Origin of the sequence: Kitasatospora sp. NPDC127067, from assembly GCF_042724755.1 — a bacterium.
In the GTDB taxonomy this organism is placed as follows: domain Bacteria; phylum Actinomycetota; class Actinomycetes; order Streptomycetales; family Streptomycetaceae; genus Kitasatospora; species Kitasatospora lactacystinica.
In genome coordinates, this window is record NZ_JBHXEM010000007.1 from 1 (window position 1) to 113,165 (window position 113,165).

A 113,165-nucleotide genomic window follows, 5' to 3' on the forward strand; every position below is an offset into this window, starting at 1 on the left:
GGCTCCCAGTAGACGACTGGGTTGATAGGCCGGATATGGAAGCCCTGTGAGGGGTGGAGTTGACCGGTACTAATAGGCCGAGGGCTTGTCCTCAGTTGCTCGCGTCCACTGTGTTGTTCTGAAACAACGACCCGCCCGAATCCTGTCGGGTGTGCGGTGACAGTTTCATAGTGTTTCGGTGGTCATAGCGTGAGGGAAACGCCCGGTTACATTCCGAACCCGGAAGCTAAGCCTTACAGCGCCGATGGTACTGCAGGGGGGACCCTGTGGGAGAGTAGGACGCCGCCGAACAATTATTCAGAAGAACCCCCATCCGGGTCCCGGATGGGGGTTCTTCGCGTTTCCGGGACGGCCGAATGCCTCGGAACAAGCCCTGGAACGAGGACCGCCCGCTCGCCGGTGCGGCGAGCGGGCGGGGCAGGGTTCAGACGAGGTGGTCGAACTCGCCGGCCCTGGCACCGAGGATGAAGGTGCGGAGTTTGGCTGCGGTGGTGGTCAGGACGACGGAGGGGTCGTCGGATTCGCGGACGTGGCGGAGATCCCCGTTTCCTTGCGCCAGTTCCAGGCAGTTGTCGGCGCCTTCCGCGTCGCTGTACGACGACTTCTGCCAGACCAGGTGGGACATCGGACGCCTTTCAGGTTTGAAGCTCGTAGAGGATGTGGTGAATGAGCCCCCAAGAGTCGCGCGCATCGAGCTTACGCAGGGCTTCGCTGCCATCGGCAGGCGGTAGCGCCAGCTCGCTCAGCTGCTGGAACTTCCTGGCGTAGACATCCGTCTCCGCCGGTTCGCCGAGATGCTCCGCTCGCTTGGGGCCGGACAAGATGATCGTTGACAGCTCGCGGCATCCTGGATCGCAGACCAGGAACGATGCCGATAGCGGGGCATGCTTGGGTGCCGTGAACGGCAGTACTTGGATGCTGACGTTCGGCATTTCCGCCATGTCGAGCAGGTGGAGGAGTTGAGCCCTCATCGCTGCGTCACCGGCGAAGCGCATGCGCAACGCAGCCTCATGGATGACGAAGTTGAGGAGCTTGTCATCGGTGAGGATGCGCTGTCGATCCATTCGGAAGCGCACCTGCGTCTCGGGCGCCCACTGACTTCCAAGGGCGCCTTCGTAGATCGCCATCGCGTAGTCAGGTAGCTGGAGGACTCCTGGGATGTAGAGCGAGTCATAGCTCTGGAGTCGGACGGACCGCTCTTCTGCTTCGGCCAAGTCCAGGGCCAACATGGGGACTTTGCCTTCGTACTCGCTCCACCAGCCCTTGCCGGTGCTCTGACCCATCTCGGCCAGGCCCTTGCGGTAGAGCGGGTCGGTGCAGCCGTAAGCATCGAGCCAGATCTCAAGGCGCTCAGGGTTCAAGGTGATCCGGCCAGCTTCGGTGTGGCTGACTGCCGGACCCTTCATGCCTACCAGCGCGCCGGCTTCTGGCGCCGACAGTCCGGCGGCCGTGCGCAGTCGCTGCAACTCTTCGCCAAATCGGCGCTGGCGTTGGCTGATTGGTCCTTTGTATCCCACGATCGCCCCTTCCCTGTCGGCGCAGTGTCGCGCACAACCCATGCGGGATGCCACTAACGAGTGAGTCTCCGTAGACGCCTTGCAACCTTGTCACTAGAGACCCTACTCTCAGTGTTGCACCGATCACACGGTGAAGTGTCTGCTTCGTCGATTCCCCCTCTTCCTCCCCTGGGGTGTCTCATGCGTGCTTGCAACCTTCCCGACTGGTCCAGCGCTCGTACCGAGCTCTCCGACCTGCTCACCTCCGCGGGGTGGCGACCGTCCGTCATCTCCGACGCCGAACTCGCCCTCCATGAAGTCTTCGTCAACGCGTGGCGGCACGGGGGCACCCTTGCGCCCGTGGTCGTGCTGGCCCTCGCCGATCACCGCCTCCGGGTCTCGGTCGCCGACAACAGCCCGGTCCTCCCGGAGTCCCGCCTCCCCGATGACCTGCTCTCCCTCTCCGGCCGGGGCCTCTTCCTCGTCCAGGCCCTCACCCACCGCTTCGGCGCCGAGCCCCGCAAGCAGGGCAAGGTCGTCTGGTTCGAACTGGAGGCCTCCGCGTGAACCGCCGCCGCTACCCCATGCAGCCCACCGACCCCCGCATCCGGGCCTACACCGAGGACCAGGTCCGCAGCCTCCTCGGGGAACTCCAGGAGCGCGGCCGCGAGTTCGGCCTGGTCTTCCCGTCGGCCGGCACGGACAGGACCCTGGACGGCCGGGTCCTGGTCCGTTTCAACACGGCTCCCGCCTCCACGCTCTTCAACCTCCTCACCCTCCTCTTCGACGCCGGCCACGGCGAGCGCCGGTGACCTCCGCGCGCAACCTTGCAAAGCCCGACGAACAGGAGCCCCCCATGTGCGTCCCCGACCCCGCCGCCGACCCCGACGTCGCCAACGCCCTCGCCGCCGCCAACTACGCCGTGGCCGCCGCCTTCAACACGGTCTTCGGCGTCGCCGTCGCCCCGCCCGTCCCCGACGACTTCGACTGGCTCAAGCTCGAAGACTTCGTCCACCACCTGGGCTTCGCCGCCGACGACTCCGACACCGCCCTCAATCTCTACCGTCTGCTCTTCGCCGTCCAGCGCGTCGCCTACCGCGAGGCCGCCGGCCGTAACTCCCCATGGCAGGCCACCCGTCTGAACCCCCGCTTGAACCCCCGCGCCGACGCGGTCCCCGGCCCGCGGTAGGCGGTGGCATCGGCCCGGACTGGCAGCATGTCCCCATGGATGCAGTTGACCTGGGCGAGTTCGTGGTGCGGCGCGGCAGGGAGGCCGACGCGGACGCGTTGGTCGGCATCGACTCGGTCGCGCTCGAAGGCGACGAGGACCGGGCGGCGAGCATCCGCAGGTGGTGCCGACAGGGCCCGATCAGCCCGCTGTTCGTGGCGGAAGGCGCGACCGGCCCGCTCGGCTACTGCGTCGTCGAGTACACGTTCTTCGAGCAGGGCTTCGTCACGATGCTGATGGTCGGACCGTCCGCTCGTGGCACCGGCGTCGGCCGCCGGTTGCTGGACGCCGTGGCGGCCTCCTGCGAGACCCCGAAGCTGTTCACCTCGACCAACGTCTCCAATCATCCGATGCGGCGACTGCTGCAACGGGCCGGGTGGCGGCCGGTCGGCCTTCTCCACGGCCTCGACGAGGGCGACCCGGAACTGTTCTACCTCCACCGACCGCGGAGCGGCACGTCCGGATCTCCGTCGCCGACCGGGTTGCGACCCGGCCGGGTGGACGAGTTCACGGCGCGTCTCGACAGTGCCTGGGAGTGGTGGCACGCGGCCGTCGAGGACGCCCAGGAGGGCCTCTGGACCCGCACCGCCCTCGAACGGCAGGTGATGGACGACCTCGCCGCCGCGACCGTCGGACTCGGATACCTGGAGCCGTCCGTCGAACTGCCCCTGCGCAACCGGCTCTGCCGGATCGCCACCTGGGCGGGTGTGCTGCGGCTCGCCGCCCGGGCGGGCGGCTGGGACCTCGTCCCGGTCACCGGAGTGGTCCCACCCCGCCCGGCGGGGATGGCCGAACTGCTCTCCGCCGTCCACGCGGTGGGGGAGCAGGGCGAGGCCTGGCTGCGGCGGCTCTCCGCTGACGGACCGCCACCGCTTCGCGCGGTCAACGGGTTCGAGGCCTTCCTCTTCGGCCCGGGCTCGGTCGAGGACCTCCGTCAGTTCTTCTACGACTAGTGCGGTGCCACGGACCGGCGGCGGCTTGGCAAAGATCTGGATCCCTTGTGGATCCCGTTCGGCAAAGACGCTGGTACGCCGGGCGGGTCCCGCCCTACGGTGACGCTGTGAGCAATGATGCGAATGTGCCTGCCGTGCCCGTCGAGGCCTTTGAAACCCCCTACTACGCGGCGGTCTTCACCGCGGTGCCGACCCAGGACCGGGCCGGCTACAGCGAGACCAACGACCGCATGGAAGACCTGCTGAAGGACATCCCGGGGTACCTGGGGATGGACCACGCGCAGACTCCCGGCGGGCTGTCCATCACCGTCGGGTACTTCCGTGACGCCGACGCCCTCACGGAGTGGCGGACCAACGCCGAGCACCGCGCGGCGCAGAAGCGCGGGCGGGCCGAGTGGTACGAGCGCTACACGCTGCACGTGGCGAAGGTGGAGCGGAGCCACGGGTTCGTGCGGGAGTAGCTCCCCGGAGCCCGGCCGCAGTCGTCGGGTCCGGGACGGCGGGGCGAGGCCCATAACCTGGTGATATGACGACTCCCTGGCCCGACGAGGCCACGTTCGCCCGCGGTGAGCGGGTGGCGCTGACCACCCCGGACCCGCCGCGCCCCGAACTCGGCCACCTGGGCGGCGAGATCCTCGGCACCCGGGGCGTGGTCCTCGAATGCGCCGTCGAGGCCGATGACCGCGACGGTGGCCACGTCGGGCCCGTGTACCAGGTCGAGACGGAGGACGGCAGTCCTTGGCGGCTGCGGCCGGAGTTCCTGAGGTCCCTCGACCGCCGGTAGTGCTTCGTCAGGTCGGTCCCGGTCCCGGTCCCGGTCCCGGTCCCGGGCGTGGGCGTGGGCGCGGGGCGGCATCGGCGCAGTGATCGGTCGGACCGTCCGGGCCTCGTCGTTCCTGGAGCAGGAAGTCGGCCGGGCCGACTTCCCACTCCGCGGCTGCTCAGTCCTTGGGCACGAGCGGCGTCAGCGGCAGGGCGACCCGGCTCTCCCAGGCCTGCTCCAGCGCCCGGCTGAACGTCTCCGCGGGCTGAGCGCCCGAGACACCCAGCCGCCGGTCCAGGACGAAGAACGGCACGCCCGTCGCCCCCATGGCGCTCGCCGTGGCCTCGTCCTCGCGCACCGCCTCCGCGTACGCCTCCGGGTCGGCCAGGACCGCCGCGGCCGCCTCGCCGTCCAGCCCCGCGTCGACCGCCAGCTCGACCAGGCGGCCCGCCTCGAAGGCCGACCGCTCCTCGGCGAAGTTCGCCCGGTACAGCGCGTCCAGCAGCTGCCCCTGCCGGCCGTGCTCCTCGGCGAAGTGCAGCAGACGGTGCATGTCGAAGGAGTTCGCGGCGTCGCGCCCCTCGCGCAGGTACGGCAGGCCCTCGGCGTGCGCGTTCTCCGCGATCCGGGCCTCCGCCGCCTCGGCCTGCTCCAGGCTCATCCCGTACTTGGCGGCGAGCAGCGGCAGCACCGGACGGGCCTCGTGCGGCGCCCGCGGGTCCAGCTCGAAGGAGCGGTGGACGACCTCCACCTCCTCGCGGTGCGGGAACGCCGCCAGCGCCTGCTCGAACCGGGCCTTGCCGACGTAGCACCACGGGCAGTTGATGTCGCTCCAGATCTCCACGCGCACGGCGCCGCACTCCTTCCAGCCTCGCGCGGACCTCCCGCGCCTGCTCCTGCCGGAACGCCTCCGTCCACCTGGATATTTCTCTCACTGAAATATCCAGGCCGGTCGGTCGGCGGCCTCCTGTCTCAGCGCCGATCCCAGGCCTCGCGCTGGGCGGACACCGTCGGGACGGCGGCGACGGCCTCGGCGTAGCGGCCCTGCCTGCTCAGGATCTCGGCAACCGCTCGGTGGGCCCCGTGCTCGGTGGACGACCGGAGCAGGTCGAGGGCCTCGTCCGCCCGGCCGTCCTGATCCAGCAGCCAGGCCAGCGTGGTGTCCCACTGGCCGGGCTCCCGCTCGCTCAGGGCCCGCGCCTCCGCGATGCCCTCGGCACGGCGCCCGGCCTTCGCGAGCAGGCGCAGCCGGGTGAAGCGCAGGACATCGGAATGCGCGTCGACGTACGCGGCGTCGAGGCCGTCGACGAGCTCCAGCGCCCGCTCCGGGCGGCCCGCCTTGATCAGCAGTTCGATCGCCTCGTGGAGGAGGTTTCCTCTGGCACGCTCGTAGGTGGGTCGCCCGACGTCGACGGCCTCGTCGGGGCGTCCCTGGCGGGCCAGGAAGGCCATGAGGCGCCGACGGGCGTGCCGGCCGTCCGCTTCGACGGCCTCGTGCAGGACGGCTTCGGCCTCCCGGACCCGCCCCTGCTCCTCCAGCGCCTCCGCGCACCGGTTCCGGGTGAGCCGCGCGTGCTCGCCGGCGGCCAGCTCGCGGAGCCGGTCGATCCGGCCCTGGCCGGCGAGGAGGTCCGCGTACAGCCAGGCGATGCGCGGGACGACGGGCAGGACCGGGCCCAGCAGCCGGATCGCCTCGTCCGCCCGGCCCATGCGCTCCAGGGCTCGCCCGTACAGCACCAGCACCTCCGACGGCTGGTGCCGGCACTCGCGCTGACCCCCGGCCGCGGAGCACCGGCAGTCCGCCGTGCCGCCCAGGGCCCGTTCGGCGCACGGGGCGAGCAGCTCCAGGACGCGGGCGTCACGGTTCTGCCCCCTGGTCAGATCGACCAGTGACTCCAGGATCCAGGGCTCCCCGAGGTGGGGCGTGAGCACCTCGACGGCCTCGTCCACCCGCCCGGCCTCCACCAGCGCCTCGGCGAACCAGCGGCAGTCGTGCGCCGACTTCAGGCCGGCCGCGTCCGGACGCACCAGCGCCAGCCCCTCCTCGATCCGGCCCTGCCGGACCATGATCGTGGCGGACTCCCGCACGGCGAGCGGCCAGCCGACCGCGACGAACGGCTCCAGGACCGTCAGGGCCCGTTCGAACTCCCCCACCGCGCACAGCTCACTGACCGCCACCTCGGCGCAGAACCACTCACCACGGTCCCGGGCGGTCTCGATCAGCAGTTCCAACTGCCCCTGGCGGGCCAGGTATTCCGCCATGGCAGGTTCTATTCCGCCGTCGAACTGCCGCTGCCAGGCGAGATCGTCAAGATTCACCGGGCCAGGCTAAGTGACGGGGTCGACGTCCTGCCCGGAGATAATCGGCGGATGTCCGAAACCTTCGTTGACCTGGGATTTGTCACGGCGCCCTCCGGGGTGGTGGTGCTGGCGATGGCCAGCTGGATCGACGAGTGGCCGAGGGTGGGCGAGCCGCTGTCGGTGCGCGCCGCGGCCGCGGCGGAGGCGGGCGGCGGGCACCTCCAGGAATGGGAGTACGAGGCGGTCGCCGTTCCGGCCGCCGCCGACCGGCCGTTGGCGGTGCGGGCCACCACGGAGCCTTCGGCCTTCGACGAGGAGCCGACGATCGCGACGCTGGAGATCGCCCTCGGCCTGCCCTGGCCCGAGGGGGTGGACAGTTCGGTGCTGCTCGGGGACCTGCCGGTCGACCGGGGCGGCATGGCGGTCGGCGACGCCGTGGGGCTGGACGCCTGGACGGGGCTGGAGCACGAACCGGCCGACGGACTCGCCGACCTCTCCTTCTGGGGCCGGTACGGGAAGGACGCGCACGAGCGGTTCGGCGGCGAGCGGCTCTCCCCGTACGGCGGGGAGGACGGGCCGTACGGGTGGCTCGACCTGCCGGTCGCGGAGGCGGTCGCGCGGGAGGTCGAGATCAGCACCTGGCAGGGCGGCCTGCGCGGCAGGGGAGTGGCGACCATGGTGGAGAAGCACGTCGACTACCTCCGCTTCCGGCGGGCCGGCCTGCACCACCCGCTGCACGTGGGCGCGATCGAGGTCGGCGGCTGCCAGGTGCTCGGGATCGACTGGGACCCGGGCGACCACGCCGTCCGGCACCACGGTGGGCGGGACTGCGGCCAGGTCTTCCCGGTCACCCTCGAAGCCGACGGCGCCGGCGGCACGGTCCTGCGCTGGACCATCCCGCCCTACGACCTCGACGAGAGCGAGGACGACTGACCGGGAGCCGCCGGCGAGCCCGCCGTCGGGTCCCAGAGCCCGGCGGCCTCGCCGCGCTCCAGGTGGTCGGCGTAGACGGCGGTCTTCCAGGCGATCAGTGAGCGGCACTCCTCCAGCTCCCGGATCCGCTCGTCGACGCGCTGCCGGTGGGCGTCCAGCAGCCGCAGCCGTTCGGCCTCGTTGCCCGGCCCCTGCCGTACCAGGTCGGCGAAGCGGCGGAGGTCGGCGAGCGGCATGCCGGACCCGCGCAGCCTGATGCAGATCTCCAGCCACTGCACGTCGAGCACGGCGTACCGCCGGCGTCCGCCCGCCGTGCGCCGCACCGGGCCGACCAACAGGCCCTCGCGCTCGTAGAAGCGCAGGGCGTGCACGCTGAGCCCGGTGCGCTCGGCCACTTCGCCGATGCTGAGTTCCGTCATGGCGTCAGAGCATAGGAGCGGACCCGCAGGGCTTGATCTAGACCGCGCTCCACTTCCTACCGTCGTCGCCATGACCACCACCAGCAAGGCCACCGCCGGCCGGCAGCAGCCGACCGGCTCGCCCTTCTCCGCCGCCGCCACCGCCGAGGACGTCCTGGCGGGCGTCGACCTCTCCGGCCGCACCGCCGTCGTGACCGGCGGCTACTCCGGCCTCGGCCTGGAGACCACCCGGGCGCTGACCGCCGCCGGGGCCACCGTGATCGTCCCGGCCCGCCGCCCGGACATCGCCCGTGCGGCGCTCGACGGAACCGGGAGCAGGATCGTCCCGATGGACCTCGCCGACCCCGTGAGCGTCCGTGCCGCCGCCGGGCTGATCCGCGAGGCCACGGACCACCTCGACCTGCTGCTGGCCGTCGCCGGCGTCATGGCCACCCCCGAGCGGCGCGTCGGGCCGGGCTGGGAGGGGCAGTTCGCCACCAACCACCTGGGGCACTTCCTCCTCGCCTGCGAGCTGTACCCGCTGCTGGCCGCCGCCCCGGACGGCGCGCGCGTCGTCGTCAACAGCTCCGCCGGGCACGCCCTGACCGACATCCGCCGGCACGACCCGCACTTCCGCACCGGCTACGACAAGTGGCTGGCGTACGGCCAGTCCAAGACCGCCAACGCCCTGTTCGCCGTGCACCTCGACGCGCTCGGCCGGGGTGAAGGCGTCCGGGCGTTCGCGCTCCACCCCGGGAAGATCATCACCGGGCTCCAGCGGGAGATGACCCGGCGGGAGCAGGTCGAGCGCGGCTGGGTGGACGACCGGGGCAACGTGATCGGCGCGGACTTCAAGTCCCCTTCCCAGGGCGCGGCCACCGGCCTGTGGGCGGCCACCTCCCCGCTGCTCGACGGCCGCGGCGGGCTCTATCTGGAGGACTGCGAGGTGGCCCGCGTCTGTGGCCCGGACACCCCGATGGACGACGGCGGCGTCCGCCCGTACGCCGTCGACCCGGACGGGGCCGCCCGCCTCTGGGAGCTCTCGCTGGCCGCGACCGGCGCCACCCCGGTGCCGCGCTGAACCGTCGGACCGGGCGCCGCTACAGGGACATCCAGCAGTACAGCTGCTCGCCGGCGGCCCGCGCCCGCCGGGCGAGGGCGATCAACTCCTCGGCCAGCGGCAGCAGGTCGGACGGGTCGGCGCCGTCCCACTCCTCCGCCTCGGCCCACCGTCCGACGACCTCGGGCAGCCGCTCGTCGGGCACCCCGGCGAGCGCGTCCCGGGCGGCGGCGCCCAGTGCGGTGACCCACGGGCCCGTCGCCCACGGGTCGTCCTCGTCCTCGGGCCCGGACGGGCCGGGTGGTGGTGTGGTCGGCCAGACGGCCGTCTCCGTCACCAGGTCGGCCCGCCACGGTTCCCCGAGGGCGGCCGCCACCAGCTGGCCGAGCACGAGGTCCGGATCGACGCCCTTGGCCTCCACCCCGTCGAAGGCCCCGTCGGCGGCCTTCTCGGAGGAGCCGTCGCCGTCGAGCGGCGGCAGCCCGCCGTCCCCGAGCTCCAGCGCCCGGACGACCGTGGCCGCGTCGGCCGCGCGGAAGTAGTCGGTCAGCACACCCATCGCGGCCGCCCTTTCGTTCGACGTTGGGCGCCAGTGAAGCAGCCGGCACCGACAGGGAGTGGGAAGTCGGCCCGACCGACCTCCCACTCCGCAGGGCCCGCCCCCGCTCCCGGCGGGCCGTCAGCAGGAGATGTTGCCGCCGCCGACGTCGGTGCCCAGCACGCCGACGAACTGCTTGTAGAGGTTGATCCGGTCGTTGCGCTGGTCCGGGTTCTTGCCGTCGCACTCCAGCGCGCCGTTGATGGTGCGGATGGTCTCGCCGAAGCCCTTGTTGTTGACGACGGCGTCGTGCGCGGTCATCCGCCCGGCGCCGCTCTGGGTGTTCCAGAACCAGAGGGCGGTCTTCCAGGACGTCGCCGGGTTCTTCTCGACCTGGTACGGGTCGTGCAGCAGGTCGATGTGCAGGGCGTCGCCGGCCGCCTTGTAGTTGAAGTTCCAGCTCAGCTGGAGCGGTCCGCGTCCGTAGTACGCGGACTGCCCGGCCGGACAGCCGTAGGACTGCGAACTGTCGCAGTAGTGCGGGTAGTTGGCGGTGTTCTGTTCGACGACGTACCGCAGGCCGCCGGTCTCGTGGCTGACGTTGGCCAGGAAGGCGGCCGCTTCGCGCTTGCGGGTGGCGGTGTCACCGGTGGTGGTGAACTTGGGGAAGGCGCCCAGGGCGTCGGTGAGGCCCTGGTAGCTGTAGAAGGAGTTCCGGTTCGGGAACATCTTGTTGAACTGGGCCTCGCTGACCACGAAGGACCCGGCGGCGGAGGCCGGGGCGCTCTGGCCGGCGACGGCGAGGGTGCTCAGCACGGCGGCGGAGGCCACCAGGGACAGGGTGCGCGAGAGCTTCATCGATCTCCTCGATTCCGGTAGTGGGATTGGCATTTCGCATGCGAAGAGCCCCCGTCATCCTCGCGGTCGGAAAGCGTCAAATATGGCCACCGGAGGTCTAAACCACTCGTACGGGTCGTATCCGGTCCGATCGCTGGACGCCGCCCGTCGGCGGGGGCCCACCGGGCTGTCGGTCGCACCGGATAGCCTCCTTCCGAGCGGGACGGCAGCACCGGGGGAACGGGGAGCAGGGGCGAATGAGCGGGCACACCGACGACACGGGCGACGAGCGCCTGGCCGCCGAGGGCGAGGTCGCCCTCGCCCGGCTGGCGATCGACTCCGGCGACCTGGCCCACGCCGCCGACCACCTCGGCGACGCGATCCTCGCCGACCCCCAGCTGCCCGAACTGCACGAGGCACTGGCCGAGTTGTGCGCGGCGGCGGGCGGACCGGCCGCGGCCCGCGAGCTGTTCCCGCTGGACGGCCAGGTGTACCTCGGCACGGTGGCCTGCCGGGCCCACGTGGAGGCCGCCGCCGGGGACTGGGACACCGCCGTCGGCCTGCTCGCCTCCGCCGTCCAGCACGAGCCGGCCCGCCCCTGGGCGCACGCCGCCTGGCTCGCCCGCGAGGACCTGCCCGGCCTGGTCGACCCGGACGCCGTCGCCCAGGCGGTGGCCCGCGCCACCGGCGCGCTGCCCGACCCGCTCCCGGCCGAACCGGCCGAAGCCGTACGGCCGTTCCACGACTTCGTACAGGCCGTCCTGGCCCGGCACGAGGACCACGTGTCGCTGCTGGCGATGGCCTCCGGTCTGACCCGCCGGCTCGGCGACACCGACCGCGCCGTCGAACTCGCCGATCGGGCCCACCGGCTGGCCCCCGGCTACCTGACCGCAGTGATGCTCGGCAACGCCCTGCGCTCGGCCGGCCGGCCGGAACGGGCGCTCGCCGTCTGGGAGGCCGAGCTGGCCCGGGTCGCGCCGGACCGCGACGACTCCAGCAGCTACCTCGCCGTCGACGTCGCCGAGTTGTACGGCGCCCTCGGGCGCCCCGCCGAAGGCCTGCCCTGGCTCGACCGGGTGCTCGCCGCCGAGCCCGACCACCCCAAGGCGGGCCCGGCCCGGTACGGGCTGCGCCACGCCCTCGACGGCGACCCGGCCCACCTGCTCGGCCTGGCCGACCACCACCGCTCCCACCCCGAGCACGAGTACGCCCAGGAACTGCTGGAACGGCTGAGCCACCGGGAGCCCTGGCTCGGCCTGGTCTCCGGCGCCACCGAGGCCACCGTCAACGTGCTGCACCAGGTGCTCGCCGCCCCCGACACCGGCCGCGACACCGAGATCGACTGCACGGCCTCCACCGTGGAGCCGCCCAGCTCGGTGCTGGCCGTCCGGCTCGCGCTGCCGCGCTCCACCGTCGGTTACCGGGCCGTCGGCGAGCCCGACCCCCGGCTGCCGCTGACCGAACCCACCACCCGGATCTGGGCCTGGGACGGCACCGACCCGCGCCCGGCCGTCGCCCCGCCCGCGCCGCGCAGCGCCGAACTCGTCCGCGCCACCGCCGAGATCTTCTGGCCGACCGTCCCCGCCGCCTACGACCACGCCGTCCGGCTGGCCGGACTGCCGCTGGACGACCTGCTCGGCGTCCTGGTCCACCCGCCCGTGCCGCGCGAGGACGAACTCGGCCGCGCCCTGCTCGCCCACCAGCCCGAACTCTGGGTGCGGGCCGTCCAGGTCTTCGCCTGCCTCGGCATCGCCCACCACCGAACCGACCAGCCCTGGGCCGGCTCCGAGCGCCGCCGGGTGCTGCGCGACCTGCTGCTCGGGCCGGAGGACTGGGTGGTCGAGGCGGCCGGCTTCGCGCTGGTCGCGATCGGCTGGACCCAGCCGCAGACCCGGGCCGACGTCGCCGCCCTGCTCCAGCAGCGGCTGCACCACGGCGCCCGGGCCCGCCGCACCCGGGCGGTGACGATCCTCCGCTCGCTGTCCGCGCTGGTGCTCGCCGCGCCCTGGACGTCCGACGAGGACCGCGCGCTCGCCCGGCACCTGATGGAGCAGGAGGACGCCGCCGACGCGGGGGCGGAGGCCGCACCGGAGGCGGCGGACCAGGCCGAGGCGGCGGAGCACCCGGGGACCGCGGAGCACCCGGAGGCGGCGGAGCGGGCGGAGGCCGAGCGGGCCGCCGGGGAGGAGCCCCGCCCCGGCCGCCTGCGCCGCCTCTTCGGCCGGGGCTGAGGCCTGGGTTGAGGCCTGGGTTGAGGCGAGGTCTGAGGCCAGGTCTGAGACGAGGCCTGAGGCCGGGGCCGGCCCTAACCCATTCCCGGCAGCGGTTCCTGGTCGACGTCGAACCGCGCGACCCGCTCCGCCGGGTCCCGGCACTCCGGTCCCAGCCGCAGCATCCGCGACTCGGGGTCGTGCAGCGGCCGGTGGCAGCGGCGGCAGGTCACCCGCGGGCGGAGGGTCTGCGCGGTGTCCGTCCCGGGAAGCGGCTCGGGGCCGGACGCGCCGGACGCGCGGGTCGGACCGGTCGAGCCGGGCAGGCCGGACGTGCCGGGCAGGCCGGTCGCGCCGGGAGGGTTGGTCGGGCTGGTCATGCTGAGACGGTAGCCGCCCACGCCGTCAAGGCCCCTGCCGGTGCGTGAAACGATGGCCCCATGGCGAGCGACCGCAGCAGCGCAGGAGACCCGGCACGCACCCTCGCCCTGCTCTGGGGGCTCACCGCCGAGGACAAGCCCGGCCGGCGCGGGCCCCGGCAGGCGCGCTCGACCGGTGAGATCGCCACCACCGCGATCGCCCTCGCCGACGCCGAAGGAGCGGACGCCGTCACCATGCGCCGGGTCGCGCAGGAGCTGGGGCTCTCCCCGATGGCGCTCTACACCTACGTGCCCGGCAAGGCCGAGCTGCTCGACCTGATGCTGGACACCGTCTACGCCACGATGCCCCGCAGCACCCCCGCCGACGAGGGCTGGCGCTCCCGGGTCACCGCCGTCGCGGACGACAACCGGGCGCTGCACCGCGCCCACCCGTGGGTCGCCGCCGTCTCCACCAGCCGTCCGCCGCTGGGGCCCGGCCTGATGGCCAAGTACGAGTACGAGCTGCGCGCCTTCGAGGGCACCGGGCTCTCCGACGTCGACCTGGACGCCGCGCTGACCCACCTGCTCGGCTTCGTCCAGACCTGCGCCCGGATGGCCGCCGACGAGCGCGCCGCCCGGCAGGACAGCGCGATGACCGACGCGCAGTGGTGGGCGGCCAACGCCGGGCTGCTCGCCCGGGTCTTCGACCCCGAGCGCTATCCGGTCGCCGCCCGGGTGGGTGCCGCGGCCGGTGCGGCGCACGGCGGCGCGTACAGCCCGGACCACGCCTACGCCTTCGGTCTGGCCCGGGTCCTGGACGGGCTCGACGCCCTCATCGCGGGGCGGTAGCCCGCCCGTCGTACTCCTGGCGGGCCGTCTCGACCTCCGGCACCCGCCGCTCCGACCAGTGCGCCAGCGCCGCGACCAGCTCCGCCGCCTCCCGCCCCAGCGGGGTGAGGCTGTAGTCGACCCGCGGCGGGATCACCGGGTGGGCCTCGCGCAGCACGAAGCCGTCCCGCTCCAGCGTCTGGAGGGTCTGGGCGAGCATCTTCTCGCTGACCCCGGTGACCTTGCGGCGCAGTTCGCTGAACCGGTAGCCGCGCTCGTTCAGCGCGCCCAGCACCAGCACGCCCCAGCGGCTGGTGACGTGCTCCAGCACGCCCCGGGACGGGCACATCCGGTCGAAGACGTCGGCGGGGGGCAGTCCGCCGGCCTTCAGCTCGCTTACCTTCATGTCAGTACCCTACTTTGAAGTACGTACTTTCGAAAGGTTAGTGCCACCCCTAGGGTGAGTTTCGAGGCCAGAACCCCGTAGCAACCCCTGAGGAGCACACCATGTACGTCGTCACCGGTGCCACCGGCCAGCTCGGCCGTCTCGTCGTCGAGGGCCTGCTGGCCGAGGTCCCCGCGAGCGAGGTGGCCGTCGCCGTCCGCTCCGCCGAGAAGGCCGCCGACCTGGCCGCCCGCGGCGTGACCGTCCGGGTGGTCGACTACGACAAGCCGGAGACCCTGGCCGGCGCCTTCGCCGAGGGCGACCGGGTGCTGCTGATCTCGGGCAGCGAGGTCGGCCGCCGGATCCCGCAGCACCGGGCCGTGGTGGAGGCCGCCAAGGCCGCCGGGGTCGCGCTGCTCGCCTACACCAGCATCCCGGGGGCGGCCACCTTCCGGCTGGCCGACGAGCACAAGGCGACCGAGGAGCTGATCCTCGCCTCCGGCCTGCCGCACGCCTTCCTGCGCAACGGCTGGTACACCGAGAACTACCTGGGCGACGCGGCCGGCACGGTGGCGCGCGGCGTGGTGCTCGGCAGCGCCGGGCAGGGCCGGGTCGCCACCGCCCCGCGCGCGGACTACGCGGCCGCGGCGGTCGCCGTCCTGGTCGGCGAGGGGCACCGGGGCGAGGTGTACGAGCTGAGCGGCGACGCCGCCTGGAGCCTGCCCGAGCTGGCCGCCGAGCTGGCGAAGGCCTCCGGCCGGCCGGTCGAGCACCGGGACGTCACCCCGGCCGAGCACCTGGACGCGCTGGTCGGCGCGGGCCTGCCGCAGGGCTTCGCCGAGGCCCTGGTGGACGTGGACGCGGGCATCGCGCGCGGCGAGCTGGCCGGCACCCCGGGCGACCTGGCCCGGCTGATCGGCCGTCCGACCGTCCCGCTGGCCGAGTCCGTCCGCGCGGCCCTGAACTCCTGAGGCGCCGCGGGCCGGGACCGCCGAGCCGCCGCTCCGGGCCCCGGAGCGGCGGAGCCGTCCGACCTACGAGCAATGTCATGACCAAAATCCGGAAACGGAGATGACAGCCTGCCCTCCCGCCCGCTACCGTCGCCTCGACACACGCGCGCGGGAAGGCACTCGGCCATGGCGGGAACAGACCAGCAGGACTACGGCCGGGGCCTCTGGTCCGGCGTCGCCGCCTACGGCATCTGGGGGCTCTTCCCGCTGTTCTGGCCGCTGCTGGAACCGGGTGCCGCCGACGACATCCTGGCCAACCGGATGGTCTGGTCCCTGGTCGCGGTCGTCCTGCTGCTGATCGCCCAGCGGCACTGGGGCTGGATACGCCCGCTGCTGCGCCAGCCCCGCCGGCTCGCCATGCTGGCCGGCGCGGCCGCCGTGATCTCGGTCAACTGGGGCGTCTACATCTGGGCCGTCAACGCCGGGCACGTGGTCGAGACCAGCCTCGGCTACTTCATCAACCCCCTGGTCACCATCGCCTTCGGCGTCCTGGTGCTCAAGGAGCGGCTGCGCACCGCGCAGTGGACCGCGGTGGGCATCGGCGCCGCCGCCGTCGCGGTGCTGGCCGTCGCGTACGGGCAGCTGCCCTGGATCGCGCTCACCCTGGCGCTCTCCTTCGCGACCTACGGCCTGCTGAAGAAGCAGGTCGGGCTGAGCGGGCTGGAGAGCCTGGCCGCCGAGAGCGCCTTCATGTTCCCGTTCGCCCTCGGCTACCTGGTCCACCTGGAGGTCAGCGGGCGCGGCACCTTCGGGCACACGGTGGCCGGCTCGTACGGCTGGGGGCACTCCGGGCTGCTGATGCTCAGCGGGGTGATCACCGCGATCCCGCTGCTGCTCTTCGGCGCGGCCGCCGTCCGGGTGCCGCTGACCGTGCTCGGGCTGCTGCAGTACCTGGCGCCGGTGTTCCAGTTCCTGATCGGCGTCGCGGTGTTCCACGAGTCCATGCCGCCCGCCCGCTGGGCCGGCTTCGGCCTGGTCTGGGCCGCGCTCGCGCTGCTGACCTGGGACGCGCTGCGCCAGGTGCGGGCCGACCGCGCGGTGCGGGCCGCGGCACGGCCGCAGCCCGCACCCGCCGAGGCGGCCGTCACACGCTGATGTCCCGGCTGGTGAAGCGGGACCAGGCCGCCGAGCCGAACACGGCGACGTAGGCGGCCTGGAGGCCGAGGTCCTTCAGCACGCCGTCCCAGTACATCGGCGCCCGCAGCAGGTCCGCGAAGCTCAGCCAGTAGTGGGAGAACAGGAACGGGCTGACGGCGTGCAGCTGCGGGAAGACGTCCAGGATCTGGACGGTGACCACCAGCCCGACGGTGGCGGCCATCGCCGCGATGCCGCTGCCGGTGAGGGTGGAGACGAACAGCCCGATCGCCACCAGCCCGGCCAGCGAGGCCGCGACCACCAGGGCCACCAGCAGCGCGCGCAGCAGCGCGTCGCCGAGGCCGATGGTGTCCCCGGAGAGCAGCGTGACCCGGCCGAGCGGGAAGAGCGCGGCGCCCGCGGCCAGCGCCGTCACCGCGACCGTCGCCGTGGCGGCCGCGCAGAACACCAGCCCGGCGGTGAACTTGGCGGCCAGCAGCCTGGTCCGCCCCGCCGGGGCGACCAGCAGGTAGCGCAGCGTCCCGGCGGCCGCCTCGCCCGCCACCGAGTCCCCGGCGATCACGCCGACCGTCATCGGCAGGAAGACCGGCAGCGCCACCGCGAGCGCGGTGAAGACCAGGAAGAGCCCGTTCTGCGTGGTCTGCGCGATGAAGCTCGGACCGCCGCCGCCCTCGTGCGGACTGTCCGTGTTGAGCTTGACCACCACCCCGATCAGGATCGGCAGTGCCGCCAGGATGCCCAGCAGCACCTTGGTGCGCATCCGGCGGAAGGTCAGGTGCAGCTCGCTGCGGAACAGCGCCAGGAACCCGGCCGCCGTCCGCGGCCGGCGGCCGGTGCCGGTCGGCGGCGCCCCGGCCCGCGACAGTGCCTCAGCCCGCGACATCGAAGCCCTCCCCGGTCAGCGCCACGAAGGCGTCCTCCAACGTGCCCCGCTCCAGCCCGAAGCCGTGCACCCGCACCCCGGCCTCGACCAGCGCCGCGCACAGCCTGGGCAGCGCCTCCTCGCCCAGGACGCCCGGCTCGCCGTCCACCCGGTCCTCGCCCGGCACCAGGGCGGTGACCCGGTGGGCCGCCAGCACCTCCGCGGCCCGCGCCACGTCCGGGGTCCGGACCACCAGCCGGCCCTGCGCCCGGGCGGCCAGCTCGGCGACGGTGCCCTGCACCACCAGCCGGCCCCGGGACATCACCGCGGCGTGGGTGCAGACCTGCTCGATCTCGTCCAGCAGGTGCGAGGAGAGGAACACCGTGGTGCCCTCCGCCGCGACCTCCCGGACCAGCGTCCGGATCTCCCGCATGCCCTGCGGGTCCAGCCCGTTGGTCGGCTCGTCCAGCACCAGCAGTTCGCGCGGCTGCAGCAGTGCGGAGGCCAGGCCCAGGCGCTGCTTCATGCCCAGTGAGTACGCGCGGGCCTTCTTGCCCGCCGCGGCGCTCAGGCCGACCCGCTCCAGTGCCGCCTCGACCCGCTGCCGGCGGGTGCGCGGGTCGGCGGTCGGGTCGGCGGCGTCGAAGCGCACCAGGTTGTCCCGGCCGGAGAGGAAGCCGTACAGGGCCGGGCCCTCGATCAGCGCGCCCACCCGGGGCAGCACGGTGGCGACGGACTGCGGCATCGGCTCGCCGAGGACGCTGGCCGCGCCCGAGGTGGGGGCGATCAGGCCCATCAGCATCCGGATGGTGGTGGTCTTGCCGGAGCCGTTGGGGCCCAGGAAGCCGAAGACGGACCCGCGCGGCACGGCCAGGTCCAGGCCGTCCACGGCGAGCTGGCCGCCGCGGAAGCGCTTGGTCAGGCCGCGGGTCCGGATGACGTCGTCGGCGGCCTCACGCGAGGCCGGGGCGGCCGGGGAGGCGGCGGAGACGGGGGAGGAGGCGGGGGAAGCGGATGGGACGGGCGCGGGGGCCGGACGCGGCACCGCGCCCGTACCCCCGGCCGACTCCGTAACGTCCCCCGTTACGGGAGCCTTGGTCATCCGTCAGTTCACCCCGGCGGCGTGCTGGAGGACCGGCAGGGTCACCGCGCCGGCCAGGACCCGGCCGTCGTCGGTGAGCAGGACGTTGAGCACCTTGGTGCTCACCAGGGTGCCGCCGGCGACCGGCTTGCCGAGCGACTTCACCATCGCCTGCGGGTTCAGCGACTGCGCCGCCCCGTTCCCGCGGCCGCCGTGCTTGCCGCCCTTGGCGTCGCCCTTCGGTGCCCCGTCCACCGCGTCGGGCAGCCGGGTGGAGACGACCGTCGTCCAGCCCTCGCCGATCACGTCGACGCCCTCGGGCGCCCCGGTGCCGCGGTGCTCCCGGGCGTCGCCCGGCGCGCCCTTGGCCACGTCCCCGGCCTTCTGCTCCGTCACCTTGGCGCCCTTGGGGGCGGAGAAGTCGAAGGTCTTGTCGGCCGGCTTGGCGAAGGACACCTGGGTGAAGCGGACGTTCAGCACGGTGCTGCCGTCCACGGACTTCACCGCCACCGCCAGCGGCACCCCGTTGTCGGCGGCCACCGCGATCCGGACCTCGGCCAGCGTCGAACCGGACTGGGTGGGCTTCACGCTCAACTCGTAGGCGTTCTGCCCGGCCACCTTGGCCGTCCCGGCGACGGTCACCGAGGTGGTGCCGGCGCTCCCGGTCAGGAACTGCTTCGCGGCCTCCTGCGGGGTGGTCGGCAGCTCGGACAGCGGCGCCTTGCCGTGCTGCTCGGCGGCCGCCCGCCCGGTCATGTGCACCGCGGAGTTGGACGAGCTGTCCCAGGCCCAGGCCTGGTCGCCGTTGCGGACCAGGGTGTAGCCGGCCATGTTCTCCAGCACGTCCACCCGCTGGCGGTCCGGGCCGTCCACCGCGACCCGCAGCGTCTGGTCCCCGCCGAGCAGGCCGAGCAGCTTGGACTGCGGGTCCGCGGTGGAGCCCCGGCCGTCACCGCCGTGCCCGCCGACCGCCCCGCCGAGGCCGCCGGCCGCGCCGAGCAGCTGGCCGGGCACCCCGAGGTCGGTGCTGATCGACACCGTCCCGGACAGCGTCCGGGTCTCCGACCCGAGCACCTTGGCGACCAGTTGCTCCGACGTCAGCGTCGGCAGGTCGGGTGCGCCGTCGGCGGCCAGCGCCGGGACCAGCCCCACCCCTGCGGCGATCACCGCGACCACCGCCACCGGCACCCCGGCGCGCATCAGGACGCGTCGCCGGGAGCGGTACGGCGCACCGCCGTCCAGATCGTCCCCCGCCGCCTTCTCGTTGGTCATGGCGTCCTCAACTCCTCCGCGAACACGTGTGATTGGCCTTGCCCGTCCATTAGAGGCCGCCGCGGCGCCGCCGTCATCGCCCTTTGGGGCCAGATCGGGTTGACCTTCTTGGGTACGCCGACCCTGAGGCGGCCTCAGGGTTGTCTCCACCCGCGGTACCACCGCCTGGCGTAGGGTCGCGCCATGGACGGAACCGCCATGGACGCCAGCACCCCGCCGACCGAGAACGCGATGCGCCGAGCCCTGCGCCGCGCCCGGGACGGCGTCGCCCTCGACACGACCGAGGCCGCCGTGCTGCTCCAGGCCAGAGGCGACGACCTGCTGGACCTCTGTACGAGTGCCGCCAGGGTCCGGGACGCGGGCCTCGAAGCCGCCGGCCGTCCAGGCGTCATCACCTACTCCAAGAGCGTCTTCATCCCGCTCACCCGGCTCTGCCGCGACAAGTGCCACTACTGCACCTTCGTCACCGTCCCCGGCCGGCTGCGCCGGGAGGGCCACGGGATGTACATGTCCCCGGACGAGGTGCTGGACGTGGCCCGCCGGGGCGCCGAACTCGGCTGCAAGGAAGCCCTGATCACGCTCGGCGACAAGCCCGAGGACCGCTGGCCGGAGGCCCGCGAGTGGCTGGACGCGCACGGCTACGACGACACCATCGCCTATGTGCGCGCCATGTCGATCCGCATCCTGGAGGAGACCGGCCTGCTGCCGCACCTCAACCCCGGGGTGCTGAGCTGGACGGACTTCCAGCGGCTCAAGCCCGTCTCCGCCTCCATGGGCATGATGCTGGAGACCACCGCCACCCGGCTGTGGAGCGAGCCCGGCGGCCCGCACCACGGTTCCCCGGACAAGGAGCCGGCCGTCCGGCTGCGGGTGCTGGAGGACGCCGGGCGCAGCTCCGTCCCGTTCACCAGCGGCCTGCTGATCGGCATCGGCGAGACGTACCAGGAGCGCGCCGAGTCGCTGTTCGCGCTGCGCAAGGTCTCCCGCGCCTACCACGGCGTCCAGGAACTGATCCTGCAGAACTTCCGGGCCAAGCCGGACACCGCGATGCGCGGCATGCCGGACGCCGAACTGGACGAACTGGTGGCCACGGTGGCGGTGGCCCGGCACCTGATGGGCCCGGCCGCCTGCCTCCAGGCCCCGCCCAACCTGGTGGACGGCGAGTACGAGCGGCTGATCGCGGCCGGCATCGACGACTGGGGCGGGGTCTCCCCGCTCACCCCGGACCACGTCAACCCCGAGCGCCCCTGGCCGCAGATCGAGCGGCTGGCCGAGCGCTCGGCGGCGGCCGGCTTCGAACTGCGCGAGCGCCTCGCCGTCTACCCCGAGTACGTGCGCCGCGGCGAACCCTGGCTGGACCCGCGGGTGCTGCCGCACGTCCGCGCCCTGGCCGACCCGGCCACCGGCCTGGCCGACCCGGACGCGGTGGTCCGCGGCCTGCCCTGGCAGGAGCCCGAGGACCTGCCGGAGTCGTACGGCCGCACCGACCTGCACGCCACCATCGACACCGAGGGCCGCACCGGCGACCGCCGGGCCGACTTCGAGGACGTGTACGGCGACTGGGAGGTGCTGCGCGAGCAGGTGCTCGCGAAGGGCGCGCCCGAGCGCCTCGCCGGAGACCTGCGGGAGGCCCTCGCGGTGGCCGCCGACGACCCGACCGGACTGACCGACGACCAGGCGCTGGCCCTGTTCCACGCGGACGGCCCGGCCCTGGACGCGCTCTGCCGGATCGCCGACGACGTCCGCCGCGACACGGTCGGGGAGGACGTCACCTACTGCGTCACCCGGAACATCAACTTCACCAACGTCTGCTACACCGGCTGCCGCTTCTGCGCCTTCGCCCAGCGCCGCACCGACGCGGACGCCTACACCCTCTCCCTGGAGCAGGTCGCCGACCGGGCCGCGCAGGCCTGGGAGGTGGGCGCCACCGAGGTCTGCATGCAGGGCGGCATCCACCCGGACCTGCCCGGCACCGCCTACTTCGACATCGCCCGCGCGGTGAAGGAGCGGGTGCCCGGCATCCACGTGCACGCCTTCTCGCCCATGGAGGTCGTCAACGGCGCGACCCGCACCGGGCTGTCGATCCGGGACTGGCTGCAGCGGGCCAAGGAGTCGGGCCTGGACAGCATCCCCGGCACCGCCGCCGAGATCCTGGACGACGAGGTCCGCTGGGTGCTCACCAAGGGCAAACTGCCGGCCGCCACCTGGGTCGAGGTGGTCACCACCGCGCACGAACTGGGCCTGCGCTCCTCGTCCACGATGATGTACGGGCACGTGGACACCCCCCAGCACTGGCTCGGCCACCTGCGGCTGCTCGCCGGGATCCAGCAACGGACGGGCGGCTTCACCGAGTTCGTGACCCTGCCGTTCATCCACACCAACGCGCCCGTCTACCTGGCCGGCATCGCCCGGCCCGGCCCGAGCGCCCGGGACAACCGCGCGGTGGTCGCGATGGCCCGGCTGCTGCTGCACCCGCACATCCCCAACATCCAGACCAGCTGGGTCAAGCTGGGCGCCGAGGGCGCGGCCGAGATGCTCCGCTCGGGCGCCAACGACCTCGGCGGCACGCTGATGGAGGAGACCATCTCGCGGATGGCCGGCTCGGCGTACGGCAGCTACAAGTCGGTGCGCGACCTCCAGGCGATCGCCGAGGCCGCGGGCCGCCCGCACCGCCAGCGCACCACCACCTACGGCGAGGTGCCGGCCGAGCGGCGGGCCGCGGCGCTGGCCTCGGACGGGCACCTGCCGGAGCTGCTGCCGGTGCTGGACTGAGACCCGTGCCGTCCCGGCCGCCGCCCGCACGGCGGCCGGGACGGGGGCACCGAACTCCCGGGGAGGGGCCGATTCGATCGGCTCTTCGAATACAGTGCCAGGGCGCGCACCCGGCCGAGCGACGCGCGGACCCCGCACCCGAGGAAAGGCGCCCCGTCGTGATGCCACTGTGGTCACGCGCCCAGCAGCAGGACTACCGCAGCCGGGTGCGGGGCTGTCTGCTCGGCGGTGCCGTCGGGGACGCGCTCGGCGCCGGCGTCGAGTTCGAGTCGCTGGAGAAGATCCGGGCCCAGCACGGCCCGCAGGGCGTCACCGGCTACGTCCCCGCGTACGGGCGCACCGGCGCCGTCACCGACGACACCCAGCTCAGCCTCTTCACCGTCGACGGGCTGATCCGCGCCCACATCCGGCGCGACACCGGCAGCTGGCACCCGCCCACCGACCTGCACCTGGCCTACCTGCGCTGGGCCGCCACCCAGCGCGACTGGGGCCCCGACGAGCGCCGCCCCGACCTCGGCTGGCTCGGCCGCGAGGAGTGGCTCTACGCCCAGCGCGCCCCCGGACAGGGCTGCCTGTCGGGCCTCAGCGGGGCCCACGCCGAGCGGCTCGGCACCCTGGAGGTCCCCAAGAACCCGCACTCCAAGGCCTGCGGCACGGTGGTGCGGGCGGCGCCCTTCGGGCTGCTCACCACCTGGGAGCCGGGCCTGGTGTTCCAACTCGCGGTGGAGTGCTCGGTGCTCACCCACGGCCACCCCACCGGATACCTCGCGGCGGGCGCGTTCGCGGTGATCGTCCAGTCCGTCGCCCGCGGCGGCACCCTGGAGGAGGGCGTCCACCTGGCGCTCGCCCTGCTCTCCGAGCGGCCGGCGCACGAGGAGACCACCGCCGCGCTGCGGGCCGCCCTGGACGCGGTGCGGGCCGGCGAGCCGTCCGCCGACCGGGTCGAGGCGCTGGGGGAGGGCTGGGTGGCCGAGGAGGCGCTGGCGATCGGCGTCTACTGCGCCCTGGTCGCCCACGACGTGCGCTCGGGCCTGCTGCTCGCGGTCAACCACTCCGGGGACAGCGACTCCACCGGCGCGATCTGCGGCAACCTGCTCGGGGCGCTGCACGGAGACACCGCGCTGCCGCCGGGCCTGCTGGCCGGGCTGGAAGGGCGCGGGGCGATCCTCGAACTCGCCGACGACTTCGTGCTGGAGCTGGTGCACGGCACCGAACTGCACGACCGGCGGACCCCGGAGGGCGCCAACTGGGCCACCCGCTACCCGGTGACGGGCTGAGCGACCCGGGACCCCGGAACGGGAGTTGCCCGTAGCGCCGGCCGCCGCCGAGGGGCGACGGCCACCGCTACGGGCAACTGGTCCGAGTGCGGAACCGGGCGGGAGGGTCAGTCCGGGAGGCCGCCGAAGGCGCCGTCCCCCACCGCCGAGGCGAAGGCGTTCCAGGCATCGGCCGAGAAGCGCAGCTGGGGCCCCCGGGGGTCCTTGGAGTCCCGGACGGCCACCTCCCCCGCGCCTGGGACGGCGATCTCCACGCAGGCGCCTTGGCCCCCGCTGTGACTGCTCTTGCGCCAACGGGTTCCGTACTCGGACGGGGTGATCATTCGTGGAATTCCTTCTCGATGTCGGCTATCAGCGACCGGCTCTCCGCGACACCGAGTGCGGCCGCTCTCAGGTAGTCGTACAGACCGGTATAGCGGCGCACGTCCGCCTCCTTCTCCAGGTACAGATCGCTCGTCACACCTTCGAAGTAGACAACTGTGGAATCGGCTGACTCCGGGAACTCCAGCAGCGAGAATGTCCCGGTCATGCCGGGATGGGCGCCGTGCGAGAACGGGATCACCTGGATGGTGATGTTCGCGCGCTGGCTGAGCTCCAGCATCTGCTGCAACTGCTGGGCCATCACGGCCTTGCTGCCGACCTCGCGGCGCAGCACCGCCTCGTCTATGACGGTCCACAGGCTGCCCAGCTGGTTCTCGCCGTGGATGCGCTCCTGGCGCTTCATCCGGACCTGCACCCGGCGCTGCACGGCGACCGCGTCGGTGTCCGGCTGGGTGCCCTCGACCACGGCCTGGGCGTAGTGCTCGGTCTGCAGCAGGCCGGGGACGAAGGAGGACTCGTACGCGCGGATCGAGGAGGCCTCGGCCTCCAGTCCGATGTAGACGCTGTACGGGGTCGGCATGTCGTTGAAGTCGTGCCACCATCCGCGCTGGCGCGACTCCTTGGCCATCTCCATCAGGCTGGCGCGCAGCTGGTCGTCGGGCACGTTGTAGACGTCGCAGAGGTCGCGCACATCGCGCTGGCTGATGCTGCGGCGGCCGTTCTCCAGCCGGCTGATCTTCGACTGGGAGACCATCAGCCGGCCGGCGACCTCCTCGGCCGTCATGCCCAGGCCCTCGCGGAGCTTGCGCAGCTCCGAACCGAGGCGCCGGCGGCGCACGGTGGGATTGACGTTGGCGGACACTTCGACCTCCGGCCGGACCTCTGGTGCTCGTTGGAGCGGCAGCCCTCGGAACACTTCGGACATTGGGACCAACCCCCCTGACTTGGAGCAGCATGTCACCTTGGGCCAGGTCGGCGCCGGGGAATCACAGCAGCGCGGTAGCACAGATCATCGGAAAAGCACTTCCGCGAGACAGCGAAAGCCCCCAGGTGGTAATGCGGCTCGGACGACTCGGACAGGTACTGCGGAGGCCGCCCCCGGACCGGCCCGCACCTGCCCCGGCAGGTGCGGGGGCGGGCGGTTGCCGGGCGTCCGGGGACGGCGAAGGGGCGGTCGCCGGGCGACTCGCGTCGCGGGGCGACCGCCCCTCGGTGCTGTTGGTGGTGCCGGTGGTGCCGGTGGCACCGGTGGTGCGTCGGGGCGCTCAGCGCCTTCGGGCGGTGCGAGGGGGACGGCGTGCGCCGCCGGGTGCGCGGCCGGTGGTGTCGGGCGCCGTGGTGGCTGCCCGCCGGGCCGTGCGGACCGCTGCGGCCGTCGAAGCCCTCCAGGACTCCCCGGCCCTCGTGCCCTCCCCGGTTCTGCTGCCCTCCCCGGTTCTGGTGCACCCCCGGGGTCTGATGCACCCCCGGGGTCTGGTGCCCTCCCGGGTCAGCGGACGCCGACCCGGGAGGCGGGGACCCGCCCGCCCGAACCCCGGCCCGCCGTACGGGCGCCGGGGCGGCCGGCAGCGGCCCCGGAACCCTGGGAAGAACGGTTCTGCTGCGCCGGTAGGCCGTTCTGCACGTCCATCACGGCGTGCGCGACCATCCCGCCCAGCGGGTCGTACCGGATCAGGTCGCGCAACCGCGACCGCGAGGACCGGCCCTCGTTGCCCGGGTACAGGTGCTTGCCCAGCCCGACCGAGTGGGCGAGCGCGGCGAGCGCGGCCGTCCGCGGATCCGGCGGAACACCGGTGCGGATCGCGGTGTCCAGCCGCTGCTTGATCGCGGCGTTGGTGCAGTCGTCGGACGCCTGGTACCGGGTCGTCGGCAGCACCCCGCACACCTGGCCCGGCACGGCCGTGACCATGCCGCAGCGCTCCAGGTGCGCCAGATAGGTCTGCCGCAGCCCCAGCCGGGGCCCGCCGATCCAGTGCGCCGCGCGGACCGGACTGCCGCGTCGGCGCAGCAGTTCCAGTGCGTGGTCAAGGGTCGGGTCGCCGGTCGGTCGTGCGAGCACGACGGCGATCCGGTCTCCCTCCGGTACGATCCGTCCGGCCAGGGACAGCTCGACGAGCTGCGCCCCGGCGAGTCCGAGGTCGAGGGTCTGCGGCTGCGCCGTGGTACCCGTGGTCGGGTCCAAAGCGAGCAGCAAGAGTTCCTCGGGAACAGTTCTGCGGCTCTTGCCCATCCAAGCCTCCCCGCGTGGATGAGAGACAGGGTGACGCCTCTCACACGGGCTTGTCGAGTACGCCTCCGAATCGTGACCTTGCGGTGAAGGTGCGGAACCGGCGGCGGCGGGCCTTGCGTCTGATCGGTGAACAGGCCGCGGCGCGACCGGGTGGCGACAATAAGCGCCGGTCGGGCGGGGTGTGTGCGGCCGGAACGGCCGCCGGTGGCGGAGACTGTACAGGTACACGGGGCGGGGCGTCGGCTTCCCGAAATCGGGTTCGCCGGTGCCCCGCCGGGCGTTGAGGAGGCTGGGATACGTGGGCGAGTCCCCCGACAGGGTGCTGAGGGACGGCGACGAGCGGCAGCGCGACCGCGAGCGCGAACGGACCGGTACGGCGGCGTCGGCCGCCGGGCCGGCCGAGGGCGGCTCCGGTACGGCTGCTGACGGGCCGTCGGCAACGGCCGCCGCCGAGGCGACCGCCGAGACCTCCTCCGACACCTCCTCGGACAGCCCCGCGGAGGCCTCCGGCGAGGCGGCCCCGAAGGCGCCCGTCGACGCTCCGGAGGCGGCGCCCAAGGGCGGCTCGACCGTACAGCTCCGCGTCCGGGATGTGGACAGCCGGACGACGACGCTGCGGCTGCCGGTGGACAACAGCACCACCGCGCTGCGGCTGCCCGACGAGCTGGTGAAGGCTGCCGGCAAGGGGAGTTCCGAAGGTGGGGAGGGGGAGAAGGCGACTTCGCCGGAAACCGCGGAGGATGCCGAGCCCGCCGGGCGTCCGGTCGCCGCCGACCCGCGTCTCGCCATGCGGACGGGTGCCACGGCGGCCGGGAAGGCCGGGCGGAAGGCGGCCGAGCCGTCTGGGGAGACCGGCTCCGAGGGCGGCTCCGAGGGCGGCTCGGGGTCCTCGGCCGCACCGGCCGGGACGGCGGACGAGGCGGAGAAGGCGGCCGACGAAGCGGCCGACAACGCCGACAACGCTCGCAACACGGACAACGCCCGCAAGGCCGACAAGGAGCGCAAGGCCGACGGCACCGACGCGGCCGACAGCGCGGAGCGGACCGGGAAGGCCGAGCAGACCGGCCCGGCCGAGAAGGCCGAGAAGGCCGAGAAGACCGAGAAGACCGGGGACGCCGGAACCGAGGACGACCCGGAGGACACCGGGGACGCCGAGGACGCCGACGCCGAGGACGCTCCCGCCATCGGCTCCGTGACCCTCGCGCTGACCAGGACCGGGCAGCCCGGTCAGCGGCCGGACCGGGCCGAGAAGCTGGAGAAGCCCGCGCCGCCGCGCGCCTCCGCCGCGGGCACCGCCGCCCCGGCCGGCACCGTGCCGGAGCCGAAGCCCGAGCCGCGTCCGGAGCCCGGGCCCGTTCCCGAGCCGGAGCCGACCCCCGGCCCGACGCCGCTGCCGAAGCCGGCCCCCGTGCCCGCGCCCGTGCCGGCCCCGAAGCCGCTGCCGGAGCCCGACCCGCGGCCGGTGCCGCCGGTCCCGCCGCTGCCCGAGCCCGAGCCGCTGCCCGCACCGGAGCCGCTGCCGTCGCCGGAGAACACCGCCGAGGCGATGGAGGTCCTGGCCTCCCTCAACGCCCGCCCGGTCTCGCCGCTGCGGCGTGCCCTCAAGCGGGTGACCATCTGGACGGTCTTCCTCGCCGTGGTGCTCGGCGCGCTCGCGGTGGCCCAACTGCTGCGCCCGCTGCCGGACCCCAAGCTGAAGATGACCGCCGCGGGCAGCTACAGCTTCTCCGGCGACGTGCTCGACCTCGCCTGGCCGGCCAAGGGCCAGTCCGCCGCCGAGGTGGTCGGCGTCGGCAGCCTCGGCAGCTCGGGCCAGGAGACGCCGTCCTCGATCGCCAGTGTCACCAAGGTGATGAACGCCTACCTGATCCTCCAGAAGTTCCCCCTGAAGAAGGGGGAGAGCGGCCCGAAGATCACCGTCGACAAGCAGGCCGCGCAGGAGTCCGGCAACGTCGACGAGTCCCGGGTGACGCTCACCGAGGGCCAGGTGCTCACCGAGTACCAGGCCCTGGAACTGCTGATGCTGCCCTCGGCCAACAACGTGGCCCGGCTGCTCGCCCGCTTCCACTCCGGCTCCGAGGCCGAGTTCGTCAAGCTGATGAACGACACCTCGGCCAAGTTCGGCATGGCCAACACCATCTACGCCGACCCGGCGGGTTTCAGCGCGGACACCAAGTCCACCGCCAAGGACCAGCTGAAGCTGGCCGAGCAGGTCATGCAGGACGAGATCTTCCGGCAGATCGTCTCCACCCCGGAGACCAACTTCAACAACGTGAAGATCTCCAACACCAACAACCTGATCAACCCGAAGACCGGCGTCATCGGCGTCAAGACCGGCTCCAGCACCCCGGCCGGCGGCTGCCTGATGTGGGCCGCCTACAAGGAGATCGGCGGTGTGCAGCGGCTGATCCTCGGTGTCACGCTGGGCCAGCAGGCCACCTCGCCCAACCCGGGCGACGGCATCCTGCCGACCGTGCTGAAGGTCAGCGGCAAGCAGATCCAGGCCGCGCAGAACGGCGTGACCGGCCAGATCGTGGTGAAGAAGGGCGACGTCGTCGGCTCGGTGGAGGACGGGCTCGGCGGCAAGGTCGCGGTCGTCGCGACCAAGGACCTGGTGGTGGCGGGCTTCCCCGGCATCTCCGGCACGGTCACCCTGGACACCTCGAAGATCGACCACAGGGGGACGGCCGGCATGGAGGTCGGCGTGCTGCGGGTGGGCGCGGGCGACGGCAAGGCGGAGGTCCCGGTGGCCCTCCAGTCCGACCTGAACCCGCCGTCCATCCAGTCCCGGCTGCTGCGCACGCTGTGAGCCGCCGGGCCGCTGGGCCGCCGGGCCACTGAGCCGCTGAGGCATCGAAAGAAGAAGGGGAGCCGGTCCGCACCGGCTCCCCTTCCTCCTTCTCCGCCCTAGGCGTCCCGGTCGAGCAGCGCGAGCGTGAGACCGCCGAGCGGCGTCACCCGGTCCGGGTCGCCGTACTGGGCGCGGAGCACCTGCGCCTGGTCCGTGGGCATCGCGCCCAGCGGGTCCGGGGTGTCGCCGAGGACCAGCAGCCAGATCCGGGACACCCCGCCCAGGCAGTCCGCCGGCTGCGGGCAGGGCATCGGCGAGAGCTCCCCGGCGTCGTCGGCGCTCTGCGCGACGAAGACCGGATAGGGGCGCACGTCCGAGGGCAGGTAGTAGTCGACGCCGGGCCAGGCCAGCGCCCAGGACTGGTCGCCCAGCGGGGCCGCCATCCCGTCCCCGGAGCGGTAGCCGGCCGAGATCTCCCGGGCCGCCGCCTTGAACGGCTCCTCCGAGCCGTTGTGCGAGCCCACGTACCGCACCTCGGGCTGCCGCGGCAGCGACGCCACGGCCGGTACCGCGAGCAGCCCGACCGTCAGCAGTCCGGCCGCCGCGACGGCCCCCCGGGGGGCCCGGCCGCGTCGCCGGGCCAGGGCCGCCACCGCGCCGTACAGCGCCCCGGCGCCGCCGCCGGCCAGCACCGCCCAGGCGGGCACCGTGAACAGCAGGTACCGCCCGAGGAAGTACGAGGTGTCGGTCAGGCGGGACACCAGCCAGACGCCCACCACCGGCAGTTCCGCGAGCAGCAGCGCCTGCCAGGCCCGGATCCGCCGGCCGGGCAGTGCCAGCGCCAGCAGCGCCAGCGGGACGAAGGCGTAGAACACGACGTCCGAGCCGAACAGGCGCTCCCCGAAGTAGGCGAGGCCGCGCAGGGAGGGGGTCGGTATCCAGCCCAGCTGCCGGTCCGACTGCCGGCTGCCCAGCAGCACCACCGGCAGCACCGGCAGCGCCGCCACGGCGACCGCCAGGGGGTAGTGCCACAGCAGCCGCCGGTCCGTCTCCGGGCGGGTGCGCCACAGGTGCAGCGCCAGGAGCGCCACCTGCCCGGCGACCGTGCTGAAGGACACCAGGTGCCCGGCGCCGGCCAGCGCCATGGCCGCGCAGTACGGCGCCCAGCGCCGCCAGGTCGGCCGCTCCAGCGCCCGCAGCAGGAAGTACGAGGCCGCCGCGATCGCGCAGGTCACCAGCGCGTAGGAGCGCGCCTCCTGGGCGTAGCGGGAGATCTCCGGGGGGACGGTGAACAGCAGCCCGGCCCCGACCGCCGCCACCCTGCTGCCGAACAGCCGCTCGGCGGTGAGCGCCACGAACGCCGCCGCCCCGGCCATCGCCAGCACGGAGGGTATTCGCAGTGAGACCGTCGAGTCGCCGAACACCGCCGTCCAGCCGTGCATCAGCAGGTAGTACGCGCCGTTACTGGCGTCGACGTGCTGGAGCAGCCGCAGCAGGTCCCCCAGGGAGCGGGTGGCCACCGTCCAGGTCGCCATCTCGTCCCGCCACAGGTCCGGCGTCCCCAGCCGGTACCCGCCCACCGCCAGCATGACCACCGAGGGCCACACCCACACCTGCCCCAACAGCCGGCCCACCGGGTGCACAGCAGGTTTCATCAGGTCCTTCGTCTCCTTAGCGAGGCGTTCCGGGGCGGATCCCACCCTGCCCGGCAGGCTACTTGAACCGCCCTGACACCCCGTCGGCCGCCCGCACCCCGCCCGCACCCCCTCCGTCACCCCGCGCCCCACCCCTGATCCGGTACGCTGTGAACGGCCTGGTAGCACCCGGGCCGCGCCTCAGTAGCTCAGGGGATAGAGCACGGCTCTCCTAAAGCCGGTGTCGCAGGTTCGAATCCTGCCTGGGGCACAACGAACACGCAGGTCACAGGCCCTCCGCCAACTCCGGGCGGGGGGCCTGCGGCGTTCCCGGGCCCGGCGCCGCCCGCTGCCCGCCGCCCGCGGCCGACCGCCGACCGGCGGGTGCGACCGGCGGCGGGCGGACCGGCCGGCGTCAGGGGCGGCGTACCTCTCCGGGAGGAGACGGCGGAGGCCGCCGTGCGCCCACGGTTTGATCATGAAACAGACCTCGTGCCGACGGGACGTGGCCGCCGCGCTCCTAGGCTCGTCGAGACCCCTGCCGGAGCACCGTTCCCGGTCAGGGCGGACGAGCCGGGGAACCATGACGACCTACCGATACACCGTGGCCGAGCTGCGCGGCCAGCTGCGCCAACTGCTCCTGAGCGGCGCCGCGATCGCCCTGGGGGTGGCCTTTCTGATCGCCTCCGTCAGCGGCAGCGGGGCGCTGGTGGACTCCTACAGCCAGACCGCGGCCGCCGAGGTCGGCCCCGGCGACATCCAGGTGACCGGGAAGGCCGCGGCCGGCGGGCTGGACGCGGCGGCCGCCGAGCAGGTGCGGCAGACCCCCGGGGTGGCCGCGGTGGCCCCGCGGCTGACCGGCAGGAGCGCCGTGCTGGCCGCCGACGGGCGGCCGCTCGACCGGACCGCCGCGGTCAGCGCCGTCGCCGAGGACCCGGCGCTGCGGTGGCAGCTGCTCAAGGACGGCCGCTGGCCCGCCGGCCCCGGCGAGGTGCTGCTCGACACCGGGACCGCGCACCGGCTGGACGCCGCCGTGGGCGCCGAGGTCCACCTGACCCGGGCCGACGGCACCGCCGCCACCGCCCGGCTGGTCGGCACCCTGGACGAGCGGGGTGCCCCGAGCCTCGCCGGAGCGCCGATCATCGGCGTCCCGGCGAGCGCGGTCGCCGGCTACGCGACCGGCGTCACCACCGACCGACTCGACGTCAGGGCCACCCCCGGCGCCTCCCGGACCGGGACCGTCGACGCCCTGCGCGCCGCCCTCGGCGCCGACGCCCAGGTGCACACCCGCGCGGCCTCGGTCACCGAGGCGACCCGGCAGAGCAACACCATGTACGGCGTGGTGCTGGTCGCCGCGCTCTCCTTCGTCCTGATCGCGCTCGCGGTGGCGCGGATGGTGGTCGGCAACACCTTCACGGTCGTGCTCGCCCAGCGGACCCGCCAGCTCGCCCTGCTGCGCTGCGTGGGCGCCGACCGGCAGCAGCTGCGCCGGCTGATCCGCCGCCAGGGACTGCTGCTCGGGGCGGGCGCCTCGGCGGCGGGCGTGCTGCTGGGGGTCGCCCTCGGCGCGCTCGGCACGGCCGTGGTCGGCGGGCTCGACCTCGGACCGGTGCACCTGTCGCTGATGCCCTCCCCGCTGACCTGCCTGCTGGCCGGCCTGTTCGGCGTGCTGCTGACCCTGCTGGCCGTACGCGGCCCGGCGAAGGCCGCCGCGGCCGTGCCGCCGATCGCCGCGCTCGGCGGCACCCCCGCGCCGGCCGGCGGGGCGGCCAGGGCGCGGGCCGCGGTCCGGACCTCCGGGCTGCTGCTCGCGGGCACGGCGCTGCTGGTGGCCGGGGCGCTGACCCCGCCGCCGCTGTCGCTGCTCGCCGTCACCGTCGGTGCCATCGCCAACTTCTTCGGGGTGCTGCGGCTGTCCCACCGGGTGCTGCCCGCGGTCGTCGCCGTACTGGGCCGCCCCGCCCGCAGGCTCGGCGGGACGGCGGGCCGGCTCGCCACCCAGCAACTGCGGCTCAACCCCGGCCGTACCGGGGCCACCGGCTCGGCGCTGCTGCTCGGCGTGACCGTGATGGTCGGCGCGGTCACCGCGCTCGACATCACCTCGCAGTCGCTGGTGCCCGTGATGTCCGCGCGCCAGCCCGGCGTCTTCTCGGCGGCCGCCACCGGCGGCGGCGCCCTGCCCGCCGGGGCACTCGGTGCCCTCGGCGCCGACCACGGGCTGACCGTCACCCCGGTCCGCTCGGCCACCGTCGACCTCGACGGCCGGCCCACCGTGGTCGCCGCCGTCGACCCCACCCGGCTCAACTCCTCGACGGACGACGTGGACCGGGCCCGCGCACTCACCGAGGGCACCGCACTGAGCGGACTCGGCGAGACCGGGGTGCGGCGGGCCGGCGGCGTCGAGCTGAGGCTCCAACCCGGCCGCAGCAGCCTGCCGTTCACCCTGCAGAGCGGCGCCACCCTGCTGGTGACGCCCACGACCCTGGACCGCCTCGCCCCCGGCGCGCCCGTCACCACGGCCTGGATCTCCCCGGCCGCCGGCGACGACCGGCCGACCGCCCGCCGGGCCCTGGACCGCGCCCTCGCCGACCACCCGCAGGTGACCGTCGCCGACACGGCCGCCCAGGCGGACACCCTGCGCTCGCTGCTGGACCGGCTGAAGACCGTCAGCATGGTCCTGCTGTCCTTCTCCGTCGCCATCGCCGGCCTGGGCGTCGCGGCCACCCTGATGCTCAGCATCAGCGAACGCTCCCGCGAGATCGGCATGCTGCGCGCGATCGGGATGTCGCGCGAGCAACTGCGCCGGATGCTCACCCTGGAGGCGCTGCTGCTCTCCCTGGCCGGCGCGCTGGTCGGCACCGGCCTTGGCGTCGCCTACGGCTGGGCGGCCGCCCGCTCGATCACCTCGACGCTGGGAACGGTCGGCACCCCGCCGGTCCTGCCGGTGCTGGCCGCCCTGGCCCTGACCGTCCTGGTCGGCCTGGCCGCCGCGGTGCTGCCGGCCCGCCGGGTCGGACGGATGACCGCGGTGGCGGCGATGCGCGCCTCCTGACCGGGCCGTGGCCGGTGCGCCGGGGCCGACCGCGCCCCGTGCCCCGACGCTCCCGGCCGGGGGGCCGCCGAGGTGGGTCAGGCCAGGGTGAAGCGGGCTCGGGGGGCCTGCGGGCGGGCGGTGGCGAGGGCGAGGTCGGCGAGGAGGGACTCGGTTTCGCGGGTGCGGCGCAGGACGTCCGGGTCGAGGTCGACGACGACGAGTTCGCGCCGGTCCTCGCTCGCTTCGGCGATCAGCCGGCCGTCCGGGCCCCAGACCGCGCTGCCGCCGCAGGTGTGCCAGCCGCCGGTGCGGCCGATGTGGTTGGCGAGCACCGTGTAGAGGGTGTTGTCGAGCGCGCGGGCCGGGAACCAGGTGCGGGACTCGTGGTGGCCGTGTCCCATGCTGAACAGCGCGCCGACCAGGTACGCGTGGCAGCCGTCGAGCGCGGCGGCCCGGGCGTGCTCGGGGAAGCCGGAGTCGTAGCAGACGCCGAGCCCGAGCCGCCAGCCGTCCAGCTCCAGGGTGCAGCCGGCCGTCCCGGGGCGGTAGTGCTCGCGTTCGGTCATGAACAGGTGCTGCTTGTCGTAGCGGGTGACGAACTCGCCGTCCGGGCCCAGGACGAGGGCGGAGACGCGCAGGTCGGCGCCGTCCCGTACGGCGGCGCCGACGATGGCGGCGGTGCCGGTCTCGCGGCAGGCCTCGGCGATCGGCGTGAGGCGCGGATCGCCGGGCTGGACGGCGTACTTGACGGGGTCGGCGCTGATCAGCTCGGGCTCGTACCCGGAGAGGACCTTCTCCGCGAAGAGCACCAGCCGGGCGCCGGCCCGGGCGGCCTCGCGGACCAGTTCGGCGGCCTGGGCGACGTTGGCGGGTATGTCACCGGCCACGGCCTGGGCCTGGACGGTGGCGATCCGCAGCGGGCGCTCGGGGTAACCGGCGGGCGCGGCGGGGGAGATGGGGGCGGTGGTGTCGGGCATGGCCGCCACGCTAGCGCGGTGGCCGGCGGTGGCCGGCGGTGGCCGGCGGTGGCCGGGAGTGGGCCGTGGGGCGGGCCGTGGGGTGACGCGGCCTCAGCGGACGGTCTCGTCGGCCCGGCCGGACGGGTCGCCCGGGACCTCCTCCGGCAGGCCGTGCGGCCCGTCCTCGTCCAGCGGGGCGACCGTGCGCGAGGAGCGCCCGCCCGACACGACGACCCGCTGGACCCGGTCCCTGGTGCGCCAGTTGACCCGCCGTACGTCGCGGGCCAGGGCGCCGGGGCGCCAGACCTGGATCACGGCGGTCACGGTGCCCAGCACGATGCCGGCGGCCAGCCAGCCGGCCAGGACGTCGCTGGGCCAGTGCACCCCGAGCGCGATCCGGGTCCAGCCGATGGTCAGCACCGTGGCCGCCGCCACCAGGCAGGCGGCGGTGCGGCCGCGCCGGCGGACCCGGTACCAGAGCAGGCCGACCAGGACGGCGCAGGTGATCGCCGAGGCCATGGCGTGTCCGGAGGGGAAGGCCGGGCCGTCGGCGTGCGAGACCGGATCGGTGAAGGAGGGGCGGCTGCGGCCGAAGGTCAGCTTCAGCGCCCACTGGGCGCCCCAGCCGACCAGGGCCTGGGCGGCCACCCAGCCGGCCAGCACCCGTGCGCCGATCAACCAGAGCCATCCGGCGGCGATTCCGAGCAGCGTCCGCATCGTGACGGTGCCGCCGATGTCCGAGAGCGTCTGCACGGAGGCGGTCCACACCCGGTGTTCCCGGGCGTAGGTGTGCAGTTCGCCGATCCACTCCTGGTCGAAGCGGACCAGCGGGTGCCACTGGCCGGTCACCGGAGCGGCCAGCAGGCCGAACAGCGCGGCACAGCCCAGCGCGAGCGCGGTGTCCCGAAGGAGACTGCGGTTACGCGCAGTGAGGCGGTTCGTGCCGTTGGTCAGGTGCATGACTGACACCTTCCCAGTGTCCCGTGCCGGGCAAGGGCCGGAGTGATAGCGATTCGGCATCGTTTGTGAGGAGGACCTGCGTGTGCCGGGGTGCGTGCGGAGGCGGAAAGCGGGGAACGCGGGGAACGCCGGCGGCCGTTCGCGGGTTCAACGGGTGGGCGGCGGCAGCGTGTCGGTCGAGTCAAGACATCGCTCCCGGAGCGGCCGGCCGATGGCACGGGACGCGCCCGACCGGTCACTCGGCGTTCGAGGCCGGGGTGAAAACCGGCAGGATACTGCATCGCCGGGAAGAATCTGAGTGACTTGGGAATGTTGTCCGGATTCTGTTCGTTGGATCGTTACGTGTGTGCCTCCAGGGGCCCGCACTTCTTGCCCTCACGAGGCAGGCAGGCAGACCTCGGCAATACCAGCAAAGGGAGCAAGCATGGCCACCCGTGCCGTCGTTCGCGACAGGGCCGACCGGAGTCGCGCGGCCCGCCCGACCAACCTTGAGGCCGACCGCGACCTGGTCGGCATGTACCTCGACGAGATCGCCAGGACACCCCTGCTCGATGCCGCCGAGGAGGTCGAGCTCTCGCTGCGGATCGAGGCCGGCGTGTACGCCCAGCACCTGATGGACGAGGGCGGACTCCCCGACGGCGTCACGCGCGAGGAGCTGGAGACGATAGCCGCCGACGCCGAGCGCGCCAAGGACGTCTTCATCCGGTCCAACCTCCGGCTCGTGGTCGCCGTCGCCCGTCGCTACCCGCGCAGCGGCCTGCCGCTGCTGGACCTCATCCAGGAGGGCAACGCGGGCCTGGTGCGCGCCGTCGAGAAGTTCGACTACGCCAAGGGCTTCAAGTTCTCCACGTACGCGACGTGGTGGATCCGGCAGGCGATCACCCGGTCCATCGCCGACCAGTCCCGCACCATCCGGCTGCCCGTGCACCTGGTGGAGGAGCTCGGGCGGATCCGGCGGGTGCAGCGGGAGAAGTCCAAGGAGCTGGGCCGTGAGCCGGAGCCGGCCGAGATCGCGGCCGAGCTGGACACCACCGAGGCCCGGATCAAGGACGTGCTGGACTGGGCGCGCGACCCGGTCAGCCTCAACATGTCGGTCGACGACGAGGGCGAGACCCAGTTCGGTGACCTCGTCGAGGACACCGGGGCCACGTCCCCCGAGGACGCCGTGATGGTCATGCTCCGCCGCGAGGAACTGGACGACCTGATCGGGCGGTTGGACGACCGCACCGCCTCGATCATCCGTTCCCGCTACGGGATGGAGGACGGCCGCGAGCGCACCCTCACCGAGGTGGGCAAGCAGCACGGCCTCACCCGCGAGCGGATCCGCCAGATCGAGAAGCACGCGCTGGCCGAGCTGAAGAAGATCGCCGACCACGCGGGCTTCGAAGCCGCCTGACAGGCCACCCGGGCAGTCTCGCTCGGCAGGCCTCCCGCGGTCCGTCCGACGGACCGGCCGGGCCCACTGGCCGAGCCCTCATCCGGGCCCTGGCGCGGAGCGTTCCGCACCGGGGCCCGAGGCGTGCCGCGGGGCTCTTAGGCTGGAGGGGAGGGACGAGTGGACGGAGTGGACGGCGTGAGCGAGCAGGGGCAGGAAGAGGGCCAGGAGCAGGCCCGGGCGCAGGAGCCCCGGGAGGCTGCGGCCGCCAAGGCCCGGCTGGTCTTCCGGGACCCGTTGGACCAGCAGTCCAGCGACGACACCGATGCGGGCTGGGGTGCCCGCCCCGGGGCGGGGGAGGGTGGTGGACGGGGGCTGGACTGGTACCTGAGCCAGCGCCCGCCGCACCACGGGGGCTGAGGAACGGGGACCGGGCGCCGACCGGCACCCGTCGGTCAGCGCAGCGGCGCGACCAGCGCGTCGCGGATCTCGGTCAGCAGGGTGACCTCCTTGGCTTCGAGGTCCGCCGCCTTCTCGGCGAGGGTCTTGCGGTGGGCCGCCAGCCTGTTCATGGGCACGATCAGAACGAAGTAGACGACCGCCGCGGTGATCAGGAACTGGATCGCGGCGCTGAGCACCGAACCCCACAGGATGAGGATTCCGGACGTGACCTCGCCGGTCGGGCTCACCTCGCAGGGCCCCTTGAGGCAGGAACTGTAGGACGCGAGGTCCTTCGTCCCGAAGACGCCGACGAGTGGATTGATCACGCCCTTGACGAAGGTGTTGACGATGTTGGTGAAAGCCGCGCCGATGACCACGGCCACGGCGAGGTCGATGACATTTCCACGCAGCAGGAATTCCTTGAAGCCCTTCATGCCGCCTCGAACGACGAAGTCGCCCCGCGGTTACGGGTGATCTTCCGCAGCCCCGGATTGACAACCCGTCCGGCCCAGCGCGCCCCCCTGGGGCGGCGGCAGACCGGCCCGCGCGGGCCCCAGCGCCAGCGCCGCCGCCACCGCGAGCAGCACCAGGACGGGCACCCCGGCCCGCCGTCGCACCGCACTGCGCCAGCGGTGCCACCCGCCGCACCCGCGCCGGATCGGCGGGAAGCCCGGCAGCTCCTGCCGGGGCGGCACGGCGGGCGCGGGCAGCGGGAGCGGCAGGGGCAGGGAGAAGTTCGCGGTCGTCATCGACGCACCTCCGGAGTGTCGGCGGCCCGGCCCCTCGCGGACCGGATGCCCACACGATGAGCGTTTCCGGCGAACTCGGACAGCCTTTTCCCCAGGCCTGTGGACAACTGGGCCCTGTGGACAACTTCGTTCACCCGCACGAGTTGCTCCGGCCCGTCCGGGGTGACGGAAAGCCCATGGGGCCGCAGCGGGGAAAGAGGGGAAAGAGGGGAAAGAGGGGAAAGAGGGGAAAGAGGGGAAAGAGGGGAAAGAGGGGAAAGAGGGGAAAGAGGGGAAAGCGGGAAAGAGGGGAGGCCGACGGCCGGAGTCGGCGGACGCGGAAAGGCCCGCCGTCCCCGCGTGGAAGCGGGGCCGACGGGCCTCTCCGAGGTCTGCGGGCCGTCCCGGGCCGATGGCCCGGCGCCGAGGTCAGCTCGCGGCGGGAGCCGGGCTGGACGACGACGAGGAGCCGGAGCTCGACGACGAGGACGAAGCCGAGGAGGACGTGGACGTGGCGGACGACGTCGAGGGGGTCGACGACGACCCGGCGCCCACCGTGCTGCTGGAGGACGAGCGGCTGTCGGTCCGGTAGAAGCCGGAGCCCTTGAACACGACGCCCACGGCCGAGAAGACCTTGCGGAGTCGTCCCTGGCAGTCGGGGCACGTGGTCAGCGCCTCGTCGGTGAACTTCTGCACCGCCTCCAGGCCGTTGCCGCACTCGGTGCACTGGTACTGGTACGTGGGCACTTGTCTTCCTCCTGGCACTCTCGCCTGATGAGTGCTAACGATGGTCAATGATGCGGCATTCCGCGGGATCAGTCCAGCGACTCCGGTGTGAGATGGGCCGGGCCCGGCCGCCGGACCGCCTCCCGCTCAGCCCTTGGCCGCGCCCACCAGCCGCCCGGCACCGCCGTGCTCCGCCGGGACGTCGCCCGAACCCCGGGCCGGAGCGGTGCCCGCGACGGCCGTCCCGGGTCCCGGTGCCACCAGCAGGTGCCGCAGCGAGAGCAGCACGATCAGCCCCAGTCCGGCCCCGGCCACCGGCACCAGGAACCCGGTCGAGGGCCCGTGCCCGTCGATCAGCCGGCCCGCCGCCATCGAGCCGACGGCCAGCCCCAGCCCGATGGCGCCGGTCAGCCAGGTGAAGGCCTCCGTCTTGGCCCCGTCCGCGACCAGCGTCTCGACCAGGGTGTAGCCGCTGATCAGGGTCGGCGCGATGGCCAGCCCGCAGACCAGCCCGGCGACGGTCAGCGCGACCAGGTTGGGCATCGCCCACAGCACCGAGCAGCCCAGTACCAGCAGCGTGTAGCTGATCAGCATCCGCTGCTGCACCGGCCGCCGCCAGGCGATCACGCCGTACAGCACGCCGGCCAGCATCGAGCCGCCGGCGAAGATCCCGTACACGGTGCCGCCGGCGTCGTGCTGTCCGACCGAGTCGGCGAAGGCGTTCACCGACACCTGCATGCCGCCGAACACCGCGCCGACCCCGAGGAAGGTCCCGGCCAGCAGGCGGACGCCGGGGGAGGCGAGCGCCGAGGCGCGCTTGGTGCCGGGCTGCGGCACGATCCGGGCCGGGGCGGTGCGCCGCTGGGCGGCGAAGGCCAGGCCGCCGACGAGGGTCAGCGCGGCCTCGGCGACCAGGGCGGTGGCCGGGTTGGCGAGGGCGGCGATGCCGGAGGCCAGGATCGGGCCGATCACGAAGGTGAACTCGTCCGTCACGGACTCGAAGGCGAAGGCGGTGCTCACCCGGGCCGCGGAGGCGTCGGAGGCGCCGTCCGCCGTGAACGTGGCCACCCAGCGGGCCCGGACCATCGCGCCGACCTGCGGAACGCTCGCACCGGCCGGGACGGCGGCCAGGAAGAGGCTCCAGGCGGGCGCGTGACCGAGCGCGAGCGCGATCAGCGCGCCGACCGCGGCCGCGTGCACCAGGACGGTCGGGACGAGCACCGCGGCCTGGCCGTAGCGGTCCGCGAGCCGCCCGGTCTGCGGCCCGACCAGGGCCTGGGCGACGGCGGCGACCGCGGTGACCGTACCGGCGGTGCCGTACGAGCCGTGGGTCCGGGTGACGAGCAGCAGGATGCCCATGCTGAGCATCGCGTACGGCAGCCGCGCGACCAGGGCGGGGGACAGGAACGTCCAGGCCCCGGGCGTGCGCAGCAGCTCGCCGTACCCGACGCGGGCGGGGGCCGGAGCTGCGGGGGTGGCCGCGTGGTCCGCGGCGGTGTCGACCGTTCGGCGCGCCGTCACGGTCGGTCCTTCCTGCTGCCTGGTAGCGCGGCAGGGCATGGTGTGGCCCCGACGGCGCCGAGAGTCGTCCTCTCGCGCGTCGACCGGGGTAGATACCGGGCCGGTCCGGCGTGGTGGCCGGGAGCCGGACCGCGGCCGCCGAGCGGTCGCGCCAACTCTGCGTCAGGCAGAAATTGGGGGTGGTCTAGCGATGGTTATACGGATGATCGAACCATCGTATCAGTTACGCGCGTAGATACCCTCTGCCGACCCCGGCCCCTCCGGCCCGCCCCAGCCGTGACGGGCCGGAGGGGCCCGGGAGGGCCGAGGAGGGCAGGGAGGGCCGGAGCGGCCGGAGCGGCCGTGGCGAGCCGGAGCAGCCGGTTTCGAGCAGTGAAGGGGCCGAGCCGAGCCGGCCCCCGCGCTCACCGCCCGTTCAGCCACCCCGCGAGCTTGCCGCCCTTGTCCACGGCCCGCAGCCGCCGCTCCGCCGCCTCGCCGACCTCGTCCGTGGTGACCACCAGCAGCTCGTCCCCGCCGCGCAGCACCGTCGCCTTGTCCGGCACGAAGGAGTTCCCCTCCCGCACGACCAGGGTGACCGCGGCCCCCTTGGGCAGCCGCAGCTCGCTGATCTCCACGCCCGACATCTTCGAGGTGGGGGAGAGCGCGACCGACAGCAGGTGCCCGTGCAGCTTCTCCAGCGGGGCGGACTCGATGCCCAGGTCCTGGCCCATGTCGCCCTCGTCGATCCGCAGCCGCTTGGCCACCCACGGCAGGGTCGGCCCCTGGAGGAGGGTGAAGACGACGACGAGGATGAAGACGATGTTGAAGACGTCCTCGGCCCGGTGCGCGCCGGACACCACCGGGATGGTGGCCAGCACGATGGGCACCGCCCCGCGCAGTCCGGCCCAGCTCAGCAGTGCCTGTTCGCGGGCCGGCACCTTGAACGGGGTGAGCGAGACCATCACCGACAGCGGCCGTGCCAGGAACACCAGCACTCCGCCGATCACCAGCGCGGGCACCACCGCGTCGCCCATGGTCTCGGGCGTGACGAGCAGCCCGAGCAGCACGAACATGCCGATCTGCCCGATCCACGCCAGTCCGTCGGCGAAGCCCCGGACGGCGGGGCCGTGCGGCAGCTTGGAGTTCCCGAGTATCACCGCGCTGATGTAGACGGCGAGGAAGCCGGAGCCGTGCAGCAGCGCGCCGCCGGCGTACGCGAGCACGGTGAGCGCCATCACGGCGATCGGGTAGAGGCCCGAGGAGGGCAGTGCGACGTGCTTGAGCCCGTAGGAGCCTATCTTTCCGACGGCGAGGCCCACTGCGGCGCCGATCGCCAGTTCGGCGGCGATCGTGCCGATCAGGACGTACCAGGTGTCCAGTTCCCCGGTGGTGGCGAAGGCGACGACCAGGATGACCACGGGCGCGTCGTTGAAGCCGGACTCGGCCTCCAGCAGGCCGGTGAGCCGGTGCGGCAGCGGGACCATCCGCAGGACGGAGAAGACGGCGGCCGCGTCGGTCGAGGAGACGATGGCGCCCAGCAGCAGTGAGGTGCGCCAGTCCAGGCCGACCAGCCAGTGCGCGCCGGCGGCGGTGGCGAAGACGCTGATGCCGACGCCGACGGTGGCGAGCACGGTCGCGGCCGGCATGACCGGCTTGATCTCCCGCCAGCTGGTCTTGAGGCCGCCCTCGGCGAGGATCACCACGAGTGCCGCGTAGCCGAGCACCTGGGTGAGCTCGGCGTTGTTGAACGTGACGCCGATCCCGTTCTGTCCCAGCGCCACGCCGATCCCGAGATAGATCAGCAGGCTGGGCAGCCCTGATCGGGTGGAGAGGCGGACGGCGCCCACCGCGAACAGCAGGATCACGGAGGACTCAAGCAGGAGCTGGTTCAGATGGGAGACGTTCACGCAGGGGCACCTCGGGCAGGCATGGGCGGGCGGGGTGTCTGGTGGTGCTGTGGGGTGACCCGTTAAGAAGTCGTCAATGCTCCTCTTGCGGATCGTTACGCAGTCTAACATTTTGCCATATCTTTAGCTTGGTCCCCCGTTCACGGTGCCCGGCCGACTCGGCCTAATGTGGTGCCCTGTCACGGCCGCAGGCCCTGGACACGCCCGCCCGCCCCGAAGTCAGGACCGCAAGGACCCAGATGCCCCGCTCGAAGAAGTTCCGGCGCGCCCGTCTGATCGTGATCGTGCTGGTCGTGCTGCTGGTGGCCGGCACCGGCTACGGCGGCTACCGCGGGGTCTCCGCGGTCCGCGCCTCCTTCCCGGAGGTCGACGGCAGCGTCAAGGTGCCGGGCCTGAGCGCGCCCGTCGACGTCAAGCGGGACGCCAACGGCATCCCGCAGCTGTACGCCGACACCGACGAGGACCTTTTCCGTGCCCAGGGCTACGTCCAGGCGCAGGACCGTTTCTGGGAGATGGACGTCCGCCGGCACATCACGGCCGGCCGGCTCTCCGAGATGTTCGGCGACGGCCAGGTCGACACCGACGCGTTCATCCGCACCATGGGCTGGCGGCAGGTGGCGCAGAAGGAGTTCGACACCAAGCTGTCGCCGGAGACCAAGAAGCACCTCCAGGCCTACTCGGACGGCGTGAACGCCTGGCTCGCCGAGCACCCCGGCGGCGCGAAGGCCTCGCTGGAGTACGGCCTGCTCGGCGTCGTCAACGGCGGCTACCGGCCCGAGCAGTGGTCCCCGGTCGACTCGGTGGCCTGGCTCAAGGCGATGGCCTGGAACCTCTCCGGGAACCTCCAGGAGGAGATCGACCGCTCGCTGCTGGCCCAGGACTTCGGCCCCGACAAGATCGCCGAGCTGTACCCGGACTATCCGTACGCCCGCAACGGCACCATCGTGAAGACCGGCGCCGTGACCGGCGACAACTACCGCCCCGCCGACGGCTCCCCGCAGTCCGGGACGGCCGCCGGAACGGCCGCCACCGCCCAGGGCGCGGCGGCCACCAAGGCGATGCTGCAGGGCCTGACCGACCGGGTCGACTCGATGCCGCAGCTGCTCGGCCGCCCCGGCCAGGGCATCGGCTCCAACTCCTGGGTGGTCGCCGGCTCGCACACCACCACCGGCAAGCCGCTGCTGGCCAACGACCCGCACCTCGGCCCCGGCCTGCCCTCGGTCTGGTACCAGATGGGCCTGCACTGCCGGACCGCCTCCCCGGCCTGCCAGTTCGACGTCTCCGGCTTCACCTTCGCGGGCATGCCCGGCGTGATCATCGGACACAACAAGGACATCGCCTGGGGCTTCACCAACCTCGGCGCCGACGTCACCGACCTCTACCTGGAGAAGGTCACCGGCCCGGAGACCTACCAGGTGGACGGCAAGGACGTGAAGTTCGACCTCCGCAAGGAGACCATCAAGGTCGCCGGCGGGGAGGACCGCACCATCACCGTCCGCACCACCCAGACCGGCGCCCCGCTGATCTCCGACCAGAGCAGCGAGCAGCAGAACGTCGGCAAGTACGCCCCCAACGGCCAGTCCGCCCCGGACCGCGGCACCAGCGGCTACGGCGTCGCCCTGCAGTGGACGGCGCTCAGCCCCGGCAAGACCATGGACGCCGTCTTCGAACTGGACAAGGCGAAGAACTGGGACGAGTTCCGTGCCGCCGCCAAGGACTTCACCGTCCCCGCGCAGAACCTGATCTACGCCGACGCCAAGAACATCGGCTACCAGGCCCCGGGCAGCATCCCGGTCCGCGGCAAGGGCGACGGCACCCTCCCCTCGCCGGGCTGGGACTCCGCGTACCAGTGGAAGGACCCGATCCCCTTCACCGCGCTGCCCTGGAGCCTCAACCCCTCGGCCGGCTACATCGTCACCGCCAACCAGGCCGTGGTGGACCCGAGCTACAAGTACAACCTGACCAAGGACTGGGAGTACGGCACCCGCGCCAAGGAGATCACCGACCAGATCGAGGGCCTGCTCAAGAACAACGGCAAGATCTCGCCGGACGACATGCAGACCCTCCAGCTGGACAACACCAGCGTGATGGCCAAGACGCTCGTCCCGCTGCTGCTCAAGCAGCCGATCAGCGACCCGTACGTGCGCGAGGCCCAGGACCTGCTGAAGGACTGGAACTTCCACCAGGACGCCGACTCGGCCGCCGCCGCCTACTACAACGGCGTCTGGCGCCAGCTGCTGATCCTGGCCTTCGGCCAGAAGTTCCCGGCCGACCTGCGGGCCAAGGACAACTGCCTGCTGGTCCGCCAGCAGGACGACCCGACCAAGCCGGACAGCTCCACCAAGATCGTCACCGAATGCGGCACCCGCGAGCCGGGCAAGGCCCAGCCGGACGGCGGCGACCGCTGGACCGAGGTGGTCCGCCAGCAGCTGGAGAAGCCCGACAGCTCGTGGTGGACGTACATCGACGACCAGCACAAGGAGCAGAAGGGCCTGAACAACCTGCTCCAGGAGGCGATGAAGAACGCCCGCCAGGAGCTGACCTCGCTGCTCAGCAAGGACGTCTCCACCTGGAGCTGGGGCCGCCTGCACAAGCTGGAGCTGCGCGAGCAGACCCTCGGCACCGACAACTCCTCGATCGCCTCCGGCGCGGTGCACAAGCTGCTCAACCGCGGCCCGTACCGGCTCTCCGGCGGCTCGGCGGCGGTCGACGCGGCCGGCTGGAACGCGGCGGCCGGCTACCAGGTGGACTGGATCCCGTCGATGCGCATGGTGGTCGACCTGAACGACCTCGACTCCTCGCGCTGGATCAACGTCGGCGGCGCCTCCGGCCACGCCTTCCACGACAACTACAACGACCAGACCGACCTCTGGCTCAAGGGCAAGCTGCTGACCTGGTCCTACTCGCCGGACGCGGTCGAGAAGGCCACCAAGCACAAGCTGGTGCTCACCACCGGCTGACGCCCGGACGGCCAGGCCACCGGCGGCCCCGTTCCCCCGAGGGAGCGGGGCCGCCGCCGTTGTCACCCCAGCCTGCGCACCCCCGAGGGCAGCACCGCCAGGTCCACCGGCCGGTCGTGCGGCTCGGCCGGCACCCGCTCCAGCAGCTCGTGCTCGTACAGCAGCACCGCCAGCACCGGCCGCGCGCCCGCCCGCGCCAGCCGGGCCAGCACCCGGTCGTAGCTGCCGCCGCCCCGGCCCAGCCGCAGCCCGGAGCGGTCCACCGCCAGGCCCGGCAGCAGCACCACCGCGGCCCCGGTCACCGCCTGCGGCCCGAGCCGCGGGCCGACCGGCTCCAGCAGCCCGCGTCCGGCCGGGGCCAGCGCGTCGGGCCCCGCGTACTCGGCCCAGTCCAGGTCGTTGTCCGCCAGCAGCACCGGCAGCAGCACCCGCACCCCGCGCGCCCGCAGCGCGTCCAGCAGCGGCCGCGTCCCGGGCTCGGCGCCCACCGAGACGTAGGCGGCCACCGTGGCGCCCGCGGCGGCCAGCTCCCCGGCGTGCGCGGCCAGCGCGCCGGCGGCCGCCGCGCGCTCCTCGGCGGCCAGATCGCGCCGTTGCGTCAACAGCCGTGTCCTGAGGTCGCTCTTCTCGTTGGGCATCCGATCCTCGTTCATCCGATCCTCCTGGCCTGCGCACCGACGACGCGCAGAGCCTGACACGCGAAAGGGCACCCCCCATTGACCACCCCGCTGCTGGTCCAGGCCCTGGCCGCACTGAGCGTCCCCGCACTGGCCGGCGCCACCGCCCTCGGACTGCGCGGACGGCGGGAGCGGGCCGGGGCCGCCGCCGGGGCCCAGCGGCTGCGCGGGCGGATCGCCGAACTGGAGGAGCGCTGCGCCGAGCTGGAGCGCACCGCCTCCTGCGACCCGCTCACCGGTGTGTGGAACTACCGCCACCTCCAGCTCACCCTGGACCGGGAGATCGAACGGGCCCGCCGCGCCGAGCACACCGAGCAGGCCGACGGCCCGCGCCCGCTCGCCGTGCTGATGCTGGCCATCACCGGCTTCGACGCGGTCGTCGCCGAGCACGGCCGGGGCCGGGCGGGCGCGGTGCTGCGCGACCTCGCCCAGCGGCTCGCGATGGAGATCCGCCGGGCCGACACCCTCGGCCGCTACGGCGGCGAGGAGTTCCTGGTGGTGCTGCCGGACACCGGGGCCGAGGGCGCCGCGCAGGTCGCCGAGCGGCTGGTCTGGTCGGTCCGCCGGCACCTGCTGCTGGACTGGTCCTCCGGCCCGCGCGAGTCCCGCCCCGCCGCCGGCAACGGCCTGACCGCCGCCGCCGGCATCGCCGTGCTGCCCGAGGACGGCACCCACGCGGCCGTCCTGCTGCGCGCCGCCGACGCGGCGCTCGCCGCGGCCCGGGCGGCCGGCGGCGACTGCTGGCGGCTCTCGTCCCGGCAGCCCGGGGAACCCGACCGCCCGGGAACCGATGGCCCCCGAACCGCCCGCTCCGAGCAGGCCGGTTGCCCGTCCGATCACGGACCGGATGCCGAACGTGACCGTTCGGGAAAGGCGGGTAGTCTGTCGGCCTGTGTCGGCCGGGACCCCCTCGCCCAGCCGGTCGCGACCCATACGCCAGCCACTGTGGCCGGGCCCCGCGACGTGCTGTCCTAGCCGCCGCCTGTGCTCGGCCGGGCGAAAACGTGCCTGAGTAAGGTAAACGCATGACGACGACCAACTCCCGAGTTCCGGTAACCAAGGCCGTGGTACCCGCGGCCGGACTGGGCACCCGCTTCCTCCCGGCGACCAAGGCCACCCCGAAGGAGATGCTCCCGGTCGTCGACAAGCCGGCGATCCAGTACGTCGTGGAGGAGGCCTCCGCCGCGGGCCTGTCCGACATACTGATGGTCACCGGCCGCAACAAGCGCGCCCTGGAGGACCACTTCGACCGCGCCTACGAGCTGGAGGAGCTGCTGGTCCGCAAGGGCGACGAGCAGCGCCTGGCCCGGGTCCGCGAGTCCGTCGAGCTGGCCAACATGCACTACGTCCGCCAGGGCGACCCGAAGGGCCTCGGCCACGCCGTCTCGGTCGCCGAGCAGCACGTCGCCGGCCAGCCCTTCGCCGTCCTGCTCGGCGACGACCTGATCGACCCGCGCGACCCGCTGCTCTCCCGGATGATCGAGGTGCAGCAGCAGCTCGGCGGCTCGGTCGTCGCCCTGATGGAGGTCGACCCCTCCCAGATCCACCTCTACGGCTGCGCCGCCGTCAAGGCGAACGGCTTCGGCGAGGACGTCTTCCAGGTGACCGACCTGGTCGAGAAGCCGGAGCCCGGCGAGGCCCCGTCCGCCTACGCCGTGATCGGCCGCTACGTCCTCGACCCGCTGGTCTTCGACGTGCTGCGGGAGACCCCGCCCGGCCGAGGCGGCGAGATCCAGCTGACCGACGCCCTGCGCGAGCTGACCAACCGCGAGGCCGCGGACGGCGGCCAGGTGCACGGCGTGCTCTTCAAGGGCCGTCGCTACGACACCGGCGACCGCGCCGACTACCTGCGCGCTATCGTCCGTCTGGCCGCCGAACGCGAGGACCTGGGCCCGGAGTTCCGCTCCTGGCTGCGGGAGTTCGTCGGCTCCGAGATGCAGGCCTGACGCAGGACCGACCACGACAGAGAGCGAGCCGCCGATGACCGGGTCCACCGAGCCCAGCACCACGCCCAGCGCCTGCTGCGACGCCGGAGCGGACCCGGCCCCGGCGGCCCCCCGCCTCTGGACGGTGGACGAGCACCTCGCCGACGTGCTGGCCGCGGTCGGGCCGCTGCCCGCGATCGAGCTCCAGCTGCTCGACGCCCAGGGCTGCCGGCTCGACGAGGACGTGATCGCCGACGGCGACCTGCCGCCCTTCGACAACAGCTCGATGGACGGTTACGCGGTCCGCATCGCCGACACCGAGGGCGCCACCGACACCTACCCGTCGGTGCTCTCGGTGGTCGGCGACATCGCGGCCGGCGCCGACGAGCTGCCCAGGGTCGGCCCCGGCCAGGCCGCCCGGATCATGACCGGAGCCCCGCTGCCGCCCGGCGCCCGGGCCGTCGCCCCGGTCGAATGGACCGACGGCGGCACCGGCACCGGGGTGGCCGCCGCCGCGATGACCGCGCCGGTCCCGGACGAGGAGGTCCGGGTCCTGCGCCCGGTCGCCGAGGGCGCGCACATCCGCCGCCGCGGCAGCGACGTCACGGCCGGCACCCGGGTGCTGGAGGCCGGCACCCGGCTCGGTCCCGCCCAGCTCGGCCTGCTCGCCGCGATCGGCCGGCCCACCGTGAAGGTCCGCCCGCGGCCCCGGGTCGTGGTGCTGTCCACCGGCAGCGAGCTGGTCCAGCCCGGCGAGCCGGTCGGCCCCGGGCAGATCGCCGACTCCAACAGCTTCACCCTCACCGCGGCCGCCCAGGAGGCCGGCGCCATCGCCTACCGGGTCGGCGCCGTCCCGGACGAGGCCGAGCGGCTGCGCGCCGTCCTGGAGGACCAGCTCGGCCGGGCCGACCTGATCGTCACCAGCGGCGGGGTCAGCGTCGGCGCGTACGACGTGGTCAAGGAGGTCTTCGAGTCCTACGGGGGCGTCGACTTCCGGCGCCTGCGGATGCAGCCCGGCAAGCCGCAGGGCTTCGGCCGGATCGGCGGCGCGGCCGGGGTGCCGCTGCTCGCCCTGCCCGGCAACCCGGTGAGCGCCTACATCTCCTTCGAGCTCTTCGTCCGTCCGGTCATCCGCACCATGCTCGGCGCCGCGCAGGTGCACCGCCCGGTCGTCCGCGCGCTCTGCCCGGCGGCGCTGCGCTCCCCGGCCGGCCGCCGGCAGTTCCTGCGCGGCCGCTACTCGGCGGCGGACGGCACGGTGGAGCCGGTGGGCGGCGCCGGGTCGCACCTGGTCGGCGCGCTGGCCCGGGCGAACTGCCTGATCACCGTCCCCGAGGACACCACCGCGCTGCCGGCCGGCAGCGCGGTGGACGTGGTGTTGCTGGACTCCTGATCGGCTCCCCGGACCGGGGAACGGTACGGTAGCGCGGTATTCGACCTGCGCGCCCCTGGAGTTCCCCGTGACGACACCTCCCCCCGGCGACCGCCTCACCCACGTCGACGACCAGGGCGCCGCCCGGATGGTCGACGTCTCCGAGAAGGCCACCACCGCGCGCACCGCGGTGGCGGCCGGCCGGGTGCGGGTCTCCCCGCGGGTGGTCGAGCTGCTGCGCGGCGAGGGCGTGCCCAAGGGCGACGCCCTCGCGGTGGCCCGGATCGCCGGGATCATGGGCGCCAAGAAGACCCCGGACCTGATCCCGCTCTGCCACCCGATCGCGGTCTCCGGCGTCAAGGTCGACCTCGCCGTCGCGGACGACGCGGTCGAGATCACCGCCACCGTGCGGACCGCCGACCGCACCGGCGTCGAGATGGAGGCGCTGACCGCCGTCGCGGTGGCCGGGCTGACCCTCGTCGACATGGTCAAGGCGGTGGACAAGGGTGCCACGATCGAGTCCGTCCGGGTGCTGAGCAAGACGGGTGGCAAGAGCGGCGACTGGTTCGCGCCGGAGGTGGACGCGTGACGGCGCCGGCCGGCGCGGTGCCCGCCGGGAGGGCGCTGGCCGTCACGGTGTCCAACCGGGCCTCGGCCGGGGTCTACGCGGACCGGGGCGGCCCGCTGCTGGTGGCCGGCCTGACGGCGATGGGCTTCACCGCCGACGGCCCCCGGGTCGTCCCGGACGGCGAGCCGGTGGAGGCCGTGCTGCGCGAGGCCGTCGCGGCCGGTTACGACGTGGTGCTGACCACCGGCGGCACCGGCATCTCGCCGATGGACCTCACCCCAGAGATGACCGCCCGGGTGATCGACCGGGTGGTCCCCGGCATCGCCGAGGCCATCCGTGCGTACGGCCGGGAGAAGGTGCCTACCTCGGCGCTCTCCCGCGGGCTCGCCGGGCTCGCCGGACGTACCCTGATCGTCAACCTGCCGGGCTCGACCGGCGGCGTCAGGGACGGCCTGGCCGTCCTGGAGCCGCTGCTCGCCCACGCCGTCGACCAGCTCGGCGGCGGGGACCACCCCCGGCCCGACGCCCCAGCGACCGGGAGAGCCCACTGAACGCCGGCTGGCCGGTAGAACTCCACGAGGGGGACGTCGTGCTGCGCCCCATCCGGGCGCGCGACCAGCGCGAGTGGCAGGAGGTGAGCCGCCGCAACCGGGACTGGCTGCGCCGCTGGGAGGCCACCGTGCCGCCCGGCCCGGCGGGTCGGGCGAGCGGCCCCCGGCCGACGTACCGGCAGATGGTCCGCTTCCTGCGCGGCGAGGCCTCGGCCGGCCGGATGCTGCCCTTCGTCGTGCTCCACAAGGGCCGTCTGGTCGGCCAGTTGACCGTCGGCGGGATCACCTGGGGCTCGATGTGCTCGGCGAACATCGGGTACTGGGTGGACGAGGGCGTGGCCGGCCGCGGCATCATCCCGACCGCCGTGGCGCTTTCGGTGAACCACTGCTTCCGCACGCTCGGACTGCACCGGATCGAGGTCTGCATCCGCCCGGAGAACGGCCCGAGCCGGCGCGTGGTGGAAAAGCTCGGCTTCCGCTCGGAGGGAATCCGGCCGCGCTATCTCCACATCGACGGCGACTGGCGCGACCACCTCGTCTACGCGCTGACCGACGAGGAGGTCCCGGAGGGGATGCTGGAGCGCTGGCGGGCGCTCAGTTCCGGGCGCGAGCGCAGTAATTGAATACATGTTCGAAAGAAATATCGATATGGCATCGGAGGGGCACCGGACCCCCACAAATAGCGGCAAAATAGTCGGAGAATCAGCTTGATCACACGACACGCCGCGCCAAATTGCTGCCAGGCCTTCCCCGGCGCCCGTACGGTGTGAATCGTGAGCAGTAGCGGCCTTATCTACGCCGTCATCGTAGGGGCCTGGGCCGCCTATCTGGTGCCGATGTGGCTCCGCAGGCAGGACGAACTCAACGAGGCGCGCCCGACGGAACGCTTCAGCACCGCCATCCGCCTGCTGGCCGGGCGTTCGGGGCTGGAACGGCGGGCGGCCCGGGCCCTGGGCGACGAACCGCGTGACGGCGAACAGAGCGACGACGGTCCTCCCGAACGGGACGGGACCTCCTCCGGCGACCCCGCGCGGGAGCCCGAACCCCCGGTGCGGCGCCCGGCCGAACGGCCGGCCCCCGAGCCGGGGGCCGGTACCGAACGCCGGGCGCGGCTGCTGGCCCGCCGGCGCCGGATGGTCACCGCCCTCTTCTTCTCCTTCGCGCTCGGCGCGGTGGTCGCCGCGGTGGCCGGACTGGCCTTCCTCTGGGTGCCGGCGGTCCCGGCGGTCCTCCTCACCGTGTACATCGGCCACCTGCGCAAGCTGGAGCGCCAGCGGTACGAGGTGAAGCTCGACCGGGTCCGGGCCGCCCAGGCGGCCGAGCGGCTGCGCAAGCGCGAGCAGCAGCGTGCCGAGGCCGCGGCGCCCGGCGCCGCCCCGGCCGAGGCCCCCGCCGCCGCGGAGCCCGCCCCGGCCGCGCCCGCCGGAGGGCGGGCCGCGCGCCGACCGCACCTGCGGCTGGCGGCCGACCCGGAGCAGGCCACCGTCTCGGTGTCCTCCGCCTCCGCGGTGGCCGAGGCGACCGAGCACGAGGAGTGGGTCGACGGCATGCGCGAGCGCGGAGCGGCCGGCCCGGACTCCTGGGAGCCGGTGCCCGTCCCGCTGCCCACCTACGTGACCGCCCCGGTCGCCCCCCGGGTCTCCCGCGGCCTCGACCTGTCGGCCCCCGGCACCTGGACCGCCGGGCGCCCCGCCGAGTCCCGCAAGACCCCGCTGTTCGACCAGTACGCCGAGCCGCACGCCCCCGAGTCGCGCCCGCGCGCGGCCAACGAATAGCCCGGGCCGCCCCCCGACCGGCACCGCGACCCGGGGGGTGGTCACGGACCCCCTCCGAAAGGTGCTAGAGTTTCTTCTCGTTGGGGCTGTGGCGCAGTCCGGTAGCGCACCTCGTTCGCATCGAGGGGGTCAGGGGTTCGAATCCCCTCAGCTCCACCCAACGGACCGGCTCAGGCCGGTCGACGAAATCCCGCCGGGAGGCAACTCCCGGCGGGATTTCGCGTTTTGGGCTCCAGGCCCGGGGCCGCCGCCGCCCGGAGTCCGCTGTGGGGGAGATCACATCACCCTTCCGGGCCCGTTTCTGACGCGGTTTGGGGCTCGGAGGGGTCGGTTATGGTGGGTGGGCCCAGACGCTGACGAGGGAACGATCTGGTCTATCTCAACGGGGTGCCATCGCGGTGCGCGAGTTCGGTCTGAAACGGTGGGTGCGGCGGTCGGGTCCGGAGAATCCCGGAGGCGCAGCGGAAACCGGAAGACCGAATTCCTGGACCCTCCCGGCGGTCTGCGTGGCGGCGGTGTCACTGGCGGTGTTCGCCTGGTTCCGGCACAGCCACGGGGCCACCATGGTCGACATGCTGGTCTACCGGGCCGAGGGCCAGGCCGTCGTCCGCGGCGAGGACCTCTACGCGATGCGGCTGCCCGGCTGGGACCTGCCGGCCACCTACCCGCCGTTCGCGGCGATGCTCTTCGTGCCGAGCACCTGGTTCGACGTGAGCACCCTGCGCGTCCTGGTGATGCTCCTCAACTACGCGCTGCTCGCCGCGGCCGTGCACCTGTCGCTCAAGCTGGCCGGCTGGCCGAAGCAGCACCGGGCGGCCGTGGTGATCCTGGCGACCGGCCTGGGCATCTGGCTGGAGCCGGTCTTCACCACCTTCCAGTACGGGCAGGTCAACCTCGGCATCCTCTGCCTGGTCCTGTGGGACCTGACCCGCCCGGACCGCCACCGCCTCAAGGGCGTGGGCATCGGCCTGGCCACCGCCATCAAGATCACCCCGGGCCTGTTCGCCGTCTACCTGTTCCTGACCGGCCGGGTCCGGGCCGCCCTGGTCTCGGCCGGCACCTTCCTGGCGGCGGGCCTGATCGGCTGGGCCGTGCTGCCCGACGCCTCGTACGGGTTCTGGACCACCTACCTCTGGGACCCGAGCCGGGTCGGCGTGACCGTCCTGGTGGACAACCAGTCGCTGCGCGGCGCCGTCTGCCGGCTGCTGGACGTCAACGACCCGGGCCTGGTCGGGCTGATCGCCTCGGCGCTGGTCGCGACCTTCGGGCTCGGCGTCGCGGTGCTGGCCGGGCGCTCCGCGCGGGTGCTGCGCCGGGCCGACGCCTGGGGCGCGGTCTGCGCCGCGCTCACCGCGCTGCTGGTCTCGCCGATCAGCTGGACCCACCACTGGGTCTGGTGCATCCCGCTCCTCGCCCTGCTGGCGGTGGAGGCCAGGACCACGGCCCGGAGGGTGCTGTTCGGCCTGACCCTGCTGGTCTTCCTCTCGCACATCATGTGGACGGTGCCGCACCGCTGGGGCCGCGGGGTCGCCTGGTACTGGCAGCTGCCCGGCGCGATCTACCCGCCGATCGCCATCGCCGTCCTGGTCGTCCTGGGCGTGCGGCTGTACCGCGCCCGGCGGCAGGCCGTGGAGGCCGCCGGCGGAGGGGTCCGGGCCCTGCTGGGCGCCAGGCTGGACCGCGATCCCGCACTGACGAACCGGACCTGACGGCCGGACCCACGGACCCAGACCGGACGGATCGGACCCGACGTGACCACCCAGACCGCACCCCCGCCGCCGGCCGCCGCCGTGCCCGCCGCCCGCCGGCTGGCCGAGGCCGTCCTGCTCGGCCCGGCCCGGCGCACCCTGCTGCTCACCGCGCTCTGCTTCGCGGTGACCTGCGCCATCGGCCTGCAGGGCTGGACGTCCGTGTCGCTCGGCGGCTTCGACCTCGGCATCTTCGACCAGGGCGTGCGCGGCTACGCCCACTTCGGGCTGCCCGTCTCGACGCTGAAGAGCTTCCACCACGAGTTCCCGCCCGGCTTCTCGCTGCTCGGCGACCACTTCTCGCCGGTGCTGGCACTGCTCGCCCCGCTGTACTGGATCTGGGACGACCCGCGCTCGCTGATCATCGGGCAGTCGCTGCTGTTCGCGGCCGGGGTGCCGCTGATCCGGCGGATCGCCGGGTACGCCTTCGCCGCCGCCGAGCCGCGCACCGCCCGCCGGGCCGCCGACCTGGCCGGCCTGGTGTACGGCCTCGGCTGGCCGCTGCTGGTCGCCGCCCGGGTGGGCTTCCACGAGGTCGCCTTCGCGGTGCCGCTGACCCTGCTGATGCTGGAGCGCGGGCTGGCCCGCCGGTACGGCACGGTGGTGCTCGCCGCCGTACTGCTGTGCTGCACCAAGGAGGACCTCGGCCTGATGGTCGGGGCGTACGGCCTGGTGCTGCTGCTGCGCACCCGTCGTACGGAGGACCGGGCGGGCCGCCTCACCGGCCTGGGGCTGCTGCTGGGCGGGCCGGTCGCCTCGGCCGTCGCCATCACCTGGCTGATCCCGGCGATGGGCGGGCAGCCGGGCTACTACTGGAACTACGGCTCGCTCGGCACGGACGGCGGGGACGCGCTGCGCAACCTGCTGCACGACCCGTTCCTGCTGGTGCAGGCCGCCTTCGACCAGCCGCTCAAGCCGCTGCTGCTGCTGTGGCTGTTCGGCACCACGCTGCTGCTGCCGCTGCGCTCGGCCAGCGTGCTGTGCGCGCTGCCGCTGCTGGCCGAGCGGATCCTGTCCAGCAACCCCAACCACTGGTCGATCGCCCGGCACTACGACTCGCTGCTGTGGCCGATCCTGCTCACCGCCGCGATCGAGGTGCTGGGCCGGCTGAGCGCCGCCGGGCGGCCGGAGCGGAGCGTGCGGCGGGCCCGCCGGCTCGGCCTCGGCGCGGCCGGGATCGCGCTGGCCGCCGCGGTGCCGATCGGGCTGCTGCCGCTGGCCGTACCGTCGTCCTGGGCGCCGAAGGCGAGCGAGGCGGCGCTGGTGCGGGCGGCCGCGCTGATCCCGGACGGGGCGTCCGTCGAGGCGGACAACCAGATCGCGCCGCGGCTGACCGCCCGGGCGGACGTGGTGCTGGTCGACGGTACGCCGCGCGGGCGCGAGTACGTGCTCACCCGGGGCGACAAGCGGTCCTTCCCGTTCAAGACGGACAAGGAGCAGGCCGAGCGGATCCGGCTGCTGCTGGCGCACGGCTACCGGCAGCTGTGGGCCGAGGACGGGGTGGTGCTGCTGCACCGGGAGGGCGACGAGCCGATCCCCGGCGAGCACGTGCCGGGGCCGGGCAGCGAGCCGGTCCAGGACGAGGTCCCGTCCGACGTGGGGCACAACCTCTTCCGCGGCTGACAGCCGCCACCCGAACACGCCGCGGGGCCGGCCGGAACGACGTCCGGCCGGCCCCGCGGGGGTACCTCAGGGGCGGTCGGAGCCGTTGTAGCTGCCGCTCTGGTGGGAGCCCTGGGCCGGGACGGCGCCGTAGTGGCCCGGCCGGTGACCGCGCGGGTGCCGGGTCAGCTTGTAGCCGAGGACGCCGGCCAGCGCGGCCAGGAAGCCGCCGGCGATCGTCCAGTACCAGCGGCTGTTCCAGCCGGAGAACCAGCCGGTGTACCAGTGCTCCTCCTGGGCGACCGGGGCGGCCGCCTTGGCCGTGCTCGCGCCGCCGCCGACCGGCGGGACCAGCGGGGCCTTCAGCTCGCCGCCCTCCGGCTGGGCGTTGTCGGCGTCGCCCTTGGCGGCGACGTGCAGCTGGACCGAGGAGGCCAGGCCGAGGTCCGGCTGCGGGACGTCGCTGACCGACAGCCGCACGTAGTAGGTGCCGGGCAGCGGGTCGCCGGACCACGGCTCGGCCCAGGTGCGGACCTCGCGCAGGGTGCAGTTCAGCGCCAGGGCGGCCGTGCTCTGCTCGGCGGTGGCGTTCTGGGTGCCGGCGGTGCACGACTGGCGCCGGCGCAGCCCGTCGAAGACCTCGACGGACCAGGTCTGCGGGCCGTGCCGGTCGGCCGTGGGGGCCAGGTTGACGGTCAGGTCGACCGTCGGGGTCTGGCCCTCGGAGGCGCCGAAGGCCCAGTACAGGTAGTCACCGGTGGAGACGGAGACGTTGGCGTCCTGGCCGGGGGAGAGGTTGACCGCGGTCAGGAACGAGGTGCCGGCCTTGGTCGCCGGGGCCGGGGTGCCGTTGGCACTCGCCGAGGGGGACGGCGAGGCGGCCGAGGCCGCCGGGGCGCCCAGGGCGCTCAGGGCCAGGGCGGGCAGCAGGGCGAGGGCGGCGAGGGCGCCGCGAATCGTCGTACGCATGGTCAGTTCTCCCGCCAGACGGCGATCCGCCAGCGCGCGATCCAGCCGAAGACCAGACCGAAGGCCAGGCCGGCCAGGGTGAGGGTGAGCAGCAGGATCCAGCCGCGGCCGAGGCCCATCGCGGCGCCCTCCGGGGCGGGCGAGGCGGAGGCCAGGTCGACGGTCAGCTCCAGCGGCATGCCGGGGTCGGCCAGGACGCCGTTCTGCGGGGCCAGCGAGTTGCTGACGACCAGGCAGACGGTGGTCTCCGGCTTCTCCTTGGAGCCCTTCGAGGCGGTGGGGCTCGCGGTGACGTAGCCCTTGGAGTCGTCGGTGGACCAGCGCAGGCCGGTGGAGACCACGTCGGTGCGGCCGCTGCCGGCGTCGGTGCCGCGGACCAGCTCCTGGCCGGTCGCGCTGGTGGCCTGGAGCAGCACCCCGTAGTCCCGGGCGACCGGGCGGTCGAGGGCGACGCTGACCGAGGCGCGCAGTTCCTGGCCGGACTTGACCGGGACCTTGTAGACGCGGTGCTCGGAGAACTTCTCGCGGTCGGTGTAGACGCCCGGGGCGAGCACGGGGGCGCTCTCGCACTTGTCGGTGCCGGCGGTCTTGACCGGGGCCACCGTGTAGGTGTCGTTGGAGCGGTCGACCAGCTGCTTCACCTTGTCGGTGAGCTGCTCCTGGGTGCGGACGTCGGTGTAGGTGCCGCCGGTCGCGTTGGCGATGCAGAGCAGCTGCTGGCGGGTCTTGTCGTCGTGGGCCAGTCCCAGGGTGTCGACCACCAGGTGGATGCCCTGGGAGGCGAGCTCGCGGGCGACGTCGCACGGGTCGGGCGGGGTGCAGGTGTCCTCGCCGTCGGTGATCAGCACCACGCGACGGGTGGTCTCGCCCTTGCCGAGGTCCTGGGCGGCGCCGCGCAGGGCCAGACCGATCGGGGTCCAGCCGGTGGGCCGCAGGGTGGCGACGGCGGTCTTGGCCTCGACCTTGTTGGTCCTGCCGACCGGGAAGAGCTGCTTGGTGTCCAGGCAGCCCTGGGCCTTGTCGTTGCCGGGGTAGTTCGCGCCCAGGGTGCGGATGCCGAACTCGGTCTCCGCGGGCAGCGCGTCGATCACCTCGTTCAGCGACTGCTGGGCCACCGAGATGCGGCTCTTGCCCTGGATGTCCGTGGCGGTCATGGAGCCGCTGACGTCCAGGACGAGGTCGACCCGGGGGGCCTCCTTGGATGCGGGGGCGGCCCCGGCTGATGGTTCGTCGGCGTGGGCGGGCAGGCCGAGGAGCAGCGAGGCGCCCGTTATCGCCAGGGCCGCCAGCAGGCTGCCGAGCCTGGTCTGTGGTCGTCGTCCGGTAGTCACCCGGCCGATCCTAGGGATCATCAGTTCATCGTGGCGAAACGAGTCCGGATCGTGCCTCAACCAGCTCCGGCGCGAACTCCGGCGCATCGGTGCGCAATTCGCTGACGCCGGGCTTACGCGTCGTGGATAGCCTTCCGTACGCATCGGACGGCGGAGGGGGCGCGATGGAGCTGGCGGCGGTCGGCAAGCGGTACGGGCGGCGCGGGCGGTGGATCCTGCACGGGGTGGACCTGGCGGTCGGGCCGGGGGAGTTGGTGCGGATCGCCGGGCGCAACGGGAGCGGCAAGTCGACGCTGCTGCGGCTGGTCGCCGGGATCGAGCGGCCGAGCACGGGGCGGGTGGTGCGGCCCGGCCCGGCGGCGTACGTGCCCGAGCGCTTCCCGCCGGCGCTGCCCTTCGACGCCTCCTCCTACCTGCTGAGGGTGGGCCGGGTGCACGGGCTGTCGGCGGAGCGGGCGCGGCGGCGGGCGGGGGAGTGGCTGGACCGGTTCGGCGTCGCGGACCGGGCGGGCACGCCGCTGAGCCGGCTGTCGAAGGGCACCTGCCAGAAGGTCGCGGTCGCCCAGGCACTGCTCCCCGAGGCGCGGGTGCTGCTGCTGGACGAGGCCTGGACCGGGCTGGACCCGCAGGCGCGGGCGGTGCTGGACGAGGCGGCCGCCGAGCGGGCGGCGGCGGGCGGCACGGTGCTGTTCGTCGACCACGACCCGGCCCGGCTGGCCGGGCTGACCAGCGCCGCCTACGGGGTCGGCGCGGACGGCGTGCTGCGGCCCGTCGAGGACGGTCCCCAGGAGCCGCCGCGGGACGGGCCGGTGATGGAGGTCGAGGTGGACGTCCCGGACGGCGCCCCGCTTCCTCCGCTGCTGCCGGGGGCGCCGGAGGTCACCGTGCTGGCCGGGACGGCGGTGCGGCTGGCGGTGCCGGCCGCGCACTCGGACGCGCTGCTGCGCCGGCTGCTGCTGGGCCGCCCGGCCGTCCGGGTGCTGGCGGTGCGGCGGCGCGAGGAGGAGCAGCGGTGACGGCGCGGATCGGGGCGCTGACCCGGTACCACCTGGAGTTGCTGCTGCGCTCGCACGCCTGGCTGCCGCCGTTCCTGGCGTACGCGCTGCTGCTGGTGGTCGGGGTGGCGGCGGGCGATCCGCTGCTGGGCGGCCTCGGCTTCGGCGCGGGGGTGCTGCTGCCGGTGAGCGCCTGGTACGTGCGCAGCGTGCTGAGCGCGGAGCCGCCGGCCTCGCGGGCCTGCCTGGTGGCGGCGGCGGGCCCGGTCCGGGTCCACCTGGGTGCGCTGCTGGCGGCGCTGACGGTGTCGCTGGTGCTGGCGGCCGGCCAGGTGGCGGCGGTCTGGTGGACCAGTGGGCCGGTGGCCGACCCGGGGGCGCGGCAGGAGCCGGGGGCCGGGGCGGCGGTGGCGGCCGGTCTTGCGGCCTCGGTGGTCAGCGCGCTGCTGGGGGTGCTGGCCGGGGCGCTGGCGAACCGTCCGGTGCTGCTCCGCCCGCAGTACGGCATCCCGACGGCGCTGGGGCTGGCCACGCTGCTGCTGGTGGTGCCGGTCTCGCCGGCCAACACGGCGGTGCGCGGCCTGGTGTCGGCGGCCCGGACCGGACGGATCGAGGTGCCGTGGGCGAGCCTGTCGGCCGCCGTCGTCCTGCTGGCCGCGGTGGGGGCGGGGGTGGCGGCGCTGGCCGGGCGGCGGCCGGAGTGACGGCCCCGGGACGGACCGGCGGGCCCGGGCGATTCCGCGAACGGCGGACACACCGCAGCGAATAGTCCTACATATGGATAACCCTCGCTAGGGTGCGGAATCGGGACACGGTGCCACCGCGGTGGCACCGGGACCCGGCCGGCCTGTCAGACACCCTGGAAGGACCCCGCAGTGAGCAACCTCTTCGCGATCGCCTACCCGGACCTCGCCACCGCCCAGGCGGTGCGCGACGAGGCGATCGGGCTCCAGAAGCAGAAGCTGATCGAGCTGGAGGACGCGGTCGTCGTCGAGCGTCGCGCGGACGGCAGGATCAAGCTGCACCAGCAGGTCAGCACGACCGGGGCGGGCGCCGCGAGCGGCGCGCTCTGGGGCGGGGTCATCGGTCTGCTGTTCTTCATGCCCCTGGTGGGCGCGGCGGTCGGCGGTGCGACGGGGGCGGCGGTCGGCGCCTCCACCGACATCGGGGTGGACGACGACTTCATGCGCCAGGTCGGCGAGCACCTCCAGCCCGGTACCGCCGCGGTGTTCCTGCTGGTGCGCAAGGCGACCGCCGACAAGGTCGTCCCGGCGCTGGCCCGGTTCGGCGGCCGGATCATCCAGACCTCGCTCTCGGCCGAGGCCGAGGCCGAGCTGAAGGCGACCGTCGAGGCCTCCCGGGCCCAGGCCGCCGTCTGACCCTCCGCCCGACCGCCGCTCCCGTCGGGGCGGACCGGCCCCGACGCCGGTCCGCCCCGATCGGCATCCCCCGGCCGGCGGCACCGGGCCCTTCCCGATCCCCAGGACGGTCCGTGGCGACACCCTCCGCCGTGTCGAGATCCGCCGCCGGGCCGAGCCGGCCGGTGCCGACCGGACGCACCACCGAGCTCGTCCTGGTGGTCGGCGCCGTCCTGATCGCCGTGTTCGGCTACGTCGAGGTCGGCGTCGACCTGGACGGCCGCGTCCCGGCCGACGCGGCCGAGTACGGTGCCGCGCTCGGCGTGCTCGCCCTGGCGGCGCACGCCGTGGTCCGGTGGCGGGCCCGGTACGCGGACCCGCTGCTGCTGCCGATCGCGGTGCTGCTGAACGGGATCGGGCTGGTGGTGATCCACCGGCTCGACCGGGCCACCCCGGGACGCGCCGCCGCCCCCACCCAGCTGCTCTGGTCGGCCCTGGGGGTGGCGCTGTTCATCGCCGTGGTGCTGCTGGTGCGCGATCACCGGCGGCTGCAGCGCTACGCCTACATCGGGGCGCTGGTGGCCCTGGTCCTGCTGGTGCTGCCGATCTTCTTCCCGCCGGTGTACGGCTCCCGGATCTGGATCGTGATCGGGCCGCTCTCCTTCCAGCCCGGGGAGTTCGCCAAGATCCTGCTGGCGGTCTTCTTCGCCGCCTACCTGGCGGTGCACCGGGACGCGCTGGCGCTCACCGGCCGCCGGATCCGGCGCCTGCAGCTGCCGCCGGGGCGGGTGCTCGGGCCGGTGCTGCTGATCTGGGCGGCGTTCGTCGGCGTCCTGGTGCTGGAGACCGACCTCGGCACCTCGCTGCTGTTCTTCGGCCTGTTCGTGGTGATGCTCTACGTGGCCACCGCGCGCACCGGCTGGATCGCCATCGGCCTGGGCCTGGCCGCGGTCGGGGCGGTGACGGTGGGACGGCTGTCGCCGCACGTGCACAGCCGGGTCACGGACTGGCTGGACCCACTGGGCTCGATCGAGGCGGGCCGGGGCGCCAACCAGATCGCCCAGTCGCTGTTCGCCTTCGCCTGGGGCGGTGAGCTGGGCACCGGGCTCGGCAACGGGCACTCGGTGCTGATCGGCTTCGCCGCCAAGTCGGACTTCATCCTCGCCACCATCGGCGAGGAGCTCGGGCTGACCGGGCTGATCGCGGTGTTCCTGCTGTACGCGGTGCTGGTCTCGCGGGGCTTCCGGACCGGCATCGCGCTGCGCGACCCGTTCGGACGGCTGCTGGCGATCGGGCTGGCCGCGATCGTCGGCCTCCAGGTGTTCGTGGTGGCGGGCGGGGTGCTCGCGCTGATCCCGCTGACCGGGATGACCATGCCGTTCATCGCCCAGGGGGGTTCCTCCGTGGTCACCAACTGGATCATCGTCGCGCTGCTCGTGCGGATGAGCGACATCGCGCGCGGGCCCGGGCCCCAGGAGGTCCGGTGACGCGCGTCCGGCCCCGGGGCAACGGCCCGCAGGGGCTGCCGGGCATCTCGGTGACCGGGCGGCGGGCGGGCACCTTCTGCCTGCTGCTGGTCGCGGCGCTGTGTGCCCAGGCCACCCGGGTGCAGGTGTTCCAGGCGAAGGACCTCGACCGCAACAGCGCCAACCAGCGGCTCACCATCGAGCGGTACGCCCGGCCGCGCGGCGACATCCTGGTCGGCGCGGACCCGGTGACCGGCTCCGTACCGACCGGCGGCCGGTACGCGTACCGGCGCAGCTACACCGACGGCCCGACCTACGCGGCCGTCACCGGCTTCGCCTCGCAGGCGTACGGCACCACCCAGCTGGAGGGGACCGAGGACGAGCTGCTGACCGGCACCGACGGCCGGCTGACGGGCTGGTCGGCCTGGGACGCCGTGGCCCGCCGGCAGCACCCCGGCGGGGACGTCCACACCACGCTGAACCGGGCCGCCCAGCAGGCCGCTATGCGCGGGCTCGGCGACCGGAAGGGCGCGGTCGCCGCGATCGAGCCGGCCACCGGGCGGATCCTGGCGCTGGCCAGCACGCCCTCCTACGACCCAAGCGCCTTCGCCGGGCACGGCGCCGACGACCAGGAGGCCTGGAACCGCCTGCGGGCCGACGCCGACGAGCCGATGCTCAACCGGGCGCTGCGCCAGACGTACCCGCCGGGCTCGACCTTCAAGGTGGTCACCGCCGCGGCCGCGCTGGCCGACGGGGTGGTCACCGACCCGGACGCGCCGACCGGGGCGCCCTTCCCGTACGTGCTGCCCGGCACGACCACGCCGCTGGTCAACGACACCCCGGTCTGCGACCGGCCGGGCCTGTCGCTGGCCGCCGCGATGACCGCCAGCTGCAACAGCGTGCTCGGCTACCTGGGGGTGCGGACCGGGCTGGACCGGATGGCCGCGATGGCCGCGAACTTCGGCTTCAACGACCCGGGACTGGACGTCCCGGTGCGCGCGGCCCGGTCGAACTTCGACACCCGGATGGACGAGTCGCAGCTGGCGCTCTCCTCGATCGGGCAGTTCGACACGGCGGCCACCCCGCTGACGATGGCGATGGTCGCGGCGGGGGTCGCCAACGACGGGACGGTGATGCGTCCACAGCTTGTGGACAGGCTGACCAGGAGCGACGGCACCACCGTGCAGCAGATGCGGCCGTCCGTGTACAAGCGGGCGATGACCCCGGCGGTGGCCGCGCAGGTGCGCGGGCTGATGACGGACGTGGTGGAGAACGGCACCGGCGGCAACGCCCGGATCGCCGGGGCGGTGGTCGGCGGCAAGACCGGGACGGCCCAGCACGGGGTGGACAACAGCGGGACGCCGTACGCCTGGTTCATCGCCTGGGCCGGGCCGGCCGGCTCGGACGCGGTGCCGCCGGTGGCGGTGGCCGTGGTGGTCGCGGACAGCGGGGCCACCGATGTGACGGGTGGTGCCCTGGCCGCGCCGATCGCCCGGTCGGTGATGCGGGCGGTGCTCGGCGGGTGATCGCCGCAGGGCGCCGGCCTGCTGCTTTAATCGCCGGGAGGTAGAAGCGCCGTTTACGAAGTGTCCGGTTTGTACATCACTGTGCGCCAATTCGGACAATGCGCCGGTTGGGACTGTTCGTTTGCGACACTGGTGCTTTCGCCGGGTACTGTCCCATGTTTGTTCGGTTGATCCCCGATGGCACCCCAGGGTGTTTCGGGTGACCAGCCACCAGGACACCCTCCCCCGCCCAGAAGGACCGCAGTTTTGGCCAGCAACACCCTTGGTGCGCGTCTGCTGCGACGCAAGCCCGTCTCGACACTGATCGCCGAGACCGAAGGCAAGAACTCCCTCCCGGCCGGTGCGCCCGAGGAGGGCGGGCGCTCCGGCATCCACCTGCGCCGCTCGATCGGGCTGTGGCAGCTGTCCTCGATCGGCATCGGCGCCACCATCGGCACCGGCATCTTCTTCGTGCTGAACACCGCGGTGCCCTCGGCCGGCCCGGCCGTCATCCTGTCCTTCGTGATCGCCGCGGTCACCGCCGGACTCACCGCGCTCTGCTACGCCGAGATGGCCTCCGCGATCCCGGTCTCCGGCTCCTCGTACTCCTACGCCTACGCCACCCTCGGCGAGGGCGTCGCCTTCGGCGTCGGCATCTGCCTGCTGATGGAGTACGGCGTCTCCGCCTCCGCGATCGCGGTGACCTGGGCCGAGTACCTGAACAAGTTCTTCGACCTGGCCTTCGGGTTCACGATCCCCGAGGAGCTCTCCGGCGCGCCGGACAGCACCCACTGGTTCAACCTGCCGGCGCTGCTGCTGGTCGCCATGGTCTGCGTCCTGCTGATCCGCGGCGTCAGCGAGTCCGTCAAGGTCAACGCGGTGATGGTCGCGATCAAGATCCTGATCCTGCTGATGTTCATCGGCGTGGCGCTCACCGGCTTCCACTCCGGCAACCTGAGCCCGTTCATGCCGCTCGGCTTCAGCGGCGTCCAGATCGCCGCGTCCAGCATCTTCTTCTCCTTCATCGGCCTGGACGCCGTGTCCACCGCCGGCGAGGAGGTCAAGAACCCGCGCCGCACCCTGCCGATGGCGATCATCATCTCGCTGGTCGTGGTGACCCTGCTCTACATCCTGGTCGCCCTGGCCGGCATCGGCGCCCAGCCCTGGCAGAAGTTCGACGGCCAGGAGGCCGGCCTCGCCCAGATCCTCCAGGACATCACCGGCCAGAGCTGGCCCGCGATGGTCTTCGCCTTCGGCGCGATCGTCTCGATCTTCAGCATCACCCTCGTGGTGATCTACGGCCAGACCCGCATCCTGTACTCGATGGGCCGCGACGGCATGCTGCCCAAGCGCTTCGCCCAGCTCTCCCCGCGCACCGGCACCCCGATCTGGAACACCATCGTGGTGGGCCTCGGCGTCGGCGCGCTGGCCGCGTTCATCCCGCTGCGGGTCCTGGCCGACATCACCAGCCTGGGCACGCTCATCGCCTTCTCGGTGGTCTCGATCGGCGTGATCGTGCTGCGCCGCACCCAGCCCGACCTGCCGCGCGGCTTCAAGGTGCCCGGCTACCCGGTCGTCCCGCTGATCAGCGTCGGCTTCTGCATCTACCTGATCACCGGCCTGCACGCCGACACCTTCCGGGCCGGGGCGATCGCCCTCGCCGTCGCCCTGGTCGTCTACTTCGGCTACAGCATCAGGCACTCCCGGCTGGAGCAGGCCGAGCAGCCGTCCGTGTCCTCGGACAGCTCCGCCGACTGACCCGGAAGCAAAACCCCGGTGAAGGGCCGCCGGCCGCCGAGGCGGCCGACGGCCCTTTTCCCGCCAACGCCCGCCCGGTGTCCAACGCCATGGCGACAGGGCCCGGCTCCCACCCATAACCTTCCACCATGGTGAGCACCCGCACGCCCGGCTACTTCCGCCCGCGCGGCCGCTTCACCGGCCGCAGCAGAACGCCGGCCCAGACCTCCGCGACCGAGGCGTCGTCCGGACCCGGACGACCGCCGCGCGGCTTCTCCGTCCGCCCCTTCCCCCGACAGCGTGGCGAGAGCACCTTTCCGCCCACGCCCGATCGGCTGAACGGCGCCCGGCTCGCCGGGCTCGCCTCGATGCGGACCGTCCAACTCCTCGGCTGCCTGGTCGCGGCCGGCTGGGCCGCCGCCTTCCCGCTCGTGTCCGACCTGGCCAACCAGCGGCTGTGGGGCCTGATCGCGGCCCCCGCCTACGTCCTGGCCGGACTGCTCTGCCTGACCCTGCCGCGTCGCCTCGCGGCCCGCGCCGCCGCCTCGGTCGCCCTCGTCGGGGCCGTCCTGGTCCCGCTGGCCCTGCTCGCCCTGAACGGTCGCCACCAGTCCGAGGTCATGGTGGTCGAACGCTCGGCCCACCTGCTGCTCACCACCGGCACCGCGTACCTGCCGCACCCGGTGGTGGTCACCGACTACAACCCGTACCTGCCGGCGATGTCCCTGTTCGGGATGCCGCGCCAGCTGCTCGGCGACTCCACCGCCTTCGCGAGGGTCGCCGGGGACGCCCGGATCTGGTTCGCGCTGACCTTCTTCGTCTGCCTGCTGGCCGCCTGGCGGCTGCTGCGGCCCGCCCGCCCCGGCGGCGGCGACCCGCGCGCGCCGCTGCTGCCGCTGGCCGTCCTCACCGCCTCGCCGCTGATAGCGCTCGCCCTGGCGGTCGGCGGGGTGGACCTGCCGCTGATCGGGGTCTGCTGCCTGGCCATGGCGCTCGCCGAGCGGGACCGCACCGTCGGCGCCGGACTGGTGCTCGCCCTCGCCTGCACCCTGAAGTGGACGGCCTGGCCCGCGCTGCCGGTCGCCGTCCTGCTGCTCTGGCGGCTGTACGGCCGCCGCCCCGCGGCCCGGACCGCGCTGATCGGGGTCGGGGTGAGCACGCTGGTGATCCTGCCCTCCGCGCTGGCCCAGCCGGACGCGCTGCGCGAACAGGTGGTGCGCTTCCCGCTCGGGATGACGGCGATCCGCACCCCGGCGGGCAGCCCGCTGCCCGGCAAGGTGCTGGCCGGCTTCGGGCCGACCGGGCACGCGATCTCGCTGGCGCTGATGACCGTGGCCCTGGTCGCGGTGGCGATCTGGCTGCTGGCCCGGCCGCCGGTCTCCGCGATCGCCGCGGCGGACCTGCTGGCCGCCGGGCTCGCCATCGCCTTCATGCTGGCCCCGGCCGGGCGGTTCGGGTACCTGGCGCTGCCGGTGGTGCTGATGATCTGGCCCCGGCTGGCGGCCCGCCGCTGGAGCAGCCGGCGCCCGGTCCCGCCCGGCCGGGTGCGGGGGAGGCCGCAGCCCGCGCTGCCGCGCGGCTGAGAAAGCACGGGCCCGCCCTGCCGTGAGGCCGGGCGGGCCGTTCGCTCGGGGGCCGTTCGCCCGGGGCCGTCTGCCCGGGGGCCTACCGGCCGGCGGCCTTCAGGATGGAGGCGACGGCCGGGCCGGCCGCGTCCACGCCGTGGCCGCCGCCCTGGACCTCGGCGGCCACCGCGAGGTTGCCCCGGTAGGCGGTGAACCAGCTGTTGGTGACGTCGACCCCGGCGACCTCGGCCGAGCCGGTCTTGGCGCCCGCGTTGTCGGTGATGCCGGCCATCACCTCCTTGGCGGTGCCGCCGGTGGCGGTGGCCGCCATCATCGCCTTCAGCTTGGCGTCCACGTCGGGGGAGAGCGGGCGGGCGGCCTTCTGCTGCGGCAGCTCCGCCACCAGGATCGGCTGCTTGAACTCGCCGCTCTGCACGGTGGCGGCGACCGAGGCGATGGCCAGCGGGTTCATCTGGACCTTGCCCTGGCCGATGTAGTTCATGGCCTGCTCGTCCTTGCTGCCCGGCGTCGCCGGCACCTTGCCGTCGGTGTTGGGCAGGCCGGTCTTCCACTCCAGGCCGATGCCGAACACGTCCTTGGCCGTGCCGGACAGCGTCTCGGGCTTGAGGCTGGCCAGGCCCTGATTGATGAAGGCGGTGTTGCAGGACATCATGAAGTCCTGCTGGAGCGTGTTGTTCGGGAAGGCACCCGGGAACGAGTTCGGGATCGGGTGCGCGTTGCCGCTCTTCTCCGGACAGGCCACCACGGTGTCCGGGTTGACCCCGTTCTCCAGCAGCGCCGCCGAAGTGATGATCTTCATCGTCGAACCCGGCGCGAGCAGCCCGGTGAAGGCCCGGTTCTGTCCGTTGGCCGGCGAGTTGGCGAAGGCCAGCACCTGACCGGTGCTCGGCTCGATCGCCACGACGGAGGCCGGCTTGCCGCCCAGGTCGGTCATCGCCTTCTCGGCGGCGGCCTGCAGGGTGTTGTCGATGGTCAGCTTGAACGGCTTGCCGGGCTTCGGCTCGACGATGGTGAACAGCTTGTCCTGGGCGCCCTTGCCGGCCGGGTCGGAGATCACCACGGCGCTGCCCGCGTCCTGGTCCTTGGCCGGGTCCGGCGGCAGCAGCTTGTTGGCGTTCTCCTGGAGGGTGGTCATCAGCGCCTGGGTGAGCGAGGCGCCCTGGACCGGCTTGCCGTTGCGGTCCACCACCGTGGACGGCGGGGCGAAGACCGGCTGGACGGCGATGGTCTCGTTGCCGGACAGGTGCGGGTGGATCACCGACGGCGCCCAGTGCACGGCCGGGGTGTTGTCGCTCATCTTCACGACGCCGAGGAAGCCCTGGTAGTCCCAGGCCCGGCTGGTGCCCGCGAACTCGGCGCGCGCCTTGTAGGACATCAGGGTGCCGGTGGGGCCGGGCGTGGCGGTGGCGGACGGCGTGTCGGTCGCACCCGGCGTCGCGGAGGCCCCGGCGGACGGCTTGGCGGCGGGGGCGGGGGTGCCGGTGGCGGCGGAGAAGACCTGCTGGGTGGTCGGGCCGAACGGGGTGAGGGTCAGCGCGCTCGGCTTGACCTGGTCGCGGAAGGCGGTCAGACCGGCCGTGGCCGCGGCCGGGTCGTCGGTCAGCGACGCCGCCTTGGCGATGTCGCCGGCCGCCCAGGCCGTCAGGAAGTCCTTCAGACCGGCTGTCGCCTGCTCGGCCGACGGCGGCTCGGCGACCACGGTGCGCGGCTTCTTGCCGCCGGAGCCGCCGTCCGAGTCGTTCATCAGGCTGTACGCGCCGTAGCCGCCGCCCGCGAGGACGGCGATGGACACGCCGGTGATGATGCCGATCTTCGCGCCACTGCGCATGGTGCAGGTCCCCCAGGGGTCTCGCGGCCGGGCGCAACCGGCCGGGGCCGGAAACGCGGTACCCCCCCACCCTAGGCAGCACGGATCGGTGCGCCGGCGAATCGCCCGGCACTTGTGACGGATCTGGTACGTGTTGTGCACCGCATACGGACGAATCGCGGGAACCCGGTGTGCCCCCGGGGCGGATCAGATCCAGGTGTTGAACCACATCCGGCGGCGCCAGTCCTCCAAGGGGATGGTCTGCCCGGTGAACAGCGGGAAGAAGAAGAGGAAGTTCCAGAGGATCAGCAGGATCAGCAGGCCGGCCGCCGCGGAACCGATGATCCGGCGGTCCCGGGAGGCGCCGGGCGGCCCGATCAGCGCGCCGATCAGCATGGTCACCGCGAGCACCAGGAACGGGACGAAGACCACCGCGTAGAAGAGGAAGATCGTCCGCTGCTGGTAGGCGAACCAGGGCAGGTAGCCGGCGGCCAGGCCGCAGAGCAGCGCGCCGGCCCGCCAGTCCCGCCGGGCCGCCCAGCGCCACAGGCAGTAGGCCAGCGCCACGAGGCCCGTCCACCACAGCAGCGGGGTGCCGATGCCCAGCACCTCGCGGGCGCAGTCGGCGGCGGTGCAGCCGGCCTGGCCGTACTTGGGGGACTCGTAGAAGAAGGACACCGGCCGGCCCAGCACCAGCCAGGACCACGGGTTGGACTGGTAGGTGTGCGGGTCGCTCAGGCCGACGTGGAAGTCGTAGACCGTCGAGTGGTAGTGCCACAGGGAGCGCAGGGCCCCGGGTATCCACGGGAAGTCGGTGGAACGGCCGACCGCCCAGTCCCGGCCCCAGCCGCCCTGGCCGGGGGCGGTGCTGCTGGCGAACCAGCCCCACCAGGACGCGATGTAGACCGCGACCGACACCACGACGACCGAGACGAAGGCCGGCACCACGTCCCGGGCGAGCACCGCCAGGAACGGGCGCGGGGCGCCGGCCAGACGGCGGGCGCCGACGTCCCAGAGCACCGTCATCAGGCCGAAGGCCGCCGCCACGTACAGGCCGCTCCACTTGGTGGCGCAGGTCAGGCCGACGCAGACGCCGGCCGCGATCCGGTACGGGCGCCAGCCCAGGTTCAGCCGCTGGGCGAGCCGCGGGTCCTCGACGCCGCCCAGCCTCCGGGCCAGCAGGGCCCGGGTGCGGTCGCGGTCCAGCAGCAGGAAGCCGAAGGCGGCGAGGGTCCAGAACATCACCACCAGGTCGAGCAGGGCGGCCCGGCTGAGCACCAGGTGCAGGCCGTCCACCGACAGCAGCAGGCCCGCCACGCAGCCCAGCAGGGTGGAGCGGAACATCCGGCGGGCGATCCGGGCCACCATCAGCACCGACAGGGTGCCGAGCAGGGCCACCGCGAACCGCCACCCGAAGGGGTTCATGCCGAACAGCTGCTCGCCCGCACCGATGATCCACTTGCCCACCGGCGGGTGCACCACGTACGAGGGCGTCGTCCGGTACGGGACGGCCGCGCCCGGCGTCATGATCGTGGCGTTGGCGTCCTCCGGCCAGCTGATCTCGTAGCCGCCGTGCCAGAGCGCGTACGCGTCCTTGGCGTAGTACGTCTCGTCGAAGATGATCGCGTGCGGCTGCCCGAGGTTCGTGAACCGCAGCAGGCCGGCGAACACCGCCACCGCGACCGGGCCGAGCCAGCCGGCCCAGCGGCAGAGGAAGAACCACAGGCCCTGCGGCAGCGAGACGCCCATCCGCAGCAGCAGCGGCGACTGCGGCACGTCCCGGGGCGTCACCCGGGGGCCGTCCGGCATCGGCGGCGCCAGGCGCTCGGTGAGCGTCGCCGTGGCGCGGGCGGTCCAGCCGTACCCGGCCAGGCGCTCGCGCCAGCCGGCCGGCCCGGACCGCGGCGCGGGCCCGGCCTGGGGCGAGCGGGGGGACGGCAGGCCGACACCGCCGTACGCGGAGTGGTCCGTACCAGTGGGCGTCTGGGCCGCCGTGTCGCCGTTCATCCGCCACATCGTAGGGGCGCTCTTCGTACGCGTGTCCGCTCCCTCGGAAGCTGACCGAATCGTCACCAAAAGCCCCGGGCGCGCGACAGCTGCAAGGATGGGGACCGTGACAGGAGTACTCGTTCTCGCAGGCACCCCCATCGGCGACGTCTCGGACGCCCCGCCCCGGCTGGTCAACGAACTGGCCACGGCGGACGTGATCGCGGCCGAGGACACCCGGCGGCTGCGCCGGCTCACCCAGGCCCTGGGGGTGACCCCGGCCGGGCGGGTGGTCTCCTACTTCGAGGGCAACGAGGTCGGCCGCACCCCCGAACTGGTCGAGGCGCTGCTCGGTGGCGCCCGGGTGCTGCTGGTCACCGACGCCGGCATGCCCTCGGTCTCCGACCCCGGCTACCGGCTGGTCGCCGCCGCCGTCGCCGCCGACGTCAAGGTCACCGCGGTGCCCGGGCCCTCGGCGGTGCTCACCGCGCTCGCGCTGTCCGGCCTGCCGGTGGACCGCTTCACCTTCGAGGGATTCCTGCCGCGCAAGAACGGCGACCGCGCCCGGCAGCTCGCCACGATCGCCGCCGAGCCGCGCACCATGGTCTTCTTCGAGGCGCCGCACCGGATCGCCGAAGCGCTCACGGCGATGGCCGAGGCGTTCGGGCCCGAGCGTCCGGCCGCCGTCTGCCGCGAGCTCACCAAGACCTACGAGGAGGTCAAGCGCGGGCCGATCGGCGAACTGGCGGCCTGGGCGGCCGAGGGCGTCAAGGGCGAGATCACCGTCGTGGTCGCCGGCGCCCCGCCGGCCGCGCCCCAGGAGCTGACCCCGGCCGAGCTGGCCCGGCTGGTCGCCGTCCGCGAGGAGGCCGGGGAGCGCCGCAAGGAGGCCATCGCGGCCGTCGCGGTGGAGCTCTCGCTGCCCAAGCGGGAGGTCTTCGACGCGGTCGTGGCGGCGAAGCGGGAAGGCCTGGGAGGAGCCCCGGGACAGGGGTGAACACCGGGGGTTGCGTTGCTCACGGGGAGTCGTACCGTGGAGGGAAGGCCCCGGTAAACACCCGCTGAGCTGAAGCTTCGGTCGCGGTTTTCGGTCCCGGGGAGGCCCTTCGTATAGGGCTCCCCAACCGGCATCCAAGTCTTCACAAGTGGGGCGTCACCCGGGGATGTCCGGGCATTTCCTGGAAGGGAAAGACCCAGCCGGGCGAGCGTCCGGCGGGCGCTGGGAGACGGCCATGAGCGATGTTGTCGGTAGCCCGCGCAGTGGCAACGCACTGAGCACCGCCGGTCTGGCCGGCCGGCCGCACACTCCCGTCGAAACCGTACGGGAGGCCTACTCCTTCGCGTGCCTGCGCTGCGGGTACGGATGGGAGCAGGCGTACGACATCGAGCACCACGTGGCCAAGGACGGCCACGTCGTGTTCGAGTACCACGCCAACGGCGTCCGGGTGCCGTCCCCGCTGCTCAAGCCGACCTGCCCGGGGTGCGGCGGCCACACCGTGCGGATCATGCGCGAGGGCCGGGTGGCCACCGCCGACCAGCAGTGGCAGCACGCCCCCGGCTACCCGGCGCACGCCGAGCCGGCCGGGCCGCCCCCGGTGGCCGAGCCCGTCCGGCCGCGCGGACGCTGGGCCCGGTTCTGGTCGCGGCTGCTGGGCTGACACCGGGGCGACGAGGAGGGACCGCCCCCGGCCGGGAACAACTCGGTCGAGGGCGGTCCGCGCGCCCGACTAAGCTTTCCGACCATGGCGGCCACTGCAGACCACAGCACCACCGGGGCGACCGCCCCGGCGTACTACGTTTCCACCCCGATCTACTACGTCAACGATCGCCCGCACCTGGGCCACGCGTACACCACCGTGGCGGGCGACGTCCTCACCCGCTGGCACCGCCAGCGCGGCGAGAAGGTGTGGTACCTGACCGGCACCGACGAGCACGGTCAGAAGATCATGCGGACCGCCGAGGCGAACGGCGTCAGCCCGCAGCAGTGGTGCGACAAGCTGGTCGAGGAGGCCTGGAAGCCGCTCTGGGAGCACCTGGAGATCGCCAACGACGACTTCATCCGCACCACCGAGGAGCGGCACACCGCCCGGGTGCAGGAGTTCGTCCAGGACCTGTTCGACAAGGGCGAGATCTACAAGGGCGGCTACTCCGGCCCGTACTGCGTCGGCTGCGAGGAGTTCAAGCTCCCGGCCGAGCTGCTCGACGGCGCGACCGCGGACGAGAAGCTCTGCGCCGTGCACAAGCGGCCGGTCGAGTGGCTGGAGGAGGAGAACTACTTCTTCCGCCTCTCCGCCTACGGCCCGCGGCTGCTGGAGTTCTACGCGGCGAACCCGGACTTCATCCAGCCCGCCTCGGCCCGCAACGAGGTGCTGCGCTTCGTCGAGCAGGACCTCAAGGACCTCTCGATCTCCCGCTCCACCTTCGACTGGGGCGTCCCGCTGCCCTGGGACGAGAAGCACGTCCTGTACGTGTGGGTGGACGCGCTGCAGAACTACATCACCGCGGCCGGCTACGGCAGCGACCCGGAGCGCTTCGCCGAGCTGTGGCCCGCCTCGGTCCACCTGGTCGGCAAGGACATCCTCCGCTTCCACGCCGTCATCTGGCCCGCCATGCTGATGGCCGCCGGGCTGCCGCTGCCCAAGCGGGTCGTCGCCAACGGCTGGCTGATGGTCGGCGGCGAGAAGATGTCCAAGTCCAACCTGACCGGCATCGCGCCCACCGACCTGACCTCGCACTTCGGCGTGGACGCTTACCGCTACTACTTCCTGCGGGCGATCCCGTTCGGCACCGACGGCTCGTTCTCCTGGGAGGACTTCACCGCCCGGTACACCTCCGAGCTGGCCAACGACTTCGGCAACCTGGCCTCCCGGGTCGCCGCGATGGTCGGCAAGTACTTCGACGGGGTGCTGCCCGCCGCCACCGCCGCCGGTGACGCCGAGCAGGCCGTCGCGGACGGGCTGACCGCGGCGGTCGCCGCCGCCGACCTGAAGATCGGCGAGGAGCTGGACTTCGCCGGCGGCCTCGCGGCGATCTTCGAGTTCGTCAAGCAGGTCAACGGCTACCTCACCACGCAGGAGCCGTGGAAGGTCGCCAAGGACGAGTCCGAGGAGGGGCAGGCCCGGCTGGCCACCATCCTCTACACCGCCGCCGAGGCGCTGCGCGCCACCGCCGTGCTGCTCAACCCGGTGATGCCGTCCACCGCCGAGAAGCTGTGGGTCTCGCTGGGCGCCGAGGCCGCCGGGCTGGGCGCGCTCGGCGCGCAGACCGTCGCCACCGCGGCCGACTGGGGCCGGCTGCCCGTCGGCGCCACCGTCACCAAGGGCGAGATCCTCTTCCCGCGCCTCGAAGAGAAGCCGACCGCCTGACATGGCCGCCAAGGACGACGCCCGGTCGACCCCGCCGCCGCTGCCGGAACCCCTGGCCGTGGCGGTGGCCGACTCGCACACCCACCTCGACATGCAGTCCGGCACCCCGGCCGAGGGCCTGGCGAAGGCCGCCTCGGTCGGCGTCACCACGGTGGTCCAGGTGGGCTGCGACGTGCCCGGCTCGCGCTGGGCCGCCGAACTGGCGGCCCAGTACGAGCAGGTGCACGCGGCCGTCGCCCTGCACCCGAACGAGGCGCCGCGGATCTTCCTCGGCGACGCCGACGGCTGGTCCGGGCAGCAGCGGAAGGCCGGCGGCGCTGCCGCGCTGGACGAGGCGCTCGCCGAGATCGACCGGCTCGCCGCCCTCCCGCAGGTGGTGGCGGTCGGCGAGACCGGCCTGGACTACTTCCGCACCGGGCCGGAGGGCGTGGAGATCCAGAAGGAGTCGTTCCGCCGCCACATCGAGATGGCCAAGCGGCACGGCAAGGCCCTGGTCATCCACGACCGCGACGCCCACGAGGACGTCATCGCCGTCCTGCTGGCCGAAGGCGCCCCGGAGCGGACGGTCTTCCACTGCTACTCCGGCGACGCCGGGATGGCCGAGGTCTGCGCCGAGCACGGCTGGTACCTCTCCTTCGCCGGCCCGGTCACCTTCAAGGCCAACCAGCCGCTGCGCGACGCCCTGCTCGCCACCCCGCTGGACCGGATCCTGGTCGAGACCGACGCCCCCTTCCTCACCCCGCACCCCTACCGCGGCCGCCCGAACGCCCCGTACCTGATCCCGGTCACGGTCCGTTCGATGGCCGCCACCCTGGGCCTGGCCGAGGACGAGCTGTGCACGGCCGTCGCGGCGAACACCGCCAGGGCCTTCGGGTACTGAGCCCGAGGCCGGGGGCCCGTCCGGATCGGCGCGTCCGGACGGCGGCCCCCGCGCCCGTATCCTTGGCGCGTGAGCACCACCGACCCCACCCCTGACAGCCACCTTCTGGGCGCCGCCGACATCCGGGAGCTGGCCGCCGCGTTCGGCGTGAAGCCGACCAAGCAGCGCGGGCAGAACTTCGTCATCGACGGCAACACCGTGCGGCGGATCGTCCGGGCCGCCGACGTGACGGAGCAGGACACGGTGGTGGAGGTCGGGCCCGGGCTCGGCTCGCTCACCCTGGCACTGCTGGAAGTGGCGCGGCACGTCACCGCGGTCGAGATCGACCCGGTGCTGGCGCGGCACCTGCCGGACACCGTCGCCGCCCGGATGCCGGGCAAGGCGGACTCCTTCGACCTGGTGTTCAGCGACGCCATGGAGGTCACCGAGCTGCCCGGGCCCGCGCCCACCGCGCTGGTCGCCAACCTCCCGTACAACGTCGCCGTGCCCGTCCTGCTGCACATGCTGGCGACCTTCCCCAGCATCGAGCGGACCCTGGTGATGGTGCAGAGCGAGGTCGCCGACCGGCTCGCCGCCAAGCCGGGCAACAAGGTGTACGGCGTCCCGTCGGTCAAGGCCAACTGGTACGCCGACGTGAAGCGGGCCGGCGCCATCGGGCGGAACGTCTTCTGGCCCGCCCCCAACGTCGACTCCGGGCTGGTCTCGCTGATCCGCCGCGAGCCGCCGAGGACCACCGCCAGCCGCGAGGAGGTGTTCGCGGTCGTCGACGCCGCGTTCGCCCAGCGGCGCAAGACCCTGCGCGCCGCGCTGGCCGGCTGGGCGGGCTCCGCCGCCGGGGCCGAGCAGGCGCTCGCGGCGGCCGGCATCGACCACAAGCTGCGCGGCGAGATGCTGACGGTCGAGCAGTTCGCCGCGATCGCCGAGCACAAGCCCGCCAAGGACGCCGTGTGATCACCGTACGGGTACCGGCCAAGGTCAACGTCCAGCTGGGGGTCGGCGGCCTGCGCGCCGACGGCTTCCACGACCTGGCCAACGTCTTCTTCGCGGTCGCCCTCGGGGACGAGGTCACCGCCACCGCCGGGGAAGGCGTGACACTGAGCTGCTCCGGCCCGGACGCCGCCGTCGTCCCGCTCGACGACAGCAACCTCGCCGCCCGCGCCGCCCGGCTGCTCGCCGCCCACCACGGCATCGCCGACCCGGGCGTGCACCTGCACATCGCCAAGGCCATCCCGGTGGCCGGCGGCATGGCCGGCGGCAGCGCCGACGGCGCGGCGGCGCTCGTCGCCTGCGACGCGCTCTGGCAGCTGGACACCCCGCTGCCGGTGCTGCTGGAACTGGCCGCCGAACTCGGCTCCGACGTGCCGTTCGCCCTGATCGGCGGCGTCGCGCTCGGCCGCGGCCGGGGCGAGATCCTGGAGCCGCTGACCACCGGGGGCACCTTCCACTGGGTCTTCGCGGTCGCCGAGGGCGGCCTGTCCACCCCTGCCGTGTTCCGCGAGTGCGACCGGCTGCGCGAGGAGGCCGGCACCGGCTCCAGCGACACCGACGTCCCCACCCCGGACGCCGACCCGGCGCTGCTCGCCGCCCTCGCCCACGGCGACGCCGTCGCCCTGGCCGACGCGCTCGCCAACGACCTCCAGCCCGCCGCGCTCTCGCTGCGCCCCGCACTCGCCGCCACCCTGCGCGCCGGCACCGAGGCGGGCGCGCTCGGGGCCCTGGTCTCCGGCTCCGGGCCGACCTGCGCCTTCCTGGTCAAGGACGCCGAGGCCGCCGCTGCGGTGGCCGGGGCGCTGCGGGCCTCCGGCACCTGCCGGACCGCCCACGCCACCCACGGACCGGTGCCCGGGGCCTCCCTGGCGGACTGACGCGGTGAGGGCGCTCCGGCGGGCCCATTAGGCTGGAGAGATCGGGGTGTCCCGACAGGGGCACCCGGCCGTTGAGCGGCGGACCGCCCCGCGACCGCCGAACCCAGGAGCGCAGCACACGTGGCCGTCAACCTCGCCACCATCGAGTCCGTCACGAAGGTCTACGGCACCCGCGCCCTGCTGGACGCGGTCAGCCTGGGCGTCAGCGAGGGCGACCGGATCGGCGTCGTCGGCCGCAACGGCGACGGCAAGACCACCCTGATCCGGATGCTCGCCAAGCTGGAGGAACCCGACGGCGGCCGGATCACCCACTCCGGCGGCCTCCAGATGGCCGTCCTCACCCAGCACGACTCGCTCGACCCGACGGCCACCATCCGGCACGAGGTGATCGCCGACCGGGCCGACCACGAGTGGCTCGGCGACGCCCGCATCCGCGACATCATCGAGGGCCTCTTCGGCGGCCTCGACCTGCCCGGCTTCGCCGACGGCCTGGACACCGTCATCGGCCCGCTCTCCGGCGGCGAGCGCCGCCGGATCGCGCTCGCCAAGCTGCTGCTCGGCTCGCCCGACCTGATCGTCCTCGACGAGCCCACCAACCACCTCGACGTCGAGGGCATCAACTGGCTCGCCGAGCACCTCCAGAAGCGCCGCTCCGCGCTCGTCTGCGTCACCCACGACCGGTGGTTCCTCGACCAGGTCTGCACCCGCATGTGGGACGTCCAGAGCGGTGAGGTGCACGAGTACGAGGGCGGCTACTCCGACTACGTCTTCGCCCGCGCCGAGCGCTCCCGGATCGAGGCCGTCGAGGAGCAGAAGCGCCAGAACATGGCCCGCAAGGAGCTGGCCTGGCTGCGCCGCGGCGCCCCCGCCCGCACCTCCAAGCCGCGCTACCGGATCGAGGCCGCCAACGCCCTGATCGCGGACGTGCCGGACCCGCGCGACACGTCCGAGCTGATGAAGTTCGCCAACGCGCGGCTCGGCAAGACGGTCTTCGACCTGGAGGGCGTGACCGTCACGGCCGGCCCGAAGCTGCTGCTGGAGAACATCACCTGGCAGCTCGGCCCCGGCGAGCGGATCGGCCTGCTCGGCGTCAACGGCGCCGGCAAGACCTCGCTGCTGCGCGCGCTGCGCGACGCGTACACCTCCGAGGGCGACGTCCAGCCGGCGTCGGGCGTCATCAAGGTCGGCAAGACCGTGCGGCTGGCCTACCTGTCGCAGGAGGTCGCCGAGCTGGACCCGGCGACCCGGGTGCTCCAGGCCGTCGAGCAGGTCCGCTCGCGGGTCGACCTCGGCAAGGGCCGGGAGATGAGCGCCGGCCAGCTGTGCGAGCAGTTCGGCTTCGGCAAGGACAAGCAGTGGACGCCGGTCGGCGACCTGTCCGGCGGCGAGCGGCGCCGGCTCCAGCTGCTGCGGCTGCTGATGGACGAGCCCAACGTGCTGTTCCTGGACGAGCCCACCAACGACCTGGACATCGAGACGCTCAACCAGCTGGAGGACCTGCTCGACGGCTGGCCCGGCTCGATGATCGTCATCAGCCACGACCGCTTCTTCATCGAGCGCACCACGGACACCGTCCACGCGCTGCTCGGCGACCGGAAGATGCGGATGCTGCCGAACGGCGTGGACGAGTACCTGGAGCGCCGGGCCCGGATGGCCGCCGCGGCTCCCGCTGCCGCTCCGGCGGGTGCGGGCGCGGGTGGCGCGGCCGGTGCGGGTTCGGCCGGTGCGGGTGCCGCAGGTGGCCCGGGTGCCGAGGGCGGTGCCCCCGCGCTGTCCGGCGGGGACCTGCGGGCGGCGAAGAAGGAGATGCAGAAGCTGGAGCGGCAGATCGCCAAGCTGGACGAGAAGGAGTCCAAGCTGCACTCCCAACTCGCCGAGCACGCCGCCGACTTCTCCAAGGTCGCGGAGCTGGACGCGCAGCTGCGCGCCGTCCGGGAGGAGAAGGAGGAGCTGGAGATGGGCTGGCTGGAGCTGGCCGAGCAGGTCTGAGGCGGGTCGCCGGTCGGGCTGCTGGTCGGGTTGGTCGGGCTGCCGGTCGGGCTGCGGGTCTGGCTGCCGGTCGGGTGGCCCGAGCCGGGTCGCTCGTCGGCGCGGTCCGAGCCGGATCACCTGCCGGGGTGGCCGCCGAGGAGCGTTTCGAGCTCCTCCGCCGCACGGCCCAGCGCACTGCGCGCCGGGTCGTGCGGGGCGGTCGGACGGGCCGCCGGGGTCGTCGGCGGGCGGTGCGCCCGGGCGGCGGCGGTCAGTTCGTCCAGCGCGCGCCGCACCCGGCCCACCTCGCCCGGGTCCGGCAGCCGACCGCCGTACCGGATCTGCGCGGCGAAGGCCGCCACCGCGCCGCCCAGCCGCTCCAGCGCCGCCGTAGCCGGCAGCCACCGCTCGGCCAGCCGGCCGGTGGGCGGCGGCTCCGCCAGGCCCTGCTGGACCTCCCGGCGGGCGTCCGCCAGCGACCGGTAGGCCGAGCGGCGCAGCCACACCTGGGCGTTGCCGTTCCGGACGGTGGAGTCGCCGGTGTCGCCGGCGCCGGTGGTGGCGTCCTGGACGACGGCGTCGAGGTAGGCCCGCAGCGCCGTCGTCGCGTCGACCAGCCTGGGCTCGATCCGATGGCGCGGGCGCTCCGGCCACAGCAGGTAGCCGAAGAGCAGGACGATCGCGCTGGCCAGCACGGTGTCCAGGACCCGCGGCCAGAACTCGGCGGCACCGCTCTGCCCGCCGAGCTGGAGCAGGACCAGCGCCATCGGCGTCATCACCACGGTGTTCAACCCGTAGTGCGCCGCCGTCGCGTACGGGAGCAGGGCCACGCAGCCCGCGGCCATCGCGGTCAGCGCCCACTCGTCGGTGGCGGCCGTGAGCAGCGCCGCGGTCACGGCCACCCCGAGCACCGTGCCGACCGAACGGCTCACCGCGCGCAGGAACACCGACCCGAGATCCGGCTTGAGCACGAAGGCGATCGTCATCGGCACCCAGTAGCTCTTGCTGAGCGGGTAGTTGGCGGTGACCGCCGAACCGACCGCGATGCACAGCGCGACGCGCAGCCCGTACCGGACCGAACCCCGCGACAGCAGCCGCGCCCGCAGCCGCCACGGATCCGGCGGCGGCGCGGGCGCGGTACCGAGCCGGGTGTCGCGGCCGGCCACCGTGTCGGCGGCGGCGCGCAGGGCCACGTCCAGGGCCTGCCGCGACGGGGTGTCCGGCCGCCAGTCGGGTACGGCGACCTCGCCGCCGCCCTGCCGCACGGCGGCCGCCAGCCGGTTCGGCACCTCGGCCACCTCCGGCGGGACCGGACGGCGGGCCCACACCAGACCGGTCGCCGCCTCGGTGGCGGCGAGGGCGGCCTCGTACATCCGGCCGCGGCGGTCCTGTGCGGTCCGGTGGGCCTGTGCGGTCCGGCCGTCCTTTCTGGCCCGCTGGCTCCGCCGGTTCGTGCCGAGGAGGTCCTGGAGCTGGTTCAGACGGGCCGTCAGCACCTGGCGCGAGACCCCCGCCCGCGGCCCGCCCAGATCGGCGAGCGTACGGCCGAGCGCGTCGTACGCGGCGGCCAGCGCCCGGTTGCGCGGATCCGCGGCGGGCCGGTTCGGCGCACCCGCCGGCAGCCCCAACAGCACCACGAACGCCGCCCCGACCAGCAACATCGGCGCCGCCGCCCACCACGGCCCCGGCAGCGGCATCCCGCTGCCCAGCGCGGCCGACACCAGCAGCAGCATCCCGGCCGCCGAACCGCGCGGACCCGTCGCACTCAGCGCACCGGAGACGAAGGCGGTCAGCGTCAACGCGACACCCAGGACGAGACCGTCCACGTCGGCGCGCTGAAGCGCGGTGCCGATCAGCATGCCGAGCGCCGAGGCGAGGACCGCCGTCCCGATCCGGGCGGCCCGCAGCCTGCCCGGCTCGACCCGGTCGTTCATCGTCGCGTGCATCGCCCCGAGCCCGGCGAACACCCCCAGATCCAGCCGGTGCGTCAGCAGCCCCACCGTCAACGGCACCGCCATGCCCACCGCCGCCCGCACCATCAGCGCCACCGGCACCGGCGGCCGCGCGGGCCGCGCGGCACGGGCCCACCAGGGGGAAGGAGAGACGTCGGAAGAGCTCACGCGGTCACGTCCGTTCTGCGGCCTTGGGTCGCTGCTGTGCGACATTGCGCGGCAGATGGGGCGTACCGGGTCAGTCTACCCAGGGCCGCCGCGGCAGCCTCGTACGTGTCAAGTTCGTACCGATCGCGTACGGGCGGGCCAAGGTCCCTGCCGGGCCGACAGGGGTGGTGGCTACGATGACGGAGGCGAAAACCGTCCACAGGGCGGTCGGTGCTCCGACCAGGACGGTACGAACCAGAAGTTGACGGTGTGTTGCGGCACGCGGCAGCCCGGGAGGCCCGGGCGCGGCGGGCCGTACGGGGGAGAGGTGAACTGCTGTGGCAGGCAATGGTGCAACTAGTCCGGGGACGCCGACTCCTTCGGTGAGTCCGTCACCCAGTCCCACGCCGACGCCGTCGGCGAACCCTTCGCCGAGCGCTGTGCCCAGTCCGTCGGCGAATCCTTCGCCCAGCCCATCGGCGAGTCCCGCGCCCAGCCCGTCGTCCAGCCCCGCGCCCAGCGCGTCGGCGAATCCTGAGCCCAGCGCGGCGGGCACCGACCCGAACGGTCAGGCGCCTTCCGGCGACGTGACGCCGTACATGCTGGAGCACAAGCTCCCGTGGCCTCTGGGTGGGGTCGACCTCGCTCCGTTCGTCAGCACCCTGCAGACGAACGGCAGCGCCAATGACCTGGTGGCGGCCTTCGGCAAGCAGAACGTCCAGGTCGAGCTCGACACGCTCACGACGTTCGCCGGCAAGGTCGAGGCCCTGCTCGCCGCCATGGAGGGCTCGGCGGCGGCGCCGTACAAGCTCCAGGAGCAGAAGCTGACGGGCAAGAGCTTCGCGAGCGCGGAGTTCGCCGAGGCGACGGCCCTGACCGCCGCCTACGAGAAGGTGCACGCCCAGCTCGTACAGCTGCACAAGGACCTCGCGTCGCAGATCCAGGCGATGCAGACGGCGGTTTCGCGGACGGCGAGCATCTATGGAACCAACGAGGACCACACGACGGCCGCTCAGAACGCCGTCGCGAAGAACGTTGGTGCCATCGCACCGGGGTCGGGCGACGGAAAGTACTGATGGCGGTCCGGGGAGAGTTCTACGGGGAGACGGGGAGCAAGTAGTGGCAGGCAGCACGAACTTCGAAGGAATGGAACACACCCACCTGCGCAAGATGGTGGACAGCACGGATCCGACGACGATCCTCAGCCGCGGCACCCAGCTGCAGTCGGCCGGGCGGGTGCTGAAGGAACTGAGTACGGCGCTCAAGTCGCACGTCGGAAACGTCACCTGGGAAGGGCCGGCTGCCGAGAACTTCAAGACCTGGGTGAACAACCTGCAGCAGTCGGCGCAGATCATCGGCGACCACGCCACGACTGCCGGTGACGCGATGCACCAGGCCGGCGAGGCGCTCAGTACCGCCAAGGTCGCCGTGCCGGAGCCTCCGAAGACGGAGATCCAGGCGGTCAACAAGTACAACAGCCAGTCGAACCTGGTGAAGGTGCCCCAACTCGCCGTCGGTCAGTCCGTCGATGCCTACATGAAGACGGTCGACCCCAAGTGGGTGACGGCGACGGAGTTCAGCCTGGCCAAGGCGAAGGTCGAGAAGGAGCACCAGGAAGCCGTTCTCCAGATGGAGAAGCTGGCGCAGGCCTACAGCGCGGCGACGACGACGCTGAACGGGATTCCCACGGACGTGGTGCTGCCGGGAACGCCTGGCGATGGCACCGCCAAGGACGATTCGTCAACTGTCTCGGGTGGTAGCGGTGGCTCGGCCGGTTCTGGCGGCCGTGTGCGCAGCCCGCGTTCGGCCGGCGGAAGTGTCGGTGGCGGTTCCAACCCGTCCGACAGTGGCTACGGCGGCGGCACGGTTCTGCCCCGTGACCCGGGTTCGGGCGGTCCCGGCCCGGGTAACCCGGGCAACACCCCGCCCCCGCCGCACGGCGGTGGTCAGGTGCCGCCCGCGCCGCAGGACCCGGGGACCTCGACCCCGCCGTCCTACCCGTCCGATCCGGTCAACCGTCCGGGCACCGATCTCAACAGCGTGCCCACCCTGCCGACCCTCCCGACCCAGACCGGCCCGTACGGTCCGGGCGGCGGCCAGCTGCCCACGGACGGGCCGACCACTCTCCCCGGCTACCCGAACGGGACGGGCGGCCCGAACAACGGGCCCGGCGTCCCCGGCGGCGGCCCGATCACGGGCGTCCCGGGCGGACCGGGCGGCGGCACCGTCCCGACCAAGGGCGGCGGCAGCGGGTACGTCCCCGGCAAGGGCGGCGGCCAGATCCAGCCGCGGACGACGCCGTTCGGCGGCGGCCCGGGGCAGGGGAGGAGCGGTACTCCGGGACTGCCCAGCGGGACGGTCTTCGGCGCCCGCGAGGCGGGTCCGGGCGGCGGCCGGGTCGGTGGGCCGGGCGGTGCGGGCGGCATGCACCCCGGCATGGGCGGTGCCCACGGTGGCGCGGTCGGGTCCGGCGGCGGTTCGCGTGGCCGGGGCCTGTCCTCGACCACCGGCGGGACGGTCGGTGGTCGCAAGGGGCCGAGCGCGGGCGGGGAGTTCACGCCCGGCGGTACCGGCCTGCGCAACCGCGCGGCGGGCGCTGCCGAGGGCGGCGCGCAGTCCAGGCAGAACGGCATGATGGCGCCCGGGTCCTCGGGCCACGGCAGTCGGAACGAGCGCGACCGCCGCAAGCGGGCCGACTACCTGCATGAGGACGAGGAGACCTGGACGAGCGGTACGCCGCACAGCAACCCGGACGTGATTGAGTAGGACGGCAACGACTGCCCGGCCACTGGGCATCCCCAGTGGCCGGGCAGGCTTGTTCGGGGCACGCTTCCCGGTCGACGGAGAGATTGACGAGGAGTTGTGATGGGGCGGACGAACGCGCGAGCGCGGTGGCGGGCTGCTGCTGCGGCACTTCTGGCGGCGGGAATCGTGGTCGGCCCGGTCGCAGCGCCCGCGGTTGCCGAGGACACGATCCGGCAGCAGCAGTGGCATCTGGAGGCCATGCGCGCCCCGGAGATGTGGAAGGTCTCGAAGGGCCAGGGAATCACAGTCGCGGTGATTGACAGCGGGTTCAAGTTCGATCATCCGGACCTGGAGGGACAGTTTCTACCGGGCCAGGATTTCAGCGGAAGTCCTGGCGGTGTGGGTTCGTTCGCGGACGGCCACGGCACGGCTATCTCCAGCTTCATCGCTGGGACGGGCAGGGGAAACGGAGGGACCGGCGCACAGGGGCTTGCGCCAGGCGTCAAGGTGCTTCCGTTGAAGATAAACACCGGTAAGGTCGGATCGGTCGTTTCGACCGACTTCCTCGGCCAGATCGGTCAGGCCGTCAATTATGCTGTCGAGCAGGGTGCCAAGGTTGTCAACATTTCGCAAGGGATTGACGCGGTAACGGCTTTCCCGGCGGATGTGGCTAAATTCAATGGGATCATCGCGGCGGCCAGGGAAAAGGGAGTCCTGGTATTCGCTGCCGTCGGGAACGAGGCTGAGAAGGGGAATCCGGTCGAGTATCCCGGCGCGCTCCCCGGGGTGATCGGCGTCGGAGCATCGGACCGGAACGGCACTGTCACGGCGGAGTCCGAGCGGGGCCCGCAGGTCGCACTCGTAGCGCCTGGAGTGGACATGATTGCGGCTTGCACATCGTCCACGGGCTACTGCAAGAGCCACGGCACGTCGGACTCGACTGCCGTGGTGTCGGCATCGGCGGCATTGGTGTGGGCGGCGCATCCGGACTGGACGGGAAACCAGGTCCTGCGGGTGCTCATCAACACTGCGGGAAAGGCGAATGACGGGGCTGGTCGCAACGACCTCATCGGCTACGGTGCGGTGCGCCCGCGTGTTGCATTGACGGATCCGGGGGACCCCGGTCCTGCCAACGTGTCGCCGCTTCCGGTCGGCTCGGTTGCGCCGACGGCAGCCCCTGCGCCCTCGGTCAGTGCGTCCGCTCCTGCGTCGGCGGTGCCGGTTCCGCTGGAGAGCCCGACCGGTGTGGCCGCTGGTGCGCCGTCGGCGCAGCCGGAGGCGGGGAAGTCGTCGGGTTCGAGCAGTGCGCTGCCGATCGTGGGGGGTGTGGCGGCCGGGTTGGTGCTGGTGGCGGGCGTGGTGTTCGTGGTGATGCGGCGTCGGAAGCCGGCCACGCAGCCCGAGCCGGCCCAGGTGCCGCCGGTGCCGTCACAGCAGCCGATGGGGGCGGTGCCGTCGGCTCCGCCGTCCTACCAGCCGCCGGTGCCGCCGGAGGACAACCCGTACGCGAGGTAGTCGTCTGCGCGAGCAGGGCCGTGTACGGAGGGCGCCAGGGAAGCCTGGCGCCCTTCGCGCGTGGTGGGGGCGCGGGGGCGGTGGGGTGCGCCGGGGTCACTCGGGTGGCGGCTGGTGGGGTGGGGTGGGGGTGGTGAGGGTGGTGGTATGGATGCGGAGGATGCTGGGCGGGTCGGGCAGGTGCGGCGGGCGGCGGCTGCGGCGCTGATCGGGACGGCGATCGAGTTCTACGACTTCTTCCTCTACGGGACGGCGGCGGCGTTGGTGTTCGGGCCGGTGTTCTTTCCCGGGCTGGGCACGGTGGGGGCGTTGCTGGCGGCGTTCTCGGTGTACGCGGTGGCGTTTTTGGCCCGGCCGGTGGGGGCGGTGGTGTTCGGGCACTTCGGGGACCGGGTGGGGCGGCGGGCGACGTTGGTGGTGTCGTTGCTGCTGATGGGGCTGGCGACGGCGGGGGTGGGGCTGCTGCCGGGGTTCGGGGTGTGGGGGTGGTGGGCGCCGGCGGTGCTGGTGGTGCTGCGGGTGTGTCAGGGCGTCGGCTTGGGTGGGGAGTGGGGCGGGGCGGCGCTGCTGATCGCGGAGAATGCGCCGGCCGGGCGGAGGGGGCGGTACGGGGGGTTCCTGCAGCTGGGGCCGACGATCGGGTTCGTGCTGGCGAACGGGGTGTTCCTGGTGTTGCAACTCGGCTTGGACGAGGGGGAGTTCCGCGCGTGGGGTTGGCGGGTGCCGTTCCTGGCCTCGTTCGTCATGGTCGCGGTGGGGTTGTTCGTCCGGCTGCGGGTCGAGGAGTCGCCGCTGTTCCGGACGGGGGTGCGGCGGGAGCGGCTGCCGGTGCTGGAGGTGCTGCGCGAGCACTGGCGCCCGGTGTTGGCGGGCGGTGGGGCGATCACGGTGGGGTACGCGCTGTTCTACCTGACCACGACGTACGCCCTGGCGTACGCGACCACCGGGCTCGGGGCGGCGAGCACGCTGGTGCTGTCGATGCTGCTGGTCGGCGCGGCGGGCATGGCCGCGACGGTGTGGCTGAGCGCCTCGTGCAGTGACCGGTGGGGGCGGCGGCGGACGCTGCGGTGGGCGACGGGCCTGGCCGCGGTCTGGTCGCTGGTGCTGTTCCCGCTGCTGGAGACGGTGAGCCGGCCGCTGATGTTCGTGGCGCTGGCGGGGGCGATGGTGGTGCTGGGCGCCATGTTCGGGCCGTTGGCGGCGTTCCTGCCGGAGCTGTTCCCGACCCGGGTGCGCTATACGGGCGCGGCGTTGACGTACAACCTGGGCGGGGTGGTCGGCGGGGCGACGACGCCGCTGGTGGCCACCCGGCTGACCGGGGCGTACGGGACGGCGCAGCCGGTGGGCTGGTACCTGGCGGTGCTGGGTGTGCTGGCCCTGGGGTGTCTGCGGATGCTGCCGGAGAACACCGGCGCGGAGCTCGGGTCGGTGGGCGGTTCGGTGGACGGCCCGATGGACGGTTCGGTGGACGGTTCGGTGGACGGGGCCGCGGACGGCGAACGCCGCCGGGCGCCCCGGTTGGGGGCGGACCCGGCGGCGTAGTCGCCCGTGGGCGTGCGTGCTCGCCCGGGGCTCAGCCGGCCAGGGCGGCGCGGCCGGCCAGCACGACGGCGGTGTGCCGGGCGACGCGCTCACCGAGGTGCTCGGCGGTGGCGATGTCGGCCTTGTGGACGGCCTCCGGGCCGGCGTCGGACGGGGAGGAGGCGGCGGCGCCGTTGAAGAAACCGAGCCGGTTGAGGTCGTTCTCGGAGGCGGTGGTGGCGTTCCAGCCGGGCTTGAGGCCGAGGTTGACCCAGCTCATGCCGTGCTGGGCGGCGAGGGTCTGGAAGAAGGCGAGGGTGCCCGCCTTGTCGCCGCTCTTGGAGGCGGAGTTGGTGAAGCCGGCCGCGACCTTGTCCTTCCAGGCGTCGGTGAACCAGCGCTTGCTGGTGGCCTCGGCGAAGACGTGGAAGGCGCCGGAGGCGGTGCCCATGTAGGTGGGGGAGCCGAAGATGATCGCGTCGGCGGCGTCCAGCTGCGCCCACTGCTCCTCGGTGATGGTGTCGACGGCGATCGGGACGACCTCGGCACCTGCGGCGGCGGCGCCGCGGGCGACGGCCTCGGCGATCACGGCGGTGTGGCCGTAGCCGGAGTGGTAGGCGAGGGCGACGGTCGGACGGACGGCGGTCATGCGGCACTCCAGGGGGACGGGCGCGGGCCGGCGGAGGCCGGCGGGCAGACGTGGGGACGGGACGGGGCAGGGCGGGGCCGGGCGCACCGAGGTGGCCCGCGGCCCCGGCCTCGGCTGGTCTCCAATATAGACCAGGTCTCTATTGGTTACCAAGGGTGGATTGGAGACCTCGGGACTACCCTGGAGGCATGACGACGGAGGAAGCGGCCCGGGTCCGGCCCGGACAGCCCGCGGAGCGGGACGAGCGGGACGAGCAGGAAGGCCGGGACGAGCGGGAAGGGCGGGGTGGGCAGGAGTACGACGTGTTCGCCCGGCTCTGTCCCAGCCGCGACGTGTTCGCGGAGCTGGCCGACAAGTGGTCGATGCTGATCCTGATGAGCCTCCTCGGCTGCGGGCCGCAGCGCTTCTCCGAACTCCAGCGCGGGGTCGGCGGGGTCAGCCGCAAGATGCTCACCCAGTCGCTGCGCAACCTGGAGCGCAGTGGACTGGTGCTCCGTACGGTCTTCCCTGAGACGCCGCCGCGGGTGGTCTACGACCTGCTGCCGCTCGGCCGTGAACTGGCCGAGCTGCTCGCGCCGGTCGGCCGGTGGGCGGAGCACCGCGCCGGGCGGATGGTGGTGGCCCGCGAGGAGTTCGACGCGGCCCACGGCGAGGACTGAGCCGGCCGCGGCGAGGGCAGGACCGCCCCGCGGCGAGGGTCGGATCGGCCGATGGCGAGGGCCGGGCCGGCGGAGCGCTCCGGGCGGAGGCCGATTTCCCTTCCCGGCCCGGAGCCGTGTAATGTCTTCCTTGTTCGAGCGGCCGGGAGAAACACCCGGACAAGCGAGCAAGCCCCTATAGCTCAGTCGGTAGAGCGTCTCCATGGTAAGGAGAAGGTCTGCGGTTCGATTCCGCATGGGGGCTCCACTGAAAGACCCTCGCCTGGCGGCGGGGGTCTTTCGCGTTCTCCGGCCGGTTCCGTACCGCCGATACGCCCCGGCCTAGCGGGTCGGGTACGGAATGCGCTGTGATGGTGCGTCATCGGCCGCCCGCCCGAGGGGTGCGGGCGCGAGCCGGACCCCGACCTGGAGGGCGTCATGGGTGTTCGACTCGTGGTGGTGGACGACCACCGGCTGCTGGCCGAGGCGCTGGCCACCGCACTTCAACTGCGCGGCCACCGGGTGCTCGCGGTCGGTTCCCCGGCCGGCGTCGCCGCCGATCTGGTGGTCGGACGGCGGCCCGAGGTCTGTCTGCTGGGGGTGGCCGCGCCGGGGGAGTCGGGGGCCTTCGACGGGTTGCGCCGGATCCGCCGGGAGCGGCCCGAGGTGGCCGTGATCGTGCTCGGTCCGGTGGGTGAACTGCGCGGAGTTGCAGGGGCGTTCGCGGCCGGTGCGGCCGGGTACGTGCCCAGCGACGAGCGGATCGAGGTGGTCGAGCGGGCCATCGGGCGGGCGCGTGCGGGCGAGGCCGCGGTCGCGGTGGACATTCTGCGCGGGGCTTTCGACCAACTGCTGCGCCCTGCGGTCGAGCCGGACGACGAGGCCGTCCGGCTGCTGCGGCTGCTGACCCGCCGTGAGGTGCAGGTGCTGGCCCGGATCGCGGACGGCGAGGACACCGCGGCGATCGCCTCCGGGATGCGGATCGCCGCGAGCACCGCCCGGACGCACGTCCAGCGGGTGCTGATGAAGCTCGGCGCGCGGACCCGCCTGGAGGCGGCCGCGGTGGCGGCGCGCACCGGCCTGCTGGAACGGATGGCCGGCGGCTGAGGACTTGGTGAGAAGGCTGGAAGCAGTCGCCCGTGTGGCGCGGAGCACCCCGGTGGCATTGGGAGAATGACCCCAGTCGTACGCATTCCGTCGATGGCTTCCGTCCGAACGGGCGGACCGTCGTTCGCTGGAGGTCGCAACATGAGTAAGTACCTGGTCACGGGTGGCGCCGGCTACGTCGGCAGTGTGGTCGCCGCCCACCTGCTGGAGGCGGGTCACCAAGTGACCGTCCTGGACGACCTCTCCACCGGTTTCCGCGCGGGTGTCCCGGCCGGCGCCGAGTTCGTCGAGGGCCGGATCCAGGAGGCCGACAAGGTGCTGGACGGCTCCTTCGACGGCGTGCTGCACTTCGCCGCCTCCTCGCAGGTCGGCGAGTCGGTCGCGGACCCGGAGAAGTACTGGCGCAACAACGTGGCCGGCTCGCTGGAGCTGATCAGCGCGATGCGCGCGTCGGGTGTGCGCAAGCTGGTGTTCTCCTCCACCGCCGCCACCTACGGCGAGCCGGAGGCGGTGCCGATCGCCGAGACCGCCCGCACCGCGCCGACCAACACCTACGGCGCCACCAAGCTCGCCGTGGACCACCTGATCACCGGTGAGGCCGTCGCCCACGGCCTGGCCGCCGTCTCGCTGCGGTACTTCAACGTGGCCGGTGCATACGGCAGTTCGTCCGGTGTCGCCTTCGGTGAGCGGCACGACCCCGAGTCGCACCTGATCCCGCTGGTCTTCCAGGCCGCGCTGGGGCAGCGTCCGCACATCGCGGTGTACGGCGACGACTACCCGACCCCGGACGGCACCTGCGTCCGCGACTACATCCACGTCGCCGACCTGGCCGAGGCGCACCTGCTGGCGCTGGACGCGGCCGAGCCGGGCGAGCACCTGATCTGCAACCTGGGCAACGGCAGCGGCTTCTCGGTGCACGAGGTGATCGAGTCGGTCCAGCGCGTCACCGGCCGGGAGATCCCGGTGCGGGTCGAGGGCCGCCGGGCCGGTGACCCGGCGGTGCTGGTGGCCTCGGCCGCCCGTGCCCACGAGACGCTGGGCTGGACCCCGCGCCGCCCGAACCTGGACGAGATCGTCGCCGACGCCTGGAAGTTCACCCTGGCGAAGAACGGCGGGTGAGTGACGGCCGGTGAGCGCCTCCGGGAGCGGCACCCGGAACGGCCCTCGGGCGGTCCAAGTCCGGCCACTCACGTATCTTCTGACGAAACTTCACCGAATCGCCACGAGCGCGTTTCCCGCCCCGTAGGCTGAGTGCGGTACCGGTGGGGGCCGGCGACCGTTCGGCCTCACCGGCCACCGGTGGGCGGGCGGAACGGCGGGTCCGGAACGCGGATGCCGGGCCGGTCCCCGTCCCCGGGCTCGGGCGGTCTGAGCAGGGGGAGGGACTATGGGGCGGATTCGCGTCCTGGTGGTCGACGACCATCGGATCTTCGCCGAGGCGCTGGCTGCGGCACTGGCCGCCGAGCCGGACGTGGAGGTGGGGGCGGCGGGCAGCGCGGCCGCCGCCGAGCGGGCCTTGGAGCGTGCGGCCGGCGAGGGCCGGGCCTACGACGTGGCACTGATCGACGCCGACCTCGGCGTCGAGGCGTCGGGTGTCGGCGCCGCCGCCGGTGCGGCCGGGCCGATCGGAACAGCGGGCCCGGCCGGATTACCCGGCGGGCCCGGAGCCGCCGGTCCGTACGGAGGCTCCGGTCCGTACGGTGCCGCCGGTCCGTACGGAGGCCCCGGTCCGCACGGTGCGTCGGGCGTACTGGGAGCGCTGGGAGCACCGGGAGCACCGGGAGTCGGAGCGCACGCCCGCCGCCGGCCCGCTGCGGAGCACGGTGACGAGGCCCGGCGCGGTCGTGCCGCCCCGCCCGTGCCGCAGCCGCGCCGGTCGGCCGTACCGCCGGGGCCACCGGTTCCGCTGTCGGGCGGCCTGCCGCCGCTTGCCCGGTCCGCGGTGGACCCGCTGCGGGGCGACCAGCTCAGACCCTCCGCCCAGCCGCCCGACGGCATCACCCTGCTGGCCCGCCTCCGCCGCGCCCATCCCGGGCTGCGCGCGATCGTCCTGGCCACCGCCGACGACCCGCACCGCGCCGCCCGCGCCCTGCACGCGGGCGCCACCGGCTGGGTGGCGAAGGAGAGTTCGCTGGCCCGGCTGCTCGCGGTGGTCCGGGGGGTGCTGCGGGACGAGACGCACCTGCCGCCCGCGCTGCTCACCGGGGTGATCCGCGAGCTCACCACCGCCCGGCGGGACCGCACCGAGAGCGAGCGGCTGGTGGACACCCTGACCCCGCGGGAGAAGCAGATCCTGCGCTGCATGGTCGCGGGCCTCGGCCGGCAAGCCGTCGCGGAGCGGCTCTATCTGTCGCCGCACACCGTCCGGACGCACATGCAGAACGTGCTGGGCAAGCTCGGGGTGCACTCCACGCTGGCGGCCGTCGCGGTGGCCCGCCGGGCCGGGGTCAGCCCGGCCGAGCCGGCCGTGCCTGCGCCGCCCTCGGTGGTCGGTACCGTCGAACGGCCCTGAGCCGGGACCCGCGAGGCGGCCCCACGGGCCGGGGGGCGGGAGCCGTCGTCAGCCCGGGATGTTGTCGAACGGGGCGACCAGCACCCGCAGCAGCGCGGCGAGTTCGGTCTGCTGGTTGGAGCTGAGCTGGGCGAGCAGTTCGCGCTCGTGCGCGAGCAGTCCGGCGAGCGCCTGGTCGGCGCGGTCGCGGCCGTCGTCGGTGAGCCGGACCAGTACGCCGCGCCGGTCGTCCGGGTCGGGCAGGCGCTTGACCAGGCCCTTTCCGGTGAGCCGGTCGATCCGGTTGGTCATGGTGCCGGAGGTGACCAGGGTCTGGGTGAGCAACTGGCCGGGGGAGAGCTGGTAGGGGGAGCCGGCCCGCCGAAGGGCGGTCAGGACGTCGAACTCCCAGGGCTCCAGGCCGTGCTCGGCGAAGGCGGTGCGGCGGGCGCGGTCCAGGTGCCGGGCGAGCCGACTGACCCGGCTGAGCACCTCCAGCGGCTCCACGTCGAGGTCGGGGCGCTCCCGGCGCCACGCTGCGACCAGCCTGTCGACCTCGTCCTCCATGACGATCAGTGTATCGGTGGATGTGTCGATGTGAAGTCTCTTGACATCGAGAAATGTGCCAGTGAGGCTACCGCGAGATATCTTGATGTCGAGATACCTGCGAGGTGAACCATGACCACCCCCGTCTGGGACCCGGCGCAGTACCTGCGCTTCGCCGACGAACGCACCCGCCCGCTGCGCGACCTGCTCGCCCGCGTCCCCGCCCTCCCGCACCCCGGTGCCGAGGTGATCCTGGACATCGGATGCGGCCCCGGCAACTCCACCGCCGTGCTGCGCGAGCGCTGGCCGCGGGCCCGCCTCACCGGCGTCGACAACTCCGCCCCGATGCTGGCCGCCGCCCGCAGCGAGGGCGAGCCCGACGCCGAGTACCTGCTCGCCGACGCCCGCGACTACGACCCGGCCCCGGCCGGGCCCGACCTGATCGTCTCCAACGCCACCCTCCAGTGGGTGGACGGACACCTGGCGCTGCTGCCGCGCTGGGCGGACGCCCTCGAACCCGGCGGGGTGCTCGCCTTCCAGGTGCCCGGCAACTTCGACGCCCCCAGCCACACCCTGCTCGCCGACCTGCGCCGCAGCGCCCGCTGGCGGGACGCGCTCGGCGAGGAGGCCGTACGGGCCGGCGTTCATCCGCCCGAGCGCTACCTCGACGCCCTGGCCGCCGCCGGCTGCCGCCCGGACGTCTGGGAGACCACCTACCTGACCCTTCTGCCGGGGCCGGACCCGGTCCTGGAATGGGTCAAGGGCACCGCGCTGCGCCCGGTCCTCACCCGGCTCGCCGACCCGGCGGACCGGGCGGCCTTCCTCGCCGAGTACGGGCGGCTGCTGCGCGAGGCGTATCCGGCCGGGCCGCACGGGACGGTGTTCCCGTTCCGGCGGATCTTCGCCGTGGGGACCGGGCGGTCGGGCTGAGCCGGGCGGGCCGTGGCCGGGCCGGGGCGATCCGGCCCCGGCCGGTCAGGCCGTGCGCTCGCCGACCAGCCTCGGGTGCCGCTCCAGGCCCTCCAGCCCGTGCCAGGCGAGGTTCACCAGGTGCGCCGCCACCGTCGCCTTGTCCGGCTTGCGGACCTCCAGCCACCACTGCCCGGTCAGCGCGACCATCCCGACCAGCATCTGCGAGTACATCGGGGCCAGCCGGGCGTCGAAGCCGCGGGACTTGAACTCCAGGCCCAGGATGTCCTCGACCTGCGTGGCGATGTCGCTGATCAGCGAGGCGAAGGTGCCGGTCGACTGGGCGACCGGGGAGTCCCGGACCAGGATCCGGAAGCCGTCCGTCGAGGTGTCGATGTAGTCCATCAGCGCGAAGGCCGCCTGCTCCAGCAGCTCGCGCGAGTGCCCGCCGGTCAGGGCCCCGGTCACCATGTCCAGCAGCAGCTGCATCTCGCGGTCGACGACCACCGCGTACAGCCCCTCCTTGCCGCCGAAGTGCTCGTACACCACGGGCTTGGACACTCCGGCGCGCTCGGCGATCTCCTCCACCGAGGTGCCGTCGTAGCCGCGTTCGGCGAAGACCGTCCGGCCGATCTCCAGCAGCTGCTCGCGCCGCTGCTTGCCGGTCATCCGGACCCGGCCGCCCCGGCGGCGCGGGGCCGCGGTCGAGCCGCCGCCGGCGCCCCGGTCCGGACCCCCGTCGCCGGTGCCGGCCGCCGGTGCAGCCGCCCGTGGACGGGCCGGCGCCGTGGCGGGCGCCGCGTCCGTCCGCGTGCCGTGGTGACCGCCTGTGCTGTCTGCGCTGCTCCCGTTCACCCCTACATCATGCTGGAAGCGCCGCCTCATGCGGCGCGGCGGGCGGCGATCCGCTGCGCGTCCGGCCAGCGGACGTCCCGGACCCAGCCGGCCAGCTCGAACCAGCGGATCAGCCGGGCCGAGGAGTCGATCTGCCCGCGCAGCACCCCGTGCCGGGCCGCGGTCGGGTCGGCGTGGTGCAGGTTGTGCCAGGACTCCCCGCAGGAGAGCACGGCGAGCCACCAGACGTTGCCGGAGCGGTCCCGGGAGCGGAACGGGCGGCGGCCGACGGCGTGGCAGATCGAGTTGATCGACCAGGTGACGTGGTGCAGCAGCGCCACCCGGACCAGCGAACCCCAGAAGAAGGCGGAGAGCGCCCCCTCCCAGGACAGGCTCACCAGGCCGCCGATCAGCGCGGGCAGCAGCAGCGAGATGGTGGTCCAGAGCCAGAACAGCCGGGAGATCCGCCTTATGGCCGGGTCGCGCACCAGGTCGGGGGCGTACGTGACCTGCGAGGTCTGCTCCTCGTCGAACATCCAGCCCATGTGGGCCCACCACAGGCCCTTCATCAGCGCCGGGACGCTCTCCCCGTAGCGCCACGGCGAGTGCGGGTCGCCGTCCTTGTCGCTGAACCGGTGGTGCTTGCGGTGGTCGGCCACCCAGCGCACCAGCGGGCCCTCGACCGCGAGGCTCCCGGCGATCGCCAGCGCCAGGCGCATCGGGCGGTTGGCCTTGAAGGCGCCGTGGGTGAAGTAGCGGTGGTAGCCGATGGTGATGCCGTGGCAGGTGAGGTAGTACATCGCGACGGTGATCGCGAGGTCCGTCCAGCCCAGTCCCCATCCCCAGGCCACCGGGACGGCGGCGACCAGGGCGGTGAACGGCACGAGGATGAACAGGGAGAGCGCGATCCGCTCGGCCAGGCCCTGCTTCTCCCCGCCACGGGTGGCGGACAGCCGGGTGGCCGCGGCGTCGGCGTCGGTGGTCCCGGCGGTCTCGGTGATCAGGGCCGGTTCGGCCGGACCGGTGGGATCGGCGGGATCGGAGTCGGAAGACGGGGTGCGGGACGCGGCGTTCCCCGCGCGCGCCTCGCCGGCCTGGATGGTCATGGGGGTCCCTTTGCGGCGTCCCGGAGCGGGAGAGAAGCGGAGCTACGTTGGCGTAACCTACGGCATCGTAGGTTGCGCTCCGTGTCCAGGGGAACACTCCGCCGCACGGCGCTCGAGTGAATTCACCCGACTGGATGGATGAACCGGAAGCCCGGCGCGTTCGGTCGCCGGGGGCGGAATCGGGCCCGCGGATCGACGCAAGTCGATACCCACGGCAGGGCCCTCTCCGGTAGGGTCTGACACGACTGTCCGCCGTGGTGTAATGGCAGCACAGGGCCCTTTGGAGGCCTTTGTCTGGGTTCGAATCCTAGCGGCGGAGCCTCTGCACGCCTCGGGTTCGGGCGTTTTCCCTCGCGCCGGTATTGTCGGTGCTGCTCGGCGGACTGTGCGAATGGCGACCGGCCTGGGTCCGGGCCGGGCCTGCTCTGCCCTCTCTGTGAACTTACCGAGGAGCCTCCCCGCATGGGTGCCAATTCGCTTGCCGCCGTTGTCGTGCTCGCCGCCGGTGGCGGGACCCGGATGAAGTCGAACAAGCTGCCCAAGGTGCTGCACGAGGTGTGCGGGCGCTCGCTGGTGGGTCACGCGGTCTCGGCGGCCCGGGAGCTGACGCCCGGCCAGTTGGTCGTGGTGGTCGGCCACCAGCGCGAGCAGGTCGAGGCGCACCTGGCGGAGCACTACCCGGCCACCCGCACCGCGGTGCAGGTGGAGCAGAACGGCACCGGGCACGCGGTGCGCACCGCGCTGGAGTCGCTGGCCGCCGACGGCGTGGCGCTGGACGGCACGGTCATCGTCACCGCCGGCGACTCGCCGCTGCTGACCGGGGAGACCCTGCGCCGGCTGGCCGACGCGCACATCGCCCAGCAGAACGGCGTCACCGTGCTGACCGCCGTCGTCCCGGAGCCCTTCGGCTACGGCCGCATCCTGCGGGACGAGGACGGCACCGTCGCCGCGATCGTCGAGGAGCGGGACGCCAGCGCCACCCAGCGCGCGATCACCGAGATCAACTCCGGCGTCTTCGCCTTCGACGCCAAGCTGCTCACCGCGGCGCTGGGCGAGCTCACCACGGACAACTCGCAGGGCGAGGAGTACCTGACCGACACCCTGGAGATCCTGCGCAAGGCGGGCCACCGGGTCGGCGCCGTGGTGGCCGAGGACCACCGGGACATCCTGGGCATCAACGACCGGGTCCAGCTGGCGCAGGCCCGCCGGCTGCTGAACGACCGCCTGCTGGAGCGGGCGATGCGCGAGGGCGTCACCGTGGTGGACCCGGCGACCACCTGGTTCGACGTGCAGGTCAGCTACGAGCCGGACGCCGTGGTGCTGCCGAACACCCAGCTCCAGGGCGCCACGCACCTGGGCGAGGGCTGCGAGGTCGGCCCGAACTCGACCCTCAAGGACACCCTGGTCGGCGCCGGCGCCCGGGTGAGCAACACCACGGCCGACCGCGCCGAGGTGGGCGAGCTGGCCACCGCCGGTCCGTACGCCTACCTGCGGCCCGGCGCCAGGCTGGCCCGCAAGGCGAAGGTCGGCACCTACGTCGAGGTGAAGAACTCCGAGCTGGGCGAGGGCGCCAAGGTGCCGCACCTGTCCTACATCGGCGACGCCACGATCGGCGAGGGCACCAACGTCGGCGCGGCCTCGGTCACCGTGAACTACGACGGCGTGAACAAGCACCGCACGGTCATCGGCGCGCACTGCCGCACCGGCTCGGACAACATGTTCATCGCCCCGGTCACCATCGGTGACGGCGCCTACACCGCCGCCGGTTCGGTGATCACCGGCGACGTCCCGGCCGGGGCGCTCGGTGTGAGCCGGGCCACGCAGCGCAACATCGACGGCTGGGTCGAGCGCAAGCGCCCCGGGACGGCATCCGCGCAGGCCGCGCAGGCTGCGGCGGACGGGGCCGAGCAGGCCTGAGCGGGCGGGCCCGGGGGCCGGGGGCGGTCCCGAGGCGGACGGTTTCTGCGCGGGCGCGTAACCTTGGGGACATACGTGCGCCACTGGGCTTACCGCCCGTGTCCAGGCGTACCGACAATTCCCCCTACCCGTGCCACGAGCGGGCCCTGCCTGCCCGCCACCGGGTCGAGGGTTCAGCGTTCGCAACGCGAGGAGACGGTGCAGTGAGCGGGATCACGACGTCGGGTGAGAAGAAGCTGAAGCTCTTCTCCGGCCGTGCCCACCCGGAGCTGGCGAAGGAGGTGGCCGAGGCGCTCGGGACCGAGCTGGTCCCCACCAAGGCCCTGGACTTCGCCAACGGCGAGATCTACGTCCGCTTCCTGGACTCCGCGCGCGGCGCGGACTGCTTCGTGATGCAGAGCCACACGGCTCCCATCAACCAGTGGATCATGGAACAGCTGATCATGATCGATGCTCTGAAGCGGGCCTCCGCCAAGAGCATCACCGCGATCCTGCCGTTCTACGGCTACGCCCGCCAGGACAAGAAGCACCTCGGCCGCGAGCCCATCTCGGCCCGGCTGATCGCCGACCTGCTGCGCCAGGCCGGTGCGGACCGCCTGATGGCCGTGGACCTGCACACCGCGCAGATCCAGGGCTTCTTCGACGGCCCGGTGGACCACCTGTTCGCGCTGCCGCTGCTGGCCGACTACATCGGCGGGAAGGTCGACCGCTCCAAGCTGACCGTCGTCTCGCCGGACGCCGGCCGGGTGAAGGTCGCCGACCAGTGGTGCGACCGGCTGGACGCCCCGCTGGCGATCATCCACAAGCGCCGCGACATCACCCAGGCCAACACCATCCTGTCGGCCGACGTCGTCGGTGACGTCAAGGGCCGGGTCTGCGTGCTGGTCGACGACATGATCGACACCGCCGGCACCATCTGCGCCGCCGCCGACGCGCTGTTCGACAACGGCGCCGCGGACGTCGTGGTCGCGGCCACCCACGGGGTCCTCTCCGGCCCGGCCGCGGACCGGCTGAAGAACTCGCGGGTCAGCGAGTTCGTGTTCACCAACACGCTGCCCACCCCGGCGGAGCTCCAGCTGGACAAGATCACCACGCTCTCCATCGCCCCGTCGATCGCCGCCGCGATCCGCGAGGTGTTCGAGGAGGGCTCGGTGACCAGCCTCTTCGAGGGCGTGCACTGACGAAGGCCCGTGCAGGCGGCCCCGGTCCGGACGGACCGGGGCCGCCGCCGATTTCGCGGGAGGCCGCAGGTGCGGTTAGACTCGTGAAACTGCTCGGCGAGGGATGCCGTGTGCCCGTTCGACGGGTGCCCGATCCGTGATCGACGCGCTGCCGGTGCCGGATTCCCGTCCGCCCGGCAGGCCGTTGCCGCCGAGTGACCCCCGAACGTACTGAGGGTGTGGTCCCGGCGGTTTTTCGCGTTGCCTGCACCCCCGCGCCATTTCCACGAGGAGTGCAGTCGTGTCCGAGATCCGTATTGCCGCTGAGACCCGTTCCGAGTTCGGCAAGGGTGCCGCCCGTCGTGCCCGCCGCGCCGGCTTCGTCCCCGGTGTCGTCTACGGCCACGGCCACGCCCCGGTTCACCTGAACCTGCCCGGCCACGACCTGATGATGGCCCTGAAGACCCCGAACGCCCTGCTGGTCGTGCCGATCGAGGGCAAGGACGAGTACGTGCTGCCGAAGGCCGTCCAGCGCGAGGCCATCAAGCGCACCATCGAGCACGTCGACCTGCTGCTGGTCAAGCGCGGCGAGAAGGTCACCGTCGAGATCCCGGTCCACACCGAGGGCGAGCTGGCCCCGGGCGGCAACCTGGTGGAGCACGTCCTGCAGTCCCTGCCGATCGAGGCCGAGGCCACCCACCTGCCCGAGTCGGTCACCGTCTCCGTCGAGGGCCTGGAGGCCGGCGCCTCCATCCACGCCAAGGACATCGTCCTGCCGGCCAACGTCTCGCTGGCCGTCGAGGCCGACGCCGTCGTGCTGCAGGTCATCGCCGCCCAGGCCGCCCCGGTCGAGGACGAGGCCGCCGAGGCCGAGGGCACCGAGGCCTGAGCCTCCTGACGCCCAATTGCTGAGACCGCTGCCCCGGGAGCTACCGCAGGAGCGAACGGGGGCGCGGTGGTTACGCGATGATGACGTCGAGCGCGAAGGCGAGGAGAGAAGCGTGAGCGAGCGCAGCGAGCGAGCCATGGAGAGGTGCGCGGTCCGCGAAGCGGCCGCCGAGCGCAGCGAGGTGGGCGCATGAGCGAGGACTACGACGGCCCCTGGCTGGTGGTGGGGCTGGGCAACCCCGGGGAGCAGTACGCCCGGAACCGGCACAACATCGGCTTCATGGTGGTGGACCTGCTGGCGCAGCGGATGGGCGCCAGGTTCAAGGCGCACAAGAGCCGGGCGCAGGTGGCCGAGGGACGGCTGTCGGGCAAGCGGGTGGTGCTGGCCAAGCCGATGTCCTTCATGAACCTCTCCGGCGGGCCGGTGACGGCGCTGCGCGACTTCTACAAGGTGCCGGCCTCGGCGCTGATCGCGGTCCACGACGAGCTGGACATCGACTACGCGGCGCTGCGGCTGAAGCTGGGCGGCGGGGACAACGGCCACAACGGCCTGAAGTCGATCACCAAGTCGCTGGGCCCGGACTACCACCGGGTGCGCTGCGGGATCGGCCGTCCGCCGGGCCGGATGGAGGTCGCGGACTTCGTGCTGAAGGACTTCTCCTCGACCGAGCGCAAGGAGCTGGAGTGGTTCGTGGACCGCTCGGCGGACGCGGTGGAGGCGCTGCTGTCCGAGGGGCTGGAGCGGGCCCAGGGCACGTACAACTCCTGATCGCAGCTGACCGTCCGTCAGGACCGCGCGCGGGTACGCAACGGTCGTACAACGCTTGCCCGTCCACACCTGAATCGGTGTGAGAACCCCGTGCGGGATCGGATAGCGTCGGCTGGGTACGCGAACGAGTCCTGGGGAGTTCTCGATGCGGGGATTGCGTCCGGTCCGCCGAGTGCGGCGGAGCCGGGTGGTCGAGCTGAAGCGGCTCGGGCGGCGGGTCGGTACGGCCGGTGCGCTGGGGGCGGCCGGCGTCCTGCTGTCGAGCGGTGCGCTGGCGCACGCGGAGCCGGTGGCCGAGTCGGACCCGGCGGTCTCCCCGGAGCCGGCGGCGGCGCAGTTCGGCCCGGTGCTCGGCGATTCGATGGGCCCCGACGCCGGGCTGCTGGCGGTCGGCGGCGGCCTGGTGGTGGCGGCCGGCGGCGCGGCGCTGTGGCTGAAGCGCAGGCGCGCGGGCGAGGTGGCGGAGTAGCACCCCCGCGCGCATCAGGACCCCGCGCGGATCAGGAGCCCTGCGCGGAGCGGGAGTTCCGCACCGAGCAGCACCCCCCGTGCGGAGCGGGAGCCTCACGGCGATGGGCCGGTGTCCCGGACGGGACACCGGCCCATCGGCCGTTCTCGGGCGGCCGTCAGCCGGTGTTGCGCAGGCCGGCGGCGATGCCGTTGACGGTCAGCAGCAGTGCGCGGGCGCGCAGCGGGTCGTCCTGGCGCCCGGCCGAGAGCTCCTCGCGCTGGCGGCGCAGCAGCGCGACCTGGAGGTAGGAGATCGGGTCGAGGTAGGCGTCGCGGACGGCGAAGGTCTGCTTCAACACCGGGTTGTGCTCCAGCAGTTCGTTCTCGCCGGTGAGCCGCAGCACCTCGCGCAGGGTGAGCGCGTGCTCGGCCTTGATCTCGTCGAAGACGTGGCGCAGCTCGCCGGGCACCAGCTGCTCGACGTAGTGCTGGGCGATCCGCAGGTCGGTCTTGGCCAGCGTCATGGCGACGTTGGACAGGAAGTTGCGGAAGAAGTGCCACTCGCCGTACATCTCGTCCAGCACGGCGCCGAGGCCCGCCGCGCGGGCGGCCGCGAGGCCGGAGCCGACGCCGAACCAGCCGGGGACGATCTGCCGGGACTGGGTCCAGCCGAACACCCACGGGATGGCCCGCAGGCCGTCCAGGCCGGCGCCGGAGTCGGGGCGGCGGGACGGGCGGGAGCCCAGGTGCAGCGAGGCGAGCTGGTCGACCGGGGTGGCGGCGAAGAAGTACTTCGGCAGGTCCTCCTGCTCGACCAGGCCGCGGTAGGCGGTGTGGGCGGCCTCGGAGACCTGGTCCATCGCGGCGTCCCAGCGGGCCAGCGACTCGGGGGCCTGGCGCGGGGCGGTGTGCAGCGCGGAGGCGGAGAGCGTGGCGGAGATGGTCAGCTCCAGGTTCTCCCGGGCCAGCGAGGGGAGCAGGTACTTGTCGGAGATGACCTCGCCCTGCTCGGTGACCTTGATCTCGCCCTCCAGGGTGCCCCAGGGCTGGGCCAGGATGGCCTCGTGCGAGGGGCCGCCGCCGCGGCCGACGGTGCCGCCGCGGCCGTGGAACAGGCGCAGCCGGATGCCGTAGCGGTGGGCGACGTCGCGCAGGCGGCGCTGGGCGCGGTGGATCTCCCACTGGGAGGTGGTGATGCCGCCGAACTTGGAGGAGTCGGAGTAGCCGAGCATGACCTCCTGGACGTCGCCGCGCAGCGAGACGAGCAGGCGGTAGGACGGGTCGGAGAGCATCTCGTCGAGGATGCGGTCGGCCTGCTGGAGTTCGTCGGTGGTCTCCAGCAGCGGCACGATGCCGATCTTGGCGATGCCGGCGTGCAGGTCGATCAGACCGGCCTCGCGGGCCAGCACGGTGGCCGCGAAGACGTCGTCGGCACCCTGGCACATGGAGATGATGTAGCTCTCGACGATCTCGTCGCCGAAGCGCTCGAAGCCCTGGCGGATCGTGTTGAACACGCCGAGGGTCTTGGTGCCGGCCTCGTCCAGCGGGGCCGGGGTGGGGGCGAGCGGGCGGCGCGAGCGGAGCTCCTTGGCGAGCAGCTTCTGCCGGTACTCGCGGGGCATGTCGGCGTAGCGCCAGGCCTCTTCGCCGAGCCGGTCGAAGAGCTGGCCGAGGGCGTGGTGGTGGGCCTCGGCGTGCTCGCGCACGTCCATGGTGGCGAGCTGCAGGCCGAAGGCCTCGACGGTGCGGATGGCGCGGGCGAGGCGGCCGTCGGCGATGAGCTCGCCGCGGTGGGCGCGCAGCGAGTCCTGGATCAGCCGCAGGTCGGCGATCAGCTCGCGGGTGCCGAGGTAGTCGCGGCCCTCGACGTGCGGGGTGCCGCCGGCCAGCCGCTCGCGGGTGTTCTCCAGCTTGAGCCGGATGCAGGTGGCCTTGAGGCGGTAGGGCTCCTCGGCGTTCATCCGCTTGTAGCGCGGGCTGAGTTCGGGGAGCAGGTGCAGATCGGTGTTGAGCGAGGCGAGCAGTTCGACCGAGGCGCCGGCCAGCCGCTCGGAGGTGGAGAGCGTGTTGCGCAGGTCGTCGATCGCGGAGAGCGCGTCCTTGATGCCGTACTCGTGCTGGAGGTTGAGGACGTCCCAGGTGACCTGCGGGGTGACGTTGGGGTTGCCGTCGCGGTCGCCGCCGATCCAGGTGCCGAAGGTGAGCGGCCGCACGCCGTCGGGCAGGCCCAGGCCGACCCGGGCGAGCTCCTCGTGCAGCTCCTCCAGGACCTCGGGGACGGCCTCGCGGTAGAGCTCGTCCAGGTAGTAGACGGCGTTGCGGGCCTCGTCGGTGGGCTCGGGGCGGGCGATGCGCAGCTCGTCGGTCTGCCAGAGGAGGTCGATGACCTCGGCCAGGCGGCGGTCGGCGGAGCGCTTGGCGCTGCTGGTGCGGGCCTGGTCGGCGGCGGCCAGGCCGGAGGTGACCTCGTCGCGGTGGATGCGGTCGAGGAGCTCGCCGATCCGGCGCAGCTTGTTGAGGACGCTGCGGCGGGCGGCCTCGGTGGGGTGCGCGGTGAAGACCGGGCGGACCGCGAGGTGGGCCAGGGTGTCCTGGAGGTGCTTGGGGTCGGCCTCGGCGAGCTGGTCGGCGGTCTGCGCGAGCAGCGAGCCCTCCCGGGCGCGGCGGGTGGCGAGCTCGCGGCCGCGGTGCACCTGCTCGGTGACGTTGGCGAGGTGGAAGTAGGTGGAGAACGCCCGGACCAGCTTGGCGGCGGTGTCCAGGTCGATGTCGGAGAGGAGTTCGGCGGTGGCCTCGCCGTCGGTGCGGCTCAGCAGGCGGACCTGTTCGACCAGGCCCAGCAGCTGGGGGCCCTCCTGGCGGACCAGCGTCTCGCCCAGCAGGTCGCCGAGGCGTCGGATGTCCGCACGCAGGGCGGCATTGTCGGCGACGACGGGCGTGGGGCTGTCCGCCGGGGTGGGGACCGGAGCGGTCACGGCTGGCTCCCTCTGGTGGTGGGGTTCGGCAACGGCTCATCGTCACAGGTCCACACGGGTGTGGCGGGTGTGACGCGTGCGGACCGCGCTGTCCGACGCGACCAGCATAGGTGTCGGGGCGGGTGCTGTCCGCGAGGTGGCCGGATGGCGGACAGGGCCGCCGAAAACCACCTGTGGTCTGGACCACTTGACGGCTTCGGGGGGTGTGCCGGGAGATCCCGGTGGGGAGGGGAGGGGGTTGCCGCTTACGCTGTGGGGCATGAGCAAGTCGCCTGGGGAGCGCATGCCGGTCCGGTGGTTCTGGTGGTGGAAGCGGCCGCGCAGCGCCTTCCTGGACGTCGGGCTGGGGCTGCTCGCCGCGGTGGAGTGCGCGGCCAGCACGATCGCCTTCCTCTCCGCCCGGATACACGTCAGCACCGCGGGAGCGGTCGGCATAGCCGTGCTCGGCACGCTGGCCGGCGGCTCGCTGGTGGTGCGCCGGCGCTGGCCGGCCGTCCCGGTACTGGTGACGCTGCTGGTGATGCCCGGCATGCTGGGCGTGGTGCTGCTGGTGGTGGCGCTGTACACGCTGGCCTCGACCTGGGAGTGGCCCTCGCGCCGGCGCCGGGTGGTGGCGCTGTCCGGCCTGGCCTTCGCCGAGGCGGCCGCGGTGATGGCGGTGTCGCTGATGACGCCCGGCGACATGATGGACCCGCCGCCGCTGTGGGGTCAGATCCTGCTGTCGCTGCTGGTGTCGGTCGGGCTGACCGTCGCCCCGGTGGTGACCGGACTCTACGTCGGCGCGCGGCGGCGGCTGATCGAGTCGCTCAAGGACCGCGCCCACGGCCTGGAGACCGAGCTGGACCTGCTGGCCGAGCAGGCGCAGGAGCGCGCCCGCCGGGCCCGGCTGGAGGAGCGCACCCGGATCGCCCGGGAGATGCACGACGTGGTGGCGCACCGGGTGTCCCTGATGGTGGTGCACGCCGGGGCGCTGGAGCGGATCGCCGGCAAGGACCCGGACAAGGCGGCGCAGAGCGCCAAGCTGATGGGCGAGGTGGGCCGGCAGGCGCTGAACGAACTGCGCGAGATCCTCGGGGTGCTGCGGATGGACGACGAACGGCAGCCGGAGCCGGACTCGCTGGCCGGGCTGCCGCGGCTGGTCGACCAGTCCCGCGCGGCCGGGATGGCGGTGACCCTGACGGTCAGCGGCAGCCGGCAGGAGTTCACCGGCGAGGCCGAGCAGACCGCCTACCGGGTCGTCCAGGAGGGCCTGACCAACGCGCACAAGCACGCGGGCGGCGCCCAGGTGTCCGTCCTGCTCTCGTACGCGCCGAACGGGGTGCGGGTGGCCGTGGTGAACGCCTGCCCGGGCGGGGAGCGGGGCGCGGCGAAGCTGCCCAGCGGCGGCAACGGGCTGGTCGGGATGCGGGAGCGGGTGATCGCGCTGGGCGGCACCTTCTCCTCCGGGCCGGAGGCGGACGGCGGGTTCCGGATCGAGGCGGTGCTGCCGTCCCGGCTGGCGGTGCGGGCCGAGCGGCTGCGCTGAGCCGTCCCCGGCCCCCGGCCGTCAGTACTCCTCGGCGGTGCGCAGCCGCTCGGGGGCGGTGCCCAGGACGAGGGTGGAGATCGCCTGGTCGATGCCGTGGCCGAGGAACCACTCGCCGGTGTGGTCCAGGCTGTAGACCCGGCCCTCCTCGTCGACGGCCAGCAGCGCCTGCCCGTACGCCTCCTCGCCGAGCGGGGCCAGCCGGGTGCCCAGCGCCCGGCCCAGGTCGAGCAGGGTGCGCGGCTGGTGCAGCCCGCACAGCGGGTCGATCAGGAACGGGGTGCGGGCCAGCTGGCGGCCCGGGCCGGACAGGTCGAAGGCGAGGCCGCCGAACTCGGCCCAGGCCTCCACCGCCGCCGGGAACACCGCGTGCCGTACGCCGGTGGGCGCGCCGTACCCGGCCAGGGCGTCGGCCCACTCCTCGGCCTGCCGGATCTCCCAGCGGCCGGGGTGCCAGCCGGCCGCCTTGAGCTCGGCGGCGACGTCGGCGGGGAAGCGCGGGCGGGTCCGGGTGCCGGCGGGGGAGAGGGTGGCCGGTGGGGACGGGATCGGCGGGTTCAGGGCGGACTCCAGGGCTGGGGGACGGGGACGTGCCGGCGCTCGGCCGGTCAGTGCGCGGGCGGCCCGACGGCGACGCTGCGTACGGTGAAGTGCTCCAGCATCGGAGCGCAGGAGCGGCACGGCGGGGCGTGGCTGCCGTGCGCCGGGTCGTCCTCCTCGCGGATGCGCACGGTCGTCATCCGGGCGCCCTTGAGCGACTTTCGGGCCTCCTGCAGGGTCATCGGCTTGCGGGCGGCGCGCTTGGAGCGCCGGCCGTCGACCGCGGCCAGGTGCTGGGAGAGCAGGACGGCCTCCGGGCAGCGGCCGGTGAACCGTTCGCGGGCCTCCGCCGGCAGGGTGTCCAGGAAGTCGGCGACCAGGTGGTGCAGCACCGGGCGGCGCGGGTCCTTGTCGCCCGCCAGGGTGTGCACCTCGCCGCCCTTGAGCGACAGCGCGGCGGCGACGGCGGGCAGCAGGCTGTCGCGGTGGTGGCGCAGCACGGGCGGGCCCGCCGGCTCACCGGTGGTCATCCGTCGTCCTCCTCCTCGTAACCCGGCATCGGCCGGAGTGACCGGGCCGGTCCGGGGCAAGCCTGTCAAACGGTACTGACAACCGCACAACCGGGGTGCGGCGGCGGCCGGTGCCGCGGCCGGCCGGCCGGCGGTCGCCCGATGCCGGCCGAACGCGCACCCGTCCGTCACGACTTGTCCGCCGATTTACCGAAACGGCCCCCGGGCCCGATGCCCGGCCGGTACCGTTCCGGCAGCGAGCCGAAGGGGACGCGGCCGACCGTGCGGACAGCCGCCGGCAGCCCGACTCCGGTGCCCGCGCCGGACGTTGAGGCCGCCGGGGAAGGCCTGTCGCCCGCCCCGGCGCTGAGCGAAGGGGCTCGTGCGATGACGTCGGAACCGCAGGACGAGCACTGGCAGACCGCCAACCAGGCACCCGGCGGACACGTGCCCGCACCGGACGAGCCGCCCCGGCCGGTGCCCGAACACCCGGTGGGGCTGGCCGTGGTCGGGGCCGGCTACTGGGGCCCGAAGCTGGTCCGCAACGCGCAGCACACCCCGGCGCTGCGGCTGCACTGGCTGTGCGACCTGGACGAGGCCAAGGCCCGGGCGGTGCTGGGGGAGTACAGCACCGTCGGGGTGACCGACAGCTACCGGCGGGTACTGGCGGACGGGCGGGTCGGCGCGGTCGCGGTGGCGACGCCGGCGGGCGCCCACTACGCGCTGGTGCGGGCGGCCCTGGAGGCCGGCAAGCACGTCCTGGTGGAGAAGCCGATCACCACCTCCGCCGCCGAGGCCGAGGAACTGGTCGACCTGGCCGAGCGGCGCGGGCTGGTGCTGATGTGCGACCACACCTTCTGCTACACCCCGGCGGTGCGGCGGATCCGCGAACTGGTCCACGGCGGGGACATCGGGGACGTCCAGTTCTTCGACTCGGTGCGGATCAACCTCGGCCTGGTGCAGCCGGACGTGGACGTGCTGTGGGACCTCGCCCCGCACGACCTGTCGATCCTGGACTTCGTGCTGCCGCCCGGGGTCGAGCCGGTCGGGGTGTCCGCCCAGGGCGCCGACCCGATCGGGGCCGGCCGCGCCTGCGTCGCGTACCTGACGGTCCGGCTCAGCAACGGCGCGCTGGCGCACTGCCATGTCAACTGGCTCTCCCCGACCAAGGTCCGCACCACCCTGATCGGCGGCTCGCGGCGCACCCTGGTCTGGGACGACCTCAACCCGCAGGCCCGGCTGGCCGTGCACGACCGCGGGGTCGACCTCACCCCGCCCGACCGGCTGACCGACGCGATCCGGCACCGGGCGCTGATCTCCTACCGGGTCGGCGAGATGGTCGCGCCCGCGCTGGTCGAGCAGGAGGCGCTGCGCAACGTGATGGCCGAGTTCGCGGCCGCCATCACCGAGGGCCGGGCCCCGCTCACCGACGGCCGGGCCGGGGTGCGGGTGCTGCAGCTGCTGGAGGCGGCCTCGCTCAGCCTCGAACTCGGCGGCGCCACCGTCCCGGTGGGCGCGGCGGTCCGGACCGGGGCGGAGGTCGCCCGGTGAACGGGCCGGTGCGCGGGCCGGTGCGCCGGGGCGCGGTGCGGGATCCGGCGCGGGATCCGGTGCGGGAGGGCGTCCCGCTGGTCGATCTGGCGGCGGCGCACGCCGAGGTGGCGGACGAGGTGCGGGCCGGCTTCGACCGGGTGCTCGCCTCCGGAGCCTTCGTCAAGGGCCCCGAGGTGGCCGCCTTCGAGCGTGAGTACGCGGCCTTCGCCGGTGTCCGGCACTGCGTGGGCGCCGCCAACGGCACCGACGCCCTCGAACTGGCCCTGCGCGCCCTGGGCCTGCCGCCCGGCAGCGGGGTGGTGCTGCCCGCCAACACCTTCGTCGCCACCGCCGAGGCCGTGCTGCGGGCCGGGCTCCGCCCGGTGCTGGTCGACGCCGACCCGGAGTACCTGCTGATGGACCCGGAGCGGGCCGCCGCCGCGCTGCCCGGCGCGGCCGCGCTGCTGCCCGTCCACCTCTTCGGCCAACTCGCCCCGATGGGGCCGCTGCTGGCGGCGGCCGACGGACGGCCGGTGGTGGAGGACGCGGCGCAGTCCCAGGGCGCCCGGCAGCACGGGCGGAGCCGGTACGGGCGGATCGCGGCCACCAGCTTCTACCCGGGCAAGAACCTCGGCGCCTACGGCGACGCCGGGGCGGTGCTCACCGACGACGACGCCCTGGCCGACGCCGTCCGGCTGATCGGCGACCACGGCGCCCGCGACCGGTACCGGCACGAACGGTTCGGCTTCAACTCCCGGCTGGACGCGCTGCAGGCCGTCGTGCTGCGCGCCAAGCTGCGCCGGCTGCCCGCCTGGAACGCCGCCCGCCGGGCCGCCGCCGCCCGCTACGACGAGCTGCTGGGCGGGCTGGACGGGCTCACCCTGCCCCGCACCGCGCCCGGCAACGAGCACGTCCGGCACCTGTACCCGGTACGGATCGGCGCCGGCCGGGACCGCGACGCGGTGCTGGCCGAACTGCACGCGGCCGGGATCGGCGCCGGGGTGCACTACCCGGTGCCGGTCCACCGGCAACCCGCGTTCCATCACCTCGGCCACCGCGAAGGGACGTTCCCGGTCGCCGAGCGGGCCGCCCGCGAACTGCTCAGCCTGCCGCTGCACCCCCACCTCACCGAGGCCGGGCAGCTGCGGGTGGCCGAGGCGCTGGCGCGGGCGCTGGGCGTGCGGTTGTGACGTCGGGGACGCTCCCGGCGCGGCTTCGGGCGGGAGCCGGGCAAGGCTTCGGGCGGGGTTCCGGGCGGGCTCCGGGCGAGGTCCCGGCCGTGCGCCGCCCCCGGGACCCGCCGTCGCTCCCCCGTCGTCCGCCTGACGGACGGGGGGTTGAAGGCAGGCCCTAGGCTGGTGCCCAGCAGGCACCGTATTTGCAGCAGCCAGTGGGGGCTCCCAGATGACGACAGGTCGGCCCGGCGTCGCCGCCGCACCGAACGCGGCGTACGCAGGTCAGGTGGTGAAGTTCCCGGACCCGGTCCGCGCGGAGCGGCACCCCGCCGGGGTCAGGGTGGACGAGTACGGCTTTCCGGACTTCGGCCCGTACGCCGCCGCCGCGGCCGAGGTGGCCGACCCGCCGGAGGGCTTCGGCGTGGACGAGCTGCGGCTGACCGACTACGTGTCGGCCAACGCCGCGCTCTACACCCAGGGCCACCCGCTCTGGGCCGACCTCTCGACCGCCGTCGCCACCCCGCCCGGCTGGACCTGGCACCACGCGGTCGGCCGGGCCGCCCCCGGCTGGCGGCGGATGGAGCTCGTGCCGGTCGAGGTCAAGGCGCTGCTGCGGCACCACGGCGGCCTGGCCACCTCCGCCGCCGACCACACCCGCCGCGGCACCCGCCCCCTGCAGGAGCGCCGGGCGGTGCACTTCTCGCTGGCCGGGGACGGCGGCGACCCGATCGGCGTCCCCGAGGACCTGGTGCAGCGCGCCGAGCAGCGCCTCGGCTACCGGCTGCCCGACGCCTACCGCACCTTCCTCAAGCTGGGCGGCGGCCGCACCCCGGTCGGCGTGGCGCTGGACACCGAGCTCGGACTGCTGCTCGACCAGCCCTTCCTGACGCTCACCGAGGAGTACGGCACCGCGGACGTCGTGTACGCCAACAAGTGCCTGCGCGACCACCTCACCAAGGACTACCTGGCCGTCGCCTACGCCCAGGGCGGCCTGGTCGCGCTCAAGGTGCGCGGCGAGCGGACCGGCTCGGTCTGGTTCCACCTGCACGACGACGCCCGCGACACCGGCGCCCCGGAGGCCCCGGAGGACCGCTGCGCCCGGCTGCTGCTGCCCTGCGGCGAGGACTTCGACGCCTTCCTGCTGCGGTTGGCGGGCAGCCCGCCGGAGCTGGAGACGGTCGCGGAGCTGATGGTGGACGGCGGGTTCGCCCGGGCCGTCCCGGTGGGCTGAGGCGCGTGGTCTCGGTGGTCTCGGTGGTCGCGGTGGTGTCGGTGGAACGGGGGACGAAGAGGATGCGGACAGGGGTGAACCGGGCGTGGTGACGTACGCGCAGGCGCAGGAGCTCGCCGAGGAGTGGATCAACGGCGGGGTGCCGCGCTCGCAGCAGCGCGAGGTGCGGGTCCGGGAGTTCGACCTGGGCTTCGTCTGCTGGGCGGTGGCGCCCGCGGGCCCGGCCGAGGGCACGGGCGGTGCGGGCGGCGGCACGGGGGAGGCACGGCTGGTGATCGCCCGGGACTCGGGCGCCAGCACGCTGTGGCCCGCGCTGCCCGTCAACGAGGTGGTCCGGCAGTACGAGGAGGTCTACGGGCGGCCGGTGGCGGCCAACCCGGCCGGGGCGGCGAAGCCCGCGCCCGGACCGGTGGAGGCCACCTCCTTCCTGCTCAGCCCGCCGCAGTGGCTCCAGGAGGCGGGGGCCGCGGCGATCGCGGCGGAGGCGGAGCGGCTCGGGACGGCCCCGGCCGGGCCGCAGGGTGCCGAGGCCCCGGCCGCGGCCGCTGCTGCCGGCGCCGCCGCTGCCACGCCCGTCGAGGAACCGCCCGTTCCGGCGCCGCAGCCCGTTCCCGCGCCGTTGCCCGCCCCGGCCGTGCTGACCGAGCCGCCGGTCTCCGGCCGGCCCGCCGGGGACGCGCCCACCATGCTCGCGCCGCCGCCCGGGCACGAGGAGCCGGTCGTCGCTCCGCAGCCCTCGCCGCAGCCGCAGGCCGTCGCGCCGGTGCCGCCGCCCGTGGCTCCGGCCGCCCCCGTCGCGCCCGGTGTGCCCGGTGTGCCGGGCCCGTCGGACGGGGCCGACGCCGCCACCGTCCTGATGCCCGAGGGGCTGCGGATCACCGGCTCCGACCTGCCCGAGCCCGCCGCGCCGGCGGGTGCCGAGGCCGCGACCATGCTGATGCCGCCGACGAGCGGCGGCCACGGCATGCCCCCGGTCCCGCCGTTCGCCGACCGGCCGCAGGGGGCGCAGCCGCCGTTCGCCGAACCGCCGGCCGCCCCGCCGGCCCCGGCACCCGCCCCGGCCGCCGAGCCGGCGCCGACCCTGCTCGCCTCGCCGGACGCCATGCCCGGGCTGATGGGCCTGCCGGGCGCCCCGGCCGCTCCGTCCGCCGCCGGCCCGCAGGCGGAGCACGCCCCGACGATGCTGGCCCCGCCGGGCGGCATGCCCGGCCTCGCCGGCCTGCCCGGTGCCCCGGTCCCCGGCGCCCCGGAGGGCGCCGCGCCGCAGGGCGGACTCGGACGCGGTGCCGGCTCGGTCCCGCCGCCGCCCCCGCCGGCCGCGCTGCGCGGGGGCCCCGCCGGTGCCCCCGGTGCGGCCGCCGCCCCCGCCGGACTCGGACGCGGTGCGGGTTCGGGCCCGCCGCCGCCCCCGCCGGCCGGGCTGAAGCACACTCCGGGCTCCGGTACGCCCGTCGCCGCCCCGGCCGGTTCCGGCGGCCGCGGCGCGGCCTCCGCCCCGCCGCCTCCGCCCCCGGCGGGCCTGCGCGGTGGCGAGGCCCCGCCGGCCCCGCAGGGCGCGCCGCCCGCCGGCCCGTCCGCCTCCGGTACGGCGTACGAGGCGACCCAGCTGGCGGGCGCGATCGACCCGGCGCTGCTGGGCGGCCCGGCGGACCCGGGCACCCCGCCGTCCGGCGGTCCCGCCGTCCCGCCGCCGCCCGGCGGCCCGGCGGCCCCCGCCGCGCCCGCGGCCGGCTACGGCTACCCGAACACGGGCGGTGCCGCGGGGGTCGTTCCGCCGGCGGTGCCCGGTTCGCCGCAGGCCGCGCCGGTGCCCCCCGGGGTGCCCGCGGTCGGCCCGGGGTACTTCGCCGCGCTCAGCTACCGGGGCCCGGACGGCTCGGAGCAGAAGCTGCTGCACCGCAGCGAGCCCGGCACCCCGCACCCGGAGTGGAAGATCCTGCAGGACCTGCGCCGGCTCAACGTGCCGCCGGAGCAGGTGCTGGAGCTCTACACCGAGCTGGAGTCGTGCGACCTGCCGGGCGGCTACTGCAACCGCATGATCGCCGCGTCCTGGCCGAACGTCCGGCTCACCCACACCGCCCCGTACGGCCGCGACCACGCGTCCCGGCAGGCCGGGATGGCCGAGCTGCTCGACCATCTGGACGAGCTGCACCAGCTGGCGTCCGGCGCCCAGCGGGTCCGCCCGTTCCGGGTGCCGCCGCCCGCGCCCGGGACGGTCCAGGCGCTGCCGCCGCTCCCGCCGCAGCAGCTCGCCCAGGAGACCGGCGCCGCCTTCGGGCAGAACCTGTTCCGGTACGAGCAGCGCGCCGTCTCCCGCCAGGGCGTGCCCGAGCCGGTGTCCCAGACCCTGATGTGGGCCGGGCTGCCGCGCGACTTCGGGCCGTTCTTCTGGGCGCAGGCGCAGGAGGGCCGCCCGATCCCGACGCTCGCCGAGCTGGCCGCCGAGCGCGGCCTGGCCGCGGGCCCGGACTTCGGCGGCTACCTGGTGCTGGGCAACGACTACGGACGGCAGCTGTGCGTCCAGTACGGCACCGCGCACGTGGTGGCCGTGGACATCGATGGAACCGGTCAGCCGCCCCGGTTCGTCAACAGCGGTGTACCGGAGTTCGTCCGCTCGATGGCCCTGCTGGGCCGGATGTGGCGGCTGCGGTACGGGCTGACCCCGGACCAGGCCGGTCGTTGGACGACCGACTTCCAGGCCCAGCTCGCCGCGATCGACCCGGCGGCCCTGCAGAACGCGGACACCTGGTGGGCCGTGCTGCTGGAGCAGTTCTGGGACGGCCTGCTGTAGCGGACCGTCGCAGGTCCTCGCAGGTGGGAGGGGTCGTTCCGGTGTCCGGAACGGCCCTTCCGGCATGCCTCCGCAGCTGTGCCTCGTTGGGGTTTCGCCCAGATCTGCGCAAAATAGGTCAAGAGGATGGGTCTATTCGTCTCGTCCTCGACATATTCCGGTCCGCACGACGACGGAATCCGGCCCGGGGCACCGAACCGGTTCCGGATCCGTCCGTTCCGTCCGATCATGGGCTCCGCAGCCCGCGAAACGAGGGGAAGAGCCCATGAGCGACGCCGTCCCCCAGTACGGCTTCACCCAGGCCCGCCGTGGCTACGTGCCCGAGCAGGTCGACCGAGCCCTCGCCGCCCTCACCGCGCAGCGTGACGAGGCGTGGGAACGGTTGAGCGTCCTGGGCGCCGGAATCCGGCAGATGGAGGCCCGGCTGGCCGACATCCGCCGGACTGCCGAGGAGGCCCCGGAACCCGACTACCAGGTACTCAGCGAGCAGGCCGCCGGACTGGCCGCGATGGCCGAGAACGAGGCGCGCGCCGTCCGGGAGAAGGCCGAGCGCTTCGCCGAGGACCTGCGGGACGAGGTCTACGAGGCGGGGCAGGCCGCCGACCGCGCCGCCAAGGAGTACAGCACCACGACCCGTACCGACGCGGACGCGGCCGCCCGCCGCACCGAGGAGCGGACCCGGGCAGAGGCCGAGGGCATCCGGTCCGACACCGACCGGGAGAGCCGTTCCGCCCGGGACACCGCGACCGCGTACGCCGCCAAGGTGCGGGTGGCCGCCGCCGAGGCCAGCGAGCAGGCCGAGGCCGAGCTGGCCGCCCGGCGCCGCAAGGCCGACGAGACCTTCGCCGCCGCCCAGGCCGCGGCCGACGCCGAGGACGCCGAGGTCTCGGCGACCGCCGAGCGCAAGGTCAAGGAGGCGGAGCAGCAGCGGGAGACGGTGCTGAACCGGATCAAGCAGCTGGAGACGGACGCCCAGGCCAAGGCCGACCAGCTGGTCGAGCAGGCCCGCCGGGAGGCCGAGAAGATCAACGCGGAGAGCGAGCGTGAGCAGCGCGAGTTCGACACCCGGCTGGAGACGGTGCAGCAGCACCTGGACCACATCAAGGCCACGCTGGCCTCGCTCACCGGGGCAGCGGTCGGCCAGATCGAGCCCGAGGTGGCGGCGGCCGCCGTCGCGGCCGCCCGGGCCGCCCAGGACTCCGTCGGGACCGTCGTGCCCGCCGCGCCGCCCGCGCCGCCCGCGCCGCGGGACGCGGTCGCGGACGCGGTCGTCGAC

At 73.7% G+C, this 113,165-nt stretch carries 97 protein-coding genes, 4 tRNA genes, 2 rRNA genes and 1 pseudogene (1 of these 104 running past the window's edge); 68 read left to right on the forward strand and 36 right to left on the reverse strand.

Annotated features, from left to right (window positions below):
• Both ACFWJ4_RS04725 and rrf read left to right on the forward strand, forming a co-directional pair.
• A 23S ribosomal RNA gene (locus tag ACFWJ4_RS04725) occupies positions 1–93 on the forward strand; the annotation flags it as partial.
• An 81-nt stretch (positions 94–174) separates the two neighbouring features.
• A 5S ribosomal RNA gene (gene rrf, locus ACFWJ4_RS04730) occupies positions 175–291 on the forward strand.
• 133 nt (positions 292–424) lie between these two features.
• On the opposite strand, the gene ACFWJ4_RS04735 is transcribed toward rrf, so the two are convergent.
• Both ACFWJ4_RS04735 and ACFWJ4_RS04740 read right to left on the reverse strand, forming a co-directional pair.
• Entirely contained in the window at positions 425–625 is a 201-nt protein-coding gene (locus ACFWJ4_RS04735) for a DUF397 domain-containing protein (protein WP_380539151.1), read from the reverse strand.
• A 10-nt stretch (positions 626–635) separates the two neighbouring features.
• Positions 636–1,517, reverse strand: a complete 882-nt coding sequence (locus tag ACFWJ4_RS04740) for a helix-turn-helix domain-containing protein (protein WP_380539154.1) — start codon at positions 1,515–1,517, stop codon at positions 636–638.
• 180 nt (positions 1,518–1,697) lie between these two features.
• On the opposite strand from ACFWJ4_RS04740, the gene ACFWJ4_RS04745 reads away from it, so the two are divergent.
• From ACFWJ4_RS04745 to ACFWJ4_RS04770, 6 genes are all read left to right on the forward strand, one after another.
• The gene (locus ACFWJ4_RS04745) at positions 1,698–2,063 is read left to right on the forward strand and encodes an ATP-binding protein (protein ID WP_380539157.1); all 366 of its coding nucleotides are present in this window, start codon (positions 1,698–1,700) and stop codon (positions 2,061–2,063) included.
• Positions 2,060–2,308 carry a hypothetical protein gene (locus ACFWJ4_RS04750; RefSeq protein ID WP_380539160.1) on the forward strand — a complete coding sequence of 83 codons (249 nt, stop codon included), beginning with the start codon at positions 2,060–2,062 and terminating at the stop codon, positions 2,306–2,308. The genes ACFWJ4_RS04745 and ACFWJ4_RS04750 overlap by 4 nt, the downstream gene beginning before the upstream one ends.
• Before the next feature lie 44 nt (positions 2,309–2,352).
• On the forward strand, positions 2,353–2,685 hold the full coding sequence (locus ACFWJ4_RS04755) for a hypothetical protein (RefSeq protein WP_380539163.1): 333 nt from the start codon (positions 2,353–2,355) through the stop codon (positions 2,683–2,685).
• A 35-nt stretch (positions 2,686–2,720) separates the two neighbouring features.
• On the forward strand, positions 2,721–3,677 hold the full coding sequence (locus tag ACFWJ4_RS04760) for a GNAT family N-acetyltransferase (protein ID WP_380539166.1): 957 nt from the start codon (positions 2,721–2,723) through the stop codon (positions 3,675–3,677).
• A 125-nt stretch (positions 3,678–3,802) separates the two neighbouring features.
• Positions 3,803–4,138, forward strand: coding sequence for an antibiotic biosynthesis monooxygenase family protein (locus ACFWJ4_RS04765; protein WP_380539169.1), 336 nt, complete (start codon positions 3,803–3,805; stop codon positions 4,136–4,138).
• A gap of 65 nt (positions 4,139–4,203) precedes the next feature.
• A complete protein-coding gene (locus ACFWJ4_RS04770; RefSeq protein WP_380539172.1) occupies positions 4,204–4,461 on the forward strand; it encodes a hypothetical protein in 258 nt (85 codons plus the stop codon).
• Positions 4,462–4,618: 157 nt separating this feature from the next.
• On the opposite strand, the gene ACFWJ4_RS04775 is transcribed toward ACFWJ4_RS04770, so the two are convergent.
• Positions 4,619–5,290: a DsbA family oxidoreductase gene (locus tag ACFWJ4_RS04775; protein ID WP_380539175.1), complete on the reverse strand. Its 672-nt coding sequence runs from the start codon at positions 5,288–5,290 to the stop codon at positions 4,619–4,621.
• Between the two features lie 122 nt (positions 5,291–5,412).
• Positions 5,413–6,759, reverse strand: coding sequence for a tetratricopeptide repeat protein (locus ACFWJ4_RS04780; RefSeq protein ID WP_380539178.1), 1,347 nt, complete (start codon positions 6,757–6,759; stop codon positions 5,413–5,415).
• A 51-nt stretch (positions 6,760–6,810) separates the two neighbouring features.
• Between ACFWJ4_RS04780 and ACFWJ4_RS04785 the strand changes: the two genes are divergently transcribed.
• The gene (locus ACFWJ4_RS04785; RefSeq protein WP_380539181.1) at positions 6,811–7,674 is read left to right on the forward strand and encodes a hypothetical protein; all 864 of its coding nucleotides are present in this window, start codon (positions 6,811–6,813) and stop codon (positions 7,672–7,674) included.
• Here the strand turns inward: ACFWJ4_RS04785 and ACFWJ4_RS04790 are convergent.
• The gene (locus ACFWJ4_RS04790; RefSeq protein ID WP_380539184.1) at positions 7,644–8,093 is read right to left on the reverse strand and encodes a MerR family transcriptional regulator; all 450 of its coding nucleotides are present in this window, start codon (positions 8,091–8,093) and stop codon (positions 7,644–7,646) included. The genes ACFWJ4_RS04785 and ACFWJ4_RS04790 overlap by 31 nt on opposite strands.
• 70 nt (positions 8,094–8,163) lie before the next feature.
• Here ACFWJ4_RS04790 and ACFWJ4_RS04795 point away from each other — a divergent pair, with 70 nt between their 5' ends.
• Positions 8,164–9,153 carry an SDR family NAD(P)-dependent oxidoreductase gene (locus ACFWJ4_RS04795; RefSeq protein WP_380539187.1) on the forward strand — a complete coding sequence of 330 codons (990 nt, stop codon included), beginning with the start codon at positions 8,164–8,166 and terminating at the stop codon, positions 9,151–9,153.
• A gap of 19 nt (positions 9,154–9,172) precedes the next feature.
• Here ACFWJ4_RS04795 and ACFWJ4_RS04800 read toward each other — a convergent pair whose 3' ends face one another.
• Together ACFWJ4_RS04800 and ACFWJ4_RS04805 are read right to left on the reverse strand one after the other, a co-directional pair.
• A complete protein-coding gene (locus ACFWJ4_RS04800; RefSeq protein WP_380539189.1) occupies positions 9,173–9,691 on the reverse strand; it encodes a hypothetical protein in 519 nt (172 codons plus the stop codon).
• A gap of 120 nt (positions 9,692–9,811) precedes the next feature.
• Entirely contained in the window at positions 9,812–10,528 is a 717-nt protein-coding gene (locus ACFWJ4_RS04805; RefSeq protein ID WP_380539191.1) for a chitinase, read from the reverse strand.
• 236 nt (positions 10,529–10,764) lie between these two features.
• Here ACFWJ4_RS04805 and ACFWJ4_RS04810 point away from each other — a divergent pair, with 236 nt between their 5' ends.
• A complete protein-coding gene (locus ACFWJ4_RS04810; RefSeq protein ID WP_380539194.1) occupies positions 10,765–12,738 on the forward strand; it encodes a tetratricopeptide repeat protein in 1,974 nt (657 codons plus the stop codon).
• A 74-nt stretch (positions 12,739–12,812) separates the two neighbouring features.
• Here the strand turns inward: ACFWJ4_RS04810 and ACFWJ4_RS04815 are convergent, their stop codons facing one another.
• On the reverse strand, positions 12,813–13,097 hold the full coding sequence (locus ACFWJ4_RS04815) for a DUF6011 domain-containing protein (protein WP_380539197.1): 285 nt from the start codon (positions 13,095–13,097) through the stop codon (positions 12,813–12,815).
• A gap of 60 nt (positions 13,098–13,157) precedes the next feature.
• On the opposite strand from ACFWJ4_RS04815, the gene ACFWJ4_RS04820 reads away from it, so the two are divergent.
• Positions 13,158–13,925 (forward strand): TetR/AcrR family transcriptional regulator, encoded by a 768-nt coding sequence (locus ACFWJ4_RS04820; RefSeq protein WP_380539200.1) that lies wholly within the window; start codon positions 13,158–13,160, stop codon positions 13,923–13,925.
• Here the strand turns inward: ACFWJ4_RS04820 and ACFWJ4_RS04825 are convergent.
• Positions 13,909–14,310, reverse strand: a complete 402-nt coding sequence (locus ACFWJ4_RS04825) for a helix-turn-helix domain-containing protein (RefSeq protein ID WP_359899842.1) — start codon at positions 14,308–14,310, stop codon at positions 13,909–13,911. The two genes, ACFWJ4_RS04820 and ACFWJ4_RS04825, sit on opposite strands and share 17 nt — an antisense overlap.
• Positions 14,311–14,411: 101 nt before the next feature.
• On the opposite strand from ACFWJ4_RS04825, the gene ACFWJ4_RS04830 reads away from it, so the two are divergent.
• A complete protein-coding gene (locus tag ACFWJ4_RS04830) occupies positions 14,412–15,260 on the forward strand; it encodes an SDR family oxidoreductase (protein ID WP_380539203.1) in 849 nt (282 codons plus the stop codon).
• A 165-nt stretch (positions 15,261–15,425) separates the two neighbouring features.
• Entirely contained in the window at positions 15,426–16,394 is a 969-nt protein-coding gene (rarD, locus tag ACFWJ4_RS04835; RefSeq protein WP_380539206.1) for an EamA family transporter RarD, read from the forward strand.
• Here the strand turns inward: rarD and ACFWJ4_RS04840 are convergent.
• The 3 genes from ACFWJ4_RS04840 to ACFWJ4_RS04850 are packed head-to-tail and all read right to left on the reverse strand — an operon-like array spanning position 16,384 to position 19,609.
• Positions 16,384–17,277 carry an ABC transporter permease gene (locus ACFWJ4_RS04840; RefSeq protein ID WP_380539209.1) on the reverse strand — a complete coding sequence of 298 codons (894 nt, stop codon included), beginning with the start codon at positions 17,275–17,277 and terminating at the stop codon, positions 16,384–16,386. The two genes, rarD and ACFWJ4_RS04840, sit on opposite strands and share 11 nt — an antisense overlap.
• Complete coding sequence (locus ACFWJ4_RS04845; RefSeq protein WP_380539212.1) at positions 17,264–18,358, reverse strand: ABC transporter ATP-binding protein; 1,095 nt, start codon at positions 18,356–18,358, stop codon at positions 17,264–17,266. The genes ACFWJ4_RS04840 and ACFWJ4_RS04845 overlap by 14 nt, the downstream gene beginning before the upstream one ends.
• Before the next feature lie 3 nt (positions 18,359–18,361).
• A complete protein-coding gene (locus tag ACFWJ4_RS04850) occupies positions 18,362–19,609 on the reverse strand; it encodes an outer membrane lipoprotein carrier protein LolA (RefSeq protein ID WP_380539215.1) in 1,248 nt (415 codons plus the stop codon).
• A 183-nt stretch (positions 19,610–19,792) separates the two neighbouring features.
• Here ACFWJ4_RS04850 and ACFWJ4_RS04855 point away from each other — a divergent pair, with 183 nt between their 5' ends.
• Positions 19,793–22,381 (forward strand): bifunctional FO biosynthesis protein CofGH, encoded by a 2,589-nt coding sequence (locus tag ACFWJ4_RS04855; protein WP_380353996.1) that lies wholly within the window; start codon positions 19,793–19,795, stop codon positions 22,379–22,381.
• 161 nt (positions 22,382–22,542) lie between these two features.
• The gene (locus ACFWJ4_RS04860; protein WP_380539218.1) at positions 22,543–23,658 is read left to right on the forward strand and encodes an ADP-ribosylglycohydrolase family protein; all 1,116 of its coding nucleotides are present in this window, start codon (positions 22,543–22,545) and stop codon (positions 23,656–23,658) included.
• Between the two features lie 107 nt (positions 23,659–23,765).
• On the opposite strand, the gene ACFWJ4_RS04865 is transcribed toward ACFWJ4_RS04860, so the two are convergent.
• The 3 genes from ACFWJ4_RS04865 to ACFWJ4_RS04875 all read right to left on the reverse strand — a co-directional run bounded on the left by ACFWJ4_RS04865 (position 23,766) and on the right by ACFWJ4_RS04875 (position 26,209).
• Positions 23,766–23,981: a DUF397 domain-containing protein gene (locus ACFWJ4_RS04865; protein ID WP_359899826.1), complete on the reverse strand. Its 216-nt coding sequence runs from the start codon at positions 23,979–23,981 to the stop codon at positions 23,766–23,768.
• The gene (locus ACFWJ4_RS04870) at positions 23,978–24,841 is read right to left on the reverse strand and encodes a helix-turn-helix transcriptional regulator (protein ID WP_359899824.1); all 864 of its coding nucleotides are present in this window, start codon (positions 24,839–24,841) and stop codon (positions 23,978–23,980) included. Before ACFWJ4_RS04870 ends, ACFWJ4_RS04865 begins: the two co-directional genes overlap by 4 nt.
• A gap of 627 nt (positions 24,842–25,468) precedes the next feature.
• A complete protein-coding gene (locus tag ACFWJ4_RS04875; protein ID WP_355268249.1) occupies positions 25,469–26,209 on the reverse strand; it encodes a GPP34 family phosphoprotein in 741 nt (246 codons plus the stop codon).
• Between the two features lie 298 nt (positions 26,210–26,507).
• On the opposite strand from ACFWJ4_RS04875, the gene ACFWJ4_RS04880 reads away from it, so the two are divergent.
• Positions 26,508–29,018, forward strand: coding sequence for a hypothetical protein (locus ACFWJ4_RS04880; protein WP_380539221.1), 2,511 nt, complete (start codon positions 26,508–26,510; stop codon positions 29,016–29,018).
• A gap of 98 nt (positions 29,019–29,116) precedes the next feature.
• Here ACFWJ4_RS04880 and ACFWJ4_RS04885 read toward each other — a convergent pair whose 3' ends face one another.
• Positions 29,117–30,655, reverse strand: a complete 1,539-nt coding sequence (locus ACFWJ4_RS04885; protein WP_380539224.1) for a glycosyltransferase family 39 protein — start codon at positions 30,653–30,655, stop codon at positions 29,117–29,119.
• A 177-nt stretch (positions 30,656–30,832) separates the two neighbouring features.
• Here ACFWJ4_RS04885 and ACFWJ4_RS04890 point away from each other — a divergent pair.
• Both ACFWJ4_RS04890 and ACFWJ4_RS04895 read left to right on the forward strand, forming a co-directional pair.
• Positions 30,833–30,905 (forward strand) — tRNA-Arg (locus ACFWJ4_RS04890).
• A gap of 312 nt (positions 30,906–31,217) precedes the next feature.
• The gene (locus ACFWJ4_RS04895) at positions 31,218–33,686 is read left to right on the forward strand and encodes an FtsX-like permease family protein (protein WP_380539227.1); all 2,469 of its coding nucleotides are present in this window, start codon (positions 31,218–31,220) and stop codon (positions 33,684–33,686) included.
• 77 nt (positions 33,687–33,763) lie between these two features.
• Here ACFWJ4_RS04895 and ACFWJ4_RS04900 read toward each other — a convergent pair whose 3' ends face one another.
• Together ACFWJ4_RS04900 and ACFWJ4_RS04905 are read right to left on the reverse strand one after the other, a co-directional pair.
• Positions 33,764–34,645: a carbon-nitrogen hydrolase family protein gene (locus ACFWJ4_RS04900; RefSeq protein ID WP_380539230.1), complete on the reverse strand. Its 882-nt coding sequence runs from the start codon at positions 34,643–34,645 to the stop codon at positions 33,764–33,766.
• Positions 34,646–34,738: 93 nt separating this feature from the next.
• Positions 34,739–35,587: a phosphatase PAP2 family protein gene (locus ACFWJ4_RS04905; RefSeq protein WP_380539233.1), complete on the reverse strand. Its 849-nt coding sequence runs from the start codon at positions 35,585–35,587 to the stop codon at positions 34,739–34,741.
• Between the two features lie 424 nt (positions 35,588–36,011).
• Between ACFWJ4_RS04905 and ACFWJ4_RS04910 the strand changes: the two genes are divergently transcribed.
• Both ACFWJ4_RS04910 and ACFWJ4_RS04915 read left to right on the forward strand, forming a co-directional pair.
• The gene (locus tag ACFWJ4_RS04910; RefSeq protein ID WP_380539236.1) at positions 36,012–36,983 is read left to right on the forward strand and encodes an RNA polymerase sigma factor RpoD/SigA; all 972 of its coding nucleotides are present in this window, start codon (positions 36,012–36,014) and stop codon (positions 36,981–36,983) included.
• 177 nt (positions 36,984–37,160) lie between these two features.
• Positions 37,161–37,382, forward strand: coding sequence for a hypothetical protein (locus tag ACFWJ4_RS04915; protein WP_380539239.1), 222 nt, complete (start codon positions 37,161–37,163; stop codon positions 37,380–37,382).
• A 35-nt stretch (positions 37,383–37,417) separates the two neighbouring features.
• Here ACFWJ4_RS04915 and mscL read toward each other — a convergent pair whose 3' ends face one another.
• From mscL to ACFWJ4_RS04940, 5 genes are all read right to left on the reverse strand, one after another.
• Positions 37,418–37,837, reverse strand: coding sequence for a large conductance mechanosensitive channel protein MscL (gene mscL / locus ACFWJ4_RS04920; RefSeq protein ID WP_380539242.1), 420 nt, complete (start codon positions 37,835–37,837; stop codon positions 37,418–37,420).
• 30 nt (positions 37,838–37,867) lie between these two features.
• The gene (locus tag ACFWJ4_RS04925) at positions 37,868–38,152 is read right to left on the reverse strand and encodes a hypothetical protein (protein WP_380539245.1); all 285 of its coding nucleotides are present in this window, start codon (positions 38,150–38,152) and stop codon (positions 37,868–37,870) included.
• Positions 38,153–38,560: 408 nt separating this feature from the next.
• Positions 38,561–38,878, reverse strand: a complete 318-nt coding sequence (locus tag ACFWJ4_RS04930; RefSeq protein WP_359899804.1) for an FmdB family zinc ribbon protein — start codon at positions 38,876–38,878, stop codon at positions 38,561–38,563.
• Positions 38,879–39,004: 126 nt separating this feature from the next.
• The gene (locus tag ACFWJ4_RS04935) at positions 39,005–40,378 is read right to left on the reverse strand and encodes an MFS transporter (protein ID WP_380539248.1); all 1,374 of its coding nucleotides are present in this window, start codon (positions 40,376–40,378) and stop codon (positions 39,005–39,007) included.
• Between the two features lie 404 nt (positions 40,379–40,782).
• Positions 40,783–42,267, reverse strand: a complete 1,485-nt coding sequence (locus tag ACFWJ4_RS04940; protein ID WP_380539251.1) for a potassium/proton antiporter — start codon at positions 42,265–42,267, stop codon at positions 40,783–40,785.
• Between the two features lie 239 nt (positions 42,268–42,506).
• On the opposite strand from ACFWJ4_RS04940, the gene ACFWJ4_RS04945 reads away from it, so the two are divergent.
• The gene (locus ACFWJ4_RS04945; protein ID WP_380539254.1) at positions 42,507–45,227 is read left to right on the forward strand and encodes a penicillin acylase family protein; all 2,721 of its coding nucleotides are present in this window, start codon (positions 42,507–42,509) and stop codon (positions 45,225–45,227) included.
• Between the two features lie 62 nt (positions 45,228–45,289).
• Here the strand turns inward: ACFWJ4_RS04945 and ACFWJ4_RS04950 are convergent, their stop codons facing one another.
• Positions 45,290–45,880 carry a 5-formyltetrahydrofolate cyclo-ligase gene (locus ACFWJ4_RS04950; protein WP_380539257.1) on the reverse strand — a complete coding sequence of 197 codons (591 nt, stop codon included), beginning with the start codon at positions 45,878–45,880 and terminating at the stop codon, positions 45,290–45,292.
• Between the two features lie 63 nt (positions 45,881–45,943).
• Between ACFWJ4_RS04950 and ACFWJ4_RS04955 the strand changes: the two genes are divergently transcribed.
• From ACFWJ4_RS04955 to ACFWJ4_RS05000, 10 genes are all read left to right on the forward strand, one after another.
• The gene (locus ACFWJ4_RS04955; RefSeq protein WP_380539259.1) at positions 45,944–46,879 is read left to right on the forward strand and encodes a GGDEF domain-containing protein; all 936 of its coding nucleotides are present in this window, start codon (positions 45,944–45,946) and stop codon (positions 46,877–46,879) included.
• A 50-nt stretch (positions 46,880–46,929) separates the two neighbouring features.
• On the forward strand, positions 46,930–47,850 hold the full coding sequence (gene galU / locus ACFWJ4_RS04960) for a UTP--glucose-1-phosphate uridylyltransferase GalU (protein WP_359899794.1): 921 nt from the start codon (positions 46,930–46,932) through the stop codon (positions 47,848–47,850).
• A 34-nt stretch (positions 47,851–47,884) separates the two neighbouring features.
• Complete coding sequence (gene glp, locus ACFWJ4_RS04965) at positions 47,885–49,222, forward strand: gephyrin-like molybdotransferase Glp (protein ID WP_380539262.1); 1,338 nt, start codon at positions 47,885–47,887, stop codon at positions 49,220–49,222.
• A gap of 127 nt (positions 49,223–49,349) precedes the next feature.
• On the forward strand, positions 49,350–49,790 hold the full coding sequence (gene moaC, locus ACFWJ4_RS04970) for a cyclic pyranopterin monophosphate synthase MoaC (protein WP_380539405.1): 441 nt from the start codon (positions 49,350–49,352) through the stop codon (positions 49,788–49,790).
• Complete coding sequence (locus tag ACFWJ4_RS04975; RefSeq protein ID WP_380539265.1) at positions 49,787–50,320, forward strand: molybdenum cofactor biosynthesis protein B; 534 nt, start codon at positions 49,787–49,789, stop codon at positions 50,318–50,320. Before moaC ends, ACFWJ4_RS04975 begins: the two co-directional genes overlap by 4 nt.
• Entirely contained in the window at positions 50,317–50,943 is a 627-nt protein-coding gene (locus tag ACFWJ4_RS04980) for a GNAT family N-acetyltransferase (protein ID WP_380539408.1), read from the forward strand. The genes ACFWJ4_RS04975 and ACFWJ4_RS04980 overlap by 4 nt, the downstream gene beginning before the upstream one ends.
• A gap of 150 nt (positions 50,944–51,093) precedes the next feature.
• A complete protein-coding gene (locus ACFWJ4_RS04985; protein ID WP_380539268.1) occupies positions 51,094–52,095 on the forward strand; it encodes a hypothetical protein in 1,002 nt (333 codons plus the stop codon).
• An 82-nt stretch (positions 52,096–52,177) separates the two neighbouring features.
• Positions 52,178–52,251: transfer RNA gene (locus ACFWJ4_RS04990), tRNA-Ala, on the forward strand.
• Between the two features lie 350 nt (positions 52,252–52,601).
• The gene (locus tag ACFWJ4_RS04995; RefSeq protein ID WP_380539271.1) at positions 52,602–53,804 is read left to right on the forward strand and encodes a glycosyltransferase 87 family protein; all 1,203 of its coding nucleotides are present in this window, start codon (positions 52,602–52,604) and stop codon (positions 53,802–53,804) included.
• 42 nt (positions 53,805–53,846) lie between these two features.
• A complete protein-coding gene (locus ACFWJ4_RS05000) occupies positions 53,847–55,466 on the forward strand; it encodes a DUF2079 domain-containing protein (protein ID WP_380539274.1) in 1,620 nt (539 codons plus the stop codon).
• A 66-nt stretch (positions 55,467–55,532) separates the two neighbouring features.
• On the opposite strand, the gene ACFWJ4_RS05005 is transcribed toward ACFWJ4_RS05000, so the two are convergent.
• Positions 55,533–56,414: a peptidase gene (locus ACFWJ4_RS05005; RefSeq protein WP_380539277.1), complete on the reverse strand. Its 882-nt coding sequence runs from the start codon at positions 56,412–56,414 to the stop codon at positions 55,533–55,535.
• Positions 56,415–56,416: 2 nt separating this feature from the next.
• Positions 56,417–57,745: a VWA domain-containing protein gene (locus ACFWJ4_RS05010; RefSeq protein ID WP_380539280.1), complete on the reverse strand. Its 1,329-nt coding sequence runs from the start codon at positions 57,743–57,745 to the stop codon at positions 56,417–56,419.
• Positions 57,746–57,909: 164 nt separating this feature from the next.
• On the opposite strand from ACFWJ4_RS05010, the gene ACFWJ4_RS05015 reads away from it, so the two are divergent.
• From ACFWJ4_RS05015 to ACFWJ4_RS05045, 7 genes are all read left to right on the forward strand, one after another.
• Positions 57,910–58,761, forward strand: a complete 852-nt coding sequence (locus tag ACFWJ4_RS05015) for an ATP-binding cassette domain-containing protein (protein WP_380539283.1) — start codon at positions 57,910–57,912, stop codon at positions 58,759–58,761.
• Positions 58,758–59,444, forward strand: coding sequence for an ABC transporter (locus ACFWJ4_RS05020; protein ID WP_359899775.1), 687 nt, complete (start codon positions 58,758–58,760; stop codon positions 59,442–59,444). The genes ACFWJ4_RS05015 and ACFWJ4_RS05020 overlap by 4 nt, the downstream gene beginning before the upstream one ends.
• Positions 59,445–59,615: 171 nt before the next feature.
• On the forward strand, positions 59,616–60,119 hold the full coding sequence (locus ACFWJ4_RS05025; RefSeq protein ID WP_359899773.1) for a DUF1269 domain-containing protein: 504 nt from the start codon (positions 59,616–59,618) through the stop codon (positions 60,117–60,119).
• A gap of 131 nt (positions 60,120–60,250) precedes the next feature.
• Positions 60,251–61,585 (forward strand): FtsW/RodA/SpoVE family cell cycle protein, encoded by a 1,335-nt coding sequence (locus tag ACFWJ4_RS05030; RefSeq protein ID WP_380539286.1) that lies wholly within the window; start codon positions 60,251–60,253, stop codon positions 61,583–61,585.
• A gap of 50 nt (positions 61,586–61,635) precedes the next feature.
• On the forward strand, positions 61,636–63,090 hold the full coding sequence (locus ACFWJ4_RS05035) for a penicillin-binding transpeptidase domain-containing protein (protein WP_380539411.1): 1,455 nt from the start codon (positions 61,636–61,638) through the stop codon (positions 63,088–63,090).
• Positions 63,091–63,267: 177 nt separating this feature from the next.
• Positions 63,268–64,827, forward strand: a complete 1,560-nt coding sequence (locus tag ACFWJ4_RS05040; RefSeq protein ID WP_380539289.1) for an amino acid permease — start codon at positions 63,268–63,270, stop codon at positions 64,825–64,827.
• 128 nt (positions 64,828–64,955) lie between these two features.
• Entirely contained in the window at positions 64,956–66,389 is a 1,434-nt protein-coding gene (locus ACFWJ4_RS05045; RefSeq protein ID WP_380539292.1) for a glycosyltransferase 87 family protein, read from the forward strand.
• A gap of 82 nt (positions 66,390–66,471) precedes the next feature.
• On the opposite strand, the gene ACFWJ4_RS05050 is transcribed toward ACFWJ4_RS05045, so the two are convergent.
• Both ACFWJ4_RS05050 and ACFWJ4_RS05055 read right to left on the reverse strand, forming a co-directional pair.
• Entirely contained in the window at positions 66,472–68,220 is a 1,749-nt protein-coding gene (locus ACFWJ4_RS05050; protein WP_380354740.1) for a penicillin-binding transpeptidase domain-containing protein, read from the reverse strand.
• Between the two features lie 186 nt (positions 68,221–68,406).
• On the reverse strand, positions 68,407–70,215 hold the full coding sequence (locus ACFWJ4_RS05055) for a dolichyl-phosphate-mannose--protein mannosyltransferase (protein WP_380539295.1): 1,809 nt from the start codon (positions 70,213–70,215) through the stop codon (positions 68,407–68,409).
• Between the two features lie 97 nt (positions 70,216–70,312).
• On the opposite strand from ACFWJ4_RS05055, the gene rsmI reads away from it, so the two are divergent.
• The 7 genes from rsmI (at position 70,313) to ACFWJ4_RS05090 (ending at position 78,284) form a co-directional block, all read left to right on the forward strand.
• Positions 70,313–71,182, forward strand: a complete 870-nt coding sequence (rsmI, locus tag ACFWJ4_RS05060) for a 16S rRNA (cytidine(1402)-2'-O)-methyltransferase (protein ID WP_359899763.1) — start codon at positions 70,313–70,315, stop codon at positions 71,180–71,182.
• A 235-nt stretch (positions 71,183–71,417) separates the two neighbouring features.
• On the forward strand, positions 71,418–71,843 hold the full coding sequence (locus tag ACFWJ4_RS05065) for a hypothetical protein (protein WP_380539298.1): 426 nt from the start codon (positions 71,418–71,420) through the stop codon (positions 71,841–71,843).
• An 84-nt stretch (positions 71,844–71,927) separates the two neighbouring features.
• Positions 71,928–73,550 carry a methionine--tRNA ligase gene (gene metG / locus ACFWJ4_RS05070; protein ID WP_380539301.1) on the forward strand — a complete coding sequence of 541 codons (1,623 nt, stop codon included), beginning with the start codon at positions 71,928–71,930 and terminating at the stop codon, positions 73,548–73,550.
• A gap of 1 nt (position 73,551) precedes the next feature.
• On the forward strand, positions 73,552–74,430 hold the full coding sequence (locus tag ACFWJ4_RS05075) for a TatD family hydrolase (protein ID WP_380539304.1): 879 nt from the start codon (positions 73,552–73,554) through the stop codon (positions 74,428–74,430).
• Positions 74,431–74,499: 69 nt separating this feature from the next.
• A complete protein-coding gene (rsmA, locus tag ACFWJ4_RS05080) occupies positions 74,500–75,381 on the forward strand; it encodes a 16S rRNA (adenine(1518)-N(6)/adenine(1519)-N(6))-dimethyltransferase RsmA (RefSeq protein WP_359899756.1) in 882 nt (293 codons plus the stop codon).
• Positions 75,378–76,295 (forward strand): 4-(cytidine 5'-diphospho)-2-C-methyl-D-erythritol kinase, encoded by a 918-nt coding sequence (locus tag ACFWJ4_RS05085; protein WP_380539307.1) that lies wholly within the window; start codon positions 75,378–75,380, stop codon positions 76,293–76,295. Before rsmA ends, ACFWJ4_RS05085 begins: the two co-directional genes overlap by 4 nt.
• 120 nt (positions 76,296–76,415) lie before the next feature.
• On the forward strand, positions 76,416–78,284 hold the full coding sequence (locus tag ACFWJ4_RS05090; RefSeq protein WP_380539310.1) for an ABC-F family ATP-binding cassette domain-containing protein: 1,869 nt from the start codon (positions 76,416–76,418) through the stop codon (positions 78,282–78,284).
• 116 nt (positions 78,285–78,400) lie between these two features.
• Here ACFWJ4_RS05090 and ACFWJ4_RS05095 read toward each other — a convergent pair whose 3' ends face one another.
• Positions 78,401–80,386 carry an FUSC family protein gene (locus tag ACFWJ4_RS05095; protein WP_380539313.1) on the reverse strand — a complete coding sequence of 662 codons (1,986 nt, stop codon included), beginning with the start codon at positions 80,384–80,386 and terminating at the stop codon, positions 78,401–78,403.
• Between the two features lie 578 nt (positions 80,387–80,964).
• Between ACFWJ4_RS05095 and ACFWJ4_RS05100 the strand changes: the two genes are divergently transcribed.
• The 4 genes from ACFWJ4_RS05100 to ACFWJ4_RS05115 all read left to right on the forward strand — a co-directional run bounded on the left by ACFWJ4_RS05100 (position 80,965) and on the right by ACFWJ4_RS05115 (position 86,167).
• Positions 80,965–81,441: a hypothetical protein gene (locus ACFWJ4_RS05100; RefSeq protein WP_380539316.1), complete on the forward strand. Its 477-nt coding sequence runs from the start codon at positions 80,965–80,967 to the stop codon at positions 81,439–81,441.
• A gap of 70 nt (positions 81,442–81,511) precedes the next feature.
• Positions 81,512–83,131 carry a WXG100 family type VII secretion target gene (locus tag ACFWJ4_RS05105; RefSeq protein WP_380539319.1) on the forward strand — a complete coding sequence of 540 codons (1,620 nt, stop codon included), beginning with the start codon at positions 81,512–81,514 and terminating at the stop codon, positions 83,129–83,131.
• A gap of 99 nt (positions 83,132–83,230) precedes the next feature.
• Positions 83,231–84,625 (forward strand): S8 family serine peptidase, encoded by a 1,395-nt coding sequence (locus ACFWJ4_RS05110; protein ID WP_380539322.1) that lies wholly within the window; start codon positions 83,231–83,233, stop codon positions 84,623–84,625.
• Positions 84,626–84,772: 147 nt separating this feature from the next.
• A complete protein-coding gene (locus tag ACFWJ4_RS05115) occupies positions 84,773–86,167 on the forward strand; it encodes an MFS transporter (RefSeq protein ID WP_380539326.1) in 1,395 nt (464 codons plus the stop codon).
• A 31-nt stretch (positions 86,168–86,198) separates the two neighbouring features.
• Here ACFWJ4_RS05115 and ACFWJ4_RS05120 read toward each other — a convergent pair whose 3' ends face one another.
• A complete protein-coding gene (locus ACFWJ4_RS05120) occupies positions 86,199–86,795 on the reverse strand; it encodes a flavodoxin family protein (RefSeq protein ID WP_380539329.1) in 597 nt (198 codons plus the stop codon).
• Between the two features lie 188 nt (positions 86,796–86,983).
• Between ACFWJ4_RS05120 and ACFWJ4_RS05125 the strand changes: the two genes are divergently transcribed.
• The 5 genes and pseudogenes from ACFWJ4_RS05125 to ACFWJ4_RS05145 form a co-directional block, all read left to right on the forward strand.
• Positions 86,984–87,454, forward strand: coding sequence for a winged helix-turn-helix transcriptional regulator (locus ACFWJ4_RS05125; RefSeq protein WP_380539332.1), 471 nt, complete (start codon positions 86,984–86,986; stop codon positions 87,452–87,454).
• 171 nt (positions 87,455–87,625) lie between these two features.
• A tRNA-Thr gene (locus tag ACFWJ4_RS05130) sits at positions 87,626–87,701 on the forward strand.
• A 170-nt stretch (positions 87,702–87,871) separates the two neighbouring features.
• Positions 87,872–88,540: a response regulator transcription factor gene (locus ACFWJ4_RS05135; RefSeq protein ID WP_359899735.1), complete on the forward strand. Its 669-nt coding sequence runs from the start codon at positions 87,872–87,874 to the stop codon at positions 88,538–88,540.
• A gap of 141 nt (positions 88,541–88,681) precedes the next feature.
• Positions 88,682–89,659, forward strand: coding sequence for a UDP-glucose 4-epimerase GalE (gene galE / locus ACFWJ4_RS05140; protein WP_380539335.1), 978 nt, complete (start codon positions 88,682–88,684; stop codon positions 89,657–89,659).
• A gap of 871 nt (positions 89,660–90,530) precedes the next feature.
• Positions 90,531–91,052 (forward strand): annotated as a pseudogene (locus tag ACFWJ4_RS05145) (LuxR C-terminal-related transcriptional regulator); the annotation flags it as partial.
• A gap of 48 nt (positions 91,053–91,100) precedes the next feature.
• On the opposite strand, the gene ACFWJ4_RS05150 reads toward ACFWJ4_RS05145, so the two are convergent.
• Positions 91,101–91,598, reverse strand: a complete 498-nt coding sequence (locus ACFWJ4_RS05150) for a MarR family winged helix-turn-helix transcriptional regulator (protein WP_380539338.1) — start codon at positions 91,596–91,598, stop codon at positions 91,101–91,103.
• Positions 91,599–91,709: 111 nt separating this feature from the next.
• Between ACFWJ4_RS05150 and ACFWJ4_RS05155 the strand changes: the two genes are divergently transcribed.
• A complete protein-coding gene (locus ACFWJ4_RS05155; protein ID WP_359899731.1) occupies positions 91,710–92,507 on the forward strand; it encodes a methyltransferase domain-containing protein in 798 nt (265 codons plus the stop codon).
• Positions 92,508–92,552: 45 nt separating this feature from the next.
• Here the strand turns inward: ACFWJ4_RS05155 and ACFWJ4_RS05160 are convergent, their stop codons facing one another.
• Entirely contained in the window at positions 92,553–93,155 is a 603-nt protein-coding gene (locus ACFWJ4_RS05160; RefSeq protein WP_359899730.1) for a TetR/AcrR family transcriptional regulator, read from the reverse strand.
• Between the two features lie 212 nt (positions 93,156–93,367).
• Complete coding sequence (locus ACFWJ4_RS05165; RefSeq protein WP_380539341.1) at positions 93,368–94,426, reverse strand: acyl-CoA desaturase; 1,059 nt, start codon at positions 94,424–94,426, stop codon at positions 93,368–93,370.
• A 248-nt stretch (positions 94,427–94,674) separates the two neighbouring features.
• Between ACFWJ4_RS05165 and ACFWJ4_RS05170 the strand changes: the two genes are divergently transcribed.
• From ACFWJ4_RS05170 to ACFWJ4_RS05195, 6 genes are all read left to right on the forward strand, one after another.
• A tRNA-Gln gene (locus ACFWJ4_RS05170) sits at positions 94,675–94,745 on the forward strand.
• 143 nt (positions 94,746–94,888) lie between these two features.
• Positions 94,889–96,343, forward strand: coding sequence for a bifunctional UDP-N-acetylglucosamine diphosphorylase/glucosamine-1-phosphate N-acetyltransferase GlmU (gene glmU, locus ACFWJ4_RS05175; protein ID WP_380539344.1), 1,455 nt, complete (start codon positions 94,889–94,891; stop codon positions 96,341–96,343).
• 203 nt (positions 96,344–96,546) lie between these two features.
• A complete protein-coding gene (locus ACFWJ4_RS05180) occupies positions 96,547–97,524 on the forward strand; it encodes a ribose-phosphate diphosphokinase (RefSeq protein WP_359899724.1) in 978 nt (325 codons plus the stop codon).
• Between the two features lie 280 nt (positions 97,525–97,804).
• Positions 97,805–98,392 (forward strand): 50S ribosomal protein L25/general stress protein Ctc, encoded by a 588-nt coding sequence (locus tag ACFWJ4_RS05185; RefSeq protein WP_380539347.1) that lies wholly within the window; start codon positions 97,805–97,807, stop codon positions 98,390–98,392.
• Positions 98,393–98,581: 189 nt separating this feature from the next.
• Positions 98,582–99,160, forward strand: a complete 579-nt coding sequence (gene pth / locus ACFWJ4_RS05190) for an aminoacyl-tRNA hydrolase (RefSeq protein ID WP_359910057.1) — start codon at positions 98,582–98,584, stop codon at positions 99,158–99,160.
• 187 nt (positions 99,161–99,347) lie between these two features.
• Complete coding sequence (locus ACFWJ4_RS05195; protein WP_359910054.1) at positions 99,348–99,629, forward strand: hypothetical protein; 282 nt, start codon at positions 99,348–99,350, stop codon at positions 99,627–99,629.
• Positions 99,630–99,786: 157 nt separating this feature from the next.
• Here ACFWJ4_RS05195 and ppc read toward each other — a convergent pair whose 3' ends face one another.
• The gene (gene ppc / locus ACFWJ4_RS05200) at positions 99,787–102,585 is read right to left on the reverse strand and encodes a phosphoenolpyruvate carboxylase (protein WP_380539351.1); all 2,799 of its coding nucleotides are present in this window, start codon (positions 102,583–102,585) and stop codon (positions 99,787–99,789) included.
• A gap of 259 nt (positions 102,586–102,844) precedes the next feature.
• Between ppc and ACFWJ4_RS05205 the strand changes: the two genes are divergently transcribed.
• Complete coding sequence (locus tag ACFWJ4_RS05205; RefSeq protein ID WP_380539354.1) at positions 102,845–104,110, forward strand: sensor histidine kinase; 1,266 nt, start codon at positions 102,845–102,847, stop codon at positions 104,108–104,110.
• Between the two features lie 21 nt (positions 104,111–104,131).
• Here ACFWJ4_RS05205 and ACFWJ4_RS05210 read toward each other — a convergent pair whose 3' ends face one another.
• Both ACFWJ4_RS05210 and ACFWJ4_RS05215 read right to left on the reverse strand, forming a co-directional pair.
• Positions 104,132–104,659 carry an SUKH-3 domain-containing protein gene (locus tag ACFWJ4_RS05210; RefSeq protein WP_380539414.1) on the reverse strand — a complete coding sequence of 176 codons (528 nt, stop codon included), beginning with the start codon at positions 104,657–104,659 and terminating at the stop codon, positions 104,132–104,134.
• A gap of 59 nt (positions 104,660–104,718) precedes the next feature.
• Positions 104,719–105,180, reverse strand: coding sequence for a YwqJ-related putative deaminase (locus ACFWJ4_RS05215; RefSeq protein ID WP_359910045.1), 462 nt, complete (start codon positions 105,178–105,180; stop codon positions 104,719–104,721).
• A 366-nt stretch (positions 105,181–105,546) separates the two neighbouring features.
• On the opposite strand from ACFWJ4_RS05215, the gene ACFWJ4_RS05220 reads away from it, so the two are divergent.
• The 5 genes from ACFWJ4_RS05220 to ACFWJ4_RS05240 form a co-directional block, all read left to right on the forward strand.
• Positions 105,547–106,710, forward strand: a complete 1,164-nt coding sequence (locus ACFWJ4_RS05220; RefSeq protein ID WP_380539357.1) for a Gfo/Idh/MocA family protein — start codon at positions 105,547–105,549, stop codon at positions 106,708–106,710.
• Positions 106,707–107,882: a DegT/DnrJ/EryC1/StrS family aminotransferase gene (locus ACFWJ4_RS05225; RefSeq protein ID WP_380539360.1), complete on the forward strand. Its 1,176-nt coding sequence runs from the start codon at positions 106,707–106,709 to the stop codon at positions 107,880–107,882. The genes ACFWJ4_RS05220 and ACFWJ4_RS05225 overlap by 4 nt, the downstream gene beginning before the upstream one ends.
• Positions 107,883–108,096: 214 nt before the next feature.
• Positions 108,097–109,098 (forward strand): SMI1/KNR4 family protein, encoded by a 1,002-nt coding sequence (locus ACFWJ4_RS05230; RefSeq protein ID WP_380539363.1) that lies wholly within the window; start codon positions 108,097–108,099, stop codon positions 109,096–109,098.
• A gap of 85 nt (positions 109,099–109,183) precedes the next feature.
• Positions 109,184–111,889, forward strand: a complete 2,706-nt coding sequence (locus tag ACFWJ4_RS05235; RefSeq protein WP_380539366.1) for an SUKH-4 family immunity protein — start codon at positions 109,184–109,186, stop codon at positions 111,887–111,889.
• A gap of 265 nt (positions 111,890–112,154) precedes the next feature.
• Positions 112,155–113,165, forward strand: the 5' portion of a protein-coding gene (locus tag ACFWJ4_RS05240) for a hypothetical protein (protein ID WP_380539369.1). The gene runs 447 nt beyond the window's last position; 1,011 of the gene's 1,458 nt are visible here — the first part of the coding sequence; its start codon is at positions 112,155–112,157; the stop codon falls past the right edge of the window.

Excerpts from the sequence above, each read along its gene's own strand:
- ACFWJ4_RS04845 (WP_380539212.1), bottom strand. The coding sequence starts at position 18,358 with ATGACCAAGGCTCCCGTAACGGGGGACGTTACGGAGTCGGCCGGGGGT.
- ACFWJ4_RS04805 (WP_380539191.1), bottom strand. The coding sequence starts at position 10,528 with ATGAAGCTCTCGCGCACCCTGTCCCTGGTGGCCTCCGCCGCCGTGCTG.
- ACFWJ4_RS05005 (WP_380539277.1), bottom strand. The coding sequence starts at position 56,414 with ATGCGTACGACGATTCGCGGCGCCCTCGCCGCCCTCGCCCTGCTGCCC.
- galE (WP_380539335.1), top strand. The coding sequence starts at position 88,682 with ATGAGTAAGTACCTGGTCACGGGTGGCGCCGGCTACGTCGGCAGTGTG.
- ACFWJ4_RS05100 (WP_380539316.1), top strand. The coding sequence starts at position 80,965 with ATGCTGGAGCACAAGCTCCCGTGGCCTCTGGGTGGGGTCGACCTCGCT.
- ACFWJ4_RS05105 (WP_380539319.1), top strand. The coding sequence starts at position 81,512 with ATGGAACACACCCACCTGCGCAAGATGGTGGACAGCACGGATCCGACG.
- ACFWJ4_RS05135 (WP_359899735.1), top strand. The coding sequence starts at position 87,872 with ATGGGTGTTCGACTCGTGGTGGTGGACGACCACCGGCTGCTGGCCGAG.
- ACFWJ4_RS04860 (WP_380539218.1), top strand. The coding sequence starts at position 22,543 with ATGCCACTGTGGTCACGCGCCCAGCAGCAGGACTACCGCAGCCGGGTG.
- ACFWJ4_RS04850 (WP_380539215.1), bottom strand. The coding sequence starts at position 19,609 with ATGACCAACGAGAAGGCGGCGGGGGACGATCTGGACGGCGGTGCGCCG.
- ACFWJ4_RS04760 (WP_380539166.1), top strand. The coding sequence starts at position 2,721 with ATGGATGCAGTTGACCTGGGCGAGTTCGTGGTGCGGCGCGGCAGGGAG.
- ACFWJ4_RS05220 (WP_380539357.1), top strand. The coding sequence starts at position 105,547 with ATGACGTCGGAACCGCAGGACGAGCACTGGCAGACCGCCAACCAGGCA.
- ACFWJ4_RS05160 (WP_359899730.1), bottom strand. The coding sequence starts at position 93,155 with ATGACCGGCAAGCAGCGGCGCGAGCAGCTGCTGGAGATCGGCCGGACG.
- ACFWJ4_RS05050 (WP_380354740.1), bottom strand. The coding sequence starts at position 68,220 with ATGCGCAGTGGCGCGAAGATCGGCATCATCACCGGCGTGTCCATCGCC.
- ACFWJ4_RS04745 (WP_380539157.1), top strand. The coding sequence starts at position 1,698 with ATGCGTGCTTGCAACCTTCCCGACTGGTCCAGCGCTCGTACCGAGCTC.
- ACFWJ4_RS05055 (WP_380539295.1), bottom strand. The coding sequence starts at position 70,215 with ATGTGGCGGATGAACGGCGACACGGCGGCCCAGACGCCCACTGGTACG.
- glmU (WP_380539344.1), top strand. The coding sequence starts at position 94,889 with ATGGGTGCCAATTCGCTTGCCGCCGTTGTCGTGCTCGCCGCCGGTGGC.
- ACFWJ4_RS04840 (WP_380539209.1), bottom strand. The coding sequence starts at position 17,277 with ATGTCGCGGGCTGAGGCACTGTCGCGGGCCGGGGCGCCGCCGACCGGC.
- glp (WP_380539262.1), top strand. The coding sequence starts at position 47,885 with ATGACCGGGTCCACCGAGCCCAGCACCACGCCCAGCGCCTGCTGCGAC.
- ACFWJ4_RS04925 (WP_380539245.1), bottom strand. The coding sequence starts at position 38,152 with ATGACGACCGCGAACTTCTCCCTGCCCCTGCCGCTCCCGCTGCCCGCG.
- ACFWJ4_RS04785 (WP_380539181.1), top strand. The coding sequence starts at position 6,811 with ATGTCCGAAACCTTCGTTGACCTGGGATTTGTCACGGCGCCCTCCGGG.
- ACFWJ4_RS04795 (WP_380539187.1), top strand. The coding sequence starts at position 8,164 with ATGACCACCACCAGCAAGGCCACCGCCGGCCGGCAGCAGCCGACCGGC.
- ACFWJ4_RS05040 (WP_380539289.1), top strand. The coding sequence starts at position 63,268 with ATGGCACCCCAGGGTGTTTCGGGTGACCAGCCACCAGGACACCCTCCC.
- ACFWJ4_RS05205 (WP_380539354.1), top strand. The coding sequence starts at position 102,845 with ATGAGCAAGTCGCCTGGGGAGCGCATGCCGGTCCGGTGGTTCTGGTGG.
- ACFWJ4_RS04815 (WP_380539197.1), bottom strand. The coding sequence starts at position 13,097 with ATGACCAGCCCGACCAACCCTCCCGGCGCGACCGGCCTGCCCGGCACG.
- moaC (WP_380539405.1), top strand. The coding sequence starts at position 49,350 with ATGGTCGACGTCTCCGAGAAGGCCACCACCGCGCGCACCGCGGTGGCG.
- rarD (WP_380539206.1), top strand. The coding sequence starts at position 15,426 with ATGGCGGGAACAGACCAGCAGGACTACGGCCGGGGCCTCTGGTCCGGC.
- ACFWJ4_RS05230 (WP_380539363.1), top strand. The coding sequence starts at position 108,097 with ATGACGACAGGTCGGCCCGGCGTCGCCGCCGCACCGAACGCGGCGTAC.
- pth (WP_359910057.1), top strand. The coding sequence starts at position 98,582 with ATGAGCGAGGACTACGACGGCCCCTGGCTGGTGGTGGGGCTGGGCAAC.
- ACFWJ4_RS05015 (WP_380539283.1), top strand. The coding sequence starts at position 57,910 with ATGGAGCTGGCGGCGGTCGGCAAGCGGTACGGGCGGCGCGGGCGGTGG.
- ACFWJ4_RS05065 (WP_380539298.1), top strand. The coding sequence starts at position 71,418 with ATGAGCGATGTTGTCGGTAGCCCGCGCAGTGGCAACGCACTGAGCACC.
- ACFWJ4_RS04830 (WP_380539203.1), top strand. The coding sequence starts at position 14,412 with ATGTACGTCGTCACCGGTGCCACCGGCCAGCTCGGCCGTCTCGTCGTC.
- ACFWJ4_RS05120 (WP_380539329.1), bottom strand. The coding sequence starts at position 86,795 with ATGACCGCCGTCCGTCCGACCGTCGCCCTCGCCTACCACTCCGGCTAC.
- ACFWJ4_RS04895 (WP_380539227.1), top strand. The coding sequence starts at position 31,218 with ATGACGACCTACCGATACACCGTGGCCGAGCTGCGCGGCCAGCTGCGC.
- ACFWJ4_RS04950 (WP_380539257.1), bottom strand. The coding sequence starts at position 45,880 with ATGAACGAGGATCGGATGCCCAACGAGAAGAGCGACCTCAGGACACGG.
- ACFWJ4_RS05045 (WP_380539292.1), top strand. The coding sequence starts at position 64,956 with ATGGTGAGCACCCGCACGCCCGGCTACTTCCGCCCGCGCGGCCGCTTC.
- ACFWJ4_RS05155 (WP_359899731.1), top strand. The coding sequence starts at position 91,710 with ATGACCACCCCCGTCTGGGACCCGGCGCAGTACCTGCGCTTCGCCGAC.
- ACFWJ4_RS05075 (WP_380539304.1), top strand. The coding sequence starts at position 73,552 with ATGGCCGCCAAGGACGACGCCCGGTCGACCCCGCCGCCGCTGCCGGAA.
- ACFWJ4_RS04755 (WP_380539163.1), top strand. The coding sequence starts at position 2,353 with ATGTGCGTCCCCGACCCCGCCGCCGACCCCGACGTCGCCAACGCCCTC.
- ACFWJ4_RS04735 (WP_380539151.1), bottom strand. The coding sequence starts at position 625 with ATGTCCCACCTGGTCTGGCAGAAGTCGTCGTACAGCGACGCGGAAGGC.
- ACFWJ4_RS04875 (WP_355268249.1), bottom strand. The coding sequence starts at position 26,209 with ATGGGCAAGAGCCGCAGAACTGTTCCCGAGGAACTCTTGCTGCTCGCT.
- ACFWJ4_RS04865 (WP_359899826.1), bottom strand. The coding sequence starts at position 23,981 with ATGATCACCCCGTCCGAGTACGGAACCCGTTGGCGCAAGAGCAGTCAC.
- ACFWJ4_RS04790 (WP_380539184.1), bottom strand. The coding sequence starts at position 8,093 with ATGACGGAACTCAGCATCGGCGAAGTGGCCGAGCGCACCGGGCTCAGC.
- ACFWJ4_RS05165 (WP_380539341.1), bottom strand. The coding sequence starts at position 94,426 with ATGACCATCCAGGCCGGCGAGGCGCGCGCGGGGAACGCCGCGTCCCGC.
- ACFWJ4_RS04885 (WP_380539224.1), bottom strand. The coding sequence starts at position 30,655 with ATGAAACCTGCTGTGCACCCGGTGGGCCGGCTGTTGGGGCAGGTGTGG.
- ACFWJ4_RS04900 (WP_380539230.1), bottom strand. The coding sequence starts at position 34,645 with ATGCCCGACACCACCGCCCCCATCTCCCCCGCCGCGCCCGCCGGTTAC.
- ACFWJ4_RS04825 (WP_359899842.1), bottom strand. The coding sequence starts at position 14,310 with ATGAAGGTAAGCGAGCTGAAGGCCGGCGGACTGCCCCCCGCCGACGTC.
- ACFWJ4_RS05125 (WP_380539332.1), top strand. The coding sequence starts at position 86,984 with ATGACGACGGAGGAAGCGGCCCGGGTCCGGCCCGGACAGCCCGCGGAG.
- ACFWJ4_RS04820 (WP_380539200.1), top strand. The coding sequence starts at position 13,158 with ATGGCGAGCGACCGCAGCAGCGCAGGAGACCCGGCACGCACCCTCGCC.
- ACFWJ4_RS05150 (WP_380539338.1), bottom strand. The coding sequence starts at position 91,598 with ATGGAGGACGAGGTCGACAGGCTGGTCGCAGCGTGGCGCCGGGAGCGC.
- ACFWJ4_RS04945 (WP_380539254.1), top strand. The coding sequence starts at position 42,507 with ATGCCCCGCTCGAAGAAGTTCCGGCGCGCCCGTCTGATCGTGATCGTG.
- ACFWJ4_RS04910 (WP_380539236.1), top strand. The coding sequence starts at position 36,012 with ATGGCCACCCGTGCCGTCGTTCGCGACAGGGCCGACCGGAGTCGCGCG.
- ACFWJ4_RS05115 (WP_380539326.1), top strand. The coding sequence starts at position 84,773 with ATGGATGCGGAGGATGCTGGGCGGGTCGGGCAGGTGCGGCGGGCGGCG.
- ACFWJ4_RS05110 (WP_380539322.1), top strand. The coding sequence starts at position 83,231 with ATGGGGCGGACGAACGCGCGAGCGCGGTGGCGGGCTGCTGCTGCGGCA.
- galU (WP_359899794.1), top strand. The coding sequence starts at position 46,930 with ATGACGACGACCAACTCCCGAGTTCCGGTAACCAAGGCCGTGGTACCC.
- ACFWJ4_RS05215 (WP_359910045.1), bottom strand. The coding sequence starts at position 105,180 with ATGACCACCGGTGAGCCGGCGGGCCCGCCCGTGCTGCGCCACCACCGC.
- ACFWJ4_RS04855 (WP_380353996.1), top strand. The coding sequence starts at position 19,793 with ATGGACGGAACCGCCATGGACGCCAGCACCCCGCCGACCGAGAACGCG.
- ACFWJ4_RS04810 (WP_380539194.1), top strand. The coding sequence starts at position 10,765 with ATGAGCGGGCACACCGACGACACGGGCGACGAGCGCCTGGCCGCCGAG.
- metG (WP_380539301.1), top strand. The coding sequence starts at position 71,928 with ATGGCGGCCACTGCAGACCACAGCACCACCGGGGCGACCGCCCCGGCG.
- ACFWJ4_RS04800 (WP_380539189.1), bottom strand. The coding sequence starts at position 9,691 with ATGGGTGTGCTGACCGACTACTTCCGCGCGGCCGACGCGGCCACGGTC.
- mscL (WP_380539242.1), bottom strand. The coding sequence starts at position 37,837 with ATGAAGGGCTTCAAGGAATTCCTGCTGCGTGGAAATGTCATCGACCTC.
- ACFWJ4_RS04905 (WP_380539233.1), bottom strand. The coding sequence starts at position 35,587 with ATGCACCTGACCAACGGCACGAACCGCCTCACTGCGCGTAACCGCAGT.
- ACFWJ4_RS04770 (WP_380539172.1), top strand. The coding sequence starts at position 4,204 with ATGACGACTCCCTGGCCCGACGAGGCCACGTTCGCCCGCGGTGAGCGG.